The organism is Brucella intermedia LMG 3301, assembly GCF_000182645.1.
GTDB classification, from domain to species: domain Bacteria; phylum Pseudomonadota; class Alphaproteobacteria; order Rhizobiales; family Rhizobiaceae; genus Brucella; species Brucella intermedia.
The window spans coordinates 2451542-2565857 of record NZ_ACQA01000001.1; the positions used below are offsets into that span (position 1 = coordinate 2451542).

Below are 114316 nucleotides of genomic sequence, written 5' to 3' on the forward strand. Positions count from 1 at the left end.
TTGCAGGCGATGTGATCCCCACCGGCGGCAAGGTCGTCATCGCCGGGCAGGACGTGACCCGCAAATCCACCGCCGACCGCGCCGGGCTGGTGGCCCGTGTGTTCCAGGATCCGCTGGCCGGAAGCTGCGGCACGCTGACCATCGAGGAAAACCTTGCGCTGGCAGCTTCGCGCGGCAAGTCGCGCGGCCTCACCCACGCGCTCAATTCCAAACGCCGCGCCTGGTTCCGCGAGCGGGTGGCAAGCCTCAATCTCGGGCTTGAAAACCGTATGCATGACCGCATGGAGCTTTTGTCCGGCGGCCAGCGTCAGGCCCTCTCGCTCATTATGGCGACGCTTTCCGGCTCGGAGGTTCTGCTGCTCGACGAACACACGGCGGCCCTTGACCCCGGCATGGCCGAATTCGTCATGGAACTAACCCGCACGCTGATTGCCGAAAACAAGCTGACCGCGCTGATGGTCACGCACTCCATGCGTCAGGCGCTCGATTATGGCGACCGGACGATCATGCTGCACGGCGGCAAGATCCTGCTCGATGTCACCGGCGACAAGCGCAAGACGCTGGGCGTCGAGGACCTCATCGACATGTTCCGCAAGGTGCGCGGCCAGACGCTGGACGATGATGCGCTGCTGATCGAATAGGACAGGCTCAAACAAAACTCAGGTTTTGCAAACAGCTTTGTTTCCCAGCCGTCGTTCAGTTTGAGCGGCGGCTGTTTTGTTTGAAGGCGAATTGCGCTAGTGAGTTTGCATGGCGCAGAAGAAAGCAAATGAAGTCGATAGTTTTCTGGCAAGACCGACGAGCTCTTTCCCGGTCGTGCTGCTTTACGGCCCCGACAAAGGGCTGGTGAGCGAACGTGCGCGCCGTTTTGCCGAAGCCAGCAAATTGCCGCTGGATGACCCGTTTGCCGTCATTCGCATGGAAGCCGACGAGATCGAGGCCGATCCGGCGAAACTCGCCGACGAAGCCCGCACCATCTCCATGTTCGGCGGACAGCGCCTGATCTGGATCAAGAATGCTGCTGGTCAGAAGAAGCTTGCCGAAGCGATCAAGCTGCTTGCGACCGAGCCGCCGCAGGAAACCTTCGTTCTGGTGGAAGCGGGCGATCTGAAGAAGGGTGCGGGTTTGCGCAGCGCCGTCGAAAACGCGCCCGCCGGCATGGCGCTGCCCTGCTATTCCGACGACAGCCGCGGCATCGATGGCGTCATCGATGACGTTCTGGCCGAATGGAAAATCCAGATCACGCTCGACGGCCGCCAGCTTCTGCGCGCAAGCCTTGGCGGTGATCGTCTTGCCACACGCGGCGAACTGGAAAAGCTCTGCCTTTATGCACGCGGCAAGGAACGCATCGATATCGATGACGTGCGCGAAGCGGTGGGCGATGTCGCGGGCCTTTCCACCGACGAGGTGATCGACGCGGTTCTCGCGGGAGACCTGCCGCGTTTTGAAATTTCCTTCGATCGCGTCGTGAAATCCGGCACGGCACCCTTTCTGCTGCTCAACACGGCGATGCGCCAGTTCCAGCAGGTGCAGACATTGCGCCATATTGCCGACACCGAGCGCAAAAGCGCCTCCGTGGTGGTGGCTGCAACCCGCCCGCCGATCTCCTTCAACCGCAAGAAACTGATCGAGAATGCCGTCAGCCGCTGGAGCGGAGAAAGCCTTGCGCGCGTCATGGAACGCCTGCAGCGCGCCGTTCTCGAAAGCCGCCAGAATGCGAGCCTCGCCATTCCCATCATTCGCCAGTGCCTGCTGGCGATCAGCGTCGAGGCCCTGCGAAACGCGCGCCGATAACAGAGCATTTCCAGCAAAAGTGCGAAGCGGTTTTTACGTTGGATAATGCGTAAAAACAAATGAATAGAGCATTTCCACTCGCGATACAGGAAATGATCTATCAATCACTTCAAGTATTTTTCTCAAATGAACGAAAAAGCTCGCCGCCAATATGGCAACGAGCTTTCATCATCATCTATTGTTTTGCAAATCAGCTCTGGAGACGGCGGCAAATCTCATCGAGTTGCTCAAGAGAACTGTAGCGTATCTTGACCTCTCCTCCGCGATCGCGATGATTGATCTCAACCTTCATGCCGGTAACATCAGAAAGCAGCTTTTCCAGCGCCTTGGTGTCGGCGTCCTTTTCAACCGGGCCCGGCTTGACTGACCTGGCATTGGCTTCGCCACGGGCTTCCGCCTGGGCCAGCGCCTCGACCTGACGGACCGACAGACCATCCTTGACGATCCGTTCCGCCATCGCGGTCGGGTTTTCCATCGTGATGAGGCTTCGCGCATGACCTGCCGAAAGCGCGCCATCGACAATGAAATCCTGCACGGGCTGCGGCAGCTTCAACAGGCGCAGCGTGTTGGCGACATGGCTGCGGCTTTTGCCGATGACCTGCGCCAGATCGTTCTGCGTATAGTCGTGATTGTCGATAAGCTGTTGATATCCAAGCGCTTCTTCAACCGCGTTCAGGTCGGCGCGCTGCACGTTTTCGATGATGGCGATCTCAAGTGCCACGCGGTCATCGACGTCGCGAACGATCACCGGGATCGTATCGACACCGGCCCGCTGCGATGCGCGCCAGCGGCGTTCGCCGGCAATCAGTTCGAACCGGTCGGGCTGGCCGGGTGCGGGGCGCACGACGATCGGCTGCACGACACCGTGTTCCTTGATCGACTGCGCCAGATCCTCCAGCTCGCCTTCCGAAAACATGCGGCGCGGATTGCGCGGATTGCGCGTGACGAACTCAATCGGGACGTTCCGTTCAATGGGAACGGGCGCCTTGCGCTCTTCCACAGGGCGGTCGATTTCACCGATCAGCGCCGCTAATCCGCGGCCAAGGCGCTTTTTTGAAGGATCGTCATTCATCGCTCGGCTTATTCCTGATTGTTTCGTCGTCGAATCGATCTGGAGCGGCTTCTTTAGTGAAATCGCCCCAAGGTGTTGTTTGCGCATGATTTTATCCGAAAACCGTTCCCACTTTTCGGAGGCATGCTCTATGCCGCCTGTAACTGCCGCTCGCGCTGGATCACTTCCGATGCGAGTTGCAAATAAGCCTGACTACCGGCGCATTTCAGATCGTATAGAATTGCCGGTTTTCCATGCGAAGGCGCTTCCGAAACGCGCACATTGCGTGGAATGACGGTACGATAGACCTTCTCGCCCATAAAGGCGCGAACGTCATCCACCACCTGCGCCGCGAGATTGTTGCGGCTGTCGAACATGGTCAGCACAATACCCTGGATCGAAAGCTCGGGATTGATGGTCGAGCGGACCTGATCGACCGTCTGCAAAAGCTGGCTCAAGCCTTCCAGCGCAAAAAATTCGCATTGCAGCGGCACCAGAACGGAATCGGCGGCAGCCATCGCATTCAAGGTCAGAAGATTGAGCGAAGGCGGGCAATCAACCAGCACATAAGAAAAGCGTTCGGCCACGGCGGAATCGAAGCGCAAAGCGTCGCGCAAGCGCCGCGTGCGGTCGGCTGACTGGGCAATCTCCATTTCGATACCAAGCAGATCGAGCGTCGACGGCACGATGTGGAGATTTGGAACATCTGTCGGCATGGCGGCATCGGGCACCGAAGCTTCCTGCGTCAGCACGTCATAGGAAGACAGAGGCCGGTTGCGACGATCGATACCAAGACCGGTGCTGGCATTACCCTGCGGATCGAGATCGACAATCAGTACCGTCTCGCCAATCGCTGCCAATGCCGTGGCCAGATTGATAGCAGTGGTCGTCTTGCCCACGCCGCCTTTCTGGTTTGCAATGGTTATGATCCTGGACATTTTGTTCATCACCGTCGCCTTGCTGCTGTCCGCCCGTTCGAAATTTCCGCTATTCAGGCGCCTTTGCGCCGAAGATTGGTGATTTCGAGTATGACCGAAGCCTGATCGATAGCACTTTGATGTTGTACCAGATCGAAACTCCAACCGACACGGCTTTCATCGATCTCGCGCTGATAATCCCGACCTTTTTGGAAAAGGGCCTTTGCGCCCCTGGTGAGCCATGGCTCTGTCAGGCCGAAAAGATCGTCGAGCGAAGCCAATGCCCGCGCGGTAACCACGTCCGGCGTCTCGATTTTCTGCCACATCGTTTCAATACGCGCCGAATGAACCCGTGCCGGGACATTCAAATGTCCCGCAGCGGTGCGCAGGAACGCCGCCTTTTTCCCCGCACTTTCGATGAGATCGATAGCGCCGCCTGGCTGCTCTGCAAGGAAACAGGCCGTCACGATGCCGGGAAAACCGCCACCGGAGCCGATATCCAGCCAGTTCCGGACATCGCGCGCCAACGGAAAAAGCTGTGCGCTGTCCAAGATATGGCGCGTCCAAAGCTCGTTCAAAGTGGAAGGCGAGGCAAGGTTGATCGCCTTGGACCATTTGCGAAACAGCTCTTCAAAGGCGATCAAACGGTCCGCTGTTTCACGTGAAACAGCGGGTACGATTGCTTTCAGGCTTTCAAAGCGGGTATCGGCGCTCATGCAGCGCCCTGCCCTTCGATGAGTTCTGCAGCCGCCTTATTGCGATAACCGAACTTCTTGATCTGCGCGATAAGAAGCGCCAACGCTGCCGGCGTCATCCCGTCAACCCGCTGTGCCTCGGCAATCGTTTCCGGCTTGCGCTGCTTGAGCTTGTGCTTCAACTCGTTGGAAAGACCGGATATCCCGTCAATGTCCAGCCCAGCTGGAATGAGCAGTTGTTCCTCGCGCTCCATGACCGCGATATCGCTTTTCTGCCGATCCATATAGACGGCATATTGCGCTTCGATTTCCAGAGCTTCGCGCGCTGTCGGATCGATGGCGTCCAGTTCGGGCCAGATCGGCATCAACCGGTCCAGATCGATTTCGGGATAGGACAGGAGATCATAGGCCGATCGGCGAACTCCATCCTGATTAAGATGCAGATCATATTGTTTAGCGAGATTGGGGGTAATCGTCAGCGACTGGGTCAGCACCCGCGCCTTGCTCAAGGCCGCTTCGCGGGCTTCAAAGCGCTCCTTGCGGGCGTGTCCCAATATGCCAAGCCGGTCCGCCAGCGGTGTAAGACGCTGATCGGCATTATCCGCGCGAAGCGACAGGCGGAACTCGGCCCGCGAGGTAAACATGCGATAGGGTTCGCTAACCCCGCGCGAGGTCAGGTCGTCAACCATCACGCCAATATAGGCTTCGGTGCGCTGGATAATGACGGGCTCGCCGCCAGAAGCACGACGCGCAGCATTGATCCCAGCGAGCAATCCTTGCGCGCCCGCTTCTTCGTAACCGGTCGTGCCGTTGATCTGCCCGGCCAGAAACAGGCCGGTGACTTTACGGGTTTCAAGGCTGCGCTTCAGTTCGCGCGGATCGATGAAATCATATTCGATCGCATAGCCGGGTTGCAGCATAACCGCCTTTTCAAGCCCCGGTATCGTCTTCAATATGTCGAGTTGCACGTCTTCCGGCAGCGAGGTCGAAATACCGTTTGGGTAGACCGTATCGTCGTCCAGCCCTTCAGGCTCCAGGAATATCTGATGGCCGTCACGGTCGCCAAACTTGACGATCTTGTCTTCCACAGACGGACAATAACGCGGTCCAATGCCCTCAATCGAGCCGGAATACATGGCAGAGCGATGCAGATTGGCGCGAATGATGGCGTGGGTTTCCGGCGTTGTCCGGGTAATGCCGCAGTCGATCTGCGGCGTGGTGATGCGATCCGTCATAAGCGAAAACGGCACCGGGTCCTCATCGGCAGACTGCATGTCCAGGCTTTGCCAATCGATGGTGCGGCCATCCAGTCGCGGCGGCGTGCCGGTCTTGAGCCGTCCGAGCGCGAAACCGAAGGATGTGAGACGTTCGGAAAGCCCAAGCGCGGGCTTTTCACCCATGCGGCCAGCCGGAATCTTCTTCTCGCCGATATGGATCAACCCATTCAGGAACGTGCCTGTCGTCAGGACGACAGCGCCGCATGTCAGGGTTCGCCCATCGGACAGAATGACACCGGTGATGCGCCCATCCTGTTCCAGCAGATCATGGGCGCCGCCCTCGACCACCGACAGATTGTCCTGCGCGGCAATCATCTTCTGCATGGCAAGCCGATAAAGCTTTCGGTCTGCCTGGGTGCGAGGGCCGCGAACGGCTGGGCCCTTCCGGCGATTCAAAAGGCGAAACTGGATGCCGGCTTCGTCAGCGACACGGCCCATCAAACCATCAAGCGCATCAATCTCGCGCACGAGATGGCCCTTCCCCAATCCGCCAATCGCAGGATTGCAGGACATAACGCCAATAGTATCAAAGCGATGCGTCACCAGTGCGGTCCTGGCGCCAGCGCGCGCAGCAGCCGAAGCCGCCTCGCATCCCGCGTGGCCGCCGCCGATTACAATGACATCAAAGTCTGTGGCTTCGGTCGAACTCATGAGGTTCATCCTGACGCAACTCGAATCCGTTTCAGAAAGATGTCTCTTTGCCACGAATGGACTTCAAACGGAAGACCCAATCGGCTGACGGTGCGATGAAATCCCGGCGAAGGTTCGACTCATGAATGAATGAGCGAGTCAATCGCTCCGGCGAGATTCCACAGATGTTTCACGTGAAACAATCTTCAATGCCGGTCATGCACCTGTTTCACGTGAATCATTTGCCGATGCAGAACTGGGAGAAAATCACGTCGAGTATTTCTTCCACATCAACATCGCCGGTGATGCGTCCGAGATATTGTGACGCCAGACGCATATTTTCTGCGCGCAGCTCGAGCGGGACATTGGTCCCGTTCAACGCCTTGTCGATCTCCACGACAGTGGAACGCAGAAGGCTGATATGCCTTTGTCGCGTAGGAACTGCGTCCTCGATCTGCCCAATCTGGGCTTCTGCAAAGTTTTGCAGATCGGCGAGCAAGCCGTCCAGCCCCTCGCCTGTTCTCGTCGAGATGCGGTAGGACCACCCGCCATCTGTCTTTTCGCTGAGGTCGGCTTTAGTGCCGACCGTCCAGAGAGTGGCGGGCGTATCATCCGTTCCAATCGCGACGGGGTCGTTCATATCTTCAAGCAGCAAAACCAGATCAGCATCGGCCATGCGGGCGCGAGCGCGTTCAATGCCGATCTTTTCGACCACGCTTTCCGTTTCGCGCAGGCCTGCCGTGTCCGTCACATAGACCGGAATGCCGCCTAGATCGAGCTTGACCTCCAGAAGATCGCGGGTCGTGCCCGCTTCTTCCGATATGATCGCGACTTCACGGCCAGCCAGAAAATTCAACAGGCTGGATTTACCCGCATTGGGTGCGCCGACGATAACGACATGCAGCCCATCGCGCAGCATGGAAGCGCGTTTGCCGCTCGCAATATGGCTCTCGATCTCTGTCCTGAGCAGGGCGAGGGATTGCCAGACCTGCTCCGAGACTGATCCCGGCACATCGCTTTCATCAGCGAAATCAAGCTCAGCCTCGATAAAGGCACGGGCACGCAAAAGACGCTGGCGCCATTCCGTATAAAGCTCGCGCTGCGTACCGGAAGCGACCTGCAAGGCAAGCCGTCTTTGTCCCTCGGTTTCGGCTGCAATCAGATCGGCCAGACCTTCGGCAATCGTCAGATCCATCTTGCCATTGGAAAACGCCCTTCGGGTAAACTCTCCGGCTTCCGCTATCCGGCATCCGGCGATTTCTCCAAGCTCCGCCAAGAGCCTTTCGACGACCGCCTTGCCGCCATGCGCATGAAATTCGGCGCAATCCTCACCCGTAAAGCTGTTTGGCTCGGGGAAAAAGAGCACCAGGCCGTGATCGATCGGGTCACCATTACGGGCGCGGAACAGCTTATAGGCCGCGTGACGCGGCGTGGGTAAGACGCCAAGTATCGTTTCGAGTACGAATCGAACCCGTGGACCGGAAATGCGCACGACAGCGACGCCGGACGGCAGACGCCCGCTCGACAAAGCAAAAATCGTATCTTGCGGGAAAGCGATCTCGCTCATTCCGTTTCCTGACCTATAATCATAAGGACAAAGCAGCCAACGCGTGCTGAAGGAATGGCATATTCATTCGCGCAGTGAAAGAAAAGCCTTATGACAGAGTTCGACCGCAACGCCCTCGCTGGCAGCAACCGCCTTGCCGATGAACCGAGCGCCTATCTGCGCCAGCATGCCGATAATCCCGTCCACTGGCAGCCCTGGGGCAGGCAAGCGCTGGATGCTGCGAAGGAACTGGACCGGCCCATTCTGCTTTCGGTCGGCTATGCCGCCTGCCACTGGTGCCATGTCATGGCGCATGAGTCGTTTGAAGACCCGGATGTAGCCGCGGTGATGAACGCCCTCTTCGTCAATGTGAAGGTGGACCGCGAAGAACGGCCCGACATCGACCAGATCTATATGGCGGCACTGGGAGCGATGGGGCAGCAGGGCGGATGGCCGCTCACCATGTTTCTGCGCCCCGATGGCAAACCCTTCTGGGGCGGTACTTACTTTCCCCGGCACAAGCGCTACAACATGCCGGGTTTTGTCGATGTGCTGCACGCGGTCAATAATCTCTGGAACAAGGATAAAGAGAAAATTAACCATAATGCGCAAGCCGTTTTCGACCATCTGGAAGGCAGGCTCGCGGCGCAGATCACCCCAGTTACGAACGAGGTCGAGCGGTTTGACGAGATCGCTACACGCATAGGCAGCCTGATCGATCCGGTGCGCGGCGGGATCGAGGGAGCGCCAAAGTTCCCGAATGCGCCTTTCATGGACAATTTGTGGCTCTCCTGGCTCTATGGCCGCAATGAAACGCATCGCGACAATTTTCTCCTTTCGCTGAAAGTGATGCTGCAAGGTGGCATATACGACCATCTGGGTGGCGGGATCTGCCGCTATTCCACGGACGCCGAATGGCTGGTGCCGCATTTTGAAAAAATGCTCTACGACAATGCGCAATTCATTCGCCATGCGACTTACGCTTTCGCCGAGACCGGAAGTGATTTGTTTCGTTTACGAATCGAAGAAGCAATTGACTGGCTGGTCAGGGAAATGCGCCTGTCCGATTGCAGTTTTGCCTCCAGTCTCGATGCCGACAGCGAGGGCGAAGAAGGACGGTTTTACGTCTGGAGCGAACAGGAGATCGATGAGGCGCTCCGCGACGACAGCAAAGCCTTCAAGGACTATTACGGTGTGACGCAGGGCGGAAACTGGGAAGGCCACAACATCCTGAACCGCCTTCATGCGGTCGATGACGACGCCATCCTGCCGCCGATGATAGAAGCGTCACGCCAGAAACTGCTTGCGCGTCGCGAATTGCGGACACGCCCCGGACGGGATGAGAAGGCGCTGACCGACTGGAACGGGCTCGCCATCCGGGCGCTGGCCGAAGCAGGCCGCAGCTTCGGCAGGCAGGACTGGATCAATCTGGCGGTCGATGCCTATCGTGCCATAATGAGCAGTTTCCGCGATGGCCGCATCGCCCATTGCCGCATGGAAAATTCGCTTCTCTACCCTGCCCTTTCGACCGATTATGCAGCGATGATCAACGCGGCCATCGCCCTTCATGAAGCAACGAGTGAGCGGGCCTATATTGATGACGCGTTGAAGTTCAAGCAGGCGCTCGATGAAGCTCACAAGGATGGCACCGGGAATTATCGCCTCTCGGCGCTCGATGCCGACGATGTCATCCTGCACGCCTATGGCGACTATGACGAAGCAATACCGAGCGCGACCAGCCAGATCATCGAAGCGCTGACCCGGCTGTTTCTGGCGACGGGCAATATCGAGCTTTATCAAAGCAATGAGGCGCTGATCGAACAGGCGCTCGGGCGAGCCTTCGCCCAGCAATATGGGCAGATCGGCATATTGAATGCGGCGCGTTTTGCTGCCGAACCGCTCTCCCTGGTCGTAGCAAGCGAAGACGATGCCGGAGAACTTGTTTCGATAGCGAATCGAAATCCCGATCCGCGCCGTGTCGACAAGTTCGTGCGTTTCGAGCCCGGCAAGCCGATAGAATTGCCCACCGGCGGAACGGCTGAGACGGAACGTCCGTCAGCCTGGTTCTGCAAGGGGCATGTGTGCCTGCCGCCCGTCGAAAACGCCGACGCGTTGCGGCTATTGCTCGGCAAAACATCGTGAAACAAAAACGCCGCGACGGTTTCCCGCGCGGCGTTTCTGAAACGCTATAATCGAGCAATGTTTAGGTATTCATCGAATCGAAGAATTCACCATTGCTCTTGGTCTGCTTCAGCTTGTCGATGAGGAATTCGATCGCGTCGGTCGTGCCCATCGGCGCGAGGATGCGGCGCAGAACGAAAATCTTCTGCAGATCGGCGCGCGGTACGAGCAGGTCTTCCTTGCGGGTGCCGGACTTGAGAATGTCCATGGCCGGGAAGATACGCTTGTCGGCGACCTTGCGGTCGAGCACGATTTCCGAGTTGCCGGTGCCCTTGAATTCTTCAAAGATCACTTCGTCCATACGGCTGCCCGTATCGATCAGCGCGGTTGCGATGATGGTCAGCGAACCGCCTTCTTCGATGTTACGCGCGGCACCGAAGAAACGCTTCGGGCGCTGCAATGCGTTGGCGTCCACACCGCCGGTGAGAACCTTGCCGGAAGACGGCACAACGGTGTTGTAGGCGCGGCCAAGACGGGTGATCGAATCGAGCAGGATCACGACGTCGCGGCCGTGCTCGACAAGGCGCTTGGCCTTTTCGATGACCATTTCAGCCACCTGAACGTGGCGCGCTGCCGGTTCATCGAAGGTCGAGGAAATCACTTCGCCCTTCACCGAGCGCTGCATGTCGGTCACTTCTTCCGGACGTTCATCGATCAGGAGAACGATCAGATAGCATTCCGGATGATTGGCGGTGATCGAATGGGCGATGTTCTGGAGAAGGACGGTCTTACCGGTGCGGGGCGGAGCGACGATGAGACCGCGCTGGCCCTTGCCGAGCGGCGCCACCAGATCGATGACGCGGGGGGACAGGTCCTTGGAGGTTGGAACTTCCAGCTCCATCTTGAAGCGCTCATTGGGATAGAGCGGCGTCAGATTGTCGAAGTGAACCTTGTGCCGGATTTTTTCCGGATCTTCGAAATTGATCGAGTTGACCTTGAGCAGCGCGAAATAACGTTCGCCTTCCTTGGGACCACGGATCGGCCCTTCGACCGTGTCGCCGGTCTTGAGGGAAAAACGGCGCAGCTGCGAGGGAGAAATATAGATATCGTCAGGACCCGGCAGATAGTTGGCGTCGGCAGAGCGCAGGAAGCCAAATCCATCCTGCAGCACCTCGACGACACCTTCGCCGATGATTTCGACGTCCTGGGCCGCCAGCTTCTTGAGGATCGCGAACATCAGTTCCTGCTTGCGCATGGCGCTCGCGTTTTCGACCTCAAGCGTTTCGGCAAAAGCCAGCAGCTCCACCGGTGTCTTGTTCTTCAGTTCTTGTAGTTTCATTTCCTGCATGGATGAGGAACTCTTTTAAAATGTAGGGAGAAAATGCAGTTGTTCGGAAAGGTGGCCACATGAAGTTGTGACCGGCATCGAAGGCCTGCTGTCTTGAAGGGAAGAGGCTTACTACATACTGATTTGCAGCATGGAGAGCAAGTCTCATGTAGGGATAGCGCAAAATTTCTGCAACAGAAAAATGGCAGAAACCGGGTCGTGTGGTGCATTTGAAGTCATCTTGCCCATAAAAGGACAGGTCATCGATCACTTCAAATCCGCAAACCACACGAGTTCAGGGTGTTGCCGGTGCGGTTTTTGAAACCGGAATTTCCATTTTCACGGGCAATCTCCGGGAAAATTCCGGTTTCGCCACGCTGGCGGGGTTTCTTGTTGAAGCCGTTTTCTGATCAGAACGGCTTCACGATCACCAGTATGACGATCAGGATCATCAGAACTGTCGGCACTTCATTGATGATTCGCCAGTGCTTTGCCGAGCGTGTGTTGCGGTCTTCCGCAAAAAGCCGCGTGGATTTCGACAGATAGCCGTGCAGGCCGGACATCAGCACGACGAGCAGCAGCTTGGCATGCAGCCAGCCGCCCTGAAAACCATAGATTTCCCACGCCATCCACAGGCCGGCGATCCAGGTCACGATCATGGCCGGATTGATGATGAAGCGCAAAAGCCGCTTTTCCATCACCTTGAAGGTTTCCGATGTTTCGGAACCGGGTTTTGCGGCGGTGTGATAGACGAAAAGGCGCGGCAGATAGAGCATGCCCGCCATCCATGCGATGACCGCGATCACGTGCAGCGATTTGACCCAGAGATAGGCATCGGCTGGATTCACGTGAAACAATGCCCAGATGCCGAGCGCCACCACGAAGAGCGCGACGACGGTGCGAATGGCTACTGCCGAACCGCGATTTTCCGGAGCTGTCTGGCTCATGATTTTCCTCCGCGAATACGGTCGATCATGCGTTGCACGTTTTCCACCGGCGCCTGCGGCGTGATCCCGTGCCCGAGATTGAAGATCAGCGGTCCATGGCCGAGACGCTCCAGAATGGCGTCCACGCCTTCATCCAGAGCATTGCCGCCGGCCACCACGCGCAACGGATCGAGATTGCCCTGTATCGCTCCCTCGTTCTGTAGGGAAGCGGCAAAGGACAGGGGAACGGACCAGTCGAGACCGAGGGCGTCCACGCCGGTCTTCTCGCGATAGCCTGCATAAAGCATCCCTGCCCCTTTCGGGAAGCCGATGATGCGGGCTTCGGGATAGACCGCCCTCACCTTCTGGACGATCCGGGCAACGGGCTGGATGCAGAAACGTTCAAAACAGTCCTCGTCCAGAACACCAGACCAGGAATCGAAAATCTGCACTGCGTCGGCACCGGCGTCGAGCTGTTCGATGAGATATTCGGCGGAAACATCGGCAAGATCGTTCAGAAGCTTTTCAAAGGCTTCCGGAAAGCGATAGGCGAAAAGACGGGCGGGCGCCTGGTCCGGCGTGCCATGTCCGGCGATCATATAGGTCGCAACGGTCCAGGGAGCGCCGCAGAAGCCGAGCAGCGTGGTTTCGTCGGGCAACTGCTCGCGCAGCAGCCGAACCGTCTCATAGACCGGCTCCAGCCTTTTGGCGACGCCTTCGGTTTCAAGCCAGAAAATCTCGTCGGCATCGATCGGTGTCATCAAAGGTCCCCTGCCTTCTTCAAAGCGAAGGTCGCGTCCAAGCGCATGGGGGATGACGAGAATGTCGGAAAACAGGATGGCTGCATCAAAGCCAAACCGGCGGATCGGCTGAAGCGTCACTTCGACAGCCAGATCGGGCGAATAGCAGAGGTCGAGAAAGCTCCCGGCCTTTTTCCGCGTCTCGCGATATTCGGGAAGATAGCGTCCGGCCTGGCGCATCATCCAGATGGGCGGTGGGAAGATCGCTTCACCGTCGATCACTCTCAAGACTTTGCGCTTCATGTCTTTTCCATTCCACCCTGTGTGTTGCCTCAACCGTCTTTGGTCTGAAACTTATCCAATGCGGTTCTCATAAAGAAAGGATGATTCAGGAATCTTTTGATTCTTAGAGTCTGTTGGAATCGGGGATTAAGGTCTGTCCTGTTTTTCCCCACAGTTTCCATGCGGTCATGTCATCCTGTGCAATCATTCACCGATAGTCTGACCAAAAACAATGAAAACTCAATTCCCTCTTTTAATATAAGAGGTTACCAATTGACGCAGTTCATGCGCATTTGTGGAAAAGCTGGGAATAAAGGCGGGCTTTCGCGGATTCGTGAGTCTTGTCCACATTTGTTGATGACCGCTCGCCACATGTTCGCCCGCTGTGGATGACTTGCCAAGTTTCCCACGGCCTGCCATGGCTTGTGGAAGACGTTCGGCCTTTACGCACAGCCGTCAACAGGAGGGCAACAAAACTGTGACCAGACCGCTTTCCTACTTTCATCTTCATCTGATTTCTGATGCGACCGGAGAGACTCTCCTGGCGGCGGGCCGTGCGGCAGCGGCACAATATGCCAATGCGCGCGCCATCGAGCACATCTACCCGCTGATCCGCACCGAAAAGCAGCTGCGCAAGGTTCTCGAAGGCATCGATGCGGAGCCGGGCATCGTTCTCTACACGATCGTGGACCAGAAACTGGCGGCGATCATCGACGAATCCTGCGCCGAAATGGGCGTGCCGAGCGTTTCCGTGCTGGAGCCGGTGCTCAATACGTTCCAATCCTATCTCGGCGCGCCGGCGCATCGCCGTGCGAGCGCGCAGCATGTCCTCAATGCTGATTATTTTCGGCGGATCGACGCGCTCAATTTCACGATGGAACATGATGACGGGCAATTGCCCTTCGATATAGAGGAAGCCGACGTCATTCTGGTCGGCATTTCGCGCACGTCCAAGACGCCGACCAGCATCTATCTGGCCAATCGCGGCATCAAGGCCACCAATGTTCCGATCGTGCTCGGCATTCCCCTGCCCGAAGTGCTTTTCACGACGAAACGACCATTGATCGTCGGGCTGGTCGCGACGGCCGAACGGATTTCGCAAATCCGCCAGAACCGGCCGCTCGGCAATGTGCCGTCGCTGGACACCGGACTTTATACGGACCGCGTTTCCATCTCGGAAGAACTGGCCTATGCGCGTAATATATGCAATCGGCACGGCTGGCCGATCATTGATGTGTCGCGCCGGTCGATTGAGGAAACCGCGGCGGCTATCCTCGCTTTGCTGCGCGAAAAGACGAACAGAAGGGATCTCGATCATGTCTGACCTCATCCTCGCCTCCAAAAGCCCTTTCCGTTCGGCCTTGCTGAAAAATGCCGGCATAGAGTTTTCGACGGCAAGCGCGGAGATCGACGAGCGCGCGGTGGAGGCCCCGCTTTACGAAACGGGCGCCACGCCGGAGGAAGTCGCGCAGGTTCTGGCCGAGGCGAAGGCGCTCGATGTGAGCGAGAAGAACCCCGGCGCGGTGGTGATCGGCTGCGACCAGACATTGTCGCTCGGCGACGAGATTTTCCACAAGCCCGCCGACATGGAAGCAGCCCGCCGCCAGCTCCTGAAATTTTCCGGCATGACCCATCAGCTGAACAGCGCCGTCGTGCTGGTGAAGGATGGCGAGACCCTTTGGCGTCACGTTTCGATTGCCCGCATGACGATGCGCGACCTCGATCCGGGTTTTGTCGGGCGCTATCTCGGTCGCGTCGGCGATGCCGCGCTTTCCAGCGTCGGCGCCTATCAGGTCGAAGGTCCCGGCATCCAGCTTTTCGACAGGATCGATGGCGATTATTTCACGATTGTCGGTCTGCCGCTCCTGCCGCTGCTGGCTGAACTGCGGAAGGAAAAACTGATCGATGGCTGATCAAGTCATGAAGAAGGCTTTTGTCACAGGCTTTCCCATAAAACATTCGCGCTCGCCGCTCATCCACGGTTTCTGGCTCGCCGAACTGGGGATTGACGGTTCTTATGACGCGGTAGAGGTGAAGCCCGAGGACTTTGCCGCCTTCGCTTCCTCGCTTGCCGCAAACGGTTTTGCCGGTGGCAATGTTACCATTCCGCACAAGGAAGCAGCCTTTGCCGCCGTGGAAAGTCTGGACGACGCTGCCAGGGCCATTGGCGCGGTCAATACGCTCTGGCTCGAAAACGGCAGGCTTCATGGCGGCAATACGGATGCTTACGGATTTGCCGCCAATCTCGATGCATCGGCTCCCGGCTGGGACAAGGCCGACAGCGCCCTCGTTCTGGGTGCGGGCGGCGCAAGCCGGGCAATCGTCCATGCGCTTTTGACGCGCGGCTTCACGAAAGTCGCCGTCGTCAATCGCACGGTGAGCCGTGCGGAGGATCTCGCTGCCCATTTCGGACCGCGTGTCTCGGCGCATGGCTGGGACGCGGCACAGGATCTGGTTTCGGACGCCGGGCTGATCGTCAACACGACATCGCTTGGCATGAGCGGCCATGACGAGGGCGAGGCCTTTCCGCTCGATCTCGGCAAGGCGTCACCAAAGGCGGTCGCCACCGATATTGTTTATGTGCCGCTCCAGACCCCCTTCCTGAAGAAAGCCGAAGAGGCCGGACTGACCACCGTGGACGGGCTTGGCATGCTGCTGCATCAGGCCGTTCCGGGCTTCGAGCGCTGGTTCGGCAAAAGGCCGCAAGTGACGAAAGCCCTGCGTGAGCATATTCTGGCAGATATGGACAAGGCTGGCGCTCTGGTATCTGAATCAAAAAGCGTCAGGCCGTCGTGAAATGGCGATCTTGGAACAGGTAGCATGATCATCCTCGGACTAACCGGCTCCATAGGGATGGGTAAAACAACGGCGGCGAACATGTTCGCCGAAGCCGGTGTGCCGATCTATAGCGCCGACGACGCGGTGCATCGCCTTTATTCCGGCCGCGCCGCGCCCCTGATCGAGGCTGCGTTTCCGGGCACTGTCGAAAATGGTTCGGTCAATCGGGAAAAGCTTTCCGCTGCCGTTATCGGAAAACCGGAAGCCCTTAAAAGACTGGAAGCCATCGTCCATCCGCTGGTGCGGGAGGAAGAGGAAGCCTTTCGCCGCAATGCGCAGGATGCGGGCGCGCCGCTGGCGCTGATCGACATTCCGCTGCTTTTCGAAACCGGCGGCGACAAGCGTGTGGACAAGATCGTGGTCGTCTCCGCCCCCGCCGAGGTGCAGCGCCCGCGCGTGCTGGCACGACCGGGCATGAGCGAGGAAAAGCTCGATGCCATTCTCGCCCGCCAGACGCCGGATGCCGAAAAGCGCGCAAGGGCAGATTTCATCATCGATACGAGCGGCAGTTTCGACAATCTGCGCCGCCAGATTAACGAGATCATTGCCGAATTGAGTGGAAAGCCGGCAGTCACTGCGCAATGACCGGCAGCGCCATGCTATAGCTATACGAGATTCTTCCCGAGAGGTTCTTCAATGCGTGAAATCGTTTTCGATACGGAAACCACCGGTCTGGAAAGACTGGAGGACCGCGTGATCGAAATCGGCGGCGTGGAACTGATCAACAAGTTTCCCACAGGCCGCACTTTCCATAAATACATCAACCCGCAGGGGCGTCAGGTTCATGCCGAGGCGCTTGCGGTGCACGGCATCAGCAACGAACAATTGCTGGACAAGCCGACATTCGCGGAAATTCTGGACGAGTTTCTCGAATTTTTCGACGGTGCGAAGCTCGTCGCGCATAATGCCATGTTCGACCTTGGCTTCATCAATGCCGAACTTGCGCGGCTCGGACAGGCTGAAATCCAGGTGGAACGCGTTGTCGATACTCTGGCGCTTGCCCGCCGCAAGCATCCGATGGGGCCGAACTCGCTCGATGCTTTGTGCAAACGCTACGGCATCGAGAACGGCCACCGCACCCTGCACGGCGCCTTGCTCGATTCCGAGATATTGGCGGAAGTCTATATCGAGCTGATCGGCGGCAAGCAGACGGCGCTTGGCCTCAGCATCGGGGGAACCGCAAGCGGCAGCAATGCCGGGGACAGCGGCGCGGCCATCATCCTTGCGGCGCGCCCAAGGCCGCTTGCCCCGCGCATTTCCGATGAGGAACGCGCGGCCCACGCAGCACTTGTGGCCGGGCTCGGCGACAAGGCCATCTGGAAGAAATATCTGTCCTAGAGCATTTCCCGCAAAAGTGTGAAACGTCTGCGCGGGGAAATCAGTTCACTGGACTGATTTCTTATCCCGCTTCGATGCGTTGGATAACGCGATAGCGGTTATGCGTTTCCTTTTTCACTGGAGCCGCTCAAAACCCCCAAACGAAAAAGCCCGGTCGAAACCGGGCTTTTTGCTTGATGAAGCCTGCGATCAGCTCTTCACGGCGGACTTGGCCTGTTCTTCGGCCATACGGCTCTGGAACATCTGCGCGAAATCGATCGGGTCGATCATCAGCGGCGGGTAGCCGCCATTGCGCGTTGCGTCGGCAATGATCTGGCGCGCGAACGGGAACAGGAGGCGCGGGCATTCGATGAACAGAAGCGGCAGCATGTGCTCCTGCGGGATGCCCTGAATGCGGAACACGCCGCCATAGACGAGTTCGGTGTTGAAGAGGACGTCCTTGCCGTCGACGGCCTTGGCTTCCAGCGTCAGCACGACGTCGAAATCCGTCTCGGAAAGCGGATTGGCGTTGACGTTCACGTTGATGTTGATGGACGGCGCCTTTTCGCGCGGGCGCAGCGACAGCGGCGCGCCCGGGCTTTCAAAGGACAGGTCCTTCACATATTGCGCCAGAATGTTGAGGGACGGCTCGGCCGTCGCGCCATTGCCGTTCTTTACTTCGCCCGCGGCCTTATCGCTCATTATCGGTATGCCTTCTATCGGTGATTAAAATTTGGGCCCCTCGGGCACAAGCTGCGCTTGTGCTGCCCCGAAAGGTCGGAATGTTTGGCTAGCATGTGCGCGGGCATGAGGCAAGAAAGGCTTTTTAGGTTAGTATTTGCGTATTCAATGATCCTTGCGGTCGTCTTTCCCGGGCAAGTTTTCGTTCGGCCTGGTGGTGTAATCCTCGGGATCGAGATCGATGATATGGTCCTGGCGCGGATTCTGGCCGGGGCGCTGCTGCCCGTAACCGGTCGAATAATGCGTGGAGGTGGCGACGACCATGCGGCCGCGCATGAATTTTTCCCACATGAGATCCCGAATGAAGGGAACGAACAGCAGGATGCCGATGGCGCTGCTCACAAAGCCCGGCACGATCAGCAGGATCGCCGCCAGAACCAGCATGGCGCCATGCACCACTTCACGGTCCGGGACGCGCCCGGCTGCCGTTTCGGTGCGAATACGCTGCAAAAGCCCGATGCCCTGCACGCGCAGCAGAAAGAAACCCAGCATTGCGCTCAGAATGACAAGGCCCAGAGTCGCGAAAACGCCGATCTTGCTGCCGACAATGACGAAACCGGCAATTTCGATGAAAGGCATCGCCAGCAGGATGAAAGGGGCGAAAGAGGAGGACACGGAGGTACGACCTTTGTTGTTTGGTTCCGGGTTTCAGTCTAGCCTGAATTGTAACTTTTTGAGGTTCGGAACGAAATTGAAACTGTCTGTCATGCAATATCAAATAGGTACGCGTGATCGGGATTTGAATGATGACGTAAGCCGATCTATATGTATGGAATACAGACAGGGATAGGAAAGGCGCAACGCCGGTTCCTTCAATCAGCGGCAGGCGGCATGGAATTTTTTGATTTTGGCACGATATTCTTCTTCATCGCAGCGGTGATCATCTTTCTCCAGCTGAGGAATGTTCTTGGCCGTCGTACCGGAAACGAAAAACCGCCCTTCGATCCGTATACGTCCGCGCGCAGTGCCGATGCTGCACCGGCAGGCAGCGAGACCGACAATGTCGTCTCCCTCCCGCGTAGGACGGGCGAAAAGGATTTCACCGCCATCGACAAGGCCGCTCCGGCCGGCACGCCCGTCAATGACGGCCTGCGCGCGATTTATGCCGCCGATCCATCGTTCGATCCGGCCAGCTTCGTGGATGGCGTGAAGATCGCCTATGAAATGATCGTGATGTCGTTTGCCGATGGCGATCGCAAGGTTCTGAAGAATCTGCTTTCCAAGGATGTCTATGAAGGGTTCGTTTCGGCCATCGATGAACGCGAGGCCCGCGGCGAGAGCGTGCGTTCATCCTTCGTCGGCATAGACAAGGCGGAAATCACCGGCGCCGAGATGAAGGGATCGGAAGCGCATGTGACGGTCAACATCGTCAGCCAGATGATTTCCTCTACTTATGACAAGGACGGCAAGCTGATCGACGGCGATCCGGAAAACGTCCTCGAAATCAAGGACCTCTGGACCTTTGCCCGCGATACGCGGTCGCGCGATCCGAACTGGAAGCTTGTCGCGACCGAAGCGGAAGATTAAGAAAAAGCTTGTGAATCGGGCCGCTGACCCAACGCAGCGGCCTTTTTGTTTATGCATGATAGACGGATACGGCGATGAACGGCTTGGCGAGGATTTTGCGCCCGGTGGCTTTTTCCGATTGTCCGGGCTGGAACCGGGACGATCAGTCCGCCGCATTTGCTGCATTTCGCCGTTCAGCCGACCATGCTGCCCGCCAGACCTACAAAAGCGGCAGTCTCGGCATTGGTTTCGAAGCGCTGCAGCCGGTCTTTGCCGCTGCGCGCAGCCTCGATAATCCGGGCATGGAGGAAGCGCGTGCTTTCTTCGAACGGAATTTTCTCCCCTGCCGCATCGTGCCCGATACGGAAAAGGGCTTTGTAACCGCATTCTATGAGCCGGAGATCGAAGCCTCGCTTCACGCCGACGACCGTTTCAAGGTGCCGTTCCTGCGCCAGCCCGACGACCTCGTGAAGGTGACGGACGAGAATCGCCCACAGGGTTTCGATCCGTCCTTTGCCTTTGCGCGCCGGACGGAAAACGGTCTGGTGGAATATGACGACCGCCGGGCGATCGAGCGGGGCAGTCTTTCCGGGCGCGGACTGGAAATCGCTTTCGTCGCCGACCGGGTCGATGCGTTTTTCGCGCATGTGCAGGGTGCAGCGCGTCTGAAACTGCGCGATGGCCGAGTGCTGCGCATCGCCTATGCGGCCAAGACCGGCCATCCGTTCACCGGGATTGGCCGTATTCTGGTCGCCGATGGCGAAATCCCGGCGTCTGAAATTTCGATGCAGGCGATCCGCCGCTGGCTGGCTGAACATCCCGACAGGGCCGATGATCTCATCTGGCAGAACCGGTCCTATATCTTCTTCCGCGAAGCGCCGGTCGAGGATCCGGATGCCGGTCCGGTTGCCGCCGCAAAAGTTCCGCTCACCGCCGGGCGTTCGCTTGCCGTCGACAGATTGCTGCACACATTCGGGACGCCGATCCACGTCAGCGCGCCCACTGTCACCGTCTTTGACGGCGAGCCTTTTGCGCGGCTGATGATCGCGCAGGACACCGGCACGGCTATCGTCGGCCCTGCCCGGGGTGATCTCTTCGCCGGTTCGGGCGATGCGGCGGGCGAGATCGCCGGCGGCGTGAAGAACGATGCCGAGTTTTATGCGCTGGTGCCGCGCACCCTTCTGGGGGCTTGAACGGGATGGCGCGCGCGACCGACAAGCCGGAAAAGGACTATCTGCGGCCCGAAGACCGCATCTTATGGGAAATGGTCGCGAAAACCGCAAAGCCGCTGGTAAAGCCGAAGGCGGAACCGGACGAGCTTCCCGATTTCAAGACATTGATGGCGGAAGAAGAAAAGCGCCCGGCAAAGGCGAAGGTCCAGCCTGCGGCAGAGGCGGGCAAGCCGAAGAAGGGGCTCTCGGCGCTCAGCGAAATGCAGGTTCAGTCGCTCGACAAGCCGACGCACCGAAAGCTTGCGAAGGGTCGCGTCGATATTGAAGCGCGCATCGACCTGCACGGTCTCACGCAGGGAGAAGCGCACGGCCTGCTCTACGGATTTCTGGTCAGCGCCCATGCGCGCGGGCTGCGCCACGTCATGGTCATCACCGGCAAGGGCCGTTCATTCGGCAGCGAAGGCATTTTGCGGCAGGCGGTGCCGCACTGGTTCTCCACGCCGCTGTTCAGGCTTCTGGTCAGCGCCTATGAGGATGCGGCGCGTCACCATGGCGGGCATGGCGCCCTTTATGTAAGGCTTCGCCGCCAGACCCAGAACACGGCACAGCAGATATTGCCCGGAGGAAACAGGCCGCGATGACGCCATTTGGGATACGCCTGCGCGAGTTGCGGGAAGAGCGGGGGGTGACGCAGAAGGAAATGGCGGCGGCACTTCGCGTTTCACCGGCCTATCTGTCGGCGCTGGAACACGGACGGCGCGGCCAGCCGACCTGGGACCTGCTTCAGCGCATCATCACCTATTTCAACATCATCTGGGACGAGGCGGAAGAATTGCAGAACCTCGCCGCCGTGTCGCATCCGCGTGTGGTGATCGACACGTCGGGCCTGTCGCCGCAGGCGACGGAGCTTGCCAATCTTCTGGCGCGCAATATCCGCATCATCGACCGCGAGACGATCAAACATCTGAGCGAGGAAATTGAAGCCGCTCGCAAACGCCGCCGGGGAAACAGACCGGCGGGTTGAAAGCCTTGCCGGTCACTGCGGGTTGGACGGGCCGTATAATGTGTAGGATTTGGGAACGCCCATGAACCATTCGGTCGAGAGCTTCGCGTTCGGCGCGTAACCCTGGAATTCCTTGAGCGTCAGGATCTGGATTTCGTCGAAATAGTCCCGGATATGTTCTTCCGTCGGTTTTGACATGAAGCGCCAGGGTGAAATGCGCACCGCATGTCTGGCCACCGAGCGGGGGAGCCAATGCAATGCCGGGCAGAAGAAATGCGGCTCGATGGGAAACACGAAGGCCGGTGTCTGGATGAAGAAATAGTTGGAGACGCGCTGCACCTCCTTCACCAGATTGGCCCGCAGATGCAGCGGCACATGCTCGATGACCGAGTTGCAAACGGCGACATCGAAGGACTTGTCCTCGAAAGGCAGGTGCTCGCCGTCATAAAGGACGACCTTCATATGCCCGAAATCACCGCTGAAGGACCGCGCCTGGCCGTCATCGCGGATGTTGACCAGCGTTATGTCCCTTGGAACGTTGACGGCATCCTGCTTTTCCCAGAAATGGCGCGAGCCGCCCACGTCGCAAATCTTCAGCGAGGTGAAATCCGGCAGGGCCTCCCGGAAAAGCGCGCCGCGCTTGCGGCGAAAATATTCCGATGAAGAGTGGACGAGCCGGTCCCAGGCGGTTGATTTGACATTGCGTTCGACACGGCTCATCTGCAGCTCTCTTCCCATCCCCGATAAATTGTAGGGATATACCTAGCTGGTTTCATTTTTCCGGTCATCAGAAAACAAGGCTAGTTGTTAAAAGAGTGTATCGTCATCCTTTTATTAGGTTCACTTAAAATAAACTGCGTAACTCGTCCAACTTGGAATTGACCAGCCAGCCATAGTAGTTTTCCTGCGGCAGCACGGGTTCCTGGCCGTCGGCCCTGCGTCTGGCGTTTTCACTGGCCAGCGCCCGCGCCCGGGCTTCCGCGCCGCCCGTATTGTAGAGCGTGGCGGTGAGGCCCGGATTCTTCGAAATGTCGAAATCGGCGATCTGCCGGTAGGAGTTGATCGACTGTTTCAGCGTTGCCGCGATGTAGGGCAGCGTCAGGTCGGGGTCCATGATCGTCTTGTAGACCACATTGCCGTCCTCGGCGTTGAGCTTGGGCAGGCCGGAAACGCGGTTCACCATGTCCGACATCTGCAAGGCCGTCAGCGGGTTGATCTGGCCGAGGCCGAATGTCTGGCCCGCATAGAAGGGCTGGAAGAACACCGCGCTGAAGCGGTTGTTGGGATAGGCGTTGCCGCCGACCGACTTGCCGCGGAAATTCTTGTTCCAGACGTTTTCACGGCAGGACCACAGCGAATAGCTGTCCTTGTGCTTCAGGCAGTCGGCAAATTCCGGGCGCTTGATGAACTGGCCGATGCTCTCGCCATTATAGCCGAAGCTGACGCCCTGGTTCACATAGGACATGGCCTTGACGTAATAGGTCTGCAGCCGGTCATAGACATCGACATTATAGGTATGCTCGCCGACGATCGCGCCGACGATATGGATCGGATCAATGCCATAGGCCGCTGCCGTGGAACGGATCTTGGAGCGCAGCGAGGCATCCTTTTTCAGCAGACTGTAGATCTTCTGATACTTCTTCTCGTAGGTCGTGCTCAGTTCGCGCGTGCGCTTGGCGGATGCGCCGGGGATCGGCGGCTGTTCCGCATTGCGGTTACCGGGAGGGACAAGTGTTGCCGCATGGGCGCTCTGGCTGGCTACGATAAAGGCGAGGCAAAGGCCCGCAATGCGGTTCAGTGATCTGGTCATTATGCGGAAACAGCCCCGATATGGTGAAGATCTGGTAAATTTGCCGGAAAATAGAAAACCCCCCGATGCAAGTCGAGGGGTTTTTGCGCATTCCTTGACAAGTGGCCGGAAGCCGTGGCTTTCCGGTCACTTACAGGCGTCTTCGTCAGAGAATGAAGCGCGACAGATCGGTATTCTTGGCAAGGCCGTCGATCTTGTCTTTGACATAGGCCGCGTCGATGGTGAAGACCGCGCCGGTCTTGTCTGGAGCGGCAAACGAGATTTCATCCAGAACCCGTTCCATCACCGTCTGCAACCGGCGGGCGCCGATGTTTTCAACCGTTGCATTGAGGTCGACGGCGATGTCGGCCAAAGCATCGATTGCGTCGTCGGTAAAGGTGAGCTTCACCTCTTCCGTCTCCATCAGGGCGATATACTGCTTGATCAGGCTCGCTTCGGTTTCCGTCAGGATGCGGCGGAAGTCCTCGCGGGTCAGCGCGTTCAACTCCACGCGGATCGGCAGTCGGCCCTGCAATTCCGGCAGCAGGTCAGACGGCTTGGAAACGTGGAACGCACCGGATGCGATGAACAAGATATGATCTGTTTTCACCGGTCCGTATTTGGTCGCAACCGTCGTGCCTTCGACCAGCGGCAGGAGATCGCGCTGCACGCCTTCGCGTGAAACGCCCGCTCCCATGCCGCCTTCCCGCGAGGCGATCTTGTCGATCTCGTCGATGAACACGATGCCCTCGTCTTCGGTGACCCGAAGCGCTTCCTGCACGATCTGCTCCTGATCCAGAAGCTTGTCGGATTCATCGTTGATCAGGATCGCATAGGAATCCTTCACCGTGGTCTTGCGCGTCTTGGTGCGCCCGCCCATGGCCTTGCCCAGCATGTCGGAGAGGTTCATGACGCCGATATTGGCGCCGGGCATGCCCGGTATCTCGAAGCTCGGGCCGGAGCCGGTATCGGCGACCTCGATTTCGATTTCCTTGTCGTCCAGCTCGTTATTGCGCAGCTTCTTGCGGAAGCTGTCGCGCGTCGCGGGGCTGGCGGTCTTGCCGACCAGCGCTTCCAGCACGCGTTCCTCGGCATTGAGATGCGCCTTGGCCTTCACATCCTCGCGGCGCTTTTCACGCACCAGCGTGATGGCAACCTCGACCAGATCGCGGATGATCTGCTCCACGTCGCGGCCGACATAGCCGACTTCGGTGAACTTGGTCGCTTCCACCTTGACGAAAGGTGCACCAGCGAGCCGGGCGAGACGGCGGGAAATCTCCGTCTTGCCGACGCCGGTCGGTCCGATCATCAGTATGTTCTTCGGCATGACCTCTTCGCGCATCTGGCCTTCGAGCTGCTGGCGGCGCCAGCGATTGCGCAGCGCAATGGCGACGGCGCGCTTGGCGTCGTTCTGGCCGATAATGAAGCGGTCGAGTTCCGAGACGATTTCACGGGGGGAGAAGTTACTCATGATTATAACCCACTTTGCCACTGCTTGATGAACTCGAACGGATGCAGCAGCATGATCACGTTGAGCGTAAGGTTGTCGCGGATGACGATCAGCGCCAGAACTTCAAAGAACAGCGCGATGGCGACGGTTATTTTCGTTGGCAGTCTGGCTGCGAGCAGGAAGCCGATCAGGGCGGCAACCGTGTCGGAGACCGAATTCACGATGCTGTCGCCGAAATAGTCCACCGAGGACGTATTGGCGCGATAGCGCTCGATAATGAAACTCGAGTTCTCGACCAGTTCCCACAGGGCTTCGATGCCCACCGCCGCTGCAAGCCTCAGGCCGAGCGGGGCTTTGGGGGCGATGATCGTGAACAGCCAGTAGAACAGGAAGCCATGGATGATGTGCGACAGCGTATACCAGTCGGATATATGCTGCGAGTTTTCGGACATCAGCGAACCGGACCATAATTTTATGGTCCCGCATTCGCACATGGCGATCCGCCCGTCGAGGTGAAGCCAGAAGGCCTGGACCGCGAGTATGGCGAGAACGATCAGGGCGCCGAGGCCCCAGCGTTGCGCACTCGGTTTCGAGGCCTGCGCGAGCGAGCTCATTCTGCGTCTAGGCTTTCCACGATGACGTTGTGGTTGGTGTAGATGCAGATATCGGCTGCGATCTCCATCGCCTTGCGGGCGATTTCCTCGGCTGACTTGTCCGTATCGACGAGGGCGCGTGCGGCGGCGAGCGCATAATTGCCGCCCGAACCGATGGCCATCACGCCATGTTCGGGTTCAAGCACGTCGCCGGTGCCGGTCAGCGCCAGCGTCACCTTGCTGTCGGCGACCAGCATCATGGCTTCCAGCTTGCGCAGGTAACGGTCGGTGCGCCAGTCCTTGGCCAGTTCCACCGAAGCGCGCATGAGCTGGTCGGGATATTGCTCGAGCTTGGCTTCGAGCCTTTCCAGAAGGGTGAACGCGTCGGCGGTTGCGCCTGCAAAACCGGCAATCACATTGCCCTTGCCGATACGGCGAACCTTGCGCGCATTGCCCTTCATGACGGTATTGCCGAGCGAAACCTGTCCGTCACCGGCGATGACGACCTTGCCGCCCTTGCGAACGGTAACGATGGTCGTGCCGTAAATTGTCGTGGGATGATGTTCGATCATGGATGCTCCTTTGGCGGCACAGGCAATCCCGGAAGGCAATTGCAGATGCCCCTTGATCTAGAGCATTTCCTGTTCGCTTGAATCATCGGAAATGCTCTAACTGTTTTTAACGCGCATCCAGTTCCGAAAACCGCTTCGCACTTTTCGGGATGCGCTCTGTTGGGAAACAGGCTCCGTCAGCCATCGGCGGATGAATCGTGCTTCGGTGAGAATATTTAAGAACGTATCGATGAATTGCAAATGCCGAATTGCAGCTTGCCTGACCGGCAAAAGGAATTGGCAAAGTGGGCAAGCTGTTCTAGAACGCCTCCAAGCTATGTAATGAGGAAAGCTTATGACTGCTGAAAGCACCCGCAAGGCAAGTATCGAACGCTCCACGAAGGAAACGAGCATTGCCGTTTCCGTCGATCTGGACGGCGTCGGCAAGTTCGACATCACCACCGGTGTCGGCTTCTTCGATCATATGCTGGAGCAGCTTTCCCGACATTCGCTGATCGATATGCGCGTGATGGCCAAGGGCGACCTGCATATCGACGATCACCATACGGTGGAAGATACCGGCATCGCGCTCGGCCAGGCTATTGCCAAGGCGCTTGGCGAGCGTCGCGGTATCGTGCGCTATGCCTCGATGGACCTCGCCATGGACGATACGCTGACCGGCGCTGCCGTCGACGTGTCGGGACGCGCCTTCCTGGTCTGGAACGTCAATTTCACGACCTCCAAGATCGGTGCATTCGACACCGAACTGGTGCGCGAGTTCTTCCAGGCTTTCGCGATGAACGCAGGCATCACGCTGCATATCAACAATCATTATGGTGCCAATAACCACCATATCGCGGAATCGATCTTCAAGGCCGTGGCCCGGGTTCTGCGCATGGCGCTCGAAACCGATCCGCGCCAGAAGGATGCAATTCCCTCCACAAAGGGTTCGCTGAAAGGGTAAGCCATGGCGCAATTCGTCGTTCTTGAACCGGAAGATACTCAAAATCTTGAGCAAGCCGTGTTCGTGCGCGATGGATTCCATGTATGGGCGCTGGTCCTCCCCTTTGTCTGGCTGCTGGCGCAGCGTCTGTGGTTCGAAGCCTTTGCCGTGGTGGGCGTCACGATCCTGCTCGGGCTCGTCGCGACCCATTTCGGTATCGAAGGCGCGGTGCCGGTTCTGACCTTGCTCATGTCGCTCTTCGCCGCGCTGGAAGGCGCCAACTGGAAGATCGCCCGGCTGCGGCGGCGGGGTTTCGTCGAAAAGGCGGTCATCGATGCGTCCGATCTGGAAGAAGCGGAAATCCGCTATTTCTATCGCCTCCAAGATGCGGGCCAGCCGGCAGCGCCGCTTGCGGACCTTGCGGACAAGCCTGCCCCTCAGCCTGCCCCTCACTGGGCGCAGCAGCCTCCTCGTCCCGCCTATTCCTCATTTGGCTCGACCATCGGGTTTGTCGGCCATCGCGGAGAAAACTGAAAATGCGTGTTGCAATCATCGATTACGGCTCCGGCAATCTGCGCTCGGCCACCAAGGCTTTTGAGCGTGCAGCACTTGAGAGCGGTATCGCGGCGCAGATCGAATTGACGGCGGATGCCGATCGCGTGGCGTCGGCTGACCGCATCGTGCTGCCTGGCGTTGGCGCCTATGCGGATTGCCGTCGCGGCCTCCATGCCGTTCCGGGCATGGTGGATGCGCTGGAAGACGTCGTGCTGAAAAAGGCGCACCCTTTTCTTGGCATCTGCGTGGGCATGCAGCTCATGTCCGAGCGCGGGCTGGAAAAGGAAGTCACCGAGGGGCTCGGCTGGATCGCGGGCGATGTGCGCGAAATGACGCCATCCGACCCGGCGCTGAAGATTCCGCAGATCGGCTGGAACAGGATTCACGTGAAACATTCCCATCCGATCTTCGAGGGAATCGAGACCGGCGAGAACGGATTGCACGCCTATTTCGTGCATTCCTATATGTTCGATGCGAAGAACAGGTCCGACATTCTGGCAGTCACCGAGTACGGCGGCGATGTCACCGCAGCGGTCGGGCGCGACAATATGGTGGGAACCCAGTTCCATCCTGAAAAGAGCCAGCTGCTCGGCCTTTCGCTCATCGCCAATTTCCTGAAATGGAAGCCCTGAGACCATGATCCTTTTTCCCGCCATCGATTTGAAAGACGGTCAATGCGTGCGCCTGAAGCTCGGCGACATGGATCAGGCCACCGTCTATAATGAAGATCCGGCAGCGCAGGCCAGGGCCTTCGAGGATCAGGGTTTTGAATGGCTGCATGTGGTCGATCTCAACGGTGCTTTTGCCGGCGAAAGCGTCAATGGCAAGGCCGTGGAAGCGATCCTGAAAGCCACCAAAAATCCGGTACAGCTCGGCGGCGGCATCCGCACGCTCCAGCATATCGAGAACTGGCTTTCCAAGGGACTGCGCCGTGTCATCCTCGGCACGGTTGCCGTGCGCGATCCGGCGCTGGTGATCGAGGCCTGCAAGGCGTTCCCGGGTCAGGTCGCCGTCGGCATCGACGCCAAGGGCGGCTATGTAGCCGTCGAGGGTTGGGCGGAAGCGTCAGAACTCGGCGTGATCGAACTGGCGAAGAAGTTTGAAGGCGCAGGCGTTGCCGCCATCATCTATACCGATATCGACCGCGACGGCGTTCTGGCCGGTATCAACTGGGATTCGACGCTTGCGCTCGCGGACTGCGTTTCCATCCCGGTGATCGCATCGGGCGGCCTCGCCTCGATGGATGACATCAAACGTCTTGCAGCCCCTGACGCCCGCAAGCTGGAAGGCGCGATTTCAGGTCGCGCGCTTTATGACGGCCGCATCGATCCGGCGGAAGCCTTGTCTGTACTGAGGGCCACAGCATGACCTTGAAAGCACGCGTAATTCCCTGCCTCGATGTTAAAGACGGCCGCTCCCGCCTGCCCGCAGCGAACAGTCCGGCAAAGGCCGGATCGCGAGGACAGGCAAAACTGAAAAGAGACGCGGCAGATCGAGGACAACCATGCTGAAAGCAAGAGTGATACCGTGCCTCGATGTGAAGGACGGACGCGTCGTCAAGGGCGTCAACTTTGTCGATCTGATCGATGCCGGTGATCCGGTGGAGGCTGCCCGCGCCTATGATGCGGCTGGCGCGGACGAACTGTGCTTCCTCGACATCACGGCGTCTTCGGACAATCGCGAGACAATTTTCGATGTGGTGGCCCGCACGGCAGAACAGTGCTTCATGCCGCTCACCGTTGGCGGCGGCGTGCGTCAGGTAGCTGACATTCGCAAGCTGCTTCTGGCCGGTGCCGACAAGGTTTCGATCAATACGGCTGCGGTGAAAAACCCGGAATTCGTTGCCGAAGCTGCCGACAAGTTCGGCGACCAGTGCATCGTCGTTGCCATCGACGCCAAGAAGGTGTCCGGCGACGGCGAGGCCGACCGTTGGGAAATATTCACCCATGGCGGACGCCAGACGACAGGCATCGATGCGGTGGAATTTGCGCAGAAGGTGGTAAGCCTCGGTGCTGGCGAAATCCTGCTGACCTCGATGGATCGCGACGGCACCAAGGCCGGTTACGACGTGGCCCTGACGCGGGCCGTGGCCGACAGCGTGCGCGTTCCGGTCATTGCATCGGGCGGTGTCGGCAATCTCGATCACATGGTTGCGGGCATTCGCGACGGACACGCGACGGCAGTTCTCGCAGCATCCATCTTCCACTTCGGCACCTATACGATTGGCGAGGCCAAGCGCTATATGGCCGAAGCTGGCATTCCGATGCGCCTTGATCCGGTCCGCTGAACAATACAGGAAATACCACAATGAGCCAGTTCACTCTTTCCGACCTTGAACGGATCGTCGCGGAACGTGCCAGCGTGACAGACGGCTCGTCCTATACGGCAAGCCTGGTGGCCAGAGGCCAGTCGCGGGCGGCGAAAAAGCTTGGCGAGGAAGCCGTGGAAACGGTCATCGCCGCCGTCGAAGGCAACCGCGCGGAGGTGGTGACGGAAAGCGCCGACCTGCTTTATCACCTGCTGGTGGTTCTCAAGGTTGCAGGCGTTTCGCTTGATGAGGTGCTTCAGGAGTTGCAACGCCGCACGGCGCAGACCGGCCTTGAAGAAAAAGCCGGTCGTCCGAAAGCCTAAATGCAAATTGGACTGGAAGCTGCTAGTGCAGGATTGGCGTTGAGGGAGAGCAGCGACAATATGTGGGAAAAAGTGGATCAGCTAACGCCGTCGCGTTACTCGCCTTACCGTTTCTTTTCGGCAGAGGAATGGGCGGGCTTTCGCGCCGATACGCCCCTTACCCTGACTTATGACGAGGTCAAGCGGCTGCGTTCGCTGGGCGACCCCATCGATCTCGATGAGGTGCGGCGCATCTATCTGTCGCTGTCGCGCTTGCTGTCGGCGCATGTGGAGGCGAGCCAGCTTCTGTTCGAGCAGCGCAAGCAGTTCCTCAACATGGAGGAGTCGTTCAAGACGCCGTTCATCATCGGCATTGCCGGTTCGGTCGCAGTCGGGAAATCCACGACCGCACGTATCCTGAAAGAGCTTCTTGCCCGCTGGCCGTCGAGCCCGAAGGTCGACCTCGTGACGACCGACGGTTTTCTTTATCCCAATGCGGTCCTGCGCGAGCAGAACATGATGGAGCGCAAGGGCTTTCCCGAAAGCTACGATGTCGGCGCGGTCTTGCGCTTCCTGTCGGCGATCAAGGCCGGCATGAGCCAGGTGCGCGCCCCACTCTATTCGCACTTAAGCTACGACGTCTTGCAGGGCGAATATCAGATCGTCGACAAGCCGGACATCCTGATCTTTGAAGGCATCAATGTGCTGCAGGTGCGCGATCTGCCGGAAGACGGCAAGATGGTGCCCTTCGTGTCGGATTTCTTCGATTTCTCCATCTATATCGATGCGGAATCGGAACTGATCCACAAATGGTATATCGACCGCTTCATGCGGCTGCGGGAGACCGCCTTCGTCAATCCGGAATCCTTCTTCCATCGTTATTCGCAGCTTTCCGAAGATGCGGCGCGTTCGATTGGCGAAGGGCTGTGGAACAATATCAACCTGAAGAACCTCAAGGATAATATCCTGCCGACACGCCCGCGCGCCGATCTGATCCTGCGCAAGGGCAGCGATCACCTGATCGAGGAAGTCGCGCTCAGGAAGATATGAAAAAGGGCCGGTTTCCGGCCCTTTTCTTTTGGCGGAAAGCAGCGGGTCAGGCGGTGCAGTCGCGCATGAAGCGTTCAAGATACGCATCGAAGACGGCTGGTGTCTCGCGGAAGGGCGCATGCCCTGCGCCGTCGATGATGTGGGTCTTGCCTTCCCACAGATTGCCGAACCGGACTTTCGAGACGAAATCCAGTTCGACGAACGGCTCGTCGCGCCCGTTGACTACAGCTATGGGAAGCGTCGCCGCGGCAACGATATCGCGCTGGTTTCCGCCGGTCCCGGCTGCGAACTTCTCGAACATGATGCGCCGCGCGCGCCCATCCGTGCGGGCGACAATATCGAGCAACCCCTCTTCGAACGGTTCGCCGCAGGTGCTGCGCGCGTAGGATTCGACATCGCGGGCGGAAAAGACTTCCTGCCCCGCCAGCGCCATGTCGGGACCGCTCTTGAACCCCTGCCCCACTTCCTCCCGCGCCACGGGCGGCGTGCCGGTAATCATCAGGCCGCGCATGCCGGGAAAGCGCGAGATCATCTCGATGCCGATATGGCCGCCGAGCGACCAGCCGAAGACGACCGCCTCCGAAATGCCGAGTTTTTCGAGAACCTCCGTCATCGCGTCGGCATAGCCCTCCATGGAATAACTGCGATCCGGATCGAGCGCGTCGCCCGCCTGGCCGTGGCCCGGCAGATCCGGCGCGATTATCCGCCAGTTCCTGCCAATCTCGCCTTCAAGCTGGGGTGCGAAGATTGCACCTGCGCTGGAATTGCCGTGAATCATCAGAAGCGGCATCCCCTCGCCCGCGCTTTCACGGATGGCAATTCTGCCGTGGCTGGTTTCAATCTCGCGATAATTGATCGTCATGTCATCTGTTCCCACAGTCTGGATATTTAGTCGAAGGAAACCTTTCCGCGGCCCTTCTTGATGTCGGATCGTCCGGATTTAGCCTTGAGGCGGCGTTCGACCGAGCCTTTTGTCGGCCTGGTCTTCTTGCGCGGCGGCGGCGGTGGTTCGGCTGCCTTGGCAATAAGCGCGATCAGCCGTTCGCGGGCGTCCTCGCGGTTGCGCTCCTGGGTGCGGAAACGATTGGCTTCGATCAGGATATCGCCGTCCTTGGTGCCCTTCTGTCCGGCGAGCTTGAACAGCCGCGACAGGATATCCTCGGGCAGGCCGGAGCGGGCGGCGTGAAACCGCAGCTGCACGGCGGTGGAAACCTTGTTGACGTTCTGGCCGCCGGGTCCGGAGGCACGAATAAAACTCTCCTCCAGATCGTCTTCACGGATCGTCAGGCGATTGGTGATGCGGATGATGTTCCGGTTCTCTTCCATGACGAGGAGATATACTGCTTTGTATCCCTTATACAAAAGAAAAACCCGGCCTTTCAGCCGGGCTCTCCCTCCTCCTCAGGATGGTAAAAGCATGTCTCCAAAAAGTGGAAACCGGTTTTTGGATAAAGACATGCGTAGAAAAAGCTATTCCGCGGCGATGCGGATCGCTGGGGCCGCGTCCTTCACCTCATGATCGACATGGCTTTCGAACTTCTCGAAATTCGTGACGAACATGTCGACCAGCTTCCTGGCCTGCGCGTCATAGGCAGCCTTGTCGGCCCAGGTCGAACGGGGATCGAGGATGGATTTGTCCACGCCCGGCACTTCGACCGGAACCGCGAAACCGAAATTCGGATCGATGCGGAACTCGGCATTGTTCAGCGAGCCGTCGAGCGCGGCTGCAAGCAGGGCGCGGGTTGCCTTGATCGGCATGCGCTTGCCGGTGCCATAGGCGCCGCCTGTCCAGCCGGTATTGACCAGCCAGCAATCAACCTTGTGCTCGGCGATCAGCTTGCGCAGCAGGTTGCCGTATTCCGAAGGATGGCGCGGCATGAACGGTGCGCCGAAGCACGTCGAGAAGGTTGCTTCCGGTTCGGTCACGCCCTTTTCCGTGCCCGCCACCTTTGCGGTGTAACCGGACAGGAAGTGGTACATGGCCTGTGCCGGGGTCAGCTTGGCGATGGGCGGCATCACGCCGAAGGCATCGGCGGTAAGCATGATGATGTTCTTCGGCTGGCCGCCCTTGCCCGTCTTCGATGCGTTCGGAATGAAGTCGAGCGGATAGGCGCAGCGGGTGTTTTCGGTCAGCGAGCCGTCGTCGAAATCCGGCTGGCGGTGTTCGTCGAGAACGACATTTTCCAGAACCGTGCCGAAACGCTGCGTGGTCGCATAGATTTCCGGCTCCGCTTCGGCGGACAGGCGGATGGTCTTGGCGTAGCAGCCGCCTTCGAAGTTGAAGATGCCGTGTTCGCCCCAGCCGTGCTCGTCATCGCCGATCAGCGTGCGGGTCGGGTCGGCGGAAAGCGTGGTCTTGCCGGTGCCGGACAGGCCGAAGAAGACGGCCGTGTCGCCATTCGGGCCTTCATTGGCCGAGCAATGCATCGGCATGACGCCCTTGGCAGGCAGAATGTAGTTGAGTGCGGTGAAGACCGACTTCTTCATTTCGCCGGCATAGGAGGTGCCGCCGATCAGCACGATCCTGCGGGTCAGGTCGACCGCGATCACCGTTTCGGTGCGCACGCCATAGCGTTCCGGATCGGCCTTGAAGGACGGCAGGTCGATGATCGTCATTTCCGGCACGTAGGAAGCAAGTGCTTCCTGCTCCGGGCGGATCAGAAGATTGCGGATGAACAGCGAATGCCAGGCATATTCGGTAATGACGCGGGCATTGATCTTGTTGTCGGCATCGGCGCCGCCGATCAGATCCTGAACGAACAGCTCCTTGCCCTTCGCATGTTCGATGAAATCGGCATGAAGCAGGTCGAAGGCCTCGCGGCTCATCGGCTTGTTGTTGTCCCACCAGACGTGATCTTCGGTGTCGGCGTCGCGCACGACGAACTTGTCCTTCGGCGAGCGGCCCGTGTGCTGGCCGGTGCGTGCGACGAGCGCACCCTGCGCCGACAGTTCGGCTTCGCCCCGGCGGACGGTTTCCTCATAAAGACGCGCTGGCCCAAGATTGTAAAAGACTGCGGAGAGTTCCTTCAGTCCTGAAGTGGCAATGGAAGCGGCCGTGTTGTGAATGCCGGTCTCTCTCATGATGTCTCCGCCGTGGTTTGACAATTGATCGGTCTCTTTTCGCGTCATCAGACTGAACGCAAAACAGAGGATGGCAGTCAGAAACAGATTAATCGTGGCAATTCAAATATTTAATCGATTTAAAATTTTTGAATTTTTTTTAAATCGGTTAACCTGTGTGTTATGAGCCGTTCGATTCCGGGAATGTCAGCCCTGCGGCCATTAACCAAACGGCGATTCGGTGAGACGCAGTTCCACTGCTTCTTGGGGTGCCGCCACATTTTGTACCTAATTTGTACTGCACAAGCAGGCGCATTATACTAGTATCGACGCCGAACCGGACGTTCGATCCAGGAATCCGCCAGTTTCTGGCGGCCGAAAGACGAAAAACGTCAGACGTCACCGGCTGGAGATACCGGTCGGCTTAGTTGAAGGAGAAAGGTTCGCATGAAGGAAGCCTCGGCAACGCAGACAATTGCGCTGGTCGACGACGACCGCAACATCCTGACCTCCGTGTCCATTGCGCTGGAATCGGAAGGCTATCGGGTTGAAACCTACACCGATGGCGCATCCGCGCTGGATGGTCTGATGGCGCGTCCGCCCAATCTTGCGATCTTCGATATCAAGATGCCGCGCATGGACGGCATGGAGCTTCTGCGCCGCCTGCGCCAGAAATCCGACCTGCCCGTCATCTTTCTGACCTCCAAGGACGACGAGATCGACGAGCTTTTCGGCCTCAAGATGGGCGCGGATGATTTCATCACCAAGCCGTTCTCGCAGCGCCTTCTGGTGGAGCGCGTCAAGGCGGTGCTTCGCCGGGTTGCCGCACGCGACGGTACGGCCAAGCCGACCGGGCAGCAGGCAAAGTCGCTTGAACGCGGCCAGCTGGTCATGGATCAGGAACGCCACACCTGCACCTGGAAGGGCGAACCGGTCACGCTGACGGTCACCGAATTCCTGATCCTTCATTCGCTGGCGCAGCGACCGGGTGTGGTGAAAAGCCGTGACGCCCTCATGGATGCGGCCTATGATGAGCAGGTCTATGTGGATGACCGTACCATCGACAGCCATATCAAGCGCCTGCGCAAGAAGTTCAAGGCGGTTGACGACGATTTCGAAATGATCGAAACGCTCTATGGCGTCGGCTATCGCTTCCGCGAGGCCTGATAGATAATTGCATATCGCCAGTCCGAGAGGCCTGGCGGTAGCTTAATGAGAGCAGACAGGCGACATGGTCGCAGAAACCCGGAACGACGGCCTCGTCGGCCAGAAATCGGATTTGCGCGAACGCAGGGCCCGGCGGCAGCGCTCGGTGTTCTGGCGTCGCGTCTTTGCGCCCCTGCGCAAGTTTCTCGGCCAGTATCTGTTCTCGAGCCTGACGCGCCGCATCCTGTTTCTCAATCTGGCGGCGCTGGCGGTTCTCGTTTCCGGCATTCTTTATATGAATCAGTTCCGCGAGGGGCTGATTGACGCGAAGATCGAAAGCCTGCTCACGCAGGGCAAGATCATCGCAGGCGCGATCTCGGCTTCTGCGACGGTCGACACCAATTCGCTGATGATCGACCCGGAAAAGCTTCTGGAACTGCAGGCCGGACAAAGCCTGACGCCCTCGCCGGATTCCCCGGATAACTGGGAGTTTCCCATCAATCCGGAAAAGGTCTCCCCGTTGCTGCGCCGGCTGATCTCGCCCACGAGCACGCGCGCGCGCATCTATGATCGCTATGCCAACATGCTGCTCGATTCGCGCGCGCTCTATTCGCCGAGCTTCCCTTCGGCGGGACCGGTGCTGCGCTATGACCTGCCGCCGATCGAGGAAGAGACCCCTTCCATCTGGGAACGCGCCGGAACATGGATTTCGCACCTGTTCTACGGCGGCGGCCTGCCGGTCTATCAGGAACAGCCCGGCGGCAACGGCCTCGCCTATCCGGAAATCGTCAAGGCGCTGGCCGGTTCGCCGCAAACGGCGCAGCGGCGCAACGAAAAGGGCGAGCTGGTCGTCTCCGTGGCCGTGCCGATCCAGCGTTCGCGCGCAATCCTGGGCGTCCTCCTGCTTTCCACTGAAGGCGACGATATCGACAAGATCGTGCAGGCCGAACGCATGGCGGTTTTCCGCGTGTTCGGCGTCGTGTCGCTCGTCATGGTCATCCTGTCGCTTTTCCTCGCATCGACGATTGCAAGCCCGCTGCGCAAGCTGTCCGCCGCCGCCGACCGCGTGCGCCATGGCGTGAAAAGCCGCGTCGAGATTCCCGATTTCTCCGAACGCCAGGATGAAGTCGGCCATCTTTCCACGTCAATCCGCGAGATGACCGATTCGCTTTATACGCGTATCGAGGCCATCGAAAGCTTTGCCGCCGATGTCAGCCACGAGTTGAAGAACCCCCTCACCTCGCTGCGCAGCGCCGTCGAAACGCTGCCGCTGGCCAAGACCGAGGAGTCGCGCAAACGGCTTCTCGACATCATCCAGCACGACGTTCGTCGTCTCGACCGCCTGATCACCGATATTTCCGATGCCTCGCGTCTGGATGCGGAACTTGCGCGCGAACATATCGACCGCGTGGACATGAAGACGCTTCTGACCAATCTCGTCACGGCAGCGCGCGAAGTGCGCCGCAACAAGGTCGGGACGGAGATCGTCTTCAATACCGGCAAGCTGCCAGCTGGAAAGAAGGGTTTTTATGTTGCCGGTCACGACCTGCGTCTCGGCCAGGTGGTGAGCAACCTGATCGAGAATGCCCGTTCCTTCGTCCCCGACGATACGGGCCGCATCGTGGTGACGCTTTCCGGCGAAGGCAGCCGCCTGCGTGTGCTGGTCGAGGATAACGGCCCCGGCATTCCGATCGAAAATATCGAGCGTATCTTCGAGCGCTTCTATACGGATCGCCCGGCATCCGAGGCTTTCGGACAGAATTCCGGTCTGGGGCTTTCGATCAGCCGCCAGATCATCGAGGCGCATGGCGGCACGCTGACGGCTGAAAACATCGTCGATCCCGCAAAGCCCGACCAGTTCAAGGGCGCGCGTTTCATCGTCGATCTGCCGGCAAGCGCATGACGCCGGAAGAGGAAAAAAGCGGACTTCACGCGACGACGCTTCAGGTGCGGGGTCGCGGCGTCATGATCCTTGGGCGCTCGGGCGCGGGCAAGACGGAGCTTGCGCTGACGCTCGTTGAAAGAGCGCTCCTGCGCGGCGAGGCGGCATCGCTGGTTGCCGACGACCGCACATTGCTTCATTTGGAAGACGGCAGGCTGGTCGCCAGTGTTCCCGCAGCCCTCGCCGGTGGCGTGGAGATTCGCGGCGCGGGGCTTTTCAAGGTGGCTTTCGTGGAGGCGGCGCCGCTTTATCTCGTCGTCAGGCTTGTGGATCGTGACGAGGCGGAACGCTATCCGAGCGGCGAGACATGGGAATTCGAAGGCGTTTCGCTGCCCCGGCTTCTTTTGCCGGCTTTATCGTCGAACGGTGATTCCAACGCGCTTTCGCGGGCCATCGAGGCCAGTTTGTTCTACGAAAAAATGGCCTTCGGACGACGGGTGAAGCGGGCTTCGTTACGAATCGATTAATATTTCGCCGCACTGCGGCATTTTGCTTTTTTCATGGCAACGTGGGAATTTTTCACTTGCTATCAAGATTTGCGCTGCCAAGATGCACAACTCGCCGGCGTTTTTCCGGCGTGGTTTCAGTGCCATCTGACACTCTGGCGGGGTGATGCGGCGGGCACGCGACGGGAGCTTTTATAGTATGATCGGACTCGTGCTTGTCACGCACGGAAGATTGGCCGAAGAGTTTTTGCATGCTGTCGAGCATGTAGTCGGGCCGCAGGACAATTTCGAGACCGTATGCATCGGTGCCGAAGACGATATGGAACAGCGTCGGCGTGATATCGTTGACGCGGTGGAGCGCGCCGATAACGGCAGCGGGGTCATCATTCTGACCGATATGTTCGGCGGTACGCCGTCCAATCTCGCCATTTCCGTCATGAAGGAAGGCAAGGTCGAAGTCATCGCAGGTGTCAATCTGCCGATGCTGATCAAGCTGTCGAGCGTGCGCATCGGGGGCGACATCAAGACGGCGCTGCGCGAGGCGCAGGATGCGGGGCGCAAATACATCAATGTTGCGAGCCAGGTCCTGACAGGAAAGTAATTCATGCACTCCAGCGTGCCCGTTACCGGCCAATACGAACCCGAAACCGCAGTTTCCCGATCCTTCGAGATCGTCAACAAGCGCGGCCTTCATGCCCGCGCCTCGGCCAAGTTCGTGCAGCTGGTCGATGGCTACAATGCACATGTCCGCGTGAGCAAGGACGGCATGACCGTGGGCGGCACCTCGATCATGGGCCTGATGATGCTTGCCGCATCGCCCGGCTGCTGCATTGATGTGCGCGCTTCCGGCGAGCAGGCCGATGCCGTGCTCGACGCGCTCCAGACGCTCATTGCCGACAAGTTCGGCGAAGAATGCTGAAGCACGAAACCGCTCCCGCCGTGGAAAATCTCCACGATCCGGTGGCCGTTTTCGATGCAGGGATCGGTAGTTACGCGCTGGTTGAACTGATAAGGCGCAGCCAGCCGCAGCGCGACATCATCTATTTTGCCGACCGGGCGAGTTTTCCTTATGGCGCCAAAAGCCGCGATCAGCTGCTTTCGATCATGCGTCATACGATCCGCTATCTGACCGGCCTTGGCGCGCAAACCATCGTGCTTGCTTCCAATGCGCCCTCGGTCATGGTTCTCGACGCCCTGAAAAGCGAATTTGCCGTGCCGGTCTACGGTGTTGCGCCGCCGGTTCGCGCCGCATTTGCGGCAAGCCGCAGCGGCAAGGTTGCGGTCATGGGCGTGCGCTCCATGATCGAAAGCGAAGAGCTCGCGCGCTTTGTCCGGGCCGAGGCCGACCGTCCGGAGGACGTTGCCCTGATCAATGCGTCGGCGATGGTGGAACTGGTGGAAAACGGCGCTTTTCTTCGGCAGCCGGGTGAGACCGGGCAGAAGGTCGCCGCATTCTGCGATGAGATTGCTGCAAGCCACCCGCGCATCGACACGCTGACCCTCTCCAGCACCCATCTGCCATGGCTGCGATCGTTCTTCGAGACCGCGCGTCCAGACTGGCGGTTTCTGGACCCCGCAGACGATGTAATCGCCGCGCTCCCGCAACCCCTGGGCGGTTCAGGCCGCACGGTCGCCCTTGTCACGGAAAGCGACGCCTATCCCGTTTCCGGGTTTCGCCGCATGCTGGAAATATTGCAGGTCGATCTTCCTTTGACGGTCGTCGATCCCGCATTCGGCAAACCTGCCTGATATGCACGTATAAAGATTTCTTTATATTGCGTTGTGCTTCGGCCCGCAATCTGCTAGTCAGATCGCCAGCCGGAGCGCTTTCCCGCATGGAAAGCTGCCCCACATTGGAATGCAATTCCGGTGGCTGATTACATCTTTATCGAGCTGGAACTGCCTTTTATTGGAGCACGCGATGACCGCAAGCCAAGATTTTGTCGTCAAGGATCTTAGCCTGGCCGATTGGGGCCGCAAGGAACTCGACATCGCAGAAACCGAAATGCCGGGCCTGATGGCTGCCCGCGAGGAATTCGGCAAGTCGCAGCCGCTGAAGGGCGCGCGCATTTCCGGATCGCTGCACATGACGATCCAGACCGCCGTTCTGATCGAAACGCTGCAGGCGCTTGGCGCACAGGTCCGCTGGGCTTCCTGCAATATTTTCTCCACGCAGGATCACGCAGCCGCCGCGATTGCCGCAACCGGCACGCCGGTTTTCGCCATCAAGGGCGAGACGCTTGAAGAATACTGGACCTATACCGACAAGATCTTCCAGTGGCCGGACGGCGAACCGTCCAACATGATCCTCGATGATGGCGGCGACGCCACCATGTATATCCTCATCGGCGCGCGCGCCGAAGCGGGCGAGAACGTTCTGTCGAACCCCGGTTCGGAAGAAGAGGAAGTGCTTTTCGCGCAGATCAGGAAGCGCATGGCTGAAACGCCGGGCTTCTTCACGCGCCAGCGCGACGCCATCAAGGGCGTGACGGAGGAAACCACCACCGGTGTCAACCGTCTTTACCAGTTGCAGAAGAAGGGCCTCCTCCCCTTCCCGGCCATCAACGTCAATGACAGCGTCACCAAGTCGAAGTTCGACAACAAGTATGGCTGCAAGGAATCGCTCGTCGACGGCATTCGTCGCGGCACCGACGTCATGATGGCAGGCAAGGTTGCCGTCGTGTGCGGTTATGGCGATGTCGGCAAAGGCTCCGCCCAGTCGCTCGCCGGTGCAGGCGCGCGCGTCAAGGTGACCGAGGTCGATCCGATCTGCGCGCTGCAAGCCGCGATGGACGGTTTCGAGGTCGTGACGCTCGATGACGCCGCTTCGACCGCCGACATCATCGTGACCACGACCGGCAACAAGGACGTGATCACCATCGACCATATGCGCAAGTTCAAGGATATGGCGATCGTCGGCAATATCGGTCACTTCGACAATGAAATTCAGGTGGCTGCACTTCGCAACCTGAAATGGACCAATGTGAAGCCGCAGGTCGACCTCATCGAGTTCCCGGACGGCAAGCGCATCATCCTGCTTTCCGAAGGCCGCCTGCTCAATCTGGGCAACGCAACCGGCCATCCGAGCTTCGTCATGTCGGCATCGTTCACCAATCAGGTTCTGGGCCAGATCGAGCTGTTCACCCGCACGGACGCCTACAAGAATGAAGTCTATGTGCTGCCGAAACATCTCGACGAGAAGGTCGCCCGCCTGCATCTCGACAAGCTCGGCGCCAAGCTGACTGTGCTTTCCGAGGAACAGGCCGCCTATATCGGCGTCACTCCACAGGGCCCGTTCAAGTCGGAACACTACAGGTATTAACCATACATTAAGCATTGCACTACATGTTGAGACCGGGCGGTTGACAAGCCGCCCGGTCTTTCTTTTTGCGTGCAAGATGCTTCACGTGGATTCGCCGGAAGGGTATTGTGTAGGCGAATCAAGGTGTTTGAGCGGGTGTTTGCGTTGCGCGTTTTTTGCCGGTTGTGGCGGGAAGCGAGAGGACGATTCATCCCCGGAATACCTCAAAACGGGTTGGTCATCGTGCACTGTGGCGGCGTGCGTATGGTCAGGCTTTGATGTGTATTGAAGTGTTTTAATACGGCCAGTCTGCCTTTGCGGCAGTTTTCATGGCCGGGTGGCGGAGAAAAGGACAACATGCCAGAGTTCGGCGCAACGGGGATTTTGCGGAATGTTTCCGCAATCGTTACTGGCAGGCAATGGCGTCCTGCTGCCCTTGTTGCAAAGCCGCTTGGACGGCTTTCTCCGAAAAAGGCCGTGATGAAGGCTTCCGTTTCTCTTGCAACGCTTTTTGCTGCCATGCCCGCCTTCGCGCAAGGCGCGGAATCGACCCGCATCGCCCTGCCCTTCGGCGGCGGCAGCGTGGGCGCTTTCGAGGTCATCCAGTTTTCCATGTTCCTCGGCGTCATGGGCGCCGCTCTCCTTTCTGCCGGATGGCTGATCCGCGAACGGTCGCGCGTTGCCGCAGAAAACAAGGAACTGCGTTCCAAATTCGCCGATCTCAATCTCGTCGCCCAGCGCAATGAAGCCCTGCTCAACCTCAAGGATCAGCGCATCGTGGTCTGGGACGGCCACAGCACGCGCGCCGAGGTTGTCGGACTGCTGCCGGACGAAAGCGCCGCCCCGCAGGATCGTTCCGCCTTTCTGGCCTTTGGCCGCTGGCTCCGTCCGCAATCGGTCGTGGCGCTCGAGCGTGCCATTGGACTTCTGCGCGAACAGGCGCGGTCTTTCGATCTTACGGTTGAAACCGTCAACGGCACCTTGCTCGACGTGCGGGGACGCACTTCCGGCGGTTTTGCCGTTGCCCGTTTCCTCAGCCTCCAGGGCGTGCAGGCGGAACGCGCGGCATTGCAGGCGCAGAACCGAGAATTTTCCGAGCGTATCGAGCTTTTCCGCCGTCTTCTCGACCGGATCGACCAGCCGGTCTGGGCGCGCGATGCTGGTGGCCGCGTGGAGTGGGTCAATGCGGCCTACGCGCAGGCGGTCGACATGGCGGATGCAAGCCAGGTCATTTCCGAAGGACGCGAGCTTTTCGGGGCGCAGGCACGCCAGCGCCTGGAGCGCGACCGTTTTGCCGAGCCTGTCCTGCAGGAACAGCTGTCCGCTGTCGTGCATGGGGATCGCCGCCTTTTCAACGTGACCGATGTTAGCGCGGAAACGGGTTCCATTGGCCTCGGCGTCGATCTCACCGAAGTGCAGGCGGTGCGGGAGGAATTGAACCGCACGCTGAAAAGTCATGCGGAAACGCTCGACCAGCTTTCCACGGCAGTGGCGATTTTCGATCCCGAGATGAAGCTGCAATTCTTCAATCAGGCTTTTGCCAAGCTCTGGTCGCTCGATACGGCATGGCTGGAATCGCAGCCGAGCAACACGCTGATCCTCGACCGCCTGCGTTCGGAAGGAAAATTGCCCGAACAGCCGGAATGGCGCAAATGGAAGGATTCAGTGCTTTCCGCCTATCGCGCCGTCGAGCCGCAGGAACATATGTGGCACCTGCCGGACACGCGAACCATGCGCGTCGTCGCCAATCCGCATCCGCAGGGCGGCGTGACCTGGTTCTTCGAGAACATGACGGAAAAGTTCGAACTCGAAGGCCGTTACAACACGCTCATCAAGGTGCAGGGCGAAACGCTCGACCATCTGGCGGAAGCCGTGGCGGTGTTCGGCTCCGATGGCCGCATCCGGCTTTCCAACCCGTCCTTTGCCGATCTCTGGGCGCTGCCCATGCCGCTCATCGTCGAAGGCACGCATATTTCCTCTATCGCCAAGATCTGCAGCGAGCGCGGCGGCAACGGGCTGTGGGATGATTTCGTTTCCACCGTCACCGGCTTCCTCGACAAGCGCGACGGGCGCATGGGGCAGGTGGAACTGGACGATGGCACCATTCTTTCCTTTGCTGTGGTGCCGCTGCCCAAGGGCCAGACCATGCTGACCTTCATCGACGTCACCGACACGGTGCGCGTCGAACGGGCGCTTAAGGAAAAGAACGAGGCGCTGGAACTGGCCGACCAGATCAAGAACGATTTCGTCCAGCACGTTTCCTACGAGTTGCGTTCGCCGCTCACCAACATCATCGGCTTTACCGAACTGTTGCAGACCCCGGCTTTCGGATCGCTCAACGAACGCCAGATAGAATATCTCGACCATATCAGCACCTCGTCATCGGTGTTGCTGACCATCGTCAACGACATTCTCGATCTTGCCACCGTCGATGCGGGCATCATGGAACTGGAGGTCGGCGAAGTTTCCGTCGTGGAAGCGATTTCGGCTGCCGCCGCACGGGTAGGCGAGCGGATGCGCGACCACGATATCGGTCTCGATATTGATATCGCCGACGATGTGGACGTGTTCAAGGCTGATGCCAACCGCGTCCGTCAGGTGCTTTTCAACCTCCTGTCCAACGCTACGAACTATGCGCCGGAAGGCTCCAGCATCCGGCTGCAAGTGGCGCGAGAAGGATCGGAAATCGTTTTCGCGGTCCACGATGACGGTCCGGGCATGCCGGGCGAGGTGCTCGATACGGTTTTCAAGCGTTTCCAGTCCTATCCCAATGGCGGTCGCCGCCGTGGCGCCGGGCTCGGACTTGCCATCGTCAAGAGCTTTGTCGAACTGCATGGCGGATCGGTGGATATCGACACGGGTTCCGGTCGCGGAACAACGGTGATTTGCCGTTTTCCATCGGAAACACGCAGCTTCCGCATCGCCGCCGAATAAGATAAAGGGTGCCCATGAGCGCCTCACAATCCAGCATCAGCTATTTCTTGCCCGACGAAACCGCAACGCAGCGTTTTGGTGAAGATTTCGCCCTTGCGCTTCAAAAGGGCGATCTTGTCACGCTTTCCGGCGATCTGGGGGCGGGAAAATCCTCGCTTGCCCGTGCGATCATCCGGGCAATCGCTGACGATGAAGGGCTGGACGTTCCAAGCCCGACTTTCACGCTTGTGCAAAGTTACGAGGCCTTGCGGATTCCGGTCGCCCATGCCGATCTTTACCGTATTTCGCACGGCGAAGAACTGGATGAGCTGGGACTGCCGGAATTTATGGAGGATGGTGTGGTTCTGGCCGAATGGCCGGAGCAGGGCGAGGGTTTTTTGCCGGAACCGTCTTTTGCCGTCACACTGAGCCATGAAGGGGCAGGGCGGCGCATTGCCGTGTCGGGACCTGCAGCTGCCATCAGCCGTCTGGAACGTTCGCGGGCCATTCGGGCATTTCTGGACGGCCATGGCCGTTCCGATGCGACGCGTCGTTATTTCCAGGGAGATGCTGGTCCACGCAGATATGAGCTTATCGCAAGTGCCGCCGATGATGTCGAAGTTCTCATGAACGCGCCAGCGATGCCGTATGATCCGCCGTTACGCAATGGCAAATCCTACCGCCAGCTTGCCCATATTGCTGAGAACATTCAGGCTTTCGTGGCAATTGATGGTTTGCTCGCAAAGCACGGTTTTCGCGCACCGCAAATGCGTGCCATGGATATAGATGCAGGGCTTTTGATCCTCGAAAATCTCGGAACCGAGGGCGTGCGGGCAGCCTCAGGCGAACCTGTTGCCGAACGCTACGAAGCTGCCGGGCGCTTTCTGGCACATCTGCACGGTATCACCTGGCCGGACCATGCGCCGGTTGCCGGCTATCCTGATCACATCATCGCCGGTTTTGACCGCGACGCGATGATGATCGAGGTCAGCCTGATCGGCCAGTGGTACGCGCCGCGCATGATGGGCAGGCAGCTGACAGAGGCAGAAAAGCAAGCTTTCGAGGCGGCATGGGGTCGCGTGATCGCCGATATTGCCGATGTCGAGAAGAGCCTGCTCCTGCGCGACTACCATTCGCCGAACCTGTTCTGGTTCCCGGAGGCGCAAGGCAGGGACAGGATCGGTGTCATCGATTTTCAGGATGCGATGATCGGGCCCGCAGCCTATGACGTCGCTTCGCTGGCGCTCGATGCGCGGGTGACGATTTCGCCGGAGCTGGAACAGGCCGTGGTCGCAGCCTATTGCGATGAGCGCCGTGCGCTCGGACATGCCTTCGATGAGGCTTCGTTCCGCAAGGCCTATGCGGCCATGGGCGCGCAGCGCAATGCCAAGCTGCTGGGGCTATTCGTGCGGCTTGACGAGCGTGATGGAAAGCCGGCTTATCTGGAGCATCTGCCGCGCATTCACGACTATCTCGGACGTGTGCTGAAGCATCCGGTCATGGCGCCTGTGGCGGCATGGTTTGAGGAATTGGGGTTGATGCAGCAGGAAGAGGCCCGCGCAATGAGAACGCCGAAAATGGCCCCGGAGAAGGCTATGGTTCTTGCCGCCGGTCTTGGCAAGCGCATGCGCCCCATCACCGAAACCATTCCAAAGCCGCTGGTCAAGGTGGCGGGCAAGCCTCTGATCGACTGGGGCCTCGAGGCGGCGGCACAGGCCGGTATTCGCACCGCAGTCGTCAATGTGCATTATCTGGCCGACCAGCTCGAAGACCATCTTCGGAACCGTAACGATCTGGAGATCGTGATTTCGGATGAACGCGACATGCTGCTCGATTCCGCGGGGGGCATTGTGAAGGCGCTGCCGATACTGGGAACGCAACCGTTTTTCATTCTGAATGCCGATACATTCTGGGTCGGTGATGAGAAAGCCCCCAACCTCACGGCGCTGACTGAAGCCTGGGATGCGGAGCGGATGGATATTCTGCTGATGACGGCGCGTCTCGATCAGGAAACCGGTTATGAAGGCAAGGGCGATTTCGTTGCCGACGATACCGGGCATCTGCGCCGTGCGCGTGATGTCTCCGGCGAGCCGGTGATCTATGCCGGAGCAGGGATCATCCATCCCCGCATCTTCAATGGCGCGGAGCCGGCCGTGTCCTCGCTCAATCGTTATTTTGATGAAGCGATTGCGGCGGGTCGCCTTTATGGTATGCCAATGACCGGGCACTGGCTGACCGTCGGCACGCCGGACGCAATCGGCGAGGCGGAGGCGGCGCTTACCGCATTCGCATAAGGAGGTGGAGCGCATGAGCGCACGAAGACCCAGAGATGGGAAACAGCGCCTGTTTTCAATTCCTCCCGGCACACCGTTTTTGCCAGCTTTTGCCAGGGCGCTTCTGGAAGGGCGGCTGGTCGAAGGTTTTCCCGGCAATCCTTCCGATCCGCTGGCGCTGGCCAATGCGACCATCTATGTGCCGACGCGCCGTGCGGCGCGTGCTTTGCGGTCCATTTTGGTCGATATAAATCCGGCTAAAGGACTTTCGGCAAAAGCGGTAAGCGGTTTTGCATTCGGAAATGCGTCGGAAAAAAAGAGCGCCATTTTGCCGACGATAAAACCGTTGGGCGATGTGGATGAGGACGCCGCTTTCTTCAATGCCGGTTCGTCAGGCGTGTTCGACATCAATCCGCCAATCGGCACGGCGGAGCGGCTTCTGCTTCTGGCGCGATTGATCCGCCCGTGGCGGGAATCGCTGCCCTCGCATGTGCGTGCCTTGTTTGGTGTTGACGATGTTTCCGTTCCGGCGACCACTTCCGATGCGATCTGGCTTGCCCGCGATCTGGCCGGCCTGATGGATCAGGTCGAAACCGATGGGGCGAAGTGGAGCGAGCTTGCGACGATTGCCCCGGAAGACCTCGCCGACTGGTGGCAGGTCACGCTTGGCTTTCTCAATATCGTCACCAATCTCTGGCCGGACATTCTGGCGGAGCGCAAGCTTTCAAACCCGGCTGCGCATCGCAACGATCTCATCTGGAGCGAGGTTAAGCGGCTGCGCACCCATCCGCCCGCTGGTCCTGTCATTGTTGCCGGTTCCACCGGTTCCATACCCGCCACTGCGGAACTGATTTCCGCCATTGCGGAACTGCCGAATGGCGCGGTGGTGCTGCCGGGGCTGGATCGCGACCTCGACGATGCAGCCTGGCAGCTGCTGGCATCGGCAACCGACAATCCCTCGACTTACGGTCATCCGCAGTTCGGTTTGCGCAAGCTTCTGGATGCAATGCAGACCTTGCGCGAAGATGTGGAACATCTGGATGACATGCCCGCCTCCAAACGCCTGCGCGAGCGGGTGGTGAGCGAGGCGCTGCGCCCGGCGGAAACGACCGATGCGTGGGGCAAGCTCGATATGGAGGCGGACAGCCTGCACGCTGCCGCGCAGACGATCGACCTGATCGAAGCCGCCAATGAGCGGGGAGGAGGCGCTGGCCGTCGCTCTCGCCTTGCGCGATGCGATCAATGAAGAAGGCAAGACGACCGCGCTCGTCACCGCCGACCGCAATCTGGCGCGGGCGCGTGGTCGGCGAACTGGCCCGCTTCGGCATCGATGCCGACGATTCCGGCGGTCGGCATCTGCGCGATGTCGAAACCACGACATTGCTGCGCCTGCTGGTCGAGACGGTCTTCAATCCGGGTGATCCGGTTGCCCTGCTGGCGCTGGTCAAGCATCCGCTGCTGCGGCTGGAAGCTCCCCGTATCGAACGACGCCTTGCCGCCGAAACGCTTGAACTCATCGCTTTTCGCGGCGGAACGGGCCGGGCCTCCGTGCTCGATCTTCCCGCATTTTTCGACCGGCGGCTGGAGGAAAGCGCCAGCCAGACGTGGCAACCGGCATGGCATGACACGGTTACGCCGGACATGATCGCGGCGGCACGAAACCTTTGCGAAAGCCTGTCGAAAGCCGTGGCGCCGCTCGCCCCTTTCGTTATCGCCGGACGCCGAACCGAGATCGGCGAAATCGCGCGCGCCACCGTCGAGGCGCTGGAAAATCTTGCCCGGAACGAAAAAGCCAGCGTCGCGCCATTTTATTCCGGGGAACGGGGGGAACAGCTCGCCGCCTTTTTGCGCGGTCTGGTTTCAAGCGAAGCCGGGCTTGATTTCGAAGCTTCGGAATGGCCAGCCGTGCTGGATGCGCTGATGGCGGGCGAGACTGTCAAGCCGCATCCGGGCGGTCATCCGCGTCTCTTCATCTGGGGTGCGCTGGAAGCGCGCCTGCAAACCATGGATACGGTGGTGATCGGCGGTCTCAATGAGGGAAGCTGGCCTGCCCGCACCCGTAACGATCCGTTCATGTCGCGTCCGATGAAGTCGATGATCGCGCTCGATCCGCCCGAACGGCGCACCGGCCTTGCCGCCCACGATTTCCAGATGGCGCTGGGCATGGATCATGTCGTGCTGACGCGCTCGCAGCGTTCCGACAATGCGCCCACGGTTGCCTCGCGCTGGCTGCAGCGGCTTGAAACGGTGCTGGGTGCCGATGTCACTGCGCAGATGCGCAGGCGCGGGTCACGTTTCATCCAGTGGTCACGCGAAATCGACCGGGCCGAAGACGTGCCTTTCGTGAAAAGGCCGCAGCCCGCTCCTCCTGTCGCTGCCAGGCCGAAGCATTTTTCGGTGACGGAAATCGAAACGCTGCGCCGCGACCCTTATGCGATCTTCGCCAGGAAGATATTGAAACTGCGGCCGCTGGAGCCTCTGATTCGCGACCCGGCGGCGGCTGAACGCGGCACCTTGTTCCACGATATTCTGGGTCATTTCACGCAAGAGGCAATCGATCCGCTGGCGCCCGATGCCGCCGACCGCCTGATGGAACTCGGTCGCATTCTTTTTGCCGATATGGACCTGCCGACGGAAATCGAGGCTGTGTGGTGGCCACGCTTCACGGCGCTCATCCCGCAATTTCTGGCCTGGGAGCGCGAGCGCGCCTATAATGTCCAGACCCGGTTTGCCGAGATTTCGTCGGACAAGCGCGAAGTGGAAGGGCTCGGAATCACGCTTTCGGGCCGTGCTGACCGTATCGACCTAATGCGTAACGGGACCGCCGAAATCATCGATTACAAGACCGGCTCGACACCGTCGCCCCGACAGGCCCATGTGCTGCTGTCGCCGCAGCTGGCGCTGGAAGCCGCACTTCTGGTGCGCGGCGCGTTTCGGGAACTGGGTTCGGTCCGTGCTTCGGACCTCACCTATGTGCGCCTCAAGGCGGGCGGCGAGGTGAAGCCGGAGTCGATCCTCAAGATCGGACGACCGCCCTCGGAGAAAACCGCACCGGCGCTTGGTGAGGAATCCTGGCAGCGGCTGGCGCAATTGCTGGCCGAGTATCAGAAGCCGGAAAAAGGTTATCTTTCCCGTGCACTGCCATTCCGTGAAACCGACCTGACAGGCGATTACGATCATCTGGCGCGGGTGCTGGAATGGTCTGCCGGTGGCGATGCTGGCGGGGAGGGCGAGGCGTGAAGAAGAAGCTCCATATTCCGCCGGAAACATTGTTTGCGCAGGGCAGGGCCGCGGATCCGGCGGCTTCCGTCTGGGTGTCGGCCAATGCGGGTTCCGGCAAGACGCATGTTCTGACGGAACGGGTTATCCGCCTGCTGCTGGAAGGCACGGACCCTTCCAAGATTCTCTGCCTCACCTATACCAAGGCGGCGGCGGCGGTGATGCAGAACCGCGTGTTCATGCGGCTTTCCGAATGGGCCGTCTTGCCCGACGAAGAACTGACCGAACGTCTGAAATCACTGGAAGGCCGCAGACCGGGCGATGCCCGTCTGGCGGCGGCAAGACGGCTGTTCGCGCGTGCGCTGGAAACGCCGGGCGGGCTTAAAATCCAGACCATCCACGCTTTCTGTGAAGCGATCCTGCACCAGTTCCCGCTTGAGGCGAACATTGCCGGTCATTTCGAGATGATGGATGATCTGATGCAGGCCGCACTCGTCGGTGAAGCACGACGCCAACTGCTCGAAACCGCGCATGGCGGCGGCGATATGGAACTGGCGGCTGCCTTCGCCGATGTCTTGCAGGCAGCGGGCGAGATGGGCCTGCAATCGCTTCTCGAGGAAGCCGTAAGCCGGCGCAATGGTTTGCAGACCTATATCGCCGAACTGGGCGTACCGCCACATCGCAGCGAAGCTTTGCACCGGGCATTCGGCTTTGACCCCCAAACCAGCGAGGACGATCTCCTCGCCGATCTCTGGCCGATACCGGAATTTTCCGACGATGCGCTCGATCTCATCATGTCGATCCAGAAGGGCGCGTCGCGTGCGCAGGATTTTGCGCTGCAACTGCGCCGTTTCGACAAGGTGACGGGCCAGCGCGACCGCGAAGCCGTGTTGCGCGCAGCATTTCTCAAAAGCACGGGCGAGCCTAAATCCGGCTCCTATGTCTGCTCGGCGGCGGTGAAAAAACTTCTGCCGGATTTCGAGGAGGATTTCGACGCGGCGGCGGCGCGTGTCGAACAGGGGCTCGACCGGTTGAAGGAATTGCGTCTGGTGCGGCTCAATCTGGCCGCGCTGACGCTGGTCGACAATCTGCTGCAACGCTATCACGATCTCAAACGAAAGCGCGGCCTGCTCGATTTTGAGGATCTCATCACCCGGACCGTGGCGCTGCTTGCCCGCAACGGGGCAGGGCAGTGGGTGCAATACAAGCTTGATCGCGGCATCGACCATATTCTGGTCGATGAGGCGCAGGATACCAGCCCCGACCAGTGGCAGGTGATCCGCATGTTGTCGGAGGAGTTTTTCTCCGGCCTCGGCCAGCGCAATATCAGCCGCACGCTCTTTGCCGTCGGTGACGAAAAACAATCGATCTATTCGTTTCAGGGCGCAGTGCCGGAGGATTTCGCGGCGCAGGGACGTTCCGTCAGTCTGCGCGCGGAAGATGCGGAGCTGAAATTCGAGCGCGTCAGCCTCAATTTCTCGTTCCGCTCCGCTCCCGATGTTTTGCAGGCGGTGGACGAGGTTTTTGCCAGGCCCGAGGCCCATCGCGGCCTTGCGGGCGCAACGGTGCATGAAGCCATTCGCGCCGATGCGCCGGGCGAGGTGGAAATCTGGGACATGCTGACGCCGGAAGAGGTGGAAGAGCCCGATGACTGGCGAGAGCCTGTCGATCATCTGGCGGCGCCTGCTGTGCGGCTCGCGGATCAGATCGCGGCCACCATTCGCCATTGGCTGGATAGCGGCGAAATTATTCCGGGCCAGAACCGGCGGATCATGCCGCGCGACATCATGGTTCTGGTGCGAAAGCGCGACCAGTTCATGCCCGCCTTGTCGCGTGCACTGAAAAACCTGTCCGTCCCCGTCGCAGGCGCCGACCGCTTGCGGCTCACCAGCCATATCGCCATTCAGGACCTGATGGCGCTCGGTCGTTTCGTGTTGCAGCCTTCGGACGACCTTTCGCTGGCATCGGTTCTGAAAAGCCCGCTGTTCGGCTGGGATGACGATCAGCTTTTCGAGCTTGCCCACCCGCGAGGCTCAAGCCTCACACTGTTCGAACGGCTTTATCAGGTCTCGCGTGGCGATGCGGCGCTGGCCGAGGTGCACAAGACCCTGAGCCGCTGGCGCAATATGGCCGATACCATGCCGGTGTTCGAATTCTATGCGCGCATATTGAGTGCGGATGGTGCGCGACGAAAACTTCTGGCCCGGTTGGGGCCGGAGGCTGGCGACATCATCGATGAATTCCAGAATTATGCGCTTTCCGCGGAGCGCGCCGGTCTGCCGGGCTTGCAGGCATTCCTTGAAACGCTGGATGCGGCATCGCCGGAAATCAAGCGCGAACTCGATCAGGGCCGCAATGAGGTGCGCATCATGACCGTCCACGCCGCCAAGGGGCTGGAAGGGGCGGTGGTGTTCCTGGTCGATCCGGGAAGCGCGGTCTGGACCGGCAGCCGCGCGCCAAAGCTCATTCCCTTTGATTTTTCAGACGGCAATCCGCCGGTGAAAGGCTATCTCTGGCAACCCAATGCCGGTTACCAGACCGGGTTCACGGCAGCGCAGATCGATAAGCTGAAGACACGGGCCGAGGAAGAATATCGCCGCCTGCTTTATGTCGGCATGACGCGGGCCGAGGATCGCCTCATCATCTGCGGCTATCGCGGCGCGCGCGAAAGCGGCGAGACATGGCATCGTCTTGCCGAGGATGCGCTGGCCGCCAAGGCCGAGACATTCGTGCATCCCGTGCTGAAACTTGCCGCACGGCGCTATCGCAACACGCCGCGCGGAATGGTCGAGATTGTCGATCAGGACAAGACCGAGGATCATGCGCTGCCTTCGCTGCCGCGCGATTATTTGCGGCCGATAAAGCCGGAAACCGGATTGCCGCGCCCGCTGGCGCCATCGGGCGCGTCGGCCCTGATCGAAGCGGACGAAGAACCGCCGCTCGATACGTTTTCGCCGGTTCTGGGACCGGGCAACGGGTCGCCTGCCTTTGCGCTGCGGCGCGGCACGGCGATCCATATGCTGCTGCAATATCTGCCCGATGTGCCACAGGCCGACCGCGAAACGCTTGCGCATGACTATCTTGACCGCATCGCTGCCGACTGGCCCGAAACGGAACGGCAGATGGCATGGCAAAGCGTCAGGACTATTCTCGACGACCCGACCTACGCGCCGGTATTTGCACAAGGCTCACGCGGGGAAGTTGCCATCATGGGCACGATCGAGCTTGGCGGGCGCGATCATGCCGTGTCAGGCCAGATCGACCGCATCAGCGTCGGCGAGAACCGGGTGCTGATCGTCGATTACAAGACCAATCGACCGCCGCCGAAAACCATCGATGCGGTTCCTTTTGCCTATCGGGCGCAGCTTGCGCTTTATCGGGAATTGCTGGCTCCCCTCTATCCGGGGCGGATTGTCGAAACGGCGCTTCTGTTCACCGAAGGTCCGTTTTTGATGCCGTTGCCGGATGCGATTCTGGACGAGGGCGTTGCAGTCACTGAAAGACTCTCAAGTAAAGGTGACGAACCAGAACTTGACGGATGGCAGCAGACACGCCACATGATATAGCGAATAAAGAGCGGAATGTGTTGTGAGTCTGGAAAGACGTCTGCCGTTCTTGGAGAGAAAAGAGGATAGCCCTATGGCAACCGTTAAGGTCGATAACAGCAATTTTCAGTCGGACGTTCTTCAGTCCAGCGAGCCTGTCGTGGTGGATTTCTGGGCGGAATGGTGCGGTCCCTGCAAGATGATCGCTCCGGCTCTGGACGAAATCGCGACCGAAATGGCCGGTCAGGTCAAGATCGCCAAGGTCAATATCGACGAGAATCCGGAACTGGCCGCGCAGTTTGGCGTGCGTTCGATCCCGACGCTTCTGATGTTCAAGGACGGTGAACTCGCCGCAAATATGGTCGGCGCTGCTCCGAAGAGCCGCCTTGCCGACTGGATCAAGGCTTCGGCTGCGTAAAACAGCATCATAAAACGAAAAAACCCGGCCTTCGAGCCGGGTTTTTGCTTATTGGGGTGGTGTGCCGTTGTCTCGCAGGACTTCACCCGCAAGGTAAAGCGATCCGCCGATCAGGATACGGGGCGGCACTTCATCCGGGGGCCAGGTGTCGCGCAGAAGTTTCAACGCATTGGCAACCGAATGAACGGGCTCCGCCGAGAGATTGGCCTTCTGCGCTGAAACCGCCAGCTCATCATTGGGAATGCCCGCATCGCTGGACGGGATCGGCACAGTGAAAACGTGCCGCGCCATGCCGGAAAAGGCTTCGAAATAGCCGACCGGGTCCTTGGTGTTGATCATGCCGGTGATGAGGAACAGCGGGCGTGCATTACGCTCCTCCAGATCGCCGAAAGCTTCCGCGATCACTGCGCCTGCACCCGGATTATGACCGCCATCGAGCCAGATTTCGGAGGCTGCCGGAGCCATGTCGACGAGCGCTCCGTGGGTCAGCCGCTGCATGCGTGCTGGCCAGTCCACCACCATCAGCGCCTTTTCCACCGCCTTGTCGGTCAGGCTGAAACCAGCCATCTGCACGGCCTCAATTGCAGCTGCGGCATTGGAGATCTGGTGGCGTCCCGGCAGGCGCGGCAATGGCAGGTCGATCAGGCCGTCCTCGTTCTGGAACACCATGCGTCCGTGTTCCTCGAAGGCGAGGAAATCCTGTCCATAGACCGAAACCGGACAGTCGAGCCGGTCCGCTGTCGAGACAAGCACTTCGCGCGCCGCATCGAAGGGCTGGAAGCCGACGACGACCGGGCAATCCTTCTTGATGATGCCGGCCTTTTCGGCGGCGATAAGCTCCACACGGTCACCGAGATAGGCCTGATGGTCGATTGACACCGGCATGATGAGCGAGACGGCGGGATCGGTAATGACATTGGTAGCGTCGAAACATCCGCCGAGACCGACTTCCATGACGACGACATCGGCCGGATGCTCGGAAAAGAGCACGAAGGCGACCGCCGTCAGGATTTCGAAAACGGTGATATGCTGCCCGTCATTGGCGGCTGCAACACGCTCTATCGCGTCGGCCAGAACATCGTCGCTGACCAGCCTTCCGCCTCCGGGCGCCGCCAGACGATAGCGCTCGTGCCAATGGACGAGATGCGGCGAGGTGTGGACGTGAACGTCGAAGCCGCCTGCTTCCAGAAGTGCGCGGCAGAAAGCCGTCGCCGATCCTTTGCCATTGGTTCCGGCAATGTGGATGACCGGCGGCAGCTTCTGGTGCGGATTGCCGAGCTTTTCCAGAAGACCGCGGATGCGGTCGAGGGAAAGGTCGAAGCCCTTTGGATGCAACTGCATAAGCCGCTCGATTGCGGCGGCGGCTTTTTCTGTCACGATCAGGCTGCCTTGCCGTTAGCTTCCGTCTTCTTGCCGTCCGGAGTATCGCTGTTGGCGGGCTGCTTGGTCATGATCTTGAGCAGGCGCGCAATCGTGCTCTTCAGTTCAAGGCGTGAGACGACCATGTCGACCATGCCATGTTCCATGAGATAATCGGCGCTCTGAAAGCCTTCCGGCAGCTTTTCGCGGATCGTCTGCTCGATGACGCGCGGCCCGGCAAAGCCGATCAGTGCACCGGGTTCCGCGATGTGGATATCGCCCAGCATGGCATAGGAGGCCGTCACGCCGCCCGTGGTCGGATTGGTCAGGACGACGATGTAGGGCAGGCCGGCTTCTTTCAGCATTTCCACCGCAACCGTGGTGCGTGGAAGCTGCATCAGCGACAGGATGCCTTCCTGCATACGCGCGCCACCCGAAGCGGCGAACAGGACCATCGGGCGCTTCAGCTCGATAGCCTTTTCAAAGCCCTGGATGATCGCTTCGCCGGCGCCCATGCCGAGAGAACCGCCCATGAAGCCGAAATCCTGAACGGTGGCGACGATCGGCAGGCCTTCAATGGTGCCGATGCCGTTGACGATGGCGTCGTCCATGCCGGTGCGGGTGCGGTAATCCTTGAGACGGTCGATATATTTCTTCTCGTCACGGAATTTCAGCGGATCGACCGGCACTTTCGGCGCTTCAAGCGTGGTGTATTCGCCATTGTCGAAGAAGAAACGCAGACGGTCCTTTGCCTTGATGCGCATGTGATGGCCCGAGGACGGGATCACGAACTGATTGCTCTCAAGGTCCTTGTGAAACACCATTTCACCGGTCGACGGATCCTTGATCCAGAGGTTTTCCGGCATTTCACGGCGGCCGAGCATCGAATTGATCTTCGGACGAACGTAGTTGGTGATCCAGTTCATGACGTTTGGTTCCGTTTCTTGTTCTTCGGCAAAGAGCTTGTCAGGCGCTTAAATGGACGATTTATTGGGCGGCTTCAAGGCGTGTGGCGCGCACGCTCTCTGCAAGAGCGTGGACAAGCCGGGTTGCGGCGGCGACTGGATCGCCCTTCGCCTTGCCGTTTTCGTCCAGTTCACCGGCAATCGCGTTGACAATCGCCGTGCCGACGACGACGCCATCGGCATGGGTGGCGATGGCTGCTGCCTGCTCCGGCGTCTTGACGCCGAAACCGACGCAGATCGGCAGGTCAGTGCTCTTCTTGATGTGGCGCACGGCTTCGCCGACCTTTGCCGTATCGGCAATGGCTGATCCGGTAATGCCGTTCATCGAGACGTAATAGACGAAGCCCGATGAATTGTGCAGCACCTTCGGCAGACGCTTGTCGTCGGTGGTCGGCGTGGTGAGGCGAATGAAATTGATGCCGGCCTTCATGGCAGGAATGCAAAGCTCGGCATCCATTTCGGAGGGAAGATCGACGACGATCAATCCGTCCACGCCGGAGGCCTTGGCGTCGGTCAGAAAACGTTCCACGCCATAGATATAGATCGGATTGTAATAGCCCATCATGACGATCGGGGTGGTGTCGTCTTCCTTGCGGAATTCTGCCGCCATGTGCAGCGTCTTCGCCAGCGTTTGCCCGGCATTAAGGGCGCGCAGGCCAGCGGCCTGAATAGCGGGGCCGTCTGCCATCGGATCGGAGAAGGGCATGCCCAGTTCAATCACGTCCGCACCGGCCTTCGGCAGGGCCTTCATCACCTTGAGCGAGGTTTCCAGATCGGGATCGCCGCCCATGAAATAGGTAACGAGCGCCGGACGGCCCTCGGCCTTCAGTTCAGCGAATTTGGTGTCGATGCGAGTAGTCATACCGTGCCCCGTGGCAAAGTGCGCGCCAGATAGTCGGCAACGGGCTTGCCCGCCATCGCCGTTTCCATCCATGCGCGCCGTTCAAAGTCTATGATTCCGAGTTCCCACACGCAGGCCATCAAAAGCGGCTGTGCGGGCATGAATTCCACCTCGTCGCCGAGTTCCGACTGCCAGAGGATTTCCGTCGCGATGCCGCCCTCAAGCCACCAGTGCAGGAGCAGCCACAGGCCTTCCTCGCCTTGATGCAGAATGGCGAAACCCACGCCCAGATGTGGCAGCGCGGCCAGTTTTTCAGCGGCGGTCTCGATCTGTCTGCGGGCGAGGCCGACAGCGGCTTCCGCGACAGGGTTGGCCGGATCGGCTTCGATGATATTGAGCTTGATCGTCGCCGGACCGCACGTCGCCAGACCGTCGAACCATGCGGCACGCGGCTTGTAGACGGAGATTTCGGCGACGTCGCTCCCCATGTCAGATGTCCATGCCGAGAAGCTTGCCGACCGTGTGGACATCCTTGTCGCCACGACCGGACAGATTGACGATCATGACCTGATCCTTGCCCATGGTCGGGGCCATTTTCACGGCCTGCGCGATGGCATGGGCGGATTCGAGCGCCGGGATGATGCCTTCGGTGCGGGTGCACAGCTGGAATGCGTCGAGCGCCTCATCATCGAGGATCGGCACATAGTCGACGCGCCCGCTGTCCTTGAGCCAAGAATGTTCGGGACCTACGCCCGGATAATCGAGACCAGCAGAAACGGAATGCCCTTCGAGAATCTGGCCGTCATCGTTCTGGAGAAGATAGGTGCGGTTGCCATGCAGCACACCGGGACGGCCGGCGCTCATCGAGGCGCAATGTTCCTCCCCGTCGAGACCGCGTCCGCCTGCTTCGACGCCGACGATCTTCACGGAGGCATCGTCCAGGAACGGATGGAACAGGCCGATGGCGTTGGAGCCGCCGCCAACCGCTGCCACGATCACGTCCGGCAGGCGTCCTTCCTGTTCGAGAATCTGCTGGCGCGCCTCATTGCCGATCACCGACTGGAAGTCGCGCACCAGTTCCGGATAGGGATGCGGACCGGCGGCGGTGCCGATCAGGTAATAGGTGTCTTCGACATTCGTCACCCAGTCACGCAGGGCTTCGTTCATCGCGTCTTTCAGCGTGCCGTTTCCAGCGGTGACGGGCTTCACTTCGGCACCGAGCAGCTTCATGCGGAACACGTTCGGCTTCTGGCGCTCGACATCCGTCGCGCCCATATAGACGACGCAAGGCAGGCCGAAACGCGCTGCAACGGTGGCAGACGCCACGCCATGCTGGCCAGCGCCGGTTTCGGCGATGATGCGGGTCTTGCCCATGCGCTTGGCAAGCAGAATCTGGCCAAGGCAATTGTTGATCTTGTGGCTGCCGGTATGGTTCAGGTCTTCGCGCTTGAAGTAGATTTTTGCGCCGCCCAAATGCTTCGTCAGGCCTTCGGCATAATAGAGCTTGGAAGGACGACCGGCATAATAGGTGGAAAGAGCGGAAAGCTCAGCCTTGAATTCAGGATCGTTCTTCGCCGTTTCATAGGCTTCCTGCAATTCGAGGATTAGCGGCATCAGTGTTTCGGCAACGAAGCGTCCGCCGAAAATACCGAACATGCCCTCTTCGTCGGGGCCTGTCTTGTAGGAATTGGGTTCAACCGGCTTGTTCAACGCTTTCGCTCCGTCATTTCAGGCTGTCTGCGGGCGTCAGCGACAGCCCGGAAAAAATTCTCGATGAGACGCACATCCTTTTCGCCGGGCGCGCGCTCGACGCCGGACGATATATCGATACCCGGCGCCTGCGTCTTGTGCAGCGCTTCGGCGATATTGTCCGCATTCAATCCACCGGAAAGCATGTAATCGATATCGGCGTCAAGCGCAGCCAGAAGTTCCCAGTCGAATGACACGCCGTTGCCGCCCGGAAGGTCCGATCCCTTCGGCGGCTTGGCGTCGAACAGAAAGCGGTCGGCTATGCCCTTATAGGCTGCAATCGCGGCAAGATCGCTGGCTTCACGCACCGAAAAGGCCTTCATGACCGGCAGGCCATAACGCGCCTTGATGAAGGCGACCCGTTCCGGCGTCTCATGACCGTGCAACTGAAGAATGTCGGGCTTCACCGCTTCCACGATCTCATCCAGGGTTTCATCGTCGGCGTCGACCGTAACGGCGACGGCAAGCGCTCGTCCCTTGACCGCATCGCGCAAGCCTGCCGCTTTCTGCGGTGTTATATGGCGCGGGCTTTTGGGAAAGAAGATGAAACCGATATGCGTCGCACCGCCGTCGAGGGCGGCGGCAACGGCGTCGGGGGTTTTAAGCCCGCATATCTTGATATCGAGAACCATGGTTTTCCGTCGCATAAATCGGGGGGCTACTCAAGCTATTCCGTCCATTCCGATCTATTCGGAGACCGGATGGCCATCAAAACCCTGTGCGATCAGAAAATCATACGCCTCCATGACCTCAAGGGGAACTGCCTGCGCGATCTGGTAGCCCTTGGCGGGATATTCCAGGATACGCTGCAGGTCGCCCGTCATCTCATGGACAAGCATTTCAACCGGATGATCAGCCGTCGGCTGGTCCTCAAAGGCGGTGAGCGGCGCGGTGATGCTTGCGCGCGCTTCCGGCCATTGCCGGGCCACGGTCGCCAGGACGCGGCGCTGGGTCTGCGGCTTGGTCACGAGAATGGCGCTGATGGCGCCGGGGGCGAGTTTTTCGCGGCTGAACCTTATGTTTTCGCCTATATTGGTGGCGTTGGGCTCGATCGTGATAGCTTTTTCCGGCACGCCGCGCCTGATGGCTATCTCGGCGAAGGCTTCCGCTTCGCTGTTCTTATAGAGTTTCTCCGTCCAGTGACCGCTTTTGCCGGTGAACACGAGCCACGTCGCCATGCCCTCCAGAAACAGATCGGCGGCCCTTTCGGCCACGCGCGGATCGTAGCTGCCAAGCCCGATGATGACATCGGCGGTTTCAAGCGGATCATAGATGCAGTGATAATCCCACAGCACCCGGGCGGCGTTCAGTACGGATGATTTCATGTGAAGTCGATTGCCTGCAATGCGCTGCCATTGCGCTTCAGCCAAGCCTTGCAGCGCTCCGTATCGGGGCAAAGCTCATGGCAGAGTTTCCAGAATTTCGGCCCATGGTTCATCTCGATGAGATGAGCCACCTCATGGGCGACAAGATAGTTGATCACCGGGGCAGGCGCCATGCCGATGCGCCAGGAGAAGGAAAGGACACCGTCCGAAGTGCATGATCCCCAGCGGCTTTTCGTATCCTTGAAACGCACCGCCTTGGCCTTGCGGCCCACAGTGGTGGTGTGACGGACGACAAGCGCCTCGATCTCGCGCCTCACGTCGCGCTTGATGTGATCGGCAACGCGGCGCGGCAGATGTGCCGGGTCACCATGGACGAGCAGAATATTGCCTTCGAGAAGCTCGGTCGTGCCGCGTCCGGGCTGATGCACGATCTTGTGCGGAACGCCGCGCAGGGGAATTTTGATGCCGGCGCGCACGCCCGGCTGGTCCGGCAGTTTTGCGATACGGCTTTCGATCCAGCCCTCGTGGCGGTTGAGGAAGCTCAACACGTCGCGCTCGGGAAGTCCGGGCGGAACCGTGATGCGCAATCCCTTGCCGCCTGCTTCTATGCGCAGGGTCAGCCTTTTGGCCCGCGGATTCTCGAAGACGCGCAAGGGAAGTTCCCGTCCGGCGACCGCATGAATGCGTTCGCTGCGAACTGTCGTCGTTCCAGCGGATGCCCCTTTACCGCTGATTTGCCGAAGAAAGGAAAGGCCCATCCTTCAAGAATAAGCGATTCGCTCCGGAGCGCATCCCGAAAAGTGCAAAGCGGTTTTCGGGATGCAACTTGCGTGGAACGTGTTGAAAAAGCCGGTATTTCTGTGAAAGACAGGAAAACGGCGCGGTCAAGCCGCGCCGTCCAATGATTTTTCAGGTCCGTTTCATCGATCAAAGATCGGTGATGTCGTCCTTGCCGCCTTTCGCGCGCGGGGCAGGCGTCTTCTTCGAGGCCGCACGGCGCTCGGCCATGAAGCGGTCGAATTCTTCCTTGTCGCGGGCGCGGCGAAGTTCGGCGGCATAGGCCTCGAATTCGGCGCGTGCTTCTTCAAGCTTGCGGCGTTCTTCGGCCAGTCGCTCCAGCTCGGCGCGACGCCAGTCGTCAAAAGCCTCGTTGCCGGTTGTGCCGCCGAAGTTGAAGCTTTCGCCCTTGCGGCAGTTGCGGAACGAGCCGAACATGGAATCGGTCTTCTCGTTCATGCCGCGCTTGAACCCATCGAGGCGATCACCCCCACAGGATATAGGCGAGCATGGCAAGGCCAAGCGGCCAGAACAGGAAAAATCCGAGCACCATCAGCGCAATCGTGGCTGGCGTCCATGCCGGGCGGATCAATGCAGTATTGGTCATGGTCTGCTCCGTCAAAAAGCGCATGCCATTCAACCGTTCGACAATCGTCCGGCCACATGCGCGAAACCAGGGCCTGCCAGCCCACCCATACGGGGATTTTCTTCTGGCGGCTTGACTTCGACGTGGTGAAAAGATTGCGGCTTTTCAAGAATGCAACCGGAGGATTCAGGCTGCGCGCCCCGTAACCAATGTGATTAATTCGAAATTTTTTTGCGAAGATGTTCGAGAAAAGTCACGCAAAGCCCAGCTATCAGCGCCCAGAAGGCAGAGCCGATGCCGAAAAATGCCATGCCGGAGGCTGTCACAGCAAAGGTTATGGTCGCCGCAAGCCGCTCCTGTTCATCCTTGAGCGCCAATGACATCGCATTGATGAAAGGGCCTGTCAGCGCCAGACCGGCAACAAGGGCGATGAGTGTCACCGGCAATACGGCGAAGATCGCGACAAGTGATGCCCCGAAAAGGGCAAACACCACATAGATCGCGGCATAGACCGGGCCGGTGAGCCAGCGCCTGGCGGCATCGGGATGCGCGTCTGGATTGGTGCAAAGCGCTGCCGAAATCGCGGCAAGGTTGGTGGTCGACGCGCCGAATGGAGCCGTCAGCAGGGAAAACAGGCCGGTTACGCGCAGGCAGGCGCTGGTCGGCGGCTCATAGCCTGAAGCGCGCAGCACGGCGAAACCCGGCAGGTTCTGCGACGCCATGGTCACCAGATAGAGCGGGATCGCAAGGCCGATCATCGCACCCATGTTGAACTCGGGCCAGATGAGGGTGAGCGTGGAAATCTCGGGCGCGGGCAGGGCGGGCGACCGCCCCGTGACCAGAGCAAAGACCATGCCGATGACCAGGACGGCAATGACGGCGAGCGACGGATTGAACAGGCGGATGACGAAGAACAGCGCTACCAGTGGCAGAACGAAAACCGGATCGCCGGGCACGGTCTTGGCGGCGGCAATGACGAAACTGAGCAGCACGCCTGCAAGCATGCCCGACGCAACGGAAGCCGGGATGCGCGAAACGAGCACCGACAACTGGCGGATAAGCCCGGTGGCGACGAGCGCCAGTGCAGTCACGATGAATGCGCCGACTGCTTCCGGCATGCTGAAACCGGCGCTGGCTCCGATGAGCGCCAGGCCCGGTGTGGACCAGGCTGCGATGATCGGCATTTTGTAGCGGATGCTGAGCCAGGCGGATGAGGCGGCAATCGCAAGGCATATCGCCGTGACCCAGCTTGCGGTTTCGGCCTGTGTGGCGCCCAGCACCTGCGCGGCCGCAATGATGAGCGCCAGCGTGCCGCCGAAGCCGACAATGGCTGCGACAGCGGAGGAAGCGAAAACCGAAAACCGCATGACTGTGCTCCGTTACGATTTTTCGCCGATGCGTTCCGCCAGACCGGACACGGTGCGGATGAGGAGATCGAGATCCTGCGGTCGCGACAGGCGATGGTCGCCATCGCGCACCAGCGTCAGGGTCACGTCGTCGACGGGCAGGTGTTCCACCAGCGTCAGCGCGTGCCTGTAGGGAACATCCGGGTCCTGCATGCCCTGCAGGATGTGGACCGGACAGCCGGTCTCAATGATGCCGTTGAGAACCAGGTTCTTTCGTCCGTCCTCGATCAAGGCGCGGGTATAGATATAGGGATTGGGCGAATATTCGGAGGGTTCTTCGAAATAGCCTTTTTCCTGAAGATCGTTTTTCTGCGCTTCGGAAAGCGTGGGTTCAACGAGCACGGCGGTAAAATCAGGAGCGGGTGCTATCAGCACGATCCCGGCGGGCGGGTTGCCTTCCTTCATGAGTTCCTGCGCCATGCGCAGCGCAATCCAGCCGCCCATGGAGGAGCCGACCAGAATCTGCGGGCCTTTGGCATATTTGCGGTAGACGGCAAGGCTTTCGTTCAGCCAGCGCGAAATGGTGCCCTGATTGAAATCGCCGCCGGAGGAGCCGTGGCCGGAATAGTCGTGGCGTAAGGCGCTGTGCCCGGTCTCCGCCGCCCATTCGTCGAGAACAACAGCCTTGGTGCCCAGCATGTCCGAACGATAGCCGCCGAGCCAGACGACACCCGGAGACTTGCTTCCGGCTCTGTGATGCAGCGCGATTTTCGCTCCGTCCACGTCGATGAATTCCGGCCCCGCAACGTTCATGTCAGATCTCCTCGATTTGCGGGATTGTTTTGGCATGTTCGGAAAAGAGAGAAAACCCGCCATCTGAAGCGAGGCCCTTGAAATGACGGCAAATGTGACCGATATGCCGCTTGTCCGCCGCGAAATGATGATAAAAAGCACGTTTATCACGCGGGGGTGATTTTTCCTGACAAAGATGCTATTGACTTCGCCGCCTGCTTGACGACATTTCCGCGATCAACTGCGGTTTGATCGGGGACATGCCGTCTGGCAGCAAGCATCCGACCGCATGAGACGTAACAATTAGGAGATAACGACCATTCGCCGACCCTTTAGAGCGACGCCGGTTCAGAAAGACGGACCGCGCTCCAACCGTGATATCCGGGTTCCCCGGGTTCAGCTTATCGATGCCGAAGGCCAGAACCATGGTGACGTTTCCATTCAGGAAGCGCTGGCCATGGCGGAAGAAGCCGGTCTCGATCTCGTTGAGATCGTGCCGAATGCCGAGCCTCCGGTTTGCAAGATCGTCGACCTCGGCAAGCTGAAGTATCAGAATCAGAAAAAGGCCGCCGAAGCGCGCAAGAAGCAGAAAACGGTTGAAATCAAGGAAATCAAGATGCGACCGAACATCGACACCCATGACTATGAGGTGAAGATGAAGGCTGCTCAGCGTTTCTTTGAGGAAGGCGACAAGGTGAAGGTTACCTTGCGTTTCCGCGGACGCGAAATGGCGCACCAGGAACTTGGCATGAAGCTTTTGCAGCGCGTCAAGGAAGACACTGTTGAAATCGCCAAGGTCGAGTCCGAGCCGAAGCTTGAAGGCCGTCAGATGATGATGGTTCTCGCTCCGCGCTGAACATTTCGAAATGCCTTGGAAAAGCCGCCTTCGGGCGGCTTTTCATTTCCCCGGACAATTTTGGGATCATGGAACTGCAATGAAGACTTTGGGCGAACTGGGGAAATATCAACAGCGGCGGCGTTTTGCGATCGGTGCGGTCATCGTGCTTCTGGTGGTGGCGCTGCTTTTCGTAGGCTCGCGGTCGGCCGGGCATTTTCACGAATATATCGAGGCTTTCGGTCTCAGTCTGATCGTTGCAGCCATTATCGGTCGCATGTGGTGCACGCTCTATATCGGCGGGCGCAAGAGCGCGGAAATCGTGCAGAGCGGTCCCTATTCGGTCACGCGCAATCCGCTCTATGTGTTCAGCAGCATCGGTGCGATGGGTATTGGCGCGCAGACCGGCAGTCTCACCATCGCGATCACTTTCGGCGTGCTTTGCTATCTCGCTTTCTCGGTCGTCATCCGGACGGAAGAGAAGTTCCTGAAGCAGAATTTCGGCAAGCCTTATGAAGCCTATTGCGCCAGTGTTCCGCGATTCTTTCCGAATCCTTCGCTTTTTCGTGACGACAAGGAACTGATCGTCCGCCCCGACCGGCTTTACCGCACGTTCACGGATGGTCTGGTGTTTTTCGTCGCCTATCCGTTTTTCGAGTTCGTGGAATATTTGCAGGACACCAATGTCCTGCCGGTGCTTCTGCATCTTTATTGACGTCCGGAGTGCGATTCAGCCCAATTCGGGCATTGCGTTTTGCGGTCTTTGAGCCTATAAGGCCGCGTTCGAACCGCCCGGCAGGGCATGCCGTGGCGGTTTCGTATGCTTTTCGGGCTTGGTCAGTCCGGAAGTGAAAACAGAGTTCCGGTCGGTCGCAGATACCGATGCCGCTTGAAGCAAGAGGCGTTGAGTGCCGCAGGCACGACGGGGACTAAACAAAGGAGTAGCAAAATGCCCAAGATGAAGACCAAATCGGCCGCCAAGAAGCGGTTCAAGATCACCGGCACCGGCAAAATCAAGGCCGCAGCTGCTGGTAAGCGTCATGGCATGATCAAGCGTTCGAACAAGTTCATTCGCGATGCACGCGGCACCATGGTTCTCGCCGATGCCGATGCAAAGATCGTGAAGCAGTTCCTGCCGAACGGCCTCTAAGATTAGTCTGAGAAGGAGATCATAACATGGCACGCGTAAAACGCGGCGTTACCGCCCACGCAAAGCACAAGAAGGTTCTGGATCAGGCTGCTGGTTTCCGTGGCCGTCGCAAGAACACCATCCGCACCGCCAAGGCTGCAGTTGACCGTTCGAAGCAGTATGCTTACCGCGACCGCAAGAACCGCAAGCGCTCGTTCCGCGCTCTCTGGATCCAGCGCATCAACGCTGCTGTCCGTGAGCAGGGCCTGACCTATGGCCGTTTCATCGACGGTCTTGCCAAGGCTGGCATTGAGATCGACCGCAAGGTCCTGTCCGACATCGCAATCCACGAACCGGATGCGTTCGGTGCGCTGGTTGCATCGGCAAAGAAGGCTCTCGAGTACCTCAAGAACACCGAGACGCCGAACGCTTTTGAAGGCGCTGTCCGCTAAGCCAGCCGCCTTTCCCAAGCAGTATCGATAAATTTGGGGACCCGCGCTGGCTCGGCTGGCGCGGGTTTTCCCTTTTGGGGAGTTCAAACCGGGCATGAAGGATGAACCGGGCAAGCTGCGACTGGATCTGGATGCGGACGATCTCCGCAGCCTGCTGGTTCTGCTCGTCCAGAGCCAGGGCAAGCGCATTTCAAGCGCTGTCATCGGCGGCCATCGTGTCTGGATCAAACGCTATGATGCCGAAAGGCGTCCGCTCCCGAAGCGTCTGCACAGCCTGATTTCGCCGCTTCTTCCATACCCCTTCCTGCGCAGCCCGAAGGATGTCGGAGAAGCAGGCATGGCCGACCGCGAAGAGCGCAAGATGAGTGCTTTCCTGCAGGCTGGCTTCCAGGTGCCAAGGATCGTCTACCGCCATGGAGCGGTGATGGTTTTGAGCGATGTTGCACCGATCATCCAGGATCGGCTCGACCATCTGCGCCATGATGACCCGCAAGGACATGACGCGCTTCTCATCCATTGCGCGCGTGCGTTGGCTGACGCGCATGCGGCCGGGCTTTGCCACGGGCGTCCGCACCCGCGCGATTTCTTCGAGAAGAACGGCATGGCCGGTTTTCTGGATTTCGAAGAGGAGCCGGAGACGGTCATGCCGCTTGCCGCCGCGCAGGCGCGCGATGTCTGGCTGCTGTTCTTCCAGATCACCGCGCAGGCGCGCCTTGCAGAGACGCCGCAACAGGCGTTCGCGGTTTACCGGACGGTAGCACCGGCAGCAGTGCTTCCGGAACTGAAGAAAATCGTCGGATTTTTCCGATTTACCATCGCGCCGTTGCGGCTGTTCCGCCGCATTTTTCTTGGCGGCGACGGAAGACGGCTACTGCAGGCGATGGAATTTTTTGACGCAAATCTTGATGCGTCTCACCAATCAGGTCAAAGAGAGTAACGACAAGGCTTCTTTGGCTGCAAAGCAAAATATGTGGAGCGCCAAGGCGCGACAGGGATTGAACCAAGAGGCGTGGAGCGCCAAAGGCGCGACAGGGATTTAAACAAATGAGTGATCTAGAACAACTCGAACGGCAGATTCTCGAAGACATCGCGGCGGCGGCTGACGAGCCGGCGATTGAAGCCGTGCGTGTCGCGGCCCTTGGCAAGAAGGGCTCGGTTTCGGAAAAGCTGAAGACGCTGGGCAGCATGACGCCGGAGGAACGCCAGGCGCAGGGGCCGGCCATCAACGGCTTGAAGAACAGGGTTACCGAGGCGCTGACCGAGCGCAAGACCGAGTTGCGCCGTCAGGCGATTACAGCGCGCCTTGAGCGCGAAAAGGTCGATGTGACGCTGCCTGTGCGTGAAAGCGCTGCATCGCGCGGCCGCATTCATCCGATCTCGCAGGTGATCGACGAGATCACGGCAATCTTCGCCGATATGGGGTTCTCGATTGCCGAAGGTCCGGATATCGAAACCGACTATTATAATTTCACCGCGCTGAACTTCCCTGAAGGCCATCCGGCGCGTGAAATGCACGATACGTTCTTCTTCAATGCGGATGAGAAAGGCGAGCGCAAGCTTCTGCGCACCCATACCTCGCCGGTGCAGGTGCACACGATGGAGAAGTTCGCCGCAATCCGTGATCAGGAAGGCCGCGACGAGCCGATCCGCATCGTCATCCCCGGCAAGACTTACCGCATGGATTCCGACGCGACCCATTCGCCGATGTTCCATCAGGTCGAGGGGCTTGTGGTCGACAAGTCGGCCAATGTCGCCAACATGAAGTGGGTTCTGGAAGAGTTCTGCAAGGCCTTCTTTGAGGTTCCTTCGGTCAAGATGCGCATGCGCCCGAGCTTCTTCCCCTTCACCGAGCCATCGGTTGAAGTGGACATCCAGTGCGACCGTTCCGGCCCGCATGTGAAGTTCGGCGAAGGCAATGACTGGCTCGAAATTCTGGGCTGCGGCATGGTGCATCCCAATGTGCTGCGCGCTTCCGGCTATGACCCGGACGTCTATCAGGGCTTTGCCTGGGGCATGGGTATCGACCGCATCGCAATGCTGAAATACGGCATGCCTGATCTGCGCGCCTTCTTCGACGCCGATGTGCGCTGGATCGAACATTACGGTTTCCGTCCGCTCGACATTCCGACGCTTTTCGGCGGACTGAGCGCATGACGCAACTGCCCGAACCTTATCGCGATGCCGTGACCTTCGCCTTTGGCGATTCGCCGGAACTCGCCGATGAGCTGCTTGCGCTGGTGCTCGCGGGTCGGAAGACCGCGACCTGTGCCGCGCTTGCCTCATTCGGGGAAGACGGCGAGCCGATGCCGGTCATCGGACGTCGCGATGTGGTTCTGGACGGTCGGGGCCGCCCTGCCGTGGTGATAGAAACCGTCGAACTGACGGTCCGCCGCTTTGATGAAGTTGATGCCGCCTTTGCGGAAGATGAGGGGGAAGGCCCACTGGATGACTGGCGAAAAGGGCACGAAGCCTATTTTCGCCGCAACGGCGGCTTCTCTCCGGACATGAAATTGCTTTGCGAGCGCTTTCGCGTGGTCGAAGTGCTCAAACGCTGAAATTTAGGAAAGAACACGATCATGAAATTCACGCTTTCCTGGCTCAAGGATCACCTTGAAACCGATGCGACACTGGACGAAATCGTTGAGAAACTGACCGATATCGGTCTGGAAGTGGAATCGGTCGATGACCGCGCAGCTTTCAAGGCCTTCAAGATCGCCAGGGTTTTGACGGCAGTCCAGCATCCGGATGCCGACAAGCTGCGCGTACTTTCCGTCGATGCGGGCGACGGCAAGCCGGTTCAGGTGGTCTGCGGTGCCCCCAATGCACGGGCCGGTCTGGTCGGTGTTCTGGGCCGTCCGGGCGACTACGTTCCCGGCCTGGATGTCACGCTTTCCGTCGGCAAGATTCGCGGTGTTGAAAGCTTCGGCATGATGTGCTCCGAGCGCGAGCTTGAGCTTTCCGACGAGCACAATGGCATCATCGATTTGCCGGAAGATGCGCCGGTCGGCACCAGCTTCGCCACCTATGCCGGGCTGGACGACGCGGTGATCGAGATCGGCCTGACGCCGAACCGCGCCGATTGCACCGGCATTCACGGCATTGCACGCGATCTCGCCGCCGCAGGTCTCGGAACGCTCAAGAACACGCTGCCGGAAGCCGTCAAGGGCGAGGGCGAAACCCCGGTCAAGATCATTCTGGATCAGGATGCGAAGCACCCGTTCTGCACCGGATTCGCGCTGCGCATGGTCAAGGGCGTCAAGAATGGCCCAAGCCCGAAATGGATGCAGCAGCGTCTCAAGGCGATCGGCCTGCGTCCGATCAACGCGCTGGTGGACATCACCAATTATGTGACTTTCGATCAGGGCCGTCCGCTGCATGTCTTCGATGCGGCCAAGGTCAAGGGCAATCTGACGGTGCGGGCTGCGAAGGATGGCGAAACCATTCTCGGCCTCGACCAGCGGGAATATAAGTTCAAGCCCGGCATGTATGTGATCGCCGATGAAAACGGTCCCGAATCGATTGCCGGCATCATGGGCGGTGAACATTCGGGCTGCGATGAGAACACCACCGATGTGCTGATCGAGTCCGCTCTGTGGGACCCGCGCATGATCGCGCGCACGGGTCGCGAACTCGGCATCGTTACCGATGCGCGCTATCGCTTCGAGCGCGGCGTCGATCCGGAAATGATGGTGCCGGGAGCAGAAATTGCGACCAGCCTGGTGCTGGAACTGTGCGGCGGCGCGCCAACCGTTCTCGATGTTGTCGGCTATGGTAAGCCGGAGCCGCGCGTGGTCGATTTCCCGGTGTCGGAAGTCAAGCGCCTGACGGGCATCGACGTGCCTTACGAAACGTCGCTCGATATTCTGAAGCGCCTGGGCTTCGGCGTCGAAGGTGATGGCAAGGTCATCAAGGCAATTGTTCCGTCATGGCGCGGCGATGTGGAAGGCAAGGCCGACCTCGTTGAAGAAGTCATGCGCATTCACGGCATCAACCGGATCGACCCACAGCCGCTGCCAAGCCACGGCGCGGTCAACGGCCGTATCCTGACGACATTGCAGATCAGGACGCGTCATGCCCGCCGCATGCTCGCCTCGCGCGGCATGATGGAAGCCGTAACCTATTCCTTCATTTCTGAAGCGCAGGCGAAGGCGTTTGGCGGCGGTAAGCCGGAACTGAAGCTGGCGAACCCCATCGCCGCCGATATGTCGGACATGCGCCCGTCGCTGCTGCCGGGGTTGCTTGCCGCTGCCCAGCGCAATGCGGATCGCGGTTTTGGCGATACGGCGCTGTTCGAGGTCTCGGGCATCTATGAAGGCGACACACCGGACGACCAGCGTCGCGTTGCGGGTGGCGTGCGTCGCGGCACCGCCAGGGTCGACGGTTCGGGTCGTTTCTGGGCCGGCAATGCCGCGCCCGTCGGCGTGTTCGACGCCAAGGCCGACGCGCTCGCAGCACTTGAGGTCGCCGGTGCGCCAGTTGACCGAATCCAGATCGAGGCTGGCGGTCCCGAATGGTTCCATCCGGGCCGCTCGGGCACACTGAAACTCGGGCCCAAGGTCGTGCTTGGTTACTTCGGCGAGTTCCATCCGGATACGCTGGAAGCGCTCGATGTTTCGGGCGCGCTTTGCGGCTTCGAAGTCTATATCGACGCGATCCCTGAGCCGAAGGCGAAATCCACACGCACCAAGCCTGCGCTCAACCTCTCGCAGTTCCAGAGCCTCAAGCGCGATTTTGCGTTCGTGGTGGATGCAGACGTGGAGGCGGGCAATGTCGTGAAGGCAGTCTCGACTGCCGACAAGAAGCTGATTGTCGGCGTTCAGGTCTTTGACGTGTTCACGGGTGCATCGCTCGGCGAAGGCAAGAAGTCCATTGCGGTCGAAGTGCTGTTGCAGCCGCAAGACCGCACATTGACGGATGAAGATCTGGAAACGCTGTCGAAACAGGTTGTGGCAAGCGTCGCAAAACAAACCGGCGGCGTTCTTCGCGGGTAAAACCGCCATGTGATGAAGTTGAAAGCGCCAGCCTGATGAATTCGGGCTGGCGCTTTTTGCATTTGGAAATATGATCGTGGAATTATGCAATATATTTTTGAATTTATAATTGCCGGAAAAGGATAGATATGCGCTATTTTCAGGCCACCTTCATTTTGTTTTTATTTTCTCTTTCTGGGTTGTCTTTCAGTACGGCGTCCCCGCAATCAAGGCTGGATGAAATCATTGCCCGCGGTGTGTTGAAAGTCGGCACACCGGGCGATTACAGCCCGTTCAGCTTCAAGGACCCGAAGACCGGAGCGTTCACCGGACTTGATATCGATCAGGCCCAAAGTCTGTCAAAGGCTCTGGGCGTGCGTCTGGAAATCGTCGAAACATCCTGGCCAACACTCACGCAGGATTTTCGCGACGACAAGTTCGATATCGCGATGGGTGGTGTTTCCATCACCCTGGAGCGGCAGAAGATCGGTTTGTTTTCCCGTCCCTATCTGGAGGATGGAAAGGCTCCGATTGCACGCTGCGCCGACAAGGATAAATTCAGGACAATTGCCGAGATCGATAAGCCCGGCGTCAAGGTTATCGCCAATCCGGGCGGAACGAATTCGATCTTCGTCCATGACAATATCAAACAGGCGCAGATCATCCCATGGAAGGACAATAAAAGCATCTTTGATGCGCTTGCCGCCGGAGAGGGTGATGTGATGATTACCGACGGCGCGGAAACGCACTATCAGCAGAAGCAGCATCCCGGCATTCTATGCGCTGTTGATGTGGAGAAGCCATTCAATCATATCGACAAGGCTTACTGGATACAGCGCGATCCCTACTGGGCCGCATTCGTCGACCAGTGGATCGACCTGTCGAAAAGAGATGGCAACTTTGAGGCGATCCGTGACAAGTGGCTCAACTGACGAGATTAGAGCATTTCCAGCAAAACTGTGAAACGTCTACGCGGGGAAATCAGTTCACCGGACTGATTTCTTATCCCGCTTCGATGCGTTGGATAATGCGATAAAACAAATAGTTAGAGCGGTTCCGGCGATTCTGTCAGAACAGGAACCGCTTTAGGCTTCCCGCTCGTACGGGTGGGAATGGCCATCAATGCCATATCGATGATCTTCTGCACCGCGGCGCGCGAATTGCCGTCGCGGGCTTCAAAAGAAATGCTCTGCTGGATCATGTGATAGAATTCGGTCATCTGCACGATATCGGAGTCGGCCGGCAGGTCGCCCGCGGCTACCGCTTGCTGCAGGCGGTTTGAAAGCCGCTCATGATTGGCGTGACGGATGGCCTGGAGAAATTCCTTCACAGGCACATTTTCCGGTTTGCACTGGATCGAGCAGACGCTGATCATGCAGCCGCCCGCCGGGCAGGCAAAGGCGCTGTCGGCGGATTTCTCCAGCCATTGGCGCAGGCCCTCATGAATGGTGGGCGCATTTTCAAGCGCGTCGAAGGGGACTGCGCCAATGGTGCGGCGATAATAGTCGACAGCTTCACGGAATGCCTGCTCCTTGTTGCCGAAGGCGGCATAGAAGCTTGGCGGCGTGATGCCGATGGCGGTCGTGAAATCGTTGATCTGGGCGCAGTCATAGCCCTTGGCCCAGAAAACTTTCATCACCTTGTCCAGCGCCGCGTCGCGGTCGAAGCTGCGCGGACGTCCGCGTGGAACCATTTTTCTCCCTTTCTATAATCATCCTTATATAATTCTCTTGACCCCTTCGGGCAAGTCGATATTAATTATATAATCAATACTATATAAATAGGATTCGTCCCATGAACGATACGTGCGATTCTGCCCTGGCGGCGGAAGGGGTCCCTGCGTCCGCGCAAAAGGCGCGGGCAATCCCGCTCGTCGTCTATTGCCTCAGTCTCGGCGTTTTTGCGCTCACGACTTCCGAACTCATGATTTCGGGAATGCTGCCCTCCCTTCAGGTGGCGTTCGACCGTTCCATTGCCGATATCGGCAATCTCATCTCGCTTTACGCGCTGGGCATGATGATCGGCGGGCCGCTGGTAACAATATTGTTTCTGGCGCTGAAGATCGAGAACAAGCGCGGGCTCCTGCTTTTGCTGGTCTTTTATGCGGCCGCGCAAAGTGTAGCCGCTTCCACAAGCAGTTTTCAGGTTCTGCTGATCGCGCGTGTGCTGACCGGCATGGCTGCGGCCACGAGCTTCGGGTTGATGCTTGCCATCACGGCGCAGCTTGTCGGACCGGAACTGCGCGGGCGCGCGTCCTCGCTCGTCTTCGCAGGCCTCATGCTTTGCACCGTCTTAGGCGTCCCCATCGCAACGGCAATCACCAATGCGTTCGGCTGGAGGGCGAGCTTCTGGGCCATTGTTGTTCTGATCCTCGTCTGTGCGCTCGTCATTGCAATCAAGATCGAATCTTCGCCCGATGCGCCGCAGGCCGATCTGCGCTCCGAACTGAAGGAAATGCGCAAGCCGAAACTCTGGGCCGCCTACGCCACAAGCGCGCTGGTCATCGGCTCTTCCTTCGCCGTCTACAGCTATCTGTCGCCGATCACGGTGCAGCTTGCAGGTTTCTCGGCCATGCAGGTGCCATTGCTGCTTGCCGTTTATGGCGGCGCCAATATCGTCGGCAATTATGTCACCGGGCGCTTTGCGGATCGCCACACGATCCCGACCATCGCCATCGGCCTCGTTCTGATGCTGTCTGCGATGCTGATTTTTGCGCTTTTCGCAGAATTGAAGCCTGCTGCAATTCTCGCCATCGTGATGATCGGCCTGACGGGCATTGCGCTCAACCCCGCCTTCATTGCGCGGGTGATGCGGATCGCTCATCCCGGAGCGCTGGTGAACGCGATGCATGCATCGGTCATCAATATCGGTCTGGGGCTCGGGCCGTGGATCGGCGGACAGGCGATGGAGGCCGGCTATGGCCTGCATGCGCCGCTATGGGTGGGCTTCGCCATGACGCTGGGCGGTCTTCTGACGCTCGCTCCACCAGCCTTGCGCCGGATGTAAAAAGGAAGGGAGCCCGTGAGGCTCCCTTTTTGTTTGGGGCATCCAATCAGAGACCGGTCAGCGCAAGCTGGTGTTCATTGTAACGCTCGCCTGCAATCAGGTTCGGCGTGGACACTTCGTCCAGTCGTCGCAGGTCTTCCGGCGTGAGCACAACTTCGACGGCTTTCACATTGTCTTCCAGATGGCGGATTTTGCGCACGCCGGGGATCGGCACGATGAAATCACCCCGGCTCAATACCCAAGCCAGCGCCAGTTGTGCGGGCGTGACCTGCTTTTCCTGCGCGATCTCCACGATGCGATCCACCTGCCGGTTGTTGGCTTCCAGATTGCCCGGCTGGAAACGCGGCAGCGTCTTGCGGAAATCGTCCTCTGCAAGGTCTGACTGCGAGCGCACCGTGCCGGTCAGCATGCCGCGCCCGAGCGGGCTATAGGGTACGAAACCAATGCCGAGTTCGCGACAGACCGGCAGAACACCCTCTTCCGGATCGCGAGCCCATAGCGAATATTCGCTTTGCAGCGCGGCGATCGGATGGACCGCATGCGCGCGGCGCAGCGTGGAGGCGCCCGCTTCGGAAAGACCGATCGCCCGAATCTTCCCCTCATCGATGAGGTCCTTCAAGGTGCCGACCACATCTTCGATCGGCACGGACGGGTCGACGCGATGCTGGTAGAACAGGTCGATCACATCGATACCGAGCCGCTTCAGGGAAGCCTCGGCCACGTCGCGAATATGTTCGGGACGGCTATCGACACCCTTCGTCTGCCCGTCTTCGATCCTGAAGCCGAACTTCGTTGCAATCGTCACCCGCTCCCTGAAGGGCTTCAGCGCCTTGCCGACGAGTTTCTCGTTCTCGAACGGGCCATAGACCTCCGCCGTATCGAAAAAAGTCACGCCGAGATCGACGGCGCGGTGCAGTGTGCGGATCGCGTCCTGCTCGTCCTGTCCGCCATAGGCATAGGTCATACCCATGCAGCCGAAACCAAGGGCGGAAACGCTCAATTGCGGGCCGAGTTTGCGCTGTTGCATTGTAGTTCCTTTCGAATGACTGATTGAAATACTGAATTTGTGCGGGAAATCGGGAGGCGAACCGGCTGGAGGCACTTTCAGGGCGGCTGCAGTCCGGAGGGATCATGCCGTGAACCATAAAACAGGGCGATCAGTTCGATAATGCCGATTTATTTTCACGGGTTGTTCTGTAATTTATAACAATGAATCGAAGCCAACTGTCACAGCTTGCCGTTCTTGCCGCTGTTGCCGCGCATGGAAGTTTTCGGGGCGCGGCGCGGGAACTGGCGATTGCCCCCCCTGCCGTCAGCCATGCGGTGGCTACGCTGGAGGACAGTTTGGGGGTGCGCCTTCTGGCGCGCACGACGCGCAGCGTCGCGCCAACGGAGGCGGGCCGCCGGCTTCTGAAGCGGCTTGCGCCCGCGCTGGCGGAAATCGATCAGGCGCTGGGCGCGGCGCTGGAGACAAAGGACCGCCCTGCGGGGATCCTGCGCATTTCCGCCCCGCTCGTCGCCACGCAGCTGATGCTTGCGCCTCGCCTTGGTGAATTCGTCCGGCACTATCCCGACATCACTCTGGACCTGCGCATTGACAACGCCTTCACCGATATCGTCGCTGCCGGTTTCGATGCGGGTGTGCGGCTTGGCGAAAATCTGGAAGCCGACATGATCGCGGTGCGGCTCGGCGGCCCGCAGCGCGGCGCCGTGGTGGGATCGCCAGCCTATTTCGAAGCCCGTCCGGCCCCTTCGCATCCGCGCGATCTGGCGCAGCACCGCTGTTTGCGTCAGCGCTTTCCGGGAGGGCGGCTCTATCGCTGGGAGTTCGAGAAGAACGGCCAGATCGTGGAAATCGGCGTCGAAGGGCCGCTGATCGCCAACGACAACGGCATCCTGCTCGAGGCGGCGCTCGCCGGCGCGGGTTTGGTCTGGTTGTTCGAGGATTATACGCGGGATTTTCTGGCCGAGGGTCGGCTGGTCCGGGTTCTGGAAGACTGGTGTGCGCCCTTCGAGGGGTTCCACCTTTATTATCCAAGCCGCCGCCAGATGCGCCCGGCATTGCGCGCATTCATCGACTTTTATCGTCATGGAACAGGAACCGACAGATGAACACGCTGCCGGAGCATTTGCGCTACGCTGGTCTCTCGCCTTCACAGCAGCGGAATGTCTTTTCGCACATGGTGCTGGAAAATCCGATGCTGGCGGACGCGCTGCATCGGCTGCGAGACCTGGGCGGAAAGGCGTCCGGGTCCTGGCTCGTTTCGGGCGCGCTTTACAACACCATCTGGAACCGGCTGACCGGACGGCCCAACCTGCATGGAATCAAGGATCTCGACATCATCTATTTCGACGACAGCGACCTTTCCTGGGAAGCGGAGGATGCGGTTATCGCGCGGGGCGCCGAGGTCTTTCGCGATTTTCCGCTTCCCGTCGAGATGCGCAATCAGGCACGGGTGCATCTGTGGTTCGAAAAGCGGTTCGGACAGCCTTATCCGCCGCTTCGTTCCGCGACCGAATCCATAGAGCGTTATTCGACGATCGCCCATTGCGTAGGCGCGCGGCTGGCCAAAGACGGCGAGACGGGGGATCATGGGCTCATCATCCACGCTCCTTTCGGTCTCGACGATATTTTTTCGTTTCGCATTCGGCCCAATCGTGCCATCGATAACCGCGAAACGCATGAAATCAAGGCGGCCCGCGCGCTGCAATTCTGGCCGGAACTGACCGTTCAGGGCTGGGACGCGCCGGAATGAATTCATAAGAACGAGGGAATTGCATGTTTCGTTGGGGTATTCTTTCCACCGCCAGGATCGGTGTCACGCAGGTGATTCCCGCGCTTTGCGCGTCCGAAAATGGCGTCGTTCATGCCATCGCAAGCCGTGATCAGTCACGTGCCCGATCGGTTGCCGACCGCTTTGGTGCGCCGCTGGCATTCGGTTCCTATGAGGAGCTCCTCGCAAGCGACGCCGTCGACGGCGTCTATATTCCGCTGCCCACTTCGCAGCATATCGAATGGAGCCGCAAGGCAGCCGAAGCGGGCAAGCATGTCCTGTGCGAAAAGCCGATCGCGCTCAGGGCCGACGATATCGACCAGCTCATCGCGGCCCGGGACAGGCATCAGGTCACGATAGCCGAAGCCTTCATGGTCTATTACCATCCCCAGTGGATCAAGCTGCGCGAACTTTTGGCCGAAGGCGCCATCGGCAGGCTCCGCCATGTGCAGGGTGTCTTTTCCTATTTCAACGTCGATCCGGACAATATGCGCAACCAGCCTGAACTGGGCGGCGGTGCTCTGCCGGATATCGGCGTCTATCCGACCGTCGTGACCCGTATGGTCACTGGTCAGGAACCGCTGTCGGTCCAAGCGTCGGTGGAATATGATCCCGCCTTCGGCACCGACCGCTATGCTAATGTTTCGGCCCGTTTCGACGGCTTCGATCTGACCTTCTACGTCGCGACGCAGCTTGCAGGACGCCAGACAATGGTTTTCCATGGCGACAAGGGTTTCATCGAAGTCTATGCACCGTTCAATACCGGTAAATATGGCCACGGCAGCGTCGCGCTTTTCGATGCCGGACACACGCGAGCGAGCGAATGGTCGTTCGGTGATGCCAATCATTACCAGCTTCAGGCCGAAAGCTTTGTGCGGGCCGCACGCGGCGACAGGGATGCGCGGCTGTTCTCGCTCGAAAATTCCAGGGCGAACCAGAAATTCATCGATGCGATCTATCGTGCGGGCAAAACCGGCGGGAGCGAGACAGTCCGTTGATCCTGTAAGGAATATCGGGCAAGGAATCTGTCTTTGTCCGGTTCTTGTGACTTGCAGTGAAAAACCGCGTTTCTTATATACGCCTCGCACAGGGCATTGATGTGCGTCTGGAAACCGGAACCGGTATCCGGATATGCATCGTGAAAAGAGCATTGTGAAACCGATAGGAACCGCCCATGGAACGCTCGGTAGAGGTCTTGGCGGTTTGCTGAATGGAGAGAAATATGGCTAAAGTTATTGGTATCGATCTGGGAACGACCAACTCCTGCGTATCCGTCATGGACGGCAAGAACGCGAAGGTCATCGAAAATGCCGAAGGTGCGCGTACAACCCCTTCGATCGTTGCATTCAGCGATAGTGACGAACGTCTCATCGGCCAGCCTGCAAAGCGTCAGGCCGTCACCAATCCGGAAGGTACCATTTTTGCGGTCAAGCGCCTGATCGGCCGCCGCTTTGACGACCCGATGGTCGCCAAGGACAAGGACCTGGTTCCATACCAGATCGTCAAGGGCGACAATGGCGATGCCTGGGTTGAAGTCCACGGCAAGAAATATTCCCCGTCGCAGGTCTCCGCGATGATCCTTCAGAAGATGAAGGAAACCGCTGAATCCTATCTCGGCGAAACGGTCACGCAGGCGGTCATCACCGTTCCGGCCTACTTCAACGACGCTCAGCGCCAGGCAACCAAGGATGCCGGCAAGATCGCCGGTCTTGAAGTGCTGCGCATCATCAACGAGCCGACTGCGGCAGCGCTTGCTTACGGTCTGGACAAGAACGATGGCAAGACCATCGCTGTCTACGACCTTGGCGGCGGCACCTTCGACGTGTCGGTTCTTGAAATTGGCGATGGCGTCTTTGAAGTGAAGTCGACCAACGGCGACACCTTCCTCGGTGGTGAAGACTTTGACATGCGTCTGGTCGAATACCTCGTTTCCGAGTTCAAGAAGGAAAGCGGCATCGACCTCAAGAACGACAAGCTCGCTCTGCAGCGCCTCAAGGAAGCTGCCGAAAAGGCCAAGATCGAACTGTCGTCCTCGCAGCAGACCGAAGTCAATCTGCCGTTCATCACGGCGGATGCCACCGGTCCGAAGCACCTTGCCATCAAGCTGTCGCGCGCCAAGTTCGAAAGCCTGGTCGACGATCTCGTCCAGCGCACCATCGAGCCTTGCAAGGCTGCGCTGAAGGATGCCGGTCTCAAGGCTGGCGAAATCGACGAGGTTATTCTGGTCGGCGGCATGACCCGCATGCCGAAGATCCAGGAAGTCGTTAAGGCCTTCTTCGGCAAGGAACCGCACAAGGGCGTCAATCCTGATGAAGTCGTCGCCATGGGCGCGGCAATTCAGGCCGGCGTTCTGCAGGGCGACGTCAAGGACGTTCTGCTGCTCGACGTGACCCCGCTTTCGCTCGGCATCGAAACGCTGGGCGGCGTGTTCACCCGTCTGATCGACCGCAACACCACGATCCCGACCAAGAAGTCGCAGACCTTCTCCACCGCCGAAGACAACCAGTCGGCCGTGACGATCCGCGTCTTCCAGGGCGAGCGTGAAATGGCTGCCGACAACAAGATGCTCGGCCAGTTCGACCTCGTCGGCATTCCGCCCGCACCGCGTGGCGTGCCGCAGATCGAAGTGACCTTCGACATCGACGCCAACGGCATCGTCAACGTGACGGCCAAGGACAAGGGCACCGGCAAGGAACACCAGATTCGCATTCAGGCATCCGGTGGACTGAGCGATGCCGACATCGAAAAGATGGTCAAGGACGCCGAGGCGAATGCCGAAGCCGACAAGAAGCGCCGCGAGGCCGTGGAAGCCAAGAACCAGGGCGAAAGCCTCGTTCACTCGACTGAAAAGTCGCTGAGCGAATATGGTGACAAGGTTTCGGCTGACGATAAGAAGGCCATTGAGGATGCGCTTGCAAGCCTCAAGACCGCGCTCGAGGGCGATGATGCCGACGACATCAAGGCCAAGACGCAGACGCTCGCCGAAGCTTCCATGAAGCTCGGTCAGGCCATGTATGAAGCCGCTCAGGCTGCTGAAACCGGTGCTGCCGGCGGTAGCGAAGAGAAGGCTTCAAACGACGATGTTGTCGACGCCGATTATGAAGAAATCGACGACGACAAGAAGAAGTCGTAATTTCAGGCTTAATACGCTCAAGCCCGGGGTTTGCCCCGGGCTTTTGCCAATTTTCGAGATGTTCATATTCGCAGGTTTTGTATAAGTCCTGCATGCTGGCCGGTGTCGGTGGAATACCGATGGAAATATCGGGCAAAGCCTCCATTTGAAAAATCGCTCTGGCCTGCATACATCTTGAAAAGCACGAGACGGTTTCGGGCAAAGTGGGTGTTGATACTGAAACCCGGAGTGCTCCTCCGACATATGGGTCGGGAAAGGCACTTCGATTGATGAACAATTGGAAACGCTGGCCCCTGACAAGTGTTGAACGCTTCGGGGCGTGTCGCACGAATCTGGGGACCGGTTTCGGGATACGATGTCCGTGAAAACAAAAGGCGCGTTCCTGTCGCCGGGATAACGAACTGATGAAGATCGACTACTACGAAGCTCTGGGTGTTGAAAGAACAGCAGACGACAAGACGCTGAAGACAGCCTTTCGCAAACTCGCCATGGAATATCATCCGGATCGCAATCCGGATAATCCGGAAGCTGAACGCAAGTTCAAGGAAATCGGCGAGGCTTACGAAACGCTGAAGGACCCGCAGAAGCGTGCCGCATATGACCGGTTTGGCCATGCAGCCTTTGAAAATGGCGGCATGGGCGGCGGTTTCGGCAACGGTTTTGCCGGCGGTGGCGGCTTTGCCGATATCTTTGAGGACATTTTTGGCGAGATGATGGGTGGCGGTCGTCGTCGCTCCAATGGCGGACGCGAACGCGGCGCCGATCTTCGCTACAATATGGAAGTGACGCTGGAAGAAGCCTATGCGGGCAAGACCGCGCAGATTCGCGTTCCGACGTCCATCACCTGTGACGAGTGTTCCGGTTCCGGCGCGAAGGCCGGTTCACAACCGACCACCTGTACCATGTGTTCGGGTTCGGGGCGTGTCCGCGCTGCCCAGGGCTTTTTCTCGGTCGAGCGCACCTGTCCGACCTGTAACGGTCGCGGGCAGATCATCAAGGACCCGTGCGGCAAGTGCCACGGCCAGGGCCGCGTCACACAGGAACGTTCGCTGTCGGTCAATATTCCGGCAGGCATCGAGGACGGCACGCGTATCCGTTTGGCCGGTGAAGGCGAAGCTGGAATGCGCGGCGGCCCGTCGGGCGATCTCTACATTTTCCTTTCAGTCAAGCCGCATGAGTTTTTCCAGCGCGACGGCTCGGACCTCTATTGCAAGGTGCCGATCTCAATGACGACGGCAGCGCTCGGCGGCCAGTTCGAAGTGTCGACGCTCGACGGCACCCAGACGCGGGTCAAGGTTCCGGAAGGCACGCAGAACGGCAAGCAGTTCCGCCTCAAGGGCAAGGGCATGCCGGTCCTGCGGCAGGCAGCAGTCGGCGATCTTTATATACAGATCGACATCGAGACGCCGCAGAACCTGTCCAAGCGTCAGCGCGAACTGCTCGAAGAGTTCGAAAAACTTTCCTCGCAGGAGAATAGCCCGAAATCAGCCGGGTTCTTCTCAAGGATGAAAGAATTCTTCGAAGGTATCGGAGAATAGAAATGGGAGCCTTTCGGCTCCCTTTTTTGTTCTTTTCCTTATTCACGCCTTGCTTAGGGAATTCAAAGCGGCATAAACTTGTCCAATAACGACAATGGGAGCAGCGAGAATGGCAGGACAGCTCGGCAGGAAACTGGCCGCTAAGTTCGATGAGGAAATTCGTTTTTTCAAGGGATGGATAGACGGGCCGAAAGCCGTCGGCGCCATCCTGCCCACGAGTTCCGTTACCGCGCGCCGCATGGCGAGCGTCATCGACACCGGTTCCGGCCTTCCGGTTCTTGAACTTGGACCCGGTACGGGCGTCATCACCAAGGCGATCCTGAAACAGGGCGTGAAACCTGCCGACCTTTATTCCATCGAATATTCGCAGGACTTCGTGGATCACCTGAATACGATCTTTCCGGAGGTCAACATCATTCAGGGTGACGCATTCGATCTCGACAGCGCGCTGGGCGAGAAGAAGGACCAGAAATTCGACTGCATCATTTCTGCCGTGCCGATGCTCAATTTCCCGATGGACCGGCGCATCCAGCTCGTTGAAAGCCTGCTTTCGCGCATTCCGCGCGGACGGCCCCTGATGCAGATCACCTATGGTCCCTTGCCGCCGGTTCCCGCCGGCCGCGGCAATTATACCGTTCAGCACTATGATTTCGTGGTGCGGAACGTGCCGCCGGCGCAGCTCTGGGTTTATCGCAGCCCACTGGTGTAAATTCTCGCGAGGCTTTCATGACTGCACGTATTCTCGTCTTCGCGGGTTCGGTTCGCATCGGCGCTTTTTCCGGACATATGGCTGATGCAGCCGAAAAGGAGTTGCGGATGCAGGGGGCTGAGGTCACGCGCATCACGCTCGCCGACTATCCGCTGCCGATCATGGACCAGAACCTGGAAAAGGAACATGGCGTTCCCGAGAACGCGATGAGGCTCGGTCGTCTGTTTGCCCAGCATGACGGGCTGATGATCTGTTCGCCGGAATATAACGCCTCGATCCCGCCGCTTCTGAAAAACACCATCGATTGGGTCAGCCGCATCTCGAAGGATGGCGACCAACCATTCAGGCCTTATGCCGGTCTGACGGTCGGTCTCTGTTCGAGTTCCGATGGCGTGTTTGCGGGAATGCGGGGGCTTTATCACCTGCGCGCCGTGCTGATGAATGTCGGAGTGCAGATCGTCACGGAGCAATGCTCCGTCGGTCATGCATCCATGGCGTTCAATGAGGATGGAACGCTGAAAGAAGAGCGCAGCGCCAGGATGCTTTCTGCTGTCTGCCGCAGCCTCATCACGCGGGTGGCAGAAGCAAAAAGCTGATTCCATCTCTTTCGCAATGGGTCCTGTTGTGCGAAGAGAGTAAAAATCACCACGGAGACTCTCATGACGACGACAGATTTGCGCGATCAGCTGATCGTGGGCCTTGACGTGCCGACTATTACTGAGGCGGAGAAGGTAGTCGAAGAGTTGGGAGACGCCGTTTCCTTCTACAAGATCGGCTACCAGCTCGTATTCGCGGGCGGTCTCGATTTCGCAAAAAGCCTTGTCGCGGCGAAGAAAAAAGTCTTCCTCGACATGAAGCTCCTCGATATCGACAATACCATTGCGAAGGGCGTCGAAAATGTCGCGAAAATGGGCGTTTCCATGCTCACGCTTCATGCCTACCCGAAAGCGATGCGGGCAGCAGTGGAAGCCGCAAGGGGATCGAACCTTTGCCTCCTGGGCGTTACGGTTCTGACCTCAATGGACAATGCGGATCTGCGGGAAGCCGGATATTCCGACGATGCGGAAACGCTGGTGCTGAAGCGGGCCCGTCAGGCGCGCGAGGCGGGCATGGGCGGCATCGTCGCTTCTGCCGTGGAGGCTGCAGCCATCCGTCAGGCGGTCGGCCCGGACATGGCCGTCGTCACGCCGGGCATTCGTCCAGCCGGTTCGGAAAAGGGCGACCAGAAACGGGTCATGACACCTGCCGACGCATTGAAAGCCGGAGCCAGCCATCTGGTCGTCGCACGCCCGATTGTCGGCGCGGCTGATCGGAACGCGGCGGCCCTTGCCATTCTGGAAGAAATGCGCTCGGTTGCATGAAAGAGTTACTGGAGGAGAGAGCATGACCAAAGCTTACTGGATTGCCCGCGTGGACGTCCGTGATCCCGAGCGATACAAGGACTATGTGTCGACGGCGAAACCGGCATTCGAGCGTTATGGGGCAAATTTCATCGCACGCGGCGGCAAGGCTGAAGCCGTTGAAGGGCCGGGTCGCGCCCGCAATGTGATCATCGAATTCGAGACCATGCAGCACGCGCTCGATTGCTACAATTCTCCGGAATATCAGGCGGCGAAGGCGATCCGGCAGACAGTCGCCGACGGCGAGATCATCATCGTCGAAGGTGTTTAGATCAAAGGGCCCCAAGGGCCCTTTTTATTTGCTATTCAAAGCCGAACCGGCGGATCGTGCCGTCCGGCAACTGTGAGATCAAGCAGTAACACCTTTCCGGCATGGGGATCGGACCGGCGGGCCTCATCGTCCAGGCCTTCATGGGCGCTCGTCACGATCAGCGCCGTCGCATCCGGCCCGACGAAAGCTGGGCACGATGGCTGGCCCACAGGCAGTGGAACGGAGCGGATCAGGCGGCCTTGCGGTGAATAGGCATTGAGCGATCTGCCGCCCCAGCAGGCATTCCACAGCGTACCTTCGGCATCAACGACCGAGCCATCGACACCGCCCTCTTCGGTTCGGTGGTGGAAGACGCTTTTGTCGGATACCGGCAATCCGGTTTCGGGGTCCGCATCAACCCGCCAGATGATGTTGCGATCCGTATCGGCAAAATAGGCGATCTTTCCGTCAGGGGAAAAGCAGATCGAATTGGTGATCGTGATGCCGGAAAACAGCTTTTTCACCTGACCTTCGCGATACCACCAGATGGAGCCTGCATCGGGTTCGGCTTTTTTGCCCATCGTGCCGATCCAGAACGATCCCGAAGGATGCACGCGCGCGTCGTTGGAGCGGGTGACTTCATTGTCTGCTTCAAGCGGATGGTGAAGGGTGAGGCGCCCGTTGGCGCGCTCACGAATGAACAGGCCATGTTCGCTGACGATCAACTGCCGGTCGCGGTCGATCACGGCGAGAGCGCTCGCTTTCATGCCGAGCGCATGGACGTGGGTTTCGCCGCTGTCCCAGTTCTTCTCGATCAGTTTCTGGCCGAGAATGTCGAACCACCAGACATTTCCGCTCAAGGGATCATAGCCGGGGCCTTCGCCCAGTTCTGCTACATGGTCGGCAAACAGCGTAGTTCTAACAACGGTCACATTTTCCTCCCGAAACGCCAGCAGCGATTTGCAGCTAAAGTGCCAGCATAGACAATGGATGAAAACTGATCCAGTTCAGCTTCACGCACTGAAAAGGCGCAAGCGAAGTCCGCGCGGATTGAGAGAAAGGACTATGTTGCCTGGTCATTCCGTTTTAGATTTCCCGCAACTTCGAATCGCGAGGAAATCATGGCTCTCAAAGTCGCGGTCCAGATGGACCATATCAGCACGGTGAATATCGCGGGCGATACCACATTCGCCCTTTCGCTCGAGGCGCAGAAGCGCGGTCATGAGCTTTACCATTATACGCCGGACCGGCTTTCGATGCGTGATGGCGTCGTTTCCGCCCGCCTCGAAAAGTTGGAAGTGCGCGACATCAAGGGCGATCACTATACGCTGGGCGAGCCAATCCGCCGCGACCTGTCGGAAATGGATGTGGTGCTTCTGCGTCAGGACCCGCCTTTCGACATGAACTATATCACCACCACTCATCTTCTGGAGCGGATTCACCCGAAGACACTGGTGGTCAACGACCCGGCATGGGTGCGCAACAGTCCCGAAAAAATCTTCGTGACGGAGTTTCCCGACCTCATGCCGGAAACGCTGATCACCAAGGACCCGCAGGAAGTCATGGATTTCCGTCGCGAGTTCGGCGACATCATCTTGAAGCCGCTTTACGGTAATGGCGGTGCTGGCGTGTTCCATCTGGCCGATGGCGATCGCAACCTGACCTCGCTTCTGGAAATGTTCGGTCAGCTGTTCAAGGAGCCCTTCATTGCGCAGCGCTATCTGAAGGACGTGCGTGCTGGCGACAAGCGCATTATCCTGATCGATGGTGAACCGGTCGGCGCAATCAATCGCGTGCCGTCGGAAACCGATGCCCGTTCCAACATGCATGTCGGCGGGCGTGCCGAACAGAGCAAGTTGACGCCGCGTGAACGCGAGATCTGCGAGCGCATTGGCCCATCGCTGAAAGAGCGCGGCTTCATTCTGGTCGGCATCGATGTGATCGGCGACTACATGACCGAGATCAACGTCACCTCGCCAACCGGCATCCGCGAAATCCAGCGTTTCGACGGAACCAACATTGCGGCCTTGTTCTGGGATGCGGTGGAAGCCAAGCGGTAGGAACTGCCCTCTTTTCGTTCTCTTATTGTTCTTGAATTCGCCGCTCGCTCGTGCTTAACTCTCTGAGTTGTATTTGAACTTTAACTCACTTGAGAGATGTGGTGCGTGGCGAGCGGGGGCACATGGTCGCGCGGGTTGGGACGGTTGCTTTTCAGGGCATAGAGGCTGTGCCTGTCGACGTGCAGGTGATGGTGGCGCCGGGCAAGATGGGCATGTCCATCGTCGGCCTGCCGGACAAGGCTGTGGCGGAAAGCCGGGAGCGCGTGCAGGCGGCCCTGCACGCTTCCGGCCTGTCCATGCCAACCAAGCGGGTGACGGTTAATCTGGCGCCTGCCGACCTGCCGAAAGAAGGGTCGCATTATGATTTGCCCATTGCCGTTGGGCTTATGGCGGCAATTGGCGCCATTCCAGCGGATGCGATTCAGTCCTATCTCGTTCTGGGTGAATTGTCGCTCGACGGTTCGATAACATCGGTGGCGGGTGTCTTGCCGGCTGCAATCGGCGCTAACCGGGAGGAGAAAGGGCTTATCTGCCCGCATTCCTGCGGTCCGGAGGCAGCATGGGCGGGTGCCGACATCGACATATTGGCACCGCGCAGCCTCATCGCCCTTGCCAACCACTTTCGCGGCACGCAGGTTTTGACTCGGCCGGAACCATCCATGCGGATTTCCGGTGAAACGGAACTCGATCTTGCCGACATAAAGGGGCAGGAGACCGCCAAGCGGGCGCTTGAAATCGCCGCCGCTGGCAACCATAATTTGCTACTTGTGGGGCCACCGGGATCCGGCAAATCCATGCTTGCCCAGCGATTGCCATCCATTCTGCCCCGTCTTTCTCCGCGCGAATTGCTGGACGTGTCGATGATCGCCTCGATTGCGGGTGAGCTTTCGGGCGGAAAACTGTCCGACCGCCGTCCGTTCCGCGCACCGCATCATTCGGCATCAATGGCGGCAATGGTTGGCGGCGGACTGCGCGCGCGGCCCGGCGAAGTATCGCTTGCGCATAATGGCGTGCTGTTTCTGGATGAGTTTCCGGAATTCTCGCCGCAGGTGCTGGATTCGCTGCGCCAGCCGCTTGAAGCCGGGGAATGTCTGATTGCCCGCGTCAATCACCGCACCAGCTATCCGGCGCGCTTTCAACTGATTGCCGCCATGAATCCCTGCCGCTGCGGCATGGCGGGCGAACCGGGGCATGTCTGCGCGCGCGGGCCGCGTTGTCAGGCTGATTATCAGGCTCGCATTTCGGGGCCGCTTCTGGATCGCATCGACTTGCGGGTGGATATGCCCGCTGTCTCCGCCTTCGATCTCATCAAGCCGTCCCGCTCGGAAACAAGCGCGGCGGTCGCGCAACGCGTCGCCCGCGCCCGCGCAATACAGAGCGAGCGCTATTCCGCGCTCGGTCTGGAACCCTCCATGACCAACGCCTATTGTTCGGCCAAACTGATAGAGGAGGTCGCGGAGCCGGATGCGGCAGGACTGAAGCTTTTGCGCGATGCGAGCGAGCAGATGCATTTTTCCGCCCGCGCCTATCATCGTATCCTGAAAGTAGCCCGCACGCTGGCGGATCTCGATGGAAGCGACAAGGTGGGCCGCATCCATCTGGCCAGTGCCATTTCCTACCGCATGGGCGCGGAAAGGCTGGTTTCAGCAGCCTGACCACATGTTAGCGGTGTCCTTGATGAAATTCAGCGCGGCGCTATCGGTTTCCAATGATGGAGGACAGTTCTTTCCTCATATGAATAGCACCAGTAGTGTCCCTGATGGGGCTGGTCATATTGGCGGCTGATCGGGAGTCCCGCAAGATAACAGAGAAGTATCGTGCCGGAGCCGCCATGGCCGACAATGGCAGTATCGTGCGAAGCCGAGAGCCGTTCCACGCATTTGAAACCCTGCATGATGCGGTATTGTACATCATTGGCCCGCTCCCATCCGCGAATGCTGTTGTCTGGGGCCGAAAAGAACTGGTCGGCCACCAATTCGTGCTGGTCGGGAGGCAGAAAGCCGGTGGAGCTTCGGTCGATTTCACTAAAACGATCGTCGGTCGCAGGAATTATTCCTAAAACACCGGCCAGGATTTCGGCGGCTTCAATTGCCTTTGTTTCGGTGCTGGACCAGATCGACCTGATCGATTGCAGCTCAGGCCGACCGGCAAAAGAACGCATCCGTTCGATACCACGCTCCGAAAGGTTCCACGATGGAACAGACTTTGCCGGATCGACGATGACTTCCGGATGCGAGATGAAATAGATTTTTGCCACGCGCCGCCCCGCAATAATCACATCGTTATGAGGCTAAGGGCACGAAAGCGCCCCGTTGCCTGCCCTATTCGGCTCATATTCCAAACGTCACAAGACCATTCTCGTCGATGGCCCAGGCCGGATTCCAAGCAATTTCCCAGGCGTGATCATCAGGATCGGCGACATAACCGCGAAAACCGCCATGGATTGGCGCGTCGGCCGGGCGCAATAATTTGCCGCCAGCGTCAACCAGCCGGTTCATCAGAGGCGTGACCTCGGCTTCCCGCTCCACATTGTGAGCAAGCGAAAAGGCACCCGGTTGCAAGAGACCATCTCGGTCCATGTCGGATTCGAGCGCGGATTTCAGAAAGGTTCCGAGAACGAAACCGTTCATCTGATAAAAGATGATTTCGTCATTCTCGAAAACCGGAATCCAGCCGAAGCCTTCCGTGTAAAAGCGACGTGAGCGCCCGAGATCGGCGATACCAAGTGTGATGACGGAGATTTGCTGTTTCATAACCAAGACCTCTTGTTCTCCAATGCACCATTGCATTGGAGTGGAAGGTCAAGGGACTCGACGCATCTGCCAAATGCGGCAATCGCGAAGGCCAGGACCCGCTTTGCAACGGGGATCGGGCTAACCGCACCGATCTCTCCTTTTTAGACCCGGAACGGATAGCACGTTCCGGGGCATTTTCCAAACAGATGGAGAGATCGCAATGTCAGCGCACTGAGCCGACGAGAAGATTGTCGGGACCTTCAATGGTAACCCAGCGACCGGTGTCGTTCGCGGCCTGACGCTTCAGATAAGTGTAATCCGTCTCGTTCCAGCGCATGACTTCGTCCGTCAGGTTATCAAGAACGAAATCGCCGCGATCGGTGCGAACGGTGAGGACCGCGTGCCCTTCGCCGTCCGGCTTGCGTACGACGGTGATCAGAAGATCGGTGAGCGGGATGCCGGCCTTCTGCAATTCACGCTGCTTCAGCAACACGTAATCTTCGCAGTCGCCAACGGTGGTCGGATAAGCCCAGTATTCCTCGACGCCGTAGATTTCCATGTCGGTCATCGGCTTGATGCGCTCGTTGATCGCAAGGTTGATCTCGACGATACGCTGCCAGTTCGAATGGTTGAGTTGGAGCGCGCGGGTGTCTCGGCTGGTGATGCCGCATTCCTTGGGCTCGCGCTTGCAGAATTCATAATGTCCGATCGGCTGCGAGGTCAGCTTGCCGGTCTGCATGAAGTCGCCGGAGGCAGCTTCCGCACCAAAGCTTGCCATCAGCAGCGAGACTGCGAAACCGGCGGCTGCCATAATCTTTGTGGTCGAGCGAACAACGCAAAACATACTCAACGCCCTTTGGCTCTCGCCATTACTCATTTATTAACGAAACGTTAATGTCTGAAATAGTCCGGAGTCAATTCGGTTTGCCTCGCGATCGCCTGACTTCTTAATTAATGGTTAATGCGGGTAACTCCCGATAATGCAATCTGTAATTGAGGTTGTCAGCCCTCGGAAGCCAGCTCCGACGGTAAAAATTACCCATAATTTTGCCACGGTCCGGGCGCTTGTTTTTTGCCTCGAATAAGCCAATTGTTGGTGTTCGACCGGATCGGAATGATCCCTTTGCAAAGGCCAGAAGATGACAGGCGCAACGACGCGCAAGGCCACGGCAGACGACATAGATGCGCTCCTGCGCATCGAGGAACGCTGTTTCGAGACAGACCGGATTTCCCGCCGTTCCTTTCGCGCCCTCATCGCGCGGCCGACCGCAGAAACCATTGTTGCAACGGTGGATGGCGCAGTCATCGGCTATGCAATGATCCTGTTTCGCCATGGCACCGCGCTGGCGCGGCTCTATTCGATAGCCGTCGATCCGGAGGCAAAGGTCAAGGGCGTCGGCTCGCTTCTGCTGCAGGCGGCGGAAACGGCGGCTTATGACCACGACCGTCCATTGCTGCGGCTTGAGGTGCGCGAGGATAATGAGCGCGCCATTGCGCTCTACAAGCGGCACGGCTATCGCCCCATCGGGCGCTATCTCGATTACTATGCCGACCATTCTGACGCGCTGCGATTTGAAAAGACGGTTCGCGGTGACATTTCGCCGGTCACCGCCTTTCCCTATTACGAGCAGACGACCGATTTCACCTGCGGCGCGGCCTGCCTGATGATGGTGCTGGCCCGGCACAATCAGAAGACCCGACTTGATCCAGTGCTGGAAGTCCGTCTGTGGCGCGATGCGACCACCATCTACATGATGTCGGGGCCGGGCGGTTGCGAACCCTTCGGACTTGCAGTCGCCGCGCATGAACGCGGACTGAAAGCATCGGTCATCGTATCCATCGAGGATATGCTTTTCCTGCAATCGGTGCGTTCGGAAGAAAAGCGCAAGGTCATGCAACTGGCCCAAACCGATTTCCGGCAGCGCACGGAAGCCTATGCCATACCGGTGGATTATCGCAGCTTTACCCTGCACGACATTCTGACGGCCCTGCGCCGTGGAGCGGCAGTGATCGTGCTTGTCAGCGGTTATCATATGTTCGGCAAGAAAGTGCCGCATTGGGTGCTCGCTCATGGCGAAGACGGGCGTCACATTCTCATTCATGACCCCTGGGTGGAGGAAGAGCTGGGCGAGACCATCGCCGATGCCGCAAATGTTCCTGTCCCCTTTCACATTTTCGACCGTATCGCGCGGTTCGGCAGTGATGGGGCTCAGGGCAGCCGTTATTCTGGAAAAAAGGACGGACTGATGACGATCTGCGTCATTCTGGTAGGACGCCTCTCGGATATCGATAATGGGGCGACGCCACACAAGGTCATGACCACGCGCGATTACCTCGCACATCCATCGCTCTTCAATGGCCAGTTGCGCCCGCGGATCATCAATCTGTCGCGCTCCTACGCCTATCAGAGCCGCGGCTATTATGCTTCGCTTCTGGCGGAAGCGCGGGGACACCGCATCATCCCTTCCGTGGAAACCATGATCGATCTCTCGGAACGGCGGCTCTATGAAAACGCCATTCCCGAACTTGAAGACATGCTGAACAAGGCGCTCGGCAAGCATCCGGAAAAGGCACCCGAGACAATCCACGTGCATTTCGGACTTGCCGACAGCCCCGACTTTGAAAAATTCGGACGGCTGCTCTTCGACTGGTTTCGCGCGCCATCGCTGGAAGTATCCGTCAAGCCAGGTGAATGGGCCCGAATCCAGAAGATCGGCTTTGCCAACATCGCCAAGTTTTCCAAGGACCAGAAGGAGCGTTTCGAGGAGGCACTCGACCGATATACCCAGCGCGAGTGGCGTGCGGCGCGCCCAAAGGTGCCAGCGCGCTATTCCTTCGCAACGCTGTGCGACCCGAAGGAAGCGATGCCGCCGTCAACCGTTTCAACGCTGAAGCACTGGGCAAGGATCGCGGCAAGGCTCGGCGTGGAAGTGGAACCGATCGGCAAGCGCGATCTGCCCCGGCTTGCCAATTTTGACGCATTGTTCATCCGCGAGACGACGTCGATCTCCAATCACACCTATCGTTTCGCCCGCCGGGCGCAGCAGGAAAACATGCCGGTCATCGATGACCCGATGTCCATGATCCGCTGCACCAACAAGGTTTATCTGCATGAATTGATGCAGGCCAACGAGGTGGCGGTCCCGCCAACGGTGATGATCGCGGGTGAGGAGGACCTGGAACGCGCCGCCGACATGCTCGGTTTTCCGATGGTCATCAAGATACCGGATTCGTCATTCTCACGCGGCGTGAAGAAGGTGAAGGATTTCGGCGAACTGAAAGCGCTTGCTGCCCTGTGGCTGGAGGACAGTGATCTCCTGCTGGCGCAAAAATACATGCCGACGAAGTTTGACTGGCGGGTCGGCGTTCTGGACGGCAAGCCACTCTTCATATGCCAGTATATGATGGCCAAGAACCACTGGCAGATCGTCAAGCACGATACGGGCGGCAAGCCGCTGGAAGGCGGGTTTCGATCCTATGCGCTGGGCGACGCGCCGCCGTTGGTGCTGGAAACCGGCTTACGCGCAGCGCGCTGCATTGGCGACGGGCTTTATGGCGTCGATCTGAAGGAAACGGACGATGGGGTGGTCGTGATCGAAGTCAACGATAACCCTAATCTTGAACACGGGATCGAGGATGCCGCCGAAAAGGACGAGGTCTGGATCAATCTGACCCGCTGGTTCACCGACAGGCTGGATCGGAGATAGCATTCCCCAAAAGCGAAAACCGGCTTTTAGGGGAAGAATATGCCGAAAACAGTTGGACGGAGCATTTCCAACGATCAAATCTGGATCGGAAATGCTCCATGTCCAGCGACTGAACGCGACCTTGCTGGATCACAAAGGCGTAAAGCAGACCTTGGTGTGTCCTGCGCCAATGAAGCCGAGCCGGCCTGCGGCGCCCTTGGACAGGTCGAGGACGCGCCCCTTGATGAACGGGCCGCGATCGTTGATGCGCACGACAAGCGACTTGCCGTTTCTCTGATTGGTAACCTTGACCTTGCTGCCAAGCGGCAGGGTGCGGTGGGCTGCGGTCAGGCCGGACGGGTTCATGCGTTCACCCGAAGCCGTACGGGAAGTGAGGGCGTACCAGGAGGCACCGCCGCATTGCTGTGCTGAAGCCTCGATTGCGGTGGCCGCGAGAAGACCGGTTGCCGCAACGGCAAGCATAGCCATACGGGTCTTGAAAGTCATGCCAGTTCCACTAGTTGTTAACGGGGTGTCCCACAGTTGTCGCTGAGAAAGACGGTTCCGAACTGGAATCTAAATGTGGCGCTGGCGTGGTTCGAATGAGAACATTGTGCGATAACTGAATCTATATCACGCAGGGAAAATCGTCCTATACTGACCGTTGTTTACTTAATGGCTTAAACACAACAAAGGAATATTAGGAAGTGTTCGCGTTGTTTACTGTAAAGCTGTTTACGATTCGTTAGGAATCTGCGGTGGCACTTCGCTGTGCCTTGATTTGGCGCGCCCATTGCAAGAAAAGCTGCTTTCGTGTGAGGCAGCTGGCTCCGGCCGTGATGCAATTTTTATTTGCAAGGTAAGTTTTCAGCGTCGGCGGCAAAGTTGACGAAATGAGGCGTTTTGGGGGCAGAATTGCAATTTCTGACTGTGCTCGAGAAGCTCTTGTCGAACTTTGAAAGTTATCCACAGGCCCGAAAGAGGGTGAGATGACGTTTCTTTGACTGCTATCACCCTGCACGAAAGCGTTGAATTCCTGCTATAAGCGTTCAGACCAGACGACGGAACGCCATGCAGGACCACCCGGAAAAAGACAGGATCGACGCCGCTTCGCCCGCAATCTCGGCGAGCAAGCGGATCGTCTATCTTTGCCTCGGCTTTCTCATGCTCGGACTTGGCATTGTGGGGGCCTTCCTGCCGGTCATGCCGACAACGATCTTCATCATTTTTGCTGCATGGTTCTTCGCGCGGTCGTCGCCGAAGATCGAGGCCCGGTTGCTCGCGGATCAACGTTTCGGACCGCTGGTCATAAAATGGCGCGAGCGTGGTGCCATTCCGCCGCGCGCCAAGCTCTACGCCTGTCTTGGCATGGCATTCGGATATGGCCTTTTCTGGTGGGGCGCCAAACCCGGCTGGTTGCTGGCAACAGCGGTAACGCTGTTCATGCTGGGTTCTGCCGCCTATGTGTTGTCTCGCCCGAACGAGTGAGTTTAGACCGGGTAATGACTCAACTTAAAGGCGTCCCGTTCTAATCACCTACGGGGTCACGTCGAACCCGAACCATTTTTCGGATAGCCTTTTGATAGTGCCATCGGCCTTGGCCGCCATGATTGCAGAATCGAATTGGCGCTTGAGATCAGCTTCGTCCTTGCGCAGACCGACAGCGACCCCGCGTCCGAGCAGGCCGCCTTTGAAAAGCGGCCCGGTCATGACGACGTTGGAATAGGCCTGCGTCTTCTGTATCGTGTTCAGATAGGATCGGGCGGTGACCTGCATGTCGATGCGTCCGTTTGCGAGATCGAGATCGACCTGCTCGGCGGTTTTATACTCGCGGATAGTGGTTCCTTCTCTGAAATATGCATTGATCAGAGATTGGGCTATCGATCCACCCACGACACCGACGGTCGCTCCCTTTATCGCGGTATTCACATCTTGAAGGGCTTGCTCCGTTTCATGCTTATTGTCCGAAAGGTCCAGATTCTCCTCCATGTGAGGCAGCTTGCTGTACGGACCGTCGCGCAGGGTGGCGAAGACTTGCGGCGTGCGGCCGTAGGATACGGAGAAATCGATGACTTTCTCACGCGCTTTTGTTGCTGACAGCGCTCCCATCACAGCATCGGCTTTGCCAATCTGCAGGCTTGTTATGATGGCGTCGAAGGGAATGGCGATAAAATTGCATTCGACTTTCATCGTCTGGCAAAGGTGCTGGCCCAGCTCGACCTCATAGCCGTCGAGCGTGCCATCGGACTGCGTGAGATTATAGGGCCGAAAATATCCTTCGGTAGCAATGGTGAGCACACGGCTTTGAGCATGGGACTGCGATAGGGAGCTCGCGAGCGCAATTATCCAGACGAGGTTGAACAGACGTGGATAGGTCACTGCGGAAACCTTGTTTTGTCACTTTGTCGTTCAAAGCATAGGTCGGGAGAGGCGGCTGGGTAAATTGGCTGGAAATTGGGAGCCGTTATTCGGTGGCCGGTCGATCATACGAAACCGACACTCAAGCGGTGGACGAACGCCGCATTATTCTTTGCCGGTTCAAGGCGCGGCAAAACCCCACAAAATCACTGGCAAGCGGCTCTGATACAAACCTGTAACAATAGTGTCATATGAATGTAATATAGAGCGCGTAGAGGGCTAACGACGCCACATCGTCATATGTCTTTTACAACAGGAGCCGCAGCTCATGAACAAGATGATTTCCTCGACCGCAGCGCTCGCCATCGCTGCCGTTATGTCGGTTTCCGCCGCCCAGGCGCGCGATCAGATTCAGGTTGCCGGTTCCTCGACCGTTCTGCCTTATGCAAAAATCGTCGCCGAAACCTTCGGTGAAACCTTCCCGAACTTCAAGACGCCGGTTGTTGAATCGGGCGGTTCGGGCGCAGGTATCAAGGAATTCTGCAAGGGCGTCGGTGAGAACACCATCGACATCGCCAATGCATCGCGCGCCATGAAGGACTCGGAACTGAAGTCGTGCATCGACGCCGGCGTCAAGGACGTTCAGGAAGTTCGCTTCGGCTATGACGGCATCGTCTTTGCGACCGACGCCAAGGGTCCGGATTGGAAGCTGAAGCCGGAAGACGTCTACAAGGCGCTCGCAGCCAAGCTCGTCGTGGACGGCAAGCTGGTCGACAATCCGAACACCAAGTGGAACCAGGTCAACCCGAACCTGCCGGATTGGGACATTGCTGCCTACATCCCGGGCGAAAAGCACGGCACCCGCGAAGTCTTTGAAGAAAAGGTTCTGGCTGACGGCTGCAAGCACTCCGGCGCTCTGGACGAAATCAAGAAGACCGGCCTCGACGACAAGGCAGCCGCTTCCGCCTGTATCGCAGTGCGCAAGGACGGCAAGGCTGTCGACATCGATGGCGACTATGCTGAAACGCTGGCCCGCATCGACTCCAACAAGACCGGCGTTGGCGTTTTCGGCCTCTATTTCTTCGAAAACAATGCCGACAAGCTGAAGGTTGCCACCGTCAACGACGTTACTCCCTCGGCTGCAACGGTTGCTTCGGGTGAGTATCCGGTGTCCCGTCCGCTGTTCTTCTACGTGAAGAAGGCGCATCTCGGCGTTATCCCCGGCCTCAAGGAATATGTTGAGTTCTTCCTCAACGACCAGATGATCGGTCCTGACGGCCCGCTCGCCGAATATGGTCTGGTTCCGGCCCCGGATGCAGAACGTGAAGCACAGCGCGCTGCTTTCTCCGAAGGCAAGACGTTGGCTGCGAAGTAAGTTTTGATCTGTGGAACGCGGGGATGAGGAATCTCCGCGTTCTTCTCCTTTCGCGCCTTTGTATTATGACAGGCGCATTCGCGTGGAACGGCATGGGTGGAAGCTGCACCTCAACGCCATCCGCATTCATCAGGGCAACCGGGGAAATTGAATGTCCTTCTTTCTGGTTCTCGTCAGTATCGTTGCAATCGGGCTGATCGGATTCTTCATAGGCCGCCAGCGTGCCGTTGCACTGGACAAGGCGCAGTCTGCTTCCGCAAAAGCCTCGCCGACCGAGAAAATGCATTCCCGCCCGCATTATCATGGCTGGTGGGTTTTCCTCGTTTCAGCATTGCCTGCGGTTCTGTTCCTCGCAATATGGGCCGTAGGAACGTCGGTTTATCTGGATCACAGTGCGACCGCCCGCTTGCCGGATGCCGTTGAGGAAGGGTCCTTCACCAATCGCAGCCTGCAACTCGGCATGGTTCGCGGTCTTGCCAGCGGGCTTGACCGGCTGACGCCTGCCGAACTTGAAAATTTCCCGTCGAACTATCAGGACGCCCGCACGCTTCTGGGGGCAAAGGGCGTGGCGCTCGCGACCGAGGGCCAGGACTATATGGTGCCGATCGCGCTTTACCTGAAAAAGGCAACGGCCCTCACGCACACCATCGGTTCGGCTGTTTCCCTGGTGATCGCCGTGGCGGGCCTGATTTTCGGCCTCTCCACGATCAGCCGGCGCATGCGCGCACGCAACAATGTCGAGCGGATCGTTCTCTGGGGGCTGATTGCAGCCTCCGGCATCGCCATCCTGACGACCATCGGCATCATCTGCTCGATGCTGTTCCAGACCATCAGCTTCTTCCAGTCCGTTTCGCCGTGGGACTTCTTCTTCGGCACGGTGTGGGACCCGCGCTTTGCCGCTGCCGGTTCGGGCGGCGAGACTGGCCAGTTCGGTCTTATCCCGCTTCTGGCAGGCACGCTCTATATCGCATTCGTGGCCATGCTGTTCGCGGTTCCGGTCGGATTGTTCTCCGCCATCTACATGGCCGAATATGCTTCGCCGCGCGTGCGCACCGTGGTCAAGCCGGTTCTGGAGCTTCTGGCCGGTATTCCCAGCATCGTCTACGGCTTCTTTGCGCTCGTGACCGTCGGACCTTTCCTGCGCGATCTGTCCATCGCCATTGCTGGCGGGCAGGGTTTCATCATGGCGCAGAGCGTTCTGACCGCCGGTCTTGTCATGGGCGTGATGCTGATCCCGTTCGTATCCTCGCTTTCCGATGACATCATCACTGCCGTGCCGCGTGCGTTGCGCGACGGCTCGCTTGGTCTCGGCGCGACCCGTTCCGAAACCATCAAGCGGGTGGTCCTTCCGGCGGCATTGCCGGGCATCGTGGGCGCACTTCTGATGACTGCCTCGCGCGCCATCGGCGAAACCATGATCGTGGTTCTGGCGGCAGGTGTTGCGGCGCGCATCAACATCAATCCCTTCGAGGCGATGACCACCATCACGGTGAAGATCGTCAACCAGCTGACCGGCGATCTTGAGTTCAATTCGCCGCAGACGCTGGTGGCCTTTGCACTCGGCATCACGCTTTTCGTCCTGACGCTGATCATGAACATCTTTGCGCTGCACATCGTGCGCAAGTACCGGGAGCAGTACGAATAATGACCGATACGACCTTTAATGCCAGCGGCGCCGCGGCACAGCCGACGCGTCGCGATATCGGACTGAAACGCCGCTACGCTGCCGAACGTCGCTTCCGCTATTACGGTATTGCTGCGATTGCCATCGGCGTATTCTTCCTGTGCGCGCTCCTGTTCTCGGTTTTCTCCAAGGGCTATACCGCCTTCTGGCAGACGACGCTTTATCTGCCGGTAAAGCTTGAAGAGAGCGTGATCGATCCGGGCAACAAGCGCGCGGCCGATCCGAATGTGCTGATCACGGCCAATTATCCGCTGCTGGTGCGCAACGCTCTGGCTGAAAAGCTTGGTGTTTCGACGACAGATCGACCAGCAATGCGGGACCTTGGCCGTTTCTATTCGGACGGCGTGCGCATTCAGCTGCGCGAGATCGTGATGAACAACCCCTCGCTCATCGGCACGACACAGGTCGTTCCGGTTCTGGCGGGCGCGGACATCGATTCCGCCTTCAAGGGGCAGATCGATCTTTCGGTACCGGAGGCGAATCGCAAGGTTTCGGACCGTCAGGTGGGATGGATGAGGACGCTTTCGGAAGAAGGCGTGATGAAGGAGTCCTTCAATACGGGCCTCTTCACCTTCGGCGCATCCAGCCGTCCGGAAACCTCCGGTCTCGGGGTGGCATTGGTCGGTTCGCTCTACATGATGCTCATCGTTCTCGGCCTTTCCCTGCCGATCGGTGTTGCTGCTTCGATCTATCTGGAAGAGTTCGCCAAGAAGAACCGCTTCACCGACATGATCGAGGTGAACATCAACAATCTGGCGGCGGTCCCGTCCATCGTGTTCGGCCTGCTCGGGCTTGCGGTGTTCATCAACTTCTTCGGCCTGCCGCGCTCCGCCTCGCTGGTCGGTGGTCTGGTGCTGACATTGATGACGCTGCCAACCATCATCATCGCGACCCGCGCCGCGCTTCGCGCCGTGCCGCCATCGATCCGTTCCGCGGCCCTTGGCCTCGGCGCGTCGAAAACGCAGATGGTCTTCCACCATGTCCTGCCGCTTGCCGCACCCGGCATCCTGACCGGCACGATCATCGGCCTTGCCCATGCGCTTGGTGAAACCGCGCCGCTTCTGCTGATCGGCATGGTGGCCCTTCGTCGCCGACGTACCGTCAACGCCGATGGAACCGGCGACTGCTTTGCCGGTGCAGATCTATATGTGGGCAAACGAAGCAGAACGAGCCTTTGTGGAACGCACGTCAGGCGCTATCATCGTCCTGCTTCTGTTCCTTGCCGTGATGAATATTGCAGCAATCATTCTGCGCCGCCGCTTCGAGCGCCGCTGGTAAACGGGAGTCGAAAGCTATGAACCTGATGACTGAACGATCTCTCGAGAAAGCCGTAGGAGAAAAAATGAACGCCAACGCCAGTTCCATAAAGATGCGCGGCGACAAGGTCTGCGTGTTTTATGGGGAGAAGCAGGCTCTGTTCGACGTCGATCTGGAAATCCAGGAAAAGATGGTCACAGCGCTGATCGGCCCTTCCGGTTGCGGCAAGTCTACCTTCCTGCGTTCGCTCAACCGCATGAACGATACGATTGAAGGCTGCAAGGTCGGCGGCAAGATCACGCTCGACAACGAGGACATCTACGATCCGAAGATCGATGTCGTCGAACTGCGGGCCCGCGTCGGCATGGTGTTCCAGAAGCCGAATCCGTTCCCCAAGTCGATCTATGAAAACGTCGCTTACGGCCCACGCATCCACGGTCTCGCCCGCACCAAGGCCGATCTGGAGGAAATCGTCGTAACGAGCCTGAAGAAGGCGAGCCTGTTCGAGGAAGTGAAGGATCGTCTGCACGATGCGGGCACCGGTCTTTCCGGTGGCCAGCAGCAGCGTCTTTGCATTGCGCGCGCGATTGCGGTCAGCCCGGAAGTCATCCTCATGGACGAACCGTGCTCGGCGCTCGACCCGATTGCAACCGCGAAGGTGGAAGAGCTGATCGACGAACTGCGCCAGAACTATACGATCGTGATCGTCACGCACTCCATGCAGCAGGCCGCGCGCGTTTCGCAACGCACAGCCATGTTCCACCTCGGCAATCTGGTCGAAGTGGGCGACACGGAAACCATGTTCACCGCGCCGACCGAAAAGCGCACGCAGGACTATATCACCGGACGCTTCGGCTGATCCGGAACTGCGTTTCAACAGACAGTGCGGCTTCCCCGCAATTTATATTACGAGGTCTACTATGCCGTCTCAGCATACCGTTCGCTCCTACGATGAGGAATTGAAGTTTCTCACCCACAAGATCGCCGAAATGGGCGGACATGCGGAACGTATGGTCGAGCAGTCGGTCGCCGCTATCGTCAATGCGGACAACGCGCTCGCACAGCGCGTCATCTCCGACGATCTCATCCTCGACGCCAGCGAGCGCGAGATCGACGACAAGGCCGTGATGATCATCGCCAAGCGCCAGCCCATGGCCGTGGACCTGCGCGAGATCATCGGTTCGATCCGCATCTCCGCCGACCTGGAGCGCGTTGGCGATCTGGGCAAGAACATTGCCAAGCGTGTTGCCGCCGTTTCGGAATCGCGTCAGCCGGTAAAGCTCTATCGTGGTCTGGAAACGCTGGCCGAACTGGCGCTGACCCAGCTCAAGGACGTGCTCGACGCTTATGCGTCGCGCTCGGTGCAGCAGATCAATGTCGTCCGTGACCGCGATGATGAGATCGATGCCATGTACACGTCACTGTTCCGCGAATTGCTGACCTACATGATGGAAGATCCGCGCAATATTTCCGCCTGCACGCATCTTCTGTTCTGCGCCAAGAATATCGAGCGTATCGGCGATCACGCGACCAACATCGCGGAGACCGTTTATTACATCGTGACCGGCCTGCAAATGCCGGCTGAGCGGCCCAAGGAAGACCTGAGCCACGGTATTGTCGTGGATGAGGCGCGTAAACCCTGAACTGCATCCGACCGGACCTGGAGTGATCCCGAGTCCGACGGCTGAGAATGAGTGAATAGCGCGGCGGCACGCGGTCGATTGGGGGGATTGTATCCACCGCCCGCCGCATTTGGATAGGGAAATACTGGATGTCACAGGCACCCAAAATCGCTGTGGTAGAAGACGAAGAGGCGCTGAGCGTGCTGCTTCGCTATAATCTTGAGGCAGAGGGCTACCAGGTCGATACCATGCTGCGCGGCGACGAGGCCGAAATCGCATTGCGCGAGAATGTGCCGGATTTGCTTATTCTGGACTGGATGCTGCCAGGGGTTTCGGGCATCGAATTGTGCCGCCGCCTGCGCCAATGGCCGGAAACCGAGCGCCTGCCGATCATCATGCTGACGGCGCGTGGCGAGGAAAGCGAACGCGTCCGCGGGTTGAGCGTCGGCGCCGACGATTATGTGGTAAAGCCGTTTTCGACGCCGGAACTTCTGGCGCGCGTCAAGGCGATGCTGCGCCGGTCCAATCCGAGCATTCTTTCGCATGTGCTGAAAGTGGGCGACCTTGTTCTGGACCGTCAGCAGCATCGGGTTTACCGCAAGGAAAAGGAGGTCCGTCTCGGACCGACTGAATTCCGACTGCTCGAATATTTCATGATGTCGCCCGGCCGTGTCTTCTCGCGCAGCCAGCTTCTGGATGGCGTCTGGGGTCCGGACATCTATGTGGACGATCGCACGGTGGACGTCCACGTCGGACGGCTGCGCAAGGCGATCAATGTCGGTCGCGCGCTCGATCCGATCCGCACCGTTCGCGGTGCCGGTTATTCTTTCGGTTGATCGACACCGTCATTCAAACTCTCAGATATAGCTCCTGATCGGCCCGCCATTTTCATCGTGGCGGGCCGTTTGCGGATGATCAGCCTGCGGCAACGTTGATCCGATTCGCATAGGCCCGACCAAAACTGCGCGCCAATCACGCATTTTCACGCGATGTTACAAATCTGTTTCCAAAGTTGACGACAACCCACGGAACCCATGGGAAACAGAATTTTTGCAGATCATTCGAAGCAGCGCGGACGTGATGGAGAAACCATCCAAGCAAAAGCGAATTAAGGCAGCGATATGGCGTGTATTGCGGGAATTTGTATCGCATTAAATCAATGCCTTATCTGAATTCGTAATTCTCGTTAATAAATTATTAATATATTTAAAGGGCTTGTAGGCATATTCGCACTCTCGATTCGGATTTCGTTTCAGGCTGTATGACCGCTGCCTGCATCGTTGGGATTTGACCCTTCGCCTTTTTTTGGCCTAAAAATTCCAAAACCTTGAATTCGATTGAGCGACAGTAGGACGTACGATTTTGATCTTCGTCCTCTTTGACTTGCACCGCAGTCAGACGTTCGCGCGCATCATTCCGGATGTGTCTGCCTGAACGAATGACTGGATCAGTTAAGGGTCCTAACATGAGATTGAGCCATTGACGCGCGCCGCGAAGTGGAAATTGCCCGTTCTTGTCGGGCTGGTGGTTGCGCCTTTCGTGGTCACCGGATGCACGACGACCGGAACCACGGGAAAAGCCAATTCGGAAAAGACGGCGGCAAGCCACGTCAAATCCGTCAATGGCGTGAAGACCTACACCTACACAGCGCGTGACAAGGAATGCCTTGAGCGCGCGATGTTCTTCGAATCGAACCGGTCCAGCCCCGACGGGCTTCTCGCTGTCGGCACGGTCGTCATGAACCGTCTCGCATCGGGCCGTTATCCCGATACGATTTGCGGCGTCGTTGGCCAGAAGAACCAGTTTGCGCCGGGCGTCCTCACCCGCAGGATGGATTCCAGGGCGCTGCCTGATGTTCAGGCGACTGCCGATGCAGTGTTGAAGGGGCAGCGCCATCCGAAACTCAAGAACGCCATGTTCTTCCATACGGCGGGCCTGAGGTTCCCTTACAACAACATGCACTATGTGCTCGTCGCCGGTGGCAATTCCTTCTATGAAAAGCGCAACCGCGATGGCTCGCTGCAGAACCCGGTCCCGCAGGAGCCATACAATCTTGCCCTCGCATATTCGCCGCAATCGCCTTCTGTTCCGCAGGATCCATCTTATGATGTGACCCTGCCGCAGACCGGTCCGGTTCCGGGAACGGAACCGACTGTTCAGGTGGCACTGGCGGAGGCTTCCAAGGCTCAAAGCGCAGACCAGAACAGCGGCGTCGGTCCTCAGGCGCGCAGTGACCGTCTAGTGCGTCATCGCGGTGTTGCGGCCCCCCAGCAGGAACAGCATATGCAGATGGCGTCCTACCAGCCGCAATTCGATACCACGGCCCCGCAGCCGACCTCGCTTGGCTATGCTCCGGCGAGCCAGAAGCAGGCTGACGCAATCGGCGCGCTTCTTCTCTCCCAGGACCGTCCCGAAGCTCCGCTCTAAGAAGCGCTTATAATCGGATGCTCTGCAACGCCGGTCTGGTCCAATCCGACCGGCGTTTTGATTTCAATGGCAGATTGCAGTTGTTTTCAGCGAAGGCGTCAGGGCCGATAGACCGGACGATAGATCACCATCGGAGCATCATAGAAATCGACCTGATTCTGCCAGGCGCGCCTGTCGGCCCTGCGATCGAGATCGAGCCGCATGAGGCAATTGGCGAAAGCGTCGGTCCTGGGTTTGAAACCATAGCTTTGGCAGGTCTGTTCGTCAGCTGCACGGCGCTGTTCGGGCGTCATCGTTACGCAGCCGGTCAGAAGGCCGGTAATGCCCAGTAAGATAAGCACTTTCTTATTCATTGCTGTCTGCTTTCTTCTGCAACTGACCGCGTGAATACTATAGCGTAAAGGCAGGAAAAAAGGTGGTGAAATTATGCCGTCTGATAAACTGTCGGTGATTCCATATCCAAAGAGGTCTTCCACCCATGGCTCCTGAACAGCTGAACCCAGTCATCGATCCGGTGAAACTTGAACGTCTTGCGGAAGTCGCCGTTCGTGTCGGTCTGCAATTGCGCGAGGGGCAGGATCTCGTCATCACCGCGCCGGTCGTGGCGCTGCCGCTGGTGCGCCTCATCGCCAAGCATGCTTACAAGGCCGGAGCCGGGCTGGTAACGCCGTTCTTCGCGGATGATGAAATGGCGCTTGCCCGGTACGAGAATGCATCGGATGCGAGTTTCGACCGTGCGGCAAGCTGGCTTTATGAAGGCATGGCAAAGGCCTATTCGGACGGCGCTGCCCGTCTGGCCATCGCAGCCGACAATCCGATGCTGCTTTCAAGCCAGGACCCGGCCAAGGTTTCACGCGCCAACCGCGCCAATTCAAAGGCCTATCAGCCGGCGCTGGAAAAGATCGCCGGTTTCGACATCAACTGGAACATCATCTCCTATCCCAATCCGGCATGGGCGCAGCTCATGTTTCCAAACGACGCGGAAGATGTTGCGACCCGCAAGCTGGCCGAGGCGATCTTCGCGGCGTCGCGCGTCGATGTCGATGATCCGGTCGGCGCCTGGGCTGCACATAATGCAGCACTTCGTACCCGCACCCGCTTCCTGAACGGCAAGGCTTATAGCGCCCTGCATTTCAAGGGGCCGAACACTGATCTGACTGTTGGGCTTGCCGACGGCCATGAATGGCACGGCGGCGCGTCCACTGCGAAAAACGGCATCACCTGCAATCCGAACATCCCGACGGAGGAAGTGTTTACGACGCCCCACGCTCTTCGTGTCGAAGGCCATGTGACCAGCACCAAGCCTTTGTCGCATCAGGGCACCTTGATCGAGAATATCGCGGTTCGCTTTGAGGGCGGGCGGATTATCGAGGCCAGGGCGAGCCGTGGTGAAGAGGTTCTCAACAAGGTGCTGGATACGGATGAAGGCGCCCGTCATCTGGGCGAAGTGGCGCTGGTGCCGCATTCCTCGCCGATCTCGCAGAGTGGGCTTTTGTTCTACAACACCCTGTTCGATGAAAACGCAGCAAGTCATATCGCGCTCGGCCAGTGCTATTCCAAATGCTTTATCGACGGAGCGAAGCTGACGCCGGAACAGATCAAGACGCAGGGCGGCAACGCGAGCCTTATCCATATCGACTGGATGATCGGCTCCGGCCAGATCAACGTCGACGGCATCAACGCGGACGGAACCCGCGAGCCGGTGATGCGCGGCGGCGAATGGGCTAACTGAGTATAGCCAGACAAAAAAGGCCGGGATTTCCCGGCCTTTATAGAAACGACGGTTGCCAGGCCGTCAGGCTCTCATATCAGTTCGTTTCCTGAACATGGGCCTCGAGGAACCACAGCGCCTTGTCGAGGCTGCGGGACGCGGCGGTAAAGATGTCAGCCGTATCGTCGTCTCCCGCTTCATCCGCGTCCTTGATCGACTTGCGCAGCAGGTTGGCAACATCGCCATAGCGCTCGATCAATGCCAGCAGATGGTCGTGAACGGCATAGATGTCGGTCGGATAAGGTTTGAGCTTGCTTTCCTTGGCAACCACCTGCGTCGTGCCGTAGGCCGTGCCGCCGATCTGTACGGCGCGCTCGGCAATCGTATCGACATGTTCGTCGAGATCGTTGCGAAAGCCATCGAGCATTTCATGAACGGCGATGAATTGCGGCCCCTTGAGATTCCAGTGAGCCTGCTTGGTGATGAGGGCAAGATCGATTGTCGCGGCGAGGTTTTCGTTAAGCAGCGCGATCATTGTCGTCTTCGTGTTGGAAGGAAGATCGTTGCGGGTTGCATGCATCGACTTCTGGGGCATTTTATCCTCACATCCTTTTGCTCGATCCGGCTAGGAGAGACTGGGAGAATGTCGCTCATGGTCGTGGGCAGCTGTTCCAACACAAACGAACCCGCCAGATCCTTACAAGGCTCGATTGCCGGAGGGGCCTTCGTTACCTTCAAGGCAACGCAAAACATTCCCGCACCCGGTGGGAAAATGCATGCCGACAGATTTTGTTCCGTGGGTCGGTTAAAAAACGGGACCGATTGGGCTTGCACCAAGTTGCGGCTTGTCGCAGCGCGAAATCTGATTTACCCGGTTGCGCATGAAAATACTCGCGCTTGATACTGCCGCTTCGTGGTGTTCCGTTGCCGTCTACGATTCCGATGGCGATCTCGTGCTTGCCGATGTGAGCGAAAACATCGGCAAAGGACACGCGGAAGTATTGATGACCTATATAGAACGCGCTTTGACGGAGGCGAAACTATCGCTCAGCGACATGGATCGCGTGGCGATCAATATCGGGCCGGGATCGTTTACCGGCGTGCGTATCGGCGTTTCGGCGGCGCGCGGCTTTGCATTGGCCCTCGGCGTTCCGGCGCTCGGCATCACAGCCTTCGAAGCGCTGGCCGCTGAAAGCCGGCTCACGAACCCTGAAAAGCCGGTGCTCGTCCTCCTCGACGCGCATCGCGGCGAAATTTATGCGCAACCATTCGATGCGAAGGGTTTGCCAGGCGATAAGCCTCTGGTCCTGTCACGGGACGAGGCAGAGGCCCTTGCCGCTTCCCAGGCGGAAAATACGGTTCTTGCGGGTTCCGCTTCCGTTTCAATCAATGAAGCGGTTGGCGGACGTTTTGCACTCGGCCCGTCAGAGCCGACCGCGACAATCGGCGTTTATGCGCGTCTCGCTGGCTCGCGCCAGCCGGGGGATGCGCCGAAGCCGCTTTACATGCGCGGGCCTGATGCAAAGCCACAGGTCGGGTTTGCGCTGCCGCGGAAGAGCGCTGGGGAATAGCCGATGATGGGCTTGCCGTTCGGCCGCTTCGGTCGCAGGGAGGTTTCGATAGAACCGCTGAACGCACAGGACAGCCATGCGATCCAGCGCATTCATGCCGCCGCCTTCCATCATGGCTGGAGCTCCGATGATTTCAGGTCGCTGATTGGCGAAAACACTGTGTTCGGCTTTGTGGCGCGTGCGGAAGGCAAGCCGAACGATGCGTGCGGCTTCGTGCTGGCCCGTCTGGTCGCAGGAGAAGCGGAAATCCTCACCATCGCCGTCGCGCGCGACGTGCAGCGGCAGGGCGTGGGGCGCGCGCTCATGGATGCCGTGCTGCGCCATCTCTACCAGGAACGGGCCGAAACGCTTTTTCTCGAGGTGGACGAGGCCAATGTCGCCGCGCAGGCGCTTTACCGCCGTCTCGGCTTCCGGAAAGTCGGCGACCGTCCGGCCTATTACGAAACGGCGAATGGGCGTTCGGCGGCCCTCATCTTGCGGCGTGACCTGAAGAGGGCGCCATGATCGGCGCGATCCGGATATTCCTGGTCGTCGCGGCCATGGTTGCGCTGAGCCTGTCGCTGATTCCGGTGCAATATCTGTTTTTGAAACTGAAGAACGGCTGGAAACGCAGCCTGCCGAACTTCTTCCACCGCGTCGTGGCGCGGCTTTTCGGCTTCCGCATCAGGACCGTCGGCCAGATGCACGAAGGCCGCCCGCTTCTCCTTGTCGCCAATCATACATCATGGAGCGACATTGTCGTGCTGTCGGCCGTAGGACAGGTGTCCTTCATCGCCAAATCGGAAGTGCGCGACTGGCCCGTCTTCGGCATGTTCGCCGTCTTGCAGCGTACCGTTTTCGTGGAGCGCGAGCGGCGAGGCAAGACCGGAGAGCAGACGTCGGAGATTGCGCGGCGTCTGGCGACCGACGACGCAATGGTGTTGTTCGCCGAAGGCACGACATCGGACGGCAATCGCGTTCTGCCTTTCAAGACGGCGCTTTTCGGTGCCGCGCACGCCGCGATCAAGGAAGCGAATGTGCCTGAAGTCATGGTTCAGCCGGTTGCGATCGCCTATACGGGGGTTCACGGCATGGCGATGGGCCGCTATTTCCGCCCCATTGCGTCGTGGCCGGGCGATGTTGAACTGATGCCGCATCTCAAAGGCATCTTGCGCGAGGGCGCGATAGACGTCGAGGTGCGTTTCGGGGAACCCATTGTCGTAACCGCCGAGACAGATCGCAAGGCGCTCGCTCGCACAATGGAAAACCGGGTGCGCGCGCTTTTGCAAAGCGCATTGCTGGGGCGTGATATCCCCGAAGAGTGACAGCCGTCAGATTGTCACCTTCCAAAATGACGACAAAAGCTGTAGATAGCCGCGCATGAGCGACAATATCACCGAACTCGACCCCGCGGCAGAGCGCCCGAATGCGCGCAAGGTTTTCGTAAAGACCTATGGCTGCCAGATGAACGTCTACGATAGCCAGCGCATGGCCGACAGCCTTGCAGCGGAAGGCTATGTCGCGACCGATACGCCGGATGATGCCGATCTGGTTCTGCTCAATACCTGCCATATTCGTGAAAAAGCGTCGGAAAAGCTCTATTCCGCACTTGGCCGTCTGCGCAAGATGAAAGATGCGCGCGAAGCGAATGGCAAGGAACTGACCATCGGCGTTGCGGGCTGCGTGGCGCAGGCGGAAGGACAGGAAATCCTGCGCCGTGCGCCGAATGTCGATCTTGTCATCGGGCCGCAGACCTATCATCGCCTGCCCAATGCGCTTGCGCGGGTTCGCAGCGGCGAAAAGGTGGTGGAGACCGAATACGCTCTCGAAGATAAATTTGAACATCTGCCATCGCCGAGGCGCGAGGAGACCCGCAAGCGCGGTGTTTCAGCGTTCCTGACCGTGCAGGAGGGCTGCGACAAGTTCTGTACCTTCTGCGTGGTTCCCTATACGCGCGGCTCGGAAGTTTCGCGCAGTGTGAAGCAGATTGTGGCGGAGGCCGAGCGCCTTGCCGACAGCGGCGTACGCGAACTGACCCTGCTCGGCCAGAACGTGAATGCCTGGCACGGCGCTGGTGACGATGGCCGCGAATGGGGCCTGGGCGAACTTCTGTTTCGTCTGGCGCGCATTCCCGGGATTGCCCGCCTTCGTTACACCACCAGCCATCCGCGCGACATGGATGACAGCCTGATTGCCGCCCATCGTGACCTGCGCCAGCTGATGCCTTATCTGCATCTGCCGGTACAGTCCGGCTCGGACCGCATTCTCAAGGCGATGAACCGCCGTCACAAGGCGGATGAATATGTGCGCCTCATCGAGCGTATCCGCGAAGTCAGGCCGGATATGGCGTTGTCGGGTGATTTCATCGTCGGCTTCCCCGGTGAAACCGATCAGGATTTCGAAGACACGATGCAGCTCGTGCGCGAGGTCAATTACGCACAGGCCTATTCGTTCAAATATTCGCCGCGTCCCGGCACGCCGGGCGCCGATCTTGACGATCATGTCGAGGAAGCGGTCAAGGATGAACGCCTCCAGCGGCTTCAGGCACTATTGTCCGAACAGCAATATGCGTTCCAGGATTCCATGATCGGTCGCGAGATGGATGTGCTGCTCGAAAAGCCGGGTCGCGTTGCGGGCCAGATGGTGGGCCGTTCGCCATGGCTGCTGCCTGTCATCATTGATGACAATCAGGACCGGATCGGCGACATCATTCATGTGAAAATCACGTCCACAGGCACCAACAGCCTTATTGCGCAAAAACTGGCCTGAAGGCATGATGATGCCGAGGCAGAAAATTTCGGCGTATTGAGTCGCTTGCCGGTAATCCTGTCGAGACTATGATTGCAATGCGTGGACGGTTTGCGTTCATGCATAGTCTGGTCTGAAAAGTCCCCTACTTTTCAGGATTGTGCTTTAAGGAGATACGGTTGAGCGCTACGGAAAAGCTGAAGTCTGCCAAGCCAACCAATCAAACGCAAAAAAGCCCGACGACCGGGGCCTCGGACATGGCCCATATCGTGCTCACCTTTGACAACAACCGTCTTGCCAGCGCGCTTTACGGTCAGTTCGATGAAAACCTTGCCCGTATCGAACAGAAGCTTGGCGTGGATGTCCGCTCCAAGGGGAACCAGCTGTCGATCCGGGGTGAGCCGACCGCGACCGAGCAGGCGCGGCGCGCGCTCGATCATCTTTATGCAACGCTGCAGAAGGGTCATGAGCTTGGACCATCCGATGTGGATGGCGCACTCCGCATGGCAATCGCTGCCGATGACCAGTTGACGCTGCCGACCATGGAAAACAAGGGCAAGCTTTCCGCAGCCCAGATTTCCACGCGCAAGAAGACGATCTTTGCCCGCACGCCGACGCAGGATGCCTATATGCGGGCACTCGACCGGTCGGAGTTGGTGTTCGGCATCGGACCGGCCGGTACCGGCAAGACCTATCTTGCCGTTGCTCATGCCGCCATGCTTCTCGAACGCGGTCTGGTGGAACGCATCATCCTGTCGCGTCCCGCTGTCGAGGCGGGGGAACGTCTGGGCTTCCTGCCGGGCGACATGAAGGAAAAGGTCGATCCTTATCTGCGCCCGCTTTACGATGCGCTCTACGACATGATGCCGGCGGAAAAGGTGGAACGTGCCATTACCGCGGGTGTGATCGAAATCGCGCCTCTTGCCTTCATGCGTGGGCGTACGCTGGCGCATTCTGCGGTTATTCTCGATGAGGCGCAGAACACGACCTCCATGCAGATGAAAATGTTCCTGACCCGCCTTGGCGAGGGTTCGCGCATGATCGTGACGGGCGATCCAAGCCAGATCGACCTTCCGCCGGGGCAGAAATCGGGCCTCGTGGAAGCACTTCGCGTGCTGGATGATGTCGAAGGCGTCATCAAGGTGCGCTTTACGGAGAAAGACGTTGTTCGCCATCCGCTGGTGGCAGCAATCGTCGGCGCTTACGACCGCGACGGCAAACAGCACGCGCGTTCGGAATGATCTTGCAATTGCCTGCTGGAATCACGATTTAACAAAGGCTGTCTGCCTCTTGGCAGGCAGCTTTCCAGAGCATGATTCCGAAAAGCGGAACCGCCTGCGCAGGGAAATCGGTCCACCGGCTGATTTCTGATCCTGCTTTGATCGGGAAAATTATGCTCAAGCAAAGGCTTCTGTGCGTCTGATTGGACGCACGGCGCTCTAATAACTGAAAGGATGATGCGGCTAACCAGCATGGAGAGCCGCCGCAGAACGTGTCAAATAACGCGATCCATATCGATATCATGATCGAAGCCGGCAACTGGCAGGAAGAAAACGCCCTCGAAGGGCTTGTCAGAAAGTCCGTCGAGGCCGCCTGGTCCAACCTTGGACTGAAAAGCGCAGCAAGCGAACTCAGTGTCGTCTTCACGGATGATGCTTCGATCCAGACCCTGAATGCCGAATGGCGTGGCAAGGACAAACCGACCAATGTGCTGTCGTTTCCGGCATTTCCGGTCAAGGCCGGATCGCAGCCTGGACCGATGCTGGGCGACATCATCATTGCGCGGGAAACCGTCGAGCGAGAGGCTCTTGAAGAGGGAAAGCCGCTCGAAAACCACCTTGTACACCTTGTCGTGCATGGCTTTTTGCACCTTTTGGGTTACGATCACGAAACCGATGCGGAAGCGGAGGTAATGGAGGGCCGCGAGCGTGAAATCCTTCATGCTCTTGCCATCCCCGACCCTTATGCTGTATCCGATTGAGACCTTAACAACGATTGACCATGGCTGATCAAACATCGCACCCCCCGTCCGCTGGCGAAAATCGCAGCGAGACTCAAGACGCCGAAGGGCAAAGTACGCAGCGGTCCGTAGTGGCCGAAAAGCGTTCCCTGTTGTCGAATATTTTCCCGTTCATGCGCTCGCGCCAATCCTCTTCGCTGCGTGAAGATCTGGCCGATGCCCTTTCCAGCACGGCAAGCGAACAGGATTCAGCATTCTCGCCCGAAGAAAAGGCGATGCTGCACAATATCCTGCGCCTGCGCGAAATCCGCGTTGAAGACGTGATGATTCCGCGCGCCGACGTCGAGGCCGTGGAAATTTCCACGCCGCTCTGGGAAGTGCTGGAACTTTTCGAAAAATCCGGCCATTCGCGTATGCCGGTCTATGCCGAAACGCTGGACGACCCGCGCGGCATGATCCATATCCGCGATGTTCTCAACTACATCACCAAGCAGGCCCGTCAGAAGACCACGCGCCGCAGCAGCCCGCGCAGCAAGGCGACAGCCGAAGACAAGGCCGCCAAGTTCGACATGGGCCGCATCGATCTCACCAAGACGATCGGTGAACTCAATCTCATGCGCAAGGTCCTGTTCGTGCCGCCATCCATGATGGCGAGCGGATTGATGGCGCGCATGCAGGCGACTCATATCCAGATGGCTCTGGTCATCGACGAATATGGCGGCACCGATGGTCTGGTCTCGCTGGAAGACATCGTCGAAATGGTCGTCGGCGATATCGAAGACGAACATGACGACGAAGAAATCATGATCGCCGAAGAAGCCGACGGCGTGTTCGTCGTGGATGCACGCGCCGATCTGGAGGAACTGGCCGCAAAGATCGGCCCGTCTTTCGAAGTGGGCGAGCATGGCGAGGACGTCGATACGGTCGGCGGTCTGATCTTCTCCGTTCTCGGGCGTATTCCGGTTCGCGGCGAGGTCGTTCAGGCAATTCCGGGCTACGAATTCCACGTGCTGGAAGTCGATCCGCGCCGGGTAAAGAAAGTGCGTATCGTGCCGCTTTCCGCGGCTGACCGTCGCCGCCAGCAACGCGCTGTCGTATCCGCCAAGCCGGGAGAACAGCCCGCACAAGCCGAAACGGCAACCGACGCCCCCAAAGAGGCCGGATGATCGAAAGGCTGGCGGGGAAAATCATTCTGTCGAGCGGCTGGCGTCGTGCGCTGGCCGCTTTTCTGAGTGGTGCCTTCGCCACACTGACCCAGCCGCCCTTCGATATCTTTGTAGCGGGCTTCATCTCTTTTCCGATTCTCGTCTGGCTGATCGATGGCGCTATCGCCAATGCGAATGCCGGTCCGGTCAGGCGCCTGCTTCCCGCAGCAATGGTCGGCTGGTGGTTTGGTTTCGGTTATTTCGTTTCAGGGCTGTGGTGGATCGGCACGGCGCTGCTCGTCGATGCGGACCAGTTTGCCTGGGCCCTGCCGCTTGCGGTTCTGGGGCTGCCCGCGTTTCTGGCGCTTTTCTACGCGCTTGCGGCCATGGTCGCGCGTATCTTCTGGTCTGACGGCCTGGGGCGCATCGTTGCGCTTGCGTTGGGCTTTGCGCTGGCGGAGTGGCTGCGCCTCTTTCTGTTCACCGGTTTCCCGTGGAACGCCATCGGCTATGCCATCATGCCAACGCCGCTTCTGATGCAATCGGTCGCCGTGCTTGGCCTCACCGGGATGAGCGCCCTGGCAGTGTTTGTCTTTGCCGCACCAGCATTGCTGATCGGCGGGCGGTTTGCAAAGACGGGCATTGCATTTGCCCTGATACTCGTCGCTGCCCACATCGGCTTCGGTGCGTGGACGCTTTCACAAGCGCCCGCATTGGGCGAGGAAAAAACCTCGCTCGCGGTTCGTATCGTGCAGCCATCCATTGCCCAGACCATGAAGTGGGATAATGCCGAACGCCGGTCCATTTTCGACAAGCTGGTTTCCCTGACGGCGGAAGCACCCGCCGAAGGCAAGCCGAAGCCCGATGTGATCATATGGCCCGAAACGGCAGTTCCTTATATCCTCACCTCAACGCCCGAGGCTCTTTCCCGGATCGGCGAAGTTCTGCAGGACGGTCAGGTGCTGTTGACCGGTGCCGTTCGTGAAGAAAAGGCATCCGGTGGCGGCGAGCCGCGCTATTATAATTCCATTTACACGATCGATGACCGGGGCGTCATTGTCGATGCCGCCGACAAGGTGCATCTCGTCCCCTTCGGCGAATATCTGCCTTATGAGAATTTTCTTCGCAGGCTTGGGCTTCAGGAAGTGGTGGAAATGCCCGGCGGGTTTACCGCCGGCACCACGCGCCGGGCGCTGAACGTGAAAGATGGCACAAGCTTTCTGCCGCTGGTCTGCTATGAGGCGATTTTCCCGGACGAACTCGGCTATTCCGGACAGGCGGCAAGTGCCATCATCAATGTGACGAATGACGCGTGGTATGGCGATACGCCGGGACCATACCAGCATTTTCGGCAGGCCCAGGTGCGGGCCGTGGAGCAGGGGCTGCCCCTCATTCGCGCAGCCAATAATGGTCTTTCAGCGGTCGTGGATGCTTATGGTCGAATCACTGACGGCCTTGCGCATGATGCCGTCGGGGTCGTTGACGCTTACCTACCGTCAACTCGTGCACCATTTTGGAGCACGCCACCCGGCTCGCGACAATCTCTGGTAGCGCTGTTAACCTTACTCGCGGTGAGCGTGGCTCTCCGACTGCCAATCGGCAGGCGTTTTCATTGACAGACTAATATTGTTACGATGTTATGGCTCGGCGGCGACGGTTTTTGCGGAAAATCGTCAGACTACCTCCCAAAACTTATTGTTATCGCTGTTCAGATGAACAGAGCATGAATGAAAGCTCGCAGCTGCGAGGAGTGACAGTTGTATGATTGAGAATAAAAAGAAGCCCAACCCCATTGACGTGCATGTCGGCAGCCGCATCCGTCTTCGTCGTAACATGCTGGGCCTCAGTCAGGAAAAACTAGGCGAAAATCTCGGCATTACCTTTCAGCAGATCCAGAAATACGAGAAAGGCACCAACCGTGTCGGTGCAAGCCGCCTTCAGGCGATCTCGGCCATTCTGAATGTCCCGGTCTCCTTCTTTTTTGAAGACGCGCCGGGTTCCTCGAACCAGGCCGGTTTTGCAGAAGATAATGAAGCGACCTACGTTGTCGACTTCCTGAATTCCAATGAAGGCGTTCAGCTGACCCGTGCCTTCACGAAAATTTCAGATCCCAAAGTGCGCCGCAAGATCATCGATCTCGTGAAGTCGCTCGCTGCGGACGCTGACTGACTGCATATCCTGAAAAGGCGATAGGAACGGGACATGGCCGTGTCCCGCCGGACTTGGCACTTCACGGCGCGGGAGCAGTCGGAAAAGGCCATGCGGAACGAATTTTCGTGCCGAGGCGCTGCCGCAACAAGAATATGCATTGACGGTTTAATCCCAACTTCGCTAACACATTACCGTGCCCGGAACGCTGGAACCTGTTCCGGGCG

106 protein-coding genes and 6 pseudogenes (1 of these 112 only partly in view) are annotated in these 114316 nt (G+C 58.8%); 72 read left to right on the forward strand and 40 right to left on the reverse strand.

Annotation, left to right across the window (positions count from 1 at the left end):
- Together OINT_RS11770 and holA are read left to right on the forward strand one after the other, a co-directional pair.
- On the forward strand, positions 1 to 641 hold the 3' portion of the coding sequence (locus tag OINT_RS11770; protein ID WP_006468036.1) for an ABC transporter ATP-binding protein. It extends 154 nt beyond the left edge of the window; only the last 641 of its 795 coding nucleotides appear in the window; its start codon lies beyond the left edge, outside the window; the stop codon is at positions 639 to 641.
- Between the two features lie 109 nt (positions 642 to 750).
- Positions 751 to 1794, forward strand: coding sequence for a DNA polymerase III subunit delta (gene holA, locus OINT_RS11775; protein WP_006468037.1), 1044 nt, complete (start codon positions 751 to 753; stop codon positions 1792 to 1794).
- Positions 1795 to 1984: 190 nt separating this feature from the next.
- Here the strand turns inward: holA and OINT_RS11780 are convergent, their stop codons facing one another.
- The 5 genes from OINT_RS11780 to mnmE form a co-directional block, all read right to left on the reverse strand.
- The gene (locus OINT_RS11780; RefSeq protein WP_006470998.1) at positions 1985 to 2866 is read right to left on the reverse strand and encodes a ParB/RepB/Spo0J family partition protein; all 882 of its coding nucleotides are present in this window, start codon (positions 2864 to 2866) and stop codon (positions 1985 to 1987) included.
- A 128-nt stretch (positions 2867 to 2994) separates the two neighbouring features.
- Positions 2995 to 3792, reverse strand: a complete 798-nt coding sequence (locus tag OINT_RS11785) for a ParA family protein (RefSeq protein ID WP_006470999.1) — start codon at positions 3790 to 3792, stop codon at positions 2995 to 2997.
- A 44-nt stretch (positions 3793 to 3836) separates the two neighbouring features.
- Positions 3837 to 4478, reverse strand: coding sequence for a 16S rRNA (guanine(527)-N(7))-methyltransferase RsmG (gene rsmG, locus OINT_RS11790; RefSeq protein WP_006468040.1), 642 nt, complete (start codon positions 4476 to 4478; stop codon positions 3837 to 3839).
- Positions 4475 to 6385: a tRNA uridine-5-carboxymethylaminomethyl(34) synthesis enzyme MnmG gene (gene mnmG, locus OINT_RS11795; protein WP_006471000.1), complete on the reverse strand. Its 1911-nt coding sequence runs from the start codon at positions 6383 to 6385 to the stop codon at positions 4475 to 4477. Before mnmG ends, rsmG begins: the two co-directional genes overlap by 4 nt.
- 217 nt (positions 6386 to 6602) lie before the next feature.
- Positions 6603 to 7931, reverse strand: a complete 1329-nt coding sequence (mnmE, locus tag OINT_RS11800; RefSeq protein ID WP_006468042.1) for a tRNA uridine-5-carboxymethylaminomethyl(34) synthesis GTPase MnmE — start codon at positions 7929 to 7931, stop codon at positions 6603 to 6605.
- 90 nt (positions 7932 to 8021) lie between these two features.
- Between mnmE and OINT_RS11805 the strand changes: the two genes are divergently transcribed.
- A complete protein-coding gene (locus tag OINT_RS11805; RefSeq protein ID WP_006468043.1) occupies positions 8022 to 10052 on the forward strand; it encodes a thioredoxin domain-containing protein in 2031 nt (676 codons plus the stop codon).
- A 61-nt stretch (positions 10053 to 10113) separates the two neighbouring features.
- On the opposite strand, the gene rho is transcribed toward OINT_RS11805, so the two are convergent.
- The 4 genes from rho to hemE form a co-directional block, all read right to left on the reverse strand.
- The gene (rho, locus tag OINT_RS11810; RefSeq protein WP_006468044.1) at positions 10114 to 11379 is read right to left on the reverse strand and encodes a transcription termination factor Rho; all 1266 of its coding nucleotides are present in this window, start codon (positions 11377 to 11379) and stop codon (positions 10114 to 10116) included.
- Positions 11306 to 11629 carry a hypothetical protein gene (locus tag OINT_RS23840; RefSeq protein WP_128570253.1) on the reverse strand — a complete coding sequence of 108 codons (324 nt, stop codon included), beginning with the start codon at positions 11627 to 11629 and terminating at the stop codon, positions 11306 to 11308. Before OINT_RS23840 ends, rho begins: the two co-directional genes overlap by 74 nt.
- A 139-nt stretch (positions 11630 to 11768) precedes the next feature.
- A complete protein-coding gene (gene hemJ / locus OINT_RS11815) occupies positions 11769 to 12305 on the reverse strand; it encodes a protoporphyrinogen oxidase HemJ (RefSeq protein WP_006468045.1) in 537 nt (178 codons plus the stop codon).
- Complete coding sequence (gene hemE, locus OINT_RS11820; protein ID WP_006471002.1) at positions 12302 to 13327, reverse strand: uroporphyrinogen decarboxylase; 1026 nt, start codon at positions 13325 to 13327, stop codon at positions 12302 to 12304. Before hemE ends, hemJ begins: the two co-directional genes overlap by 4 nt.
- A 457-nt stretch (positions 13328 to 13784) precedes the next feature.
- On the opposite strand from hemE, the gene OINT_RS11825 reads away from it, so the two are divergent.
- Genes OINT_RS11825 through dnaQ form a run of 5 tightly spaced genes read left to right on the forward strand, consistent with a single transcriptional unit; the run spans position 13785 to position 17482 of the window.
- Entirely contained in the window at positions 13785 to 14630 is an 846-nt protein-coding gene (locus OINT_RS11825) for a pyruvate, water dikinase regulatory protein (protein WP_006471003.1), read from the forward strand.
- On the forward strand, positions 14623 to 15219 hold the full coding sequence (locus OINT_RS11830; RefSeq protein ID WP_006468048.1) for a Maf-like protein: 597 nt from the start codon (positions 14623 to 14625) through the stop codon (positions 15217 to 15219). Before OINT_RS11825 ends, OINT_RS11830 begins: the two co-directional genes overlap by 8 nt.
- On the forward strand, positions 15212 to 16102 hold the full coding sequence (locus OINT_RS11835) for a shikimate dehydrogenase (RefSeq protein WP_006468049.1): 891 nt from the start codon (positions 15212 to 15214) through the stop codon (positions 16100 to 16102). Before OINT_RS11830 ends, OINT_RS11835 begins: the two co-directional genes overlap by 8 nt.
- A gap of 24 nt (positions 16103 to 16126) precedes the next feature.
- Entirely contained in the window at positions 16127 to 16729 is a 603-nt protein-coding gene (gene coaE, locus OINT_RS11840) for a dephospho-CoA kinase (protein WP_006468050.1), read from the forward strand.
- Between the two features lie 51 nt (positions 16730 to 16780).
- The gene (gene dnaQ / locus OINT_RS11845; protein ID WP_006468051.1) at positions 16781 to 17482 is read left to right on the forward strand and encodes a DNA polymerase III subunit epsilon; all 702 of its coding nucleotides are present in this window, start codon (positions 16781 to 16783) and stop codon (positions 17480 to 17482) included.
- Between the two features lie 189 nt (positions 17483 to 17671).
- On the opposite strand, the gene secB is transcribed toward dnaQ, so the two are convergent.
- Together secB and OINT_RS11855 are read right to left on the reverse strand one after the other, a co-directional pair.
- On the reverse strand, positions 17672 to 18163 hold the full coding sequence (secB, locus tag OINT_RS11850; RefSeq protein WP_006468052.1) for a protein-export chaperone SecB: 492 nt from the start codon (positions 18161 to 18163) through the stop codon (positions 17672 to 17674).
- A gap of 144 nt (positions 18164 to 18307) precedes the next feature.
- Positions 18308 to 18817 (reverse strand): FxsA family protein, encoded by a 510-nt coding sequence (locus OINT_RS11855; RefSeq protein WP_006468053.1) that lies wholly within the window; start codon positions 18815 to 18817, stop codon positions 18308 to 18310.
- A 216-nt stretch (positions 18818 to 19033) separates the two neighbouring features.
- Between OINT_RS11855 and OINT_RS11860 the strand changes: the two genes are divergently transcribed.
- The 4 genes from OINT_RS11860 to OINT_RS11875 all read left to right on the forward strand — a co-directional run bounded on the left by OINT_RS11860 (position 19034) and on the right by OINT_RS11875 (position 21904).
- Entirely contained in the window at positions 19034 to 19729 is a 696-nt protein-coding gene (locus OINT_RS11860) for a Tim44/TimA family putative adaptor protein (protein ID WP_006472846.1), read from the forward strand.
- A gap of 74 nt (positions 19730 to 19803) precedes the next feature.
- Entirely contained in the window at positions 19804 to 20901 is a 1098-nt protein-coding gene (gene mltA / locus OINT_RS11865) for a murein transglycosylase A (protein WP_006468055.1), read from the forward strand.
- Positions 20902 to 20906: 5 nt separating this feature from the next.
- Positions 20907 to 21521, forward strand: coding sequence for a Smr/MutS family protein (locus OINT_RS11870; protein ID WP_006472845.1), 615 nt, complete (start codon positions 20907 to 20909; stop codon positions 21519 to 21521).
- On the forward strand, positions 21518 to 21904 hold the full coding sequence (locus OINT_RS11875) for a helix-turn-helix domain-containing protein (RefSeq protein ID WP_006468057.1): 387 nt from the start codon (positions 21518 to 21520) through the stop codon (positions 21902 to 21904). Before OINT_RS11870 ends, OINT_RS11875 begins: the two co-directional genes overlap by 4 nt.
- A gap of 12 nt (positions 21905 to 21916) precedes the next feature.
- Here OINT_RS11875 and OINT_RS22505 read toward each other — a convergent pair whose 3' ends face one another.
- The 5 genes from OINT_RS22505 to hslV form a co-directional block, all read right to left on the reverse strand.
- A complete protein-coding gene (locus OINT_RS22505) occupies positions 21917 to 22603 on the reverse strand; it encodes a class I SAM-dependent methyltransferase (RefSeq protein WP_006472844.1) in 687 nt (228 codons plus the stop codon).
- A 124-nt stretch (positions 22604 to 22727) separates the two neighbouring features.
- A complete protein-coding gene (locus tag OINT_RS11885) occupies positions 22728 to 23693 on the reverse strand; it encodes a DUF1402 family protein (RefSeq protein ID WP_006468058.1) in 966 nt (321 codons plus the stop codon).
- A 145-nt stretch (positions 23694 to 23838) separates the two neighbouring features.
- Positions 23839 to 25143, reverse strand: a complete 1305-nt coding sequence (hslU, locus tag OINT_RS11890; protein WP_006472843.1) for an ATP-dependent protease ATPase subunit HslU — start codon at positions 25141 to 25143, stop codon at positions 23839 to 23841.
- Positions 25144 to 25145: 2 nt separating this feature from the next.
- Entirely contained in the window at positions 25146 to 25736 is a 591-nt protein-coding gene (locus OINT_RS11895; protein WP_006468060.1) for a DUF2585 domain-containing protein, read from the reverse strand.
- Positions 25733 to 26287 carry an ATP-dependent protease subunit HslV gene (gene hslV / locus OINT_RS11900; protein ID WP_006468061.1) on the reverse strand — a complete coding sequence of 185 codons (555 nt, stop codon included), beginning with the start codon at positions 26285 to 26287 and terminating at the stop codon, positions 25733 to 25735. The genes OINT_RS11895 and hslV overlap by 4 nt, the downstream gene beginning before the upstream one ends.
- A 334-nt stretch (positions 26288 to 26621) precedes the next feature.
- On the opposite strand from hslV, the gene hisB reads away from it, so the two are divergent.
- The 7 genes from hisB to coaA all read left to right on the forward strand — a co-directional run bounded on the left by hisB (position 26622) and on the right by coaA (position 31424).
- Positions 26622 to 27230, forward strand: a complete 609-nt coding sequence (gene hisB, locus OINT_RS11905; RefSeq protein WP_006468063.1) for an imidazoleglycerol-phosphate dehydratase HisB — start codon at positions 26622 to 26624, stop codon at positions 27228 to 27230.
- A 3-nt stretch (positions 27231 to 27233) separates the two neighbouring features.
- Entirely contained in the window at positions 27234 to 27743 is a 510-nt protein-coding gene (locus OINT_RS11910; protein ID WP_006468064.1) for a DUF2628 domain-containing protein, read from the forward strand.
- A 2-nt stretch (positions 27744 to 27745) separates the two neighbouring features.
- A complete protein-coding gene (gene hisH, locus OINT_RS11915; protein ID WP_006468065.1) occupies positions 27746 to 28396 on the forward strand; it encodes an imidazole glycerol phosphate synthase subunit HisH in 651 nt (216 codons plus the stop codon).
- Positions 28397 to 28400: 4 nt separating this feature from the next.
- Positions 28401 to 29132, forward strand: a complete 732-nt coding sequence (gene hisA / locus OINT_RS11920; protein WP_006468066.1) for a 1-(5-phosphoribosyl)-5-[(5-phosphoribosylamino)methylideneamino]imidazole-4-carboxamide isomerase — start codon at positions 28401 to 28403, stop codon at positions 29130 to 29132.
- 136 nt (positions 29133 to 29268) lie between these two features.
- Positions 29269 to 30051: an imidazole glycerol phosphate synthase subunit HisF gene (gene hisF, locus OINT_RS11925; protein WP_006468068.1), complete on the forward strand. Its 783-nt coding sequence runs from the start codon at positions 29269 to 29271 to the stop codon at positions 30049 to 30051.
- Positions 30052 to 30071: 20 nt separating this feature from the next.
- Positions 30072 to 30395 carry a phosphoribosyl-ATP diphosphatase gene (locus tag OINT_RS11930; RefSeq protein ID WP_006468069.1) on the forward strand — a complete coding sequence of 108 codons (324 nt, stop codon included), beginning with the start codon at positions 30072 to 30074 and terminating at the stop codon, positions 30393 to 30395.
- 60 nt (positions 30396 to 30455) lie between these two features.
- Positions 30456 to 31424, forward strand: coding sequence for a type I pantothenate kinase (gene coaA, locus OINT_RS11935; RefSeq protein ID WP_006472527.1), 969 nt, complete (start codon positions 30456 to 30458; stop codon positions 31422 to 31424).
- A gap of 46 nt (positions 31425 to 31470) precedes the next feature.
- Here the strand turns inward: coaA and OINT_RS11940 are convergent, their stop codons facing one another.
- The 3 genes from OINT_RS11940 to OINT_RS11950 form a co-directional block, all read right to left on the reverse strand.
- Positions 31471 to 32286 carry an alpha/beta fold hydrolase gene (locus OINT_RS11940; protein WP_006472526.1) on the reverse strand — a complete coding sequence of 272 codons (816 nt, stop codon included), beginning with the start codon at positions 32284 to 32286 and terminating at the stop codon, positions 31471 to 31473.
- Between the two features lie 26 nt (positions 32287 to 32312).
- Positions 32313 to 32750 (reverse strand): alternative ribosome rescue aminoacyl-tRNA hydrolase ArfB, encoded by a 438-nt coding sequence (gene arfB / locus OINT_RS11945; RefSeq protein WP_006472525.1) that lies wholly within the window; start codon positions 32748 to 32750, stop codon positions 32313 to 32315.
- A gap of 144 nt (positions 32751 to 32894) precedes the next feature.
- Positions 32895 to 34505, reverse strand: coding sequence for a phosphoenolpyruvate carboxykinase (locus tag OINT_RS11950; protein WP_006472524.1), 1611 nt, complete (start codon positions 34503 to 34505; stop codon positions 32895 to 32897).
- A gap of 426 nt (positions 34506 to 34931) precedes the next feature.
- On the opposite strand from OINT_RS11950, the gene OINT_RS11955 reads away from it, so the two are divergent.
- The 12 genes and pseudogenes from OINT_RS11955 to trxA all read left to right on the forward strand — a co-directional run bounded on the left by OINT_RS11955 (position 34932) and on the right by trxA (position 53687).
- Positions 34932 to 35651, forward strand: a complete 720-nt coding sequence (locus tag OINT_RS11955; RefSeq protein WP_006468074.1) for a response regulator transcription factor — start codon at positions 34932 to 34934, stop codon at positions 35649 to 35651.
- A 64-nt stretch (positions 35652 to 35715) separates the two neighbouring features.
- A complete protein-coding gene (locus tag OINT_RS11960) occupies positions 35716 to 37533 on the forward strand; it encodes a stimulus-sensing domain-containing protein (protein ID WP_006468075.1) in 1818 nt (605 codons plus the stop codon).
- Positions 37530 to 38013 (forward strand): annotated as a pseudogene (locus tag OINT_RS11965) (HPr kinase/phosphorylase). Before OINT_RS11960 ends, OINT_RS11965 begins: the two are co-directional and overlap by 4 nt.
- A 204-nt stretch (positions 38014 to 38217) precedes the next feature.
- The gene (locus OINT_RS11970) at positions 38218 to 38619 is read left to right on the forward strand and encodes a PTS sugar transporter subunit IIA (protein ID WP_006472522.1); all 402 of its coding nucleotides are present in this window, start codon (positions 38218 to 38220) and stop codon (positions 38617 to 38619) included.
- Between the two features lie 3 nt (positions 38620 to 38622).
- On the forward strand, positions 38623 to 38937 hold the full coding sequence (locus tag OINT_RS11975; protein WP_006468078.1) for an HPr family phosphocarrier protein: 315 nt from the start codon (positions 38623 to 38625) through the stop codon (positions 38935 to 38937).
- A complete protein-coding gene (locus OINT_RS11980) occupies positions 38931 to 39767 on the forward strand; it encodes a glutamate racemase (protein WP_006468079.1) in 837 nt (278 codons plus the stop codon). The genes OINT_RS11975 and OINT_RS11980 overlap by 7 nt, the downstream gene beginning before the upstream one ends.
- A 172-nt stretch (positions 39768 to 39939) precedes the next feature.
- Positions 39940 to 41340, forward strand: a complete 1401-nt coding sequence (gene ahcY / locus OINT_RS11985) for an adenosylhomocysteinase (protein ID WP_006472521.1) — start codon at positions 39940 to 39942, stop codon at positions 41338 to 41340.
- A gap of 459 nt (positions 41341 to 41799) precedes the next feature.
- A complete protein-coding gene (locus tag OINT_RS11990; RefSeq protein WP_230350315.1) occupies positions 41800 to 44253 on the forward strand; it encodes a PAS domain-containing sensor histidine kinase in 2454 nt (817 codons plus the stop codon).
- A gap of 14 nt (positions 44254 to 44267) precedes the next feature.
- Positions 44268 to 46526, forward strand: coding sequence for a tRNA (adenosine(37)-N6)-threonylcarbamoyltransferase complex ATPase subunit type 1 TsaE (gene tsaE / locus OINT_RS11995; protein WP_080556941.1), 2259 nt, complete (start codon positions 44268 to 44270; stop codon positions 46524 to 46526).
- Between the two features lie 13 nt (positions 46527 to 46539).
- Positions 46540 to 49745 (forward strand): annotated as a pseudogene (addB, locus tag OINT_RS12000) (double-strand break repair protein AddB).
- Positions 49742 to 53285 (forward strand): annotated as a pseudogene (gene addA, locus OINT_RS12005) (double-strand break repair helicase AddA). The pseudogenes addB and addA overlap by 4 nt, the downstream one beginning before the upstream one ends.
- Before the next feature lie 78 nt (positions 53286 to 53363).
- Positions 53364 to 53687 carry a thioredoxin gene (gene trxA / locus OINT_RS12010; protein ID WP_006473274.1) on the forward strand — a complete coding sequence of 108 codons (324 nt, stop codon included), beginning with the start codon at positions 53364 to 53366 and terminating at the stop codon, positions 53685 to 53687.
- A 48-nt stretch (positions 53688 to 53735) separates the two neighbouring features.
- Here the strand turns inward: trxA and OINT_RS12015 are convergent, their stop codons facing one another.
- The 11 genes and pseudogenes from OINT_RS12015 to OINT_RS12065 all read right to left on the reverse strand — a co-directional run bounded on the left by OINT_RS12015 (position 53736) and on the right by OINT_RS12065 (position 63448).
- Positions 53736 to 55028: a bifunctional folylpolyglutamate synthase/dihydrofolate synthase gene (locus tag OINT_RS12015; protein WP_172491111.1), complete on the reverse strand. Its 1293-nt coding sequence runs from the start codon at positions 55026 to 55028 to the stop codon at positions 53736 to 53738.
- 38 nt (positions 55029 to 55066) lie between these two features.
- Positions 55067 to 55972: an acetyl-CoA carboxylase, carboxyltransferase subunit beta gene (gene accD, locus OINT_RS12020; RefSeq protein WP_006468087.1), complete on the reverse strand. Its 906-nt coding sequence runs from the start codon at positions 55970 to 55972 to the stop codon at positions 55067 to 55069.
- Between the two features lie 61 nt (positions 55973 to 56033).
- Complete coding sequence (trpA, locus tag OINT_RS12025; protein WP_006468088.1) at positions 56034 to 56873, reverse strand: tryptophan synthase subunit alpha; 840 nt, start codon at positions 56871 to 56873, stop codon at positions 56034 to 56036.
- Positions 56870 to 57340 (reverse strand): hypothetical protein, encoded by a 471-nt coding sequence (locus OINT_RS12030; protein WP_006473272.1) that lies wholly within the window; start codon positions 57338 to 57340, stop codon positions 56870 to 56872. Before OINT_RS12030 ends, trpA begins: the two co-directional genes overlap by 4 nt.
- A 1-nt stretch (position 57341) precedes the next feature.
- A complete protein-coding gene (gene trpB / locus OINT_RS12035; protein WP_006468089.1) occupies positions 57342 to 58562 on the reverse strand; it encodes a tryptophan synthase subunit beta in 1221 nt (406 codons plus the stop codon).
- On the reverse strand, positions 58559 to 59233 hold the full coding sequence (locus OINT_RS12040) for a phosphoribosylanthranilate isomerase (RefSeq protein WP_006468090.1): 675 nt from the start codon (positions 59231 to 59233) through the stop codon (positions 58559 to 58561). Before OINT_RS12040 ends, trpB begins: the two co-directional genes overlap by 4 nt.
- A gap of 54 nt (positions 59234 to 59287) precedes the next feature.
- On the reverse strand, positions 59288 to 59926 hold the full coding sequence (locus tag OINT_RS12045) for a YdcF family protein (protein WP_039852811.1): 639 nt from the start codon (positions 59924 to 59926) through the stop codon (positions 59288 to 59290).
- Positions 59923 to 60684 (reverse strand): M48 family metallopeptidase, encoded by a 762-nt coding sequence (locus OINT_RS12050; RefSeq protein ID WP_006468092.1) that lies wholly within the window; start codon positions 60682 to 60684, stop codon positions 59923 to 59925. Before OINT_RS12050 ends, OINT_RS12045 begins: the two co-directional genes overlap by 4 nt.
- Positions 60685 to 60853: 169 nt before the next feature.
- Positions 60854 to 61310 (reverse strand): annotated as a pseudogene (locus tag OINT_RS12055) (DUF2852 domain-containing protein).
- Between the two features lie 194 nt (positions 61311 to 61504).
- Positions 61505 to 62656, reverse strand: coding sequence for a benzoate/H(+) symporter BenE family transporter (locus tag OINT_RS12060; protein WP_006468095.1), 1152 nt, complete (start codon positions 62654 to 62656; stop codon positions 61505 to 61507).
- Between the two features lie 12 nt (positions 62657 to 62668).
- Entirely contained in the window at positions 62669 to 63448 is a 780-nt protein-coding gene (locus OINT_RS12065; RefSeq protein ID WP_006473269.1) for an alpha/beta hydrolase, read from the reverse strand.
- A 298-nt stretch (positions 63449 to 63746) separates the two neighbouring features.
- Between OINT_RS12065 and infC the strand changes: the two genes are divergently transcribed.
- The 9 genes from infC (at position 63747) to OINT_RS12115 (ending at position 71745) form a co-directional block, all read left to right on the forward strand.
- The gene (gene infC, locus OINT_RS12075) at positions 63747 to 64283 is read left to right on the forward strand and encodes a translation initiation factor IF-3 (protein WP_075041821.1); all 537 of its coding nucleotides are present in this window, start codon (positions 63747 to 63749) and stop codon (positions 64281 to 64283) included.
- A gap of 79 nt (positions 64284 to 64362) precedes the next feature.
- A complete protein-coding gene (locus OINT_RS12080) occupies positions 64363 to 64977 on the forward strand; it encodes a methyltransferase family protein (RefSeq protein ID WP_006468097.1) in 615 nt (204 codons plus the stop codon).
- A 234-nt stretch (positions 64978 to 65211) separates the two neighbouring features.
- Positions 65212 to 65412 carry a 50S ribosomal protein L35 gene (rpmI, locus tag OINT_RS12085; protein WP_006473268.1) on the forward strand — a complete coding sequence of 67 codons (201 nt, stop codon included), beginning with the start codon at positions 65212 to 65214 and terminating at the stop codon, positions 65410 to 65412.
- Positions 65413 to 65438: 26 nt separating this feature from the next.
- Positions 65439 to 65843 carry a 50S ribosomal protein L20 gene (rplT, locus tag OINT_RS12090; protein ID WP_006468099.1) on the forward strand — a complete coding sequence of 135 codons (405 nt, stop codon included), beginning with the start codon at positions 65439 to 65441 and terminating at the stop codon, positions 65841 to 65843.
- Positions 65844 to 65937: 94 nt separating this feature from the next.
- The gene (locus OINT_RS12095; protein ID WP_006468100.1) at positions 65938 to 66780 is read left to right on the forward strand and encodes a BUD32 family EKC/KEOPS complex subunit; all 843 of its coding nucleotides are present in this window, start codon (positions 65938 to 65940) and stop codon (positions 66778 to 66780) included.
- Positions 66781 to 66887: 107 nt separating this feature from the next.
- Positions 66888 to 67997 (forward strand): phenylalanine--tRNA ligase subunit alpha, encoded by a 1110-nt coding sequence (pheS, locus tag OINT_RS12100; RefSeq protein WP_006468101.1) that lies wholly within the window; start codon positions 66888 to 66890, stop codon positions 67995 to 67997.
- Positions 67994 to 68398, forward strand: a complete 405-nt coding sequence (locus OINT_RS12105) for an ASCH domain-containing protein (RefSeq protein WP_006473267.1) — start codon at positions 67994 to 67996, stop codon at positions 68396 to 68398. The genes pheS and OINT_RS12105 overlap by 4 nt, the downstream gene beginning before the upstream one ends.
- A gap of 21 nt (positions 68399 to 68419) precedes the next feature.
- Positions 68420 to 70834: a phenylalanine--tRNA ligase subunit beta gene (gene pheT / locus OINT_RS12110; RefSeq protein ID WP_006468102.1), complete on the forward strand. Its 2415-nt coding sequence runs from the start codon at positions 68420 to 68422 to the stop codon at positions 70832 to 70834.
- A gap of 128 nt (positions 70835 to 70962) precedes the next feature.
- Positions 70963 to 71745, forward strand: coding sequence for a transporter substrate-binding domain-containing protein (locus tag OINT_RS12115; protein ID WP_006473266.1), 783 nt, complete (start codon positions 70963 to 70965; stop codon positions 71743 to 71745).
- Between the two features lie 113 nt (positions 71746 to 71858).
- Here OINT_RS12115 and OINT_RS12120 read toward each other — a convergent pair whose 3' ends face one another.
- A complete protein-coding gene (locus OINT_RS12120) occupies positions 71859 to 72506 on the reverse strand; it encodes a TetR/AcrR family transcriptional regulator (protein ID WP_006468103.1) in 648 nt (215 codons plus the stop codon).
- A gap of 101 nt (positions 72507 to 72607) precedes the next feature.
- On the opposite strand from OINT_RS12120, the gene OINT_RS12125 reads away from it, so the two are divergent.
- Positions 72608 to 73819 (forward strand): MFS transporter, encoded by a 1212-nt coding sequence (locus OINT_RS12125; protein ID WP_006468104.1) that lies wholly within the window; start codon positions 72608 to 72610, stop codon positions 73817 to 73819.
- A 46-nt stretch (positions 73820 to 73865) separates the two neighbouring features.
- Here OINT_RS12125 and OINT_RS12130 read toward each other — a convergent pair whose 3' ends face one another.
- Positions 73866 to 74846, reverse strand: a complete 981-nt coding sequence (locus tag OINT_RS12130; protein ID WP_006473265.1) for an aldo/keto reductase — start codon at positions 74844 to 74846, stop codon at positions 73866 to 73868.
- A gap of 182 nt (positions 74847 to 75028) precedes the next feature.
- Here OINT_RS12130 and OINT_RS12135 point away from each other — a divergent pair, with 182 nt between their 5' ends.
- From OINT_RS12135 to OINT_RS12175, 9 genes are all read left to right on the forward strand, one after another.
- Positions 75029 to 75931: a LysR family transcriptional regulator gene (locus OINT_RS12135; RefSeq protein ID WP_006468106.1), complete on the forward strand. Its 903-nt coding sequence runs from the start codon at positions 75029 to 75031 to the stop codon at positions 75929 to 75931.
- Positions 75928 to 76575, forward strand: coding sequence for a nucleotidyltransferase family protein (locus OINT_RS12140; RefSeq protein WP_006468107.1), 648 nt, complete (start codon positions 75928 to 75930; stop codon positions 76573 to 76575). The genes OINT_RS12135 and OINT_RS12140 overlap by 4 nt, the downstream gene beginning before the upstream one ends.
- A gap of 23 nt (positions 76576 to 76598) precedes the next feature.
- Complete coding sequence (locus tag OINT_RS12145; RefSeq protein WP_006468108.1) at positions 76599 to 77591, forward strand: Gfo/Idh/MocA family protein; 993 nt, start codon at positions 76599 to 76601, stop codon at positions 77589 to 77591.
- A 224-nt stretch (positions 77592 to 77815) separates the two neighbouring features.
- Positions 77816 to 79726 (forward strand): molecular chaperone DnaK, encoded by a 1911-nt coding sequence (gene dnaK, locus OINT_RS12150; RefSeq protein WP_021587596.1) that lies wholly within the window; start codon positions 77816 to 77818, stop codon positions 79724 to 79726.
- Positions 79727 to 80130: 404 nt separating this feature from the next.
- A complete protein-coding gene (gene dnaJ, locus OINT_RS12155; RefSeq protein ID WP_006468111.1) occupies positions 80131 to 81264 on the forward strand; it encodes a molecular chaperone DnaJ in 1134 nt (377 codons plus the stop codon).
- A gap of 109 nt (positions 81265 to 81373) precedes the next feature.
- Positions 81374 to 81973, forward strand: coding sequence for a phospholipid N-methyltransferase PmtA (pmtA, locus tag OINT_RS12160; RefSeq protein ID WP_006472612.1), 600 nt, complete (start codon positions 81374 to 81376; stop codon positions 81971 to 81973).
- A gap of 17 nt (positions 81974 to 81990) precedes the next feature.
- Positions 81991 to 82569 (forward strand): NADPH-dependent FMN reductase, encoded by a 579-nt coding sequence (locus OINT_RS12165; RefSeq protein ID WP_006468113.1) that lies wholly within the window; start codon positions 81991 to 81993, stop codon positions 82567 to 82569.
- Between the two features lie 63 nt (positions 82570 to 82632).
- On the forward strand, positions 82633 to 83334 hold the full coding sequence (pyrF, locus tag OINT_RS12170) for an orotidine-5'-phosphate decarboxylase (protein WP_006468114.1): 702 nt from the start codon (positions 82633 to 82635) through the stop codon (positions 83332 to 83334).
- A gap of 22 nt (positions 83335 to 83356) precedes the next feature.
- Positions 83357 to 83644, forward strand: a complete 288-nt coding sequence (locus OINT_RS12175; RefSeq protein WP_006472613.1) for a DUF1330 domain-containing protein — start codon at positions 83357 to 83359, stop codon at positions 83642 to 83644.
- Between the two features lie 35 nt (positions 83645 to 83679).
- Here the strand turns inward: OINT_RS12175 and OINT_RS12180 are convergent, their stop codons facing one another.
- Complete coding sequence (locus OINT_RS12180) at positions 83680 to 84555, reverse strand: SMP-30/gluconolactonase/LRE family protein (protein WP_006468116.1); 876 nt, start codon at positions 84553 to 84555, stop codon at positions 83680 to 83682.
- A 189-nt stretch (positions 84556 to 84744) separates the two neighbouring features.
- Here OINT_RS12180 and gshB point away from each other — a divergent pair, with 189 nt between their 5' ends.
- Both gshB and OINT_RS12190 read left to right on the forward strand, forming a co-directional pair.
- The gene (gshB, locus tag OINT_RS12185) at positions 84745 to 85683 is read left to right on the forward strand and encodes a glutathione synthase (RefSeq protein WP_006468117.1); all 939 of its coding nucleotides are present in this window, start codon (positions 84745 to 84747) and stop codon (positions 85681 to 85683) included.
- 122 nt (positions 85684 to 85805) lie between these two features.
- On the forward strand, positions 85806 to 87338 hold the full coding sequence (locus OINT_RS12190) for a YifB family Mg chelatase-like AAA ATPase (protein WP_039852823.1): 1533 nt from the start codon (positions 85806 to 85808) through the stop codon (positions 87336 to 87338).
- 29 nt (positions 87339 to 87367) lie between these two features.
- On the opposite strand, the gene OINT_RS12195 is transcribed toward OINT_RS12190, so the two are convergent.
- From OINT_RS12195 to OINT_RS12205, 3 genes are all read right to left on the reverse strand, one after another.
- A complete protein-coding gene (locus OINT_RS12195; RefSeq protein ID WP_006472616.1) occupies positions 87368 to 87940 on the reverse strand; it encodes a histidine phosphatase family protein in 573 nt (190 codons plus the stop codon).
- 73 nt (positions 87941 to 88013) lie between these two features.
- Entirely contained in the window at positions 88014 to 88436 is a 423-nt protein-coding gene (locus tag OINT_RS12200; protein ID WP_006472617.1) for a VOC family protein, read from the reverse strand.
- Between the two features lie 205 nt (positions 88437 to 88641).
- Positions 88642 to 89262: a transglutaminase-like cysteine peptidase gene (locus OINT_RS12205; RefSeq protein WP_006472618.1), complete on the reverse strand. Its 621-nt coding sequence runs from the start codon at positions 89260 to 89262 to the stop codon at positions 88642 to 88644.
- Between the two features lie 295 nt (positions 89263 to 89557).
- Here OINT_RS12205 and OINT_RS12210 point away from each other — a divergent pair.
- Positions 89558 to 90665, forward strand: a pseudogene (locus OINT_RS12210) (peptidase C39 family protein).
- A complete protein-coding gene (locus OINT_RS12215; protein ID WP_006472620.1) occupies positions 90665 to 92125 on the forward strand; it encodes a RimK family alpha-L-glutamate ligase in 1461 nt (486 codons plus the stop codon). Before OINT_RS12210 ends, OINT_RS12215 begins: the two are co-directional and overlap by 1 nt.
- Positions 92126 to 92254: 129 nt before the next feature.
- Here OINT_RS12215 and OINT_RS12220 read toward each other — a convergent pair whose 3' ends face one another.
- Positions 92255 to 92611 carry a septal ring lytic transglycosylase RlpA family protein gene (locus tag OINT_RS12220; protein ID WP_006468123.1) on the reverse strand — a complete coding sequence of 119 codons (357 nt, stop codon included), beginning with the start codon at positions 92609 to 92611 and terminating at the stop codon, positions 92255 to 92257.
- A 564-nt stretch (positions 92612 to 93175) separates the two neighbouring features.
- On the opposite strand from OINT_RS12220, the gene OINT_RS12225 reads away from it, so the two are divergent.
- On the forward strand, positions 93176 to 93592 hold the full coding sequence (locus tag OINT_RS12225; RefSeq protein WP_006468124.1) for a YbaN family protein: 417 nt from the start codon (positions 93176 to 93178) through the stop codon (positions 93590 to 93592).
- Positions 93593 to 93640: 48 nt separating this feature from the next.
- Here OINT_RS12225 and OINT_RS12230 read toward each other — a convergent pair whose 3' ends face one another.
- Entirely contained in the window at positions 93641 to 94483 is an 843-nt protein-coding gene (locus OINT_RS12230; RefSeq protein ID WP_006468125.1) for a transporter substrate-binding domain-containing protein, read from the reverse strand.
- A 307-nt stretch (positions 94484 to 94790) separates the two neighbouring features.
- Here OINT_RS12230 and OINT_RS12235 point away from each other — a divergent pair, with 307 nt between their 5' ends.
- The 7 genes and pseudogenes from OINT_RS12235 to OINT_RS12265 all read left to right on the forward strand — a co-directional run bounded on the left by OINT_RS12235 (position 94791) and on the right by OINT_RS12265 (position 102827).
- Positions 94791 to 95837, forward strand: a complete 1047-nt coding sequence (locus tag OINT_RS12235; RefSeq protein ID WP_006468126.1) for a PstS family phosphate ABC transporter substrate-binding protein — start codon at positions 94791 to 94793, stop codon at positions 95835 to 95837.
- Positions 95838 to 95988: 151 nt separating this feature from the next.
- Complete coding sequence (gene pstC, locus OINT_RS12240; protein WP_006468127.1) at positions 95989 to 97482, forward strand: phosphate ABC transporter permease subunit PstC; 1494 nt, start codon at positions 95989 to 95991, stop codon at positions 97480 to 97482.
- Positions 97482 to 98799 (forward strand): annotated as a pseudogene (gene pstA, locus OINT_RS12245) (phosphate ABC transporter permease PstA). Before pstC ends, pstA begins: the two are co-directional and overlap by 1 nt.
- Before the next feature lie 64 nt (positions 98800 to 98863).
- A complete protein-coding gene (gene pstB, locus OINT_RS12250) occupies positions 98864 to 99637 on the forward strand; it encodes a phosphate ABC transporter ATP-binding protein PstB (protein WP_006468128.1) in 774 nt (257 codons plus the stop codon).
- Positions 99638 to 99698: 61 nt separating this feature from the next.
- Entirely contained in the window at positions 99699 to 100421 is a 723-nt protein-coding gene (gene phoU, locus OINT_RS12255) for a phosphate signaling complex protein PhoU (protein WP_006468129.1), read from the forward strand.
- Between the two features lie 128 nt (positions 100422 to 100549).
- Positions 100550 to 101236, forward strand: a complete 687-nt coding sequence (gene phoB / locus OINT_RS12260; RefSeq protein WP_006468130.1) for a phosphate regulon transcriptional regulator PhoB — start codon at positions 100550 to 100552, stop codon at positions 101234 to 101236.
- 643 nt (positions 101237 to 101879) lie between these two features.
- Positions 101880 to 102827, forward strand: coding sequence for a cell wall hydrolase (locus OINT_RS12265; protein ID WP_006468133.1), 948 nt, complete (start codon positions 101880 to 101882; stop codon positions 102825 to 102827).
- A gap of 98 nt (positions 102828 to 102925) precedes the next feature.
- Here the strand turns inward: OINT_RS12265 and OINT_RS12270 are convergent, their stop codons facing one another.
- Complete coding sequence (locus OINT_RS12270) at positions 102926 to 103180, reverse strand: hypothetical protein (RefSeq protein WP_006473103.1); 255 nt, start codon at positions 103178 to 103180, stop codon at positions 102926 to 102928.
- Between the two features lie 125 nt (positions 103181 to 103305).
- Between OINT_RS12270 and OINT_RS12275 the strand changes: the two genes are divergently transcribed.
- Entirely contained in the window at positions 103306 to 104559 is a 1254-nt protein-coding gene (locus OINT_RS12275) for an aminopeptidase (RefSeq protein WP_006468135.1), read from the forward strand.
- A gap of 76 nt (positions 104560 to 104635) precedes the next feature.
- On the opposite strand, the gene dps is transcribed toward OINT_RS12275, so the two are convergent.
- Positions 104636 to 105133 (reverse strand): DNA starvation/stationary phase protection protein Dps, encoded by a 498-nt coding sequence (dps, locus tag OINT_RS12280; protein ID WP_006468136.1) that lies wholly within the window; start codon positions 105131 to 105133, stop codon positions 104636 to 104638.
- Between the two features lie 286 nt (positions 105134 to 105419).
- On the opposite strand from dps, the gene tsaB reads away from it, so the two are divergent.
- The 9 genes from tsaB (at position 105420) to OINT_RS12325 (ending at position 114110) form a co-directional block, all read left to right on the forward strand.
- The gene (tsaB, locus tag OINT_RS12285; protein WP_006473102.1) at positions 105420 to 106109 is read left to right on the forward strand and encodes a tRNA (adenosine(37)-N6)-threonylcarbamoyltransferase complex dimerization subunit type 1 TsaB; all 690 of its coding nucleotides are present in this window, start codon (positions 105420 to 105422) and stop codon (positions 106107 to 106109) included.
- A gap of 3 nt (positions 106110 to 106112) precedes the next feature.
- The gene (rimI, locus tag OINT_RS12290) at positions 106113 to 106613 is read left to right on the forward strand and encodes a ribosomal protein S18-alanine N-acetyltransferase (protein ID WP_006468138.1); all 501 of its coding nucleotides are present in this window, start codon (positions 106113 to 106115) and stop codon (positions 106611 to 106613) included.
- The gene (gene olsA, locus OINT_RS12295; protein ID WP_006468139.1) at positions 106610 to 107413 is read left to right on the forward strand and encodes a lyso-ornithine lipid O-acyltransferase; all 804 of its coding nucleotides are present in this window, start codon (positions 106610 to 106612) and stop codon (positions 107411 to 107413) included. Before rimI ends, olsA begins: the two co-directional genes overlap by 4 nt.
- A 55-nt stretch (positions 107414 to 107468) precedes the next feature.
- A complete protein-coding gene (gene miaB / locus OINT_RS12300; protein WP_006468140.1) occupies positions 107469 to 108857 on the forward strand; it encodes a tRNA (N6-isopentenyl adenosine(37)-C2)-methylthiotransferase MiaB in 1389 nt (462 codons plus the stop codon).
- A 158-nt stretch (positions 108858 to 109015) separates the two neighbouring features.
- A complete protein-coding gene (locus tag OINT_RS12305; protein ID WP_172491104.1) occupies positions 109016 to 110077 on the forward strand; it encodes a PhoH family protein in 1062 nt (353 codons plus the stop codon).
- 251 nt (positions 110078 to 110328) lie between these two features.
- Positions 110329 to 110817 (forward strand): rRNA maturation RNase YbeY, encoded by a 489-nt coding sequence (ybeY, locus tag OINT_RS12310; RefSeq protein WP_006468142.1) that lies wholly within the window; start codon positions 110329 to 110331, stop codon positions 110815 to 110817.
- A gap of 20 nt (positions 110818 to 110837) precedes the next feature.
- A complete protein-coding gene (locus tag OINT_RS12315; RefSeq protein ID WP_006473100.1) occupies positions 110838 to 111962 on the forward strand; it encodes a hemolysin family protein in 1125 nt (374 codons plus the stop codon).
- Positions 111959 to 113557, forward strand: coding sequence for an apolipoprotein N-acyltransferase (gene lnt / locus OINT_RS12320; RefSeq protein WP_006468144.1), 1599 nt, complete (start codon positions 111959 to 111961; stop codon positions 113555 to 113557). Before OINT_RS12315 ends, lnt begins: the two co-directional genes overlap by 4 nt.
- A gap of 145 nt (positions 113558 to 113702) precedes the next feature.
- A complete protein-coding gene (locus OINT_RS12325) occupies positions 113703 to 114110 on the forward strand; it encodes a helix-turn-helix domain-containing protein (protein WP_006468145.1) in 408 nt (135 codons plus the stop codon).
- The last annotated feature ends 206 nt before the right edge of the window (positions 114111 to 114316 follow it).

Excerpts from the sequence above, each read along its gene's own strand:
- OINT_RS12175 (WP_006472613.1), top strand. The coding sequence starts at position 83,357 with ATGACCAAAGCTTACTGGATTGCCCGCGTGGACGTCCGTGATCCCGAG.
- OINT_RS12275 (WP_006468135.1), top strand. The coding sequence starts at position 103,306 with ATGGCTCCTGAACAGCTGAACCCAGTCATCGATCCGGTGAAACTTGAA.
- OINT_RS11930 (WP_006468069.1), top strand. The coding sequence starts at position 30,072 with ATGAGCCAGTTCACTCTTTCCGACCTTGAACGGATCGTCGCGGAACGT.
- OINT_RS12130 (WP_006473265.1), bottom strand. The coding sequence starts at position 74,846 with ATGCAACAGCGCAAACTCGGCCCGCAATTGAGCGTTTCCGCCCTTGGT.
- OINT_RS11875 (WP_006468057.1), top strand. The coding sequence starts at position 21,518 with ATGACGCCATTTGGGATACGCCTGCGCGAGTTGCGGGAAGAGCGGGGG.
- olsA (WP_006468139.1), top strand. The coding sequence starts at position 106,610 with ATGATCGGCGCGATCCGGATATTCCTGGTCGTCGCGGCCATGGTTGCG.
- OINT_RS12030 (WP_006473272.1), bottom strand. The coding sequence starts at position 57,340 with ATGGGGAGCGACGTCGCCGAAATCTCCGTCTACAAGCCGCGTGCCGCA.
- OINT_RS11860 (WP_006472846.1), top strand. The coding sequence starts at position 19,034 with ATGGAATTTTTTGATTTTGGCACGATATTCTTCTTCATCGCAGCGGTG.
- coaE (WP_006468050.1), top strand. The coding sequence starts at position 16,127 with ATGATCATCCTCGGACTAACCGGCTCCATAGGGATGGGTAAAACAACG.
- hisH (WP_006468065.1), top strand. The coding sequence starts at position 27,746 with ATGCGTGTTGCAATCATCGATTACGGCTCCGGCAATCTGCGCTCGGCC.
- coaA (WP_006472527.1), top strand. The coding sequence starts at position 30,456 with ATGTGGGAAAAAGTGGATCAGCTAACGCCGTCGCGTTACTCGCCTTAC.
- hisF (WP_006468068.1), top strand. The coding sequence starts at position 29,269 with ATGCTGAAAGCAAGAGTGATACCGTGCCTCGATGTGAAGGACGGACGC.
- OINT_RS11960 (WP_006468075.1), top strand. The coding sequence starts at position 35,716 with ATGGTCGCAGAAACCCGGAACGACGGCCTCGTCGGCCAGAAATCGGAT.
- mltA (WP_006468055.1), top strand. The coding sequence starts at position 19,804 with ATGAACGGCTTGGCGAGGATTTTGCGCCCGGTGGCTTTTTCCGATTGT.
- tsaE (WP_080556941.1), top strand. The coding sequence starts at position 44,268 with ATGAGCGCCTCACAATCCAGCATCAGCTATTTCTTGCCCGACGAAACC.
- pstC (WP_006468127.1), top strand. The coding sequence starts at position 95,989 with ATGTCCTTCTTTCTGGTTCTCGTCAGTATCGTTGCAATCGGGCTGATC.
- OINT_RS12220 (WP_006468123.1), bottom strand. The coding sequence starts at position 92,611 with ATGACTTTCAAGACCCGTATGGCTATGCTTGCCGTTGCGGCAACCGGT.
- OINT_RS11980 (WP_006468079.1), top strand. The coding sequence starts at position 38,931 with ATGCTGAAGCACGAAACCGCTCCCGCCGTGGAAAATCTCCACGATCCG.
- accD (WP_006468087.1), bottom strand. The coding sequence starts at position 55,972 with ATGAACTGGATCACCAACTACGTTCGTCCGAAGATCAATTCGATGCTC.
- OINT_RS11785 (WP_006470999.1), bottom strand. The coding sequence starts at position 3,792 with ATGAACAAAATGTCCAGGATCATAACCATTGCAAACCAGAAAGGCGGC.
- rpmI (WP_006473268.1), top strand. The coding sequence starts at position 65,212 with ATGCCCAAGATGAAGACCAAATCGGCCGCCAAGAAGCGGTTCAAGATC.
- OINT_RS12235 (WP_006468126.1), top strand. The coding sequence starts at position 94,791 with ATGAACAAGATGATTTCCTCGACCGCAGCGCTCGCCATCGCTGCCGTT.
- OINT_RS12105 (WP_006473267.1), top strand. The coding sequence starts at position 67,994 with ATGACGCAACTGCCCGAACCTTATCGCGATGCCGTGACCTTCGCCTTT.
- OINT_RS12060 (WP_006468095.1), bottom strand. The coding sequence starts at position 62,656 with ATGCGGTTTTCGGTTTTCGCTTCCTCCGCTGTCGCAGCCATTGTCGGC.
- OINT_RS11970 (WP_006472522.1), top strand. The coding sequence starts at position 38,218 with ATGATCGGACTCGTGCTTGTCACGCACGGAAGATTGGCCGAAGAGTTT.
- OINT_RS12190 (WP_039852823.1), top strand. The coding sequence starts at position 85,806 with ATGGTCGCGCGGGTTGGGACGGTTGCTTTTCAGGGCATAGAGGCTGTG.
- OINT_RS11955 (WP_006468074.1), top strand. The coding sequence starts at position 34,932 with ATGAAGGAAGCCTCGGCAACGCAGACAATTGCGCTGGTCGACGACGAC.
- OINT_RS11940 (WP_006472526.1), bottom strand. The coding sequence starts at position 32,286 with ATGACGATCAATTATCGCGAGATTGAAACCAGCCACGGCAGAATTGCC.
- OINT_RS12115 (WP_006473266.1), top strand. The coding sequence starts at position 70,963 with ATGCGCTATTTTCAGGCCACCTTCATTTTGTTTTTATTTTCTCTTTCT.
- pmtA (WP_006472612.1), top strand. The coding sequence starts at position 81,374 with ATGGCAGGACAGCTCGGCAGGAAACTGGCCGCTAAGTTCGATGAGGAA.
- rsmG (WP_006468040.1), bottom strand. The coding sequence starts at position 4,478 with ATGAGCGCCGATACCCGCTTTGAAAGCCTGAAAGCAATCGTACCCGCT.
- OINT_RS11870 (WP_006472845.1), top strand. The coding sequence starts at position 20,907 with ATGGCGCGCGCGACCGACAAGCCGGAAAAGGACTATCTGCGGCCCGAA.
- lnt (WP_006468144.1), top strand. The coding sequence starts at position 111,959 with ATGATCGAAAGGCTGGCGGGGAAAATCATTCTGTCGAGCGGCTGGCGT.
- pstB (WP_006468128.1), top strand. The coding sequence starts at position 98,864 with ATGAACGCCAACGCCAGTTCCATAAAGATGCGCGGCGACAAGGTCTGC.
- hslU (WP_006472843.1), bottom strand. The coding sequence starts at position 25,143 with ATGAGTAACTTCTCCCCCCGTGAAATCGTCTCGGAACTCGACCGCTTC.
- pheS (WP_006468101.1), top strand. The coding sequence starts at position 66,888 with ATGAGTGATCTAGAACAACTCGAACGGCAGATTCTCGAAGACATCGCG.
- OINT_RS11835 (WP_006468049.1), top strand. The coding sequence starts at position 15,212 with ATGGCTGATCAAGTCATGAAGAAGGCTTTTGTCACAGGCTTTCCCATA.
- OINT_RS22505 (WP_006472844.1), bottom strand. The coding sequence starts at position 22,603 with ATGAGCCGTGTCGAACGCAATGTCAAATCAACCGCCTGGGACCGGCTC.
- tsaB (WP_006473102.1), top strand. The coding sequence starts at position 105,420 with ATGAAAATACTCGCGCTTGATACTGCCGCTTCGTGGTGTTCCGTTGCC.
- OINT_RS12165 (WP_006468113.1), top strand. The coding sequence starts at position 81,991 with ATGACTGCACGTATTCTCGTCTTCGCGGGTTCGGTTCGCATCGGCGCT.
- OINT_RS11950 (WP_006472524.1), bottom strand. The coding sequence starts at position 34,505 with ATGAGAGAGACCGGCATTCACAACACGGCCGCTTCCATTGCCACTTCA.
- rimI (WP_006468138.1), top strand. The coding sequence starts at position 106,113 with ATGATGGGCTTGCCGTTCGGCCGCTTCGGTCGCAGGGAGGTTTCGATA.
- trpA (WP_006468088.1), bottom strand. The coding sequence starts at position 56,873 with ATGACTACTCGCATCGACACCAAATTCGCTGAACTGAAGGCCGAGGGC.
- trxA (WP_006473274.1), top strand. The coding sequence starts at position 53,364 with ATGGCAACCGTTAAGGTCGATAACAGCAATTTTCAGTCGGACGTTCTT.
- OINT_RS11885 (WP_006468058.1), bottom strand. The coding sequence starts at position 23,693 with ATGACCAGATCACTGAACCGCATTGCGGGCCTTTGCCTCGCCTTTATC.
- hisA (WP_006468066.1), top strand. The coding sequence starts at position 28,401 with ATGATCCTTTTTCCCGCCATCGATTTGAAAGACGGTCAATGCGTGCGC.
- ahcY (WP_006472521.1), top strand. The coding sequence starts at position 39,940 with ATGACCGCAAGCCAAGATTTTGTCGTCAAGGATCTTAGCCTGGCCGAT.
- pheT (WP_006468102.1), top strand. The coding sequence starts at position 68,420 with ATGAAATTCACGCTTTCCTGGCTCAAGGATCACCTTGAAACCGATGCG.
- mnmE (WP_006468042.1), bottom strand. The coding sequence starts at position 7,931 with ATGAGCGAGATCGCTTTCCCGCAAGATACGATTTTTGCTTTGTCGAGC.
- hisB (WP_006468063.1), top strand. The coding sequence starts at position 26,622 with ATGACTGCTGAAAGCACCCGCAAGGCAAGTATCGAACGCTCCACGAAG.
- hslV (WP_006468061.1), bottom strand. The coding sequence starts at position 26,287 with ATGATCGAACATCATCCCACGACAATTTACGGCACGACCATCGTTACC.
- OINT_RS12215 (WP_006472620.1), top strand. The coding sequence starts at position 90,665 with ATGACGATCTGCGTCATTCTGGTAGGACGCCTCTCGGATATCGATAAT.
- OINT_RS11830 (WP_006468048.1), top strand. The coding sequence starts at position 14,623 with ATGTCTGACCTCATCCTCGCCTCCAAAAGCCCTTTCCGTTCGGCCTTG.
- OINT_RS12325 (WP_006468145.1), top strand. The coding sequence starts at position 113,703 with ATGATTGAGAATAAAAAGAAGCCCAACCCCATTGACGTGCATGTCGGC.
- OINT_RS12095 (WP_006468100.1), top strand. The coding sequence starts at position 65,938 with ATGAAGGATGAACCGGGCAAGCTGCGACTGGATCTGGATGCGGACGAT.
- dnaJ (WP_006468111.1), top strand. The coding sequence starts at position 80,131 with ATGAAGATCGACTACTACGAAGCTCTGGGTGTTGAAAGAACAGCAGAC.
- OINT_RS12140 (WP_006468107.1), top strand. The coding sequence starts at position 75,928 with ATGAACACGCTGCCGGAGCATTTGCGCTACGCTGGTCTCTCGCCTTCA.
- hemJ (WP_006468045.1), bottom strand. The coding sequence starts at position 12,305 with ATGAGCCAGACAGCTCCGGAAAATCGCGGTTCGGCAGTAGCCATTCGC.
- OINT_RS12080 (WP_006468097.1), top strand. The coding sequence starts at position 64,363 with ATGAAGACTTTGGGCGAACTGGGGAAATATCAACAGCGGCGGCGTTTT.
- OINT_RS11975 (WP_006468078.1), top strand. The coding sequence starts at position 38,623 with ATGCACTCCAGCGTGCCCGTTACCGGCCAATACGAACCCGAAACCGCA.
- OINT_RS12315 (WP_006473100.1), top strand. The coding sequence starts at position 110,838 with ATGGCTGATCAAACATCGCACCCCCCGTCCGCTGGCGAAAATCGCAGC.
- OINT_RS12200 (WP_006472617.1), bottom strand. The coding sequence starts at position 88,436 with ATGAAACAGCAAATCTCCGTCATCACACTTGGTATCGCCGATCTCGGG.
- OINT_RS11780 (WP_006470998.1), bottom strand. The coding sequence starts at position 2,866 with ATGAATGACGATCCTTCAAAAAAGCGCCTTGGCCGCGGATTAGCGGCG.
- OINT_RS12135 (WP_006468106.1), top strand. The coding sequence starts at position 75,029 with ATGAATCGAAGCCAACTGTCACAGCTTGCCGTTCTTGCCGCTGTTGCC.
- dnaK (WP_021587596.1), top strand. The coding sequence starts at position 77,816 with ATGGCTAAAGTTATTGGTATCGATCTGGGAACGACCAACTCCTGCGTA.
- OINT_RS12205 (WP_006472618.1), bottom strand. The coding sequence starts at position 89,262 with ATGTTTTGCGTTGTTCGCTCGACCACAAAGATTATGGCAGCCGCCGGT.
- rplT (WP_006468099.1), top strand. The coding sequence starts at position 65,439 with ATGGCACGCGTAAAACGCGGCGTTACCGCCCACGCAAAGCACAAGAAG.
- OINT_RS12145 (WP_006468108.1), top strand. The coding sequence starts at position 76,599 with ATGTTTCGTTGGGGTATTCTTTCCACCGCCAGGATCGGTGTCACGCAG.
- holA (WP_006468037.1), top strand. The coding sequence starts at position 751 with ATGGCGCAGAAGAAAGCAAATGAAGTCGATAGTTTTCTGGCAAGACCG.
- gshB (WP_006468117.1), top strand. The coding sequence starts at position 84,745 with ATGGCTCTCAAAGTCGCGGTCCAGATGGACCATATCAGCACGGTGAAT.
- OINT_RS11990 (WP_230350315.1), top strand. The coding sequence starts at position 41,800 with ATGAAGGCTTCCGTTTCTCTTGCAACGCTTTTTGCTGCCATGCCCGCC.
- OINT_RS12045 (WP_039852811.1), bottom strand. The coding sequence starts at position 59,926 with ATGAAATCATCCGTACTGAACGCCGCCCGGGTGCTGTGGGATTATCAC.
- secB (WP_006468052.1), bottom strand. The coding sequence starts at position 18,163 with ATGAGCGATAAGGCCGCGGGCGAAGTAAAGAACGGCAATGGCGCGACG.
- dnaQ (WP_006468051.1), top strand. The coding sequence starts at position 16,781 with ATGCGTGAAATCGTTTTCGATACGGAAACCACCGGTCTGGAAAGACTG.
- OINT_RS12270 (WP_006473103.1), bottom strand. The coding sequence starts at position 103,180 with ATGAATAAGAAAGTGCTTATCTTACTGGGCATTACCGGCCTTCTGACC.
- OINT_RS12125 (WP_006468104.1), top strand. The coding sequence starts at position 72,608 with ATGAACGATACGTGCGATTCTGCCCTGGCGGCGGAAGGGGTCCCTGCG.
- OINT_RS12225 (WP_006468124.1), top strand. The coding sequence starts at position 93,176 with ATGCAGGACCACCCGGAAAAAGACAGGATCGACGCCGCTTCGCCCGCA.
- OINT_RS11910 (WP_006468064.1), top strand. The coding sequence starts at position 27,234 with ATGGCGCAATTCGTCGTTCTTGAACCGGAAGATACTCAAAATCTTGAG.
- hemE (WP_006471002.1), bottom strand. The coding sequence starts at position 13,327 with ATGAAGCGCAAAGTCTTGAGAGTGATCGACGGTGAAGCGATCTTCCCA.
- OINT_RS11895 (WP_006468060.1), bottom strand. The coding sequence starts at position 25,736 with ATGAGCTCGCTCGCGCAGGCCTCGAAACCGAGTGCGCAACGCTGGGGC.
- dps (WP_006468136.1), bottom strand. The coding sequence starts at position 105,133 with ATGCCCCAGAAGTCGATGCATGCAACCCGCAACGATCTTCCTTCCAAC.
- phoB (WP_006468130.1), top strand. The coding sequence starts at position 100,550 with ATGTCACAGGCACCCAAAATCGCTGTGGTAGAAGACGAAGAGGCGCTG.
- mnmG (WP_006471000.1), bottom strand. The coding sequence starts at position 6,385 with ATGAGTTCGACCGAAGCCACAGACTTTGATGTCATTGTAATCGGCGGC.
- OINT_RS12040 (WP_006468090.1), bottom strand. The coding sequence starts at position 59,233 with ATGGTTCTCGATATCAAGATATGCGGGCTTAAAACCCCCGACGCCGTT.
- OINT_RS12065 (WP_006473269.1), bottom strand. The coding sequence starts at position 63,448 with ATGAACGTTGCGGGGCCGGAATTCATCGACGTGGACGGAGCGAAAATC.
- miaB (WP_006468140.1), top strand. The coding sequence starts at position 107,469 with ATGAGCGACAATATCACCGAACTCGACCCCGCGGCAGAGCGCCCGAAT.
- OINT_RS12015 (WP_172491111.1), bottom strand. The coding sequence starts at position 55,028 with ATGCAGTTGCATCCAAAGGGCTTCGACCTTTCCCTCGACCGCATCCGC.
- OINT_RS12120 (WP_006468103.1), bottom strand. The coding sequence starts at position 72,506 with ATGGTTCCACGCGGACGTCCGCGCAGCTTCGACCGCGACGCGGCGCTG.
- OINT_RS11805 (WP_006468043.1), top strand. The coding sequence starts at position 8,022 with ATGACAGAGTTCGACCGCAACGCCCTCGCTGGCAGCAACCGCCTTGCC.
- arfB (WP_006472525.1), bottom strand. The coding sequence starts at position 32,750 with ATGGAAGAGAACCGGAACATCATCCGCATCACCAATCGCCTGACGATC.
- phoU (WP_006468129.1), top strand. The coding sequence starts at position 99,699 with ATGCCGTCTCAGCATACCGTTCGCTCCTACGATGAGGAATTGAAGTTT.
- rho (WP_006468044.1), bottom strand. The coding sequence starts at position 11,379 with ATGCAGGAAATGAAACTACAAGAACTGAAGAACAAGACACCGGTGGAG.
- pyrF (WP_006468114.1), top strand. The coding sequence starts at position 82,633 with ATGACGACGACAGATTTGCGCGATCAGCTGATCGTGGGCCTTGACGTG.
- OINT_RS12050 (WP_006468092.1), bottom strand. The coding sequence starts at position 60,684 with ATGGGCCTTTCCTTTCTTCGGCAAATCAGCGGTAAAGGGGCATCCGCT.